103 protein-coding genes, 4 tRNA genes and 4 pseudogenes (1 of these 111 cut by a window edge) are annotated in these 109,833 nt (G+C 46.2%); 36 read left to right on the forward strand and 75 right to left on the reverse strand.

Annotated elements, in window-relative coordinates:
- Nucleotides 1–1,476 carry the 3' portion of a serine hydrolase domain-containing protein gene (locus KB186_RS12140; RefSeq protein WP_232773699.1) on the forward strand. It extends 699 nt beyond the left edge of the window, so only the last 1,476 of its 2,175 coding nucleotides appear in the window; the start codon falls outside the window, past its left edge; its stop codon occupies nucleotides 1,474–1,476.
- Between the two features lie 206 nt (nucleotides 1,477–1,682).
- Here KB186_RS12140 and KB186_RS12145 read toward each other — a convergent pair.
- A pseudogene (locus KB186_RS12145) lies at nucleotides 1,683–2,141 on the reverse strand (Tn3 family transposase); the annotation flags it as partial.
- 93 nt (nucleotides 2,142–2,234) lie between these two features.
- Nucleotides 2,235–3,386, reverse strand: coding sequence for a serine hydrolase domain-containing protein (locus KB186_RS12150; RefSeq protein WP_173611702.1), 1,152 nt, complete (start codon nucleotides 3,384–3,386; stop codon nucleotides 2,235–2,237).
- A 794-nt stretch (nucleotides 3,387–4,180) separates the two neighbouring features.
- Here KB186_RS12150 and KB186_RS12160 point away from each other — a divergent pair.
- From KB186_RS12160 to KB186_RS12185, 6 genes are all read left to right on the forward strand, one after another.
- Nucleotides 4,181–4,375, forward strand: coding sequence for a LysR substrate-binding domain-containing protein (locus KB186_RS12160; protein ID WP_232773700.1), 195 nt, complete (start codon nucleotides 4,181–4,183; stop codon nucleotides 4,373–4,375).
- A 156-nt stretch (nucleotides 4,376–4,531) separates the two neighbouring features.
- Entirely contained in the window at nucleotides 4,532–4,975 is a 444-nt protein-coding gene (locus KB186_RS12165; RefSeq protein WP_173611701.1) for a MarR family winged helix-turn-helix transcriptional regulator, read from the forward strand.
- 52 nt (nucleotides 4,976–5,027) lie between these two features.
- Nucleotides 5,028–5,969, forward strand: a complete 942-nt coding sequence (locus KB186_RS12170) for a ring-cleaving dioxygenase (protein WP_232773701.1) — start codon at nucleotides 5,028–5,030, stop codon at nucleotides 5,967–5,969.
- 21 nt (nucleotides 5,970–5,990) lie between these two features.
- The gene (locus KB186_RS12175) at nucleotides 5,991–7,049 is read left to right on the forward strand and encodes an LLM class flavin-dependent oxidoreductase (protein ID WP_232773702.1); all 1,059 of its coding nucleotides are present in this window, start codon (nucleotides 5,991–5,993) and stop codon (nucleotides 7,047–7,049) included.
- Nucleotides 7,050–7,293: 244 nt separating this feature from the next.
- Nucleotides 7,294–9,180, forward strand: coding sequence for a tetratricopeptide repeat protein (locus tag KB186_RS12180; RefSeq protein ID WP_232773703.1), 1,887 nt, complete (start codon nucleotides 7,294–7,296; stop codon nucleotides 9,178–9,180).
- 24 nt (nucleotides 9,181–9,204) lie between these two features.
- Nucleotides 9,205–9,834: a DUF1266 domain-containing protein gene (locus KB186_RS12185; protein ID WP_221868679.1), complete on the forward strand. Its 630-nt coding sequence runs from the start codon at nucleotides 9,205–9,207 to the stop codon at nucleotides 9,832–9,834.
- A 52-nt stretch (nucleotides 9,835–9,886) separates the two neighbouring features.
- Here the strand turns inward: KB186_RS12185 and KB186_RS12190 are convergent, their stop codons facing one another.
- The gene (locus KB186_RS12190; protein ID WP_173611696.1) at nucleotides 9,887–10,483 is read right to left on the reverse strand and encodes a TetR/AcrR family transcriptional regulator; all 597 of its coding nucleotides are present in this window, start codon (nucleotides 10,481–10,483) and stop codon (nucleotides 9,887–9,889) included.
- A 156-nt stretch (nucleotides 10,484–10,639) separates the two neighbouring features.
- Here KB186_RS12190 and KB186_RS12195 point away from each other — a divergent pair, with 156 nt between their 5' ends.
- The 3 genes from KB186_RS12195 to KB186_RS12205 all read left to right on the forward strand — a co-directional run bounded on the left by KB186_RS12195 (nucleotide 10,640) and on the right by KB186_RS12205 (nucleotide 12,817).
- On the forward strand, nucleotides 10,640–11,209 hold the full coding sequence (locus KB186_RS12195; RefSeq protein ID WP_232773704.1) for a hypothetical protein: 570 nt from the start codon (nucleotides 10,640–10,642) through the stop codon (nucleotides 11,207–11,209).
- A complete protein-coding gene (locus KB186_RS12200) occupies nucleotides 11,206–11,844 on the forward strand; it encodes a GNAT family N-acetyltransferase (RefSeq protein WP_232773705.1) in 639 nt (212 codons plus the stop codon). Before KB186_RS12195 ends, KB186_RS12200 begins: the two co-directional genes overlap by 4 nt.
- Nucleotides 11,845–11,929: 85 nt before the next feature.
- A complete protein-coding gene (locus KB186_RS12205) occupies nucleotides 11,930–12,817 on the forward strand; it encodes a TIGR01777 family oxidoreductase (RefSeq protein ID WP_173611693.1) in 888 nt (295 codons plus the stop codon).
- A gap of 198 nt (nucleotides 12,818–13,015) precedes the next feature.
- Here KB186_RS12205 and KB186_RS12210 read toward each other — a convergent pair whose 3' ends face one another.
- Both KB186_RS12210 and KB186_RS12215 read right to left on the reverse strand, forming a co-directional pair.
- Entirely contained in the window at nucleotides 13,016–14,491 is a 1,476-nt protein-coding gene (locus KB186_RS12210) for an RtcB family protein (RefSeq protein ID WP_232773706.1), read from the reverse strand.
- A gap of 387 nt (nucleotides 14,492–14,878) precedes the next feature.
- Nucleotides 14,879–15,967, reverse strand: a complete 1,089-nt coding sequence (locus tag KB186_RS12215; RefSeq protein WP_232773707.1) for an ankyrin repeat domain-containing protein — start codon at nucleotides 15,965–15,967, stop codon at nucleotides 14,879–14,881.
- A 231-nt stretch (nucleotides 15,968–16,198) separates the two neighbouring features.
- Between KB186_RS12215 and KB186_RS12225 the strand changes: the two genes are divergently transcribed.
- The gene (locus tag KB186_RS12225) at nucleotides 16,199–19,312 is read left to right on the forward strand and encodes a S8 family serine peptidase (RefSeq protein ID WP_304502617.1); all 3,114 of its coding nucleotides are present in this window, start codon (nucleotides 16,199–16,201) and stop codon (nucleotides 19,310–19,312) included.
- Between the two features lie 87 nt (nucleotides 19,313–19,399).
- Here the strand turns inward: KB186_RS12225 and ptsP are convergent, their stop codons facing one another.
- From ptsP to KB186_RS12260, 7 genes are all read right to left on the reverse strand, one after another.
- The gene (gene ptsP, locus KB186_RS12230) at nucleotides 19,400–21,127 is read right to left on the reverse strand and encodes a phosphoenolpyruvate--protein phosphotransferase (RefSeq protein ID WP_232773708.1); all 1,728 of its coding nucleotides are present in this window, start codon (nucleotides 21,125–21,127) and stop codon (nucleotides 19,400–19,402) included.
- Nucleotides 21,128–21,186: 59 nt separating this feature from the next.
- Nucleotides 21,187–21,447, reverse strand: coding sequence for an HPr family phosphocarrier protein (locus KB186_RS12235; protein WP_173611688.1), 261 nt, complete (start codon nucleotides 21,445–21,447; stop codon nucleotides 21,187–21,189).
- A gap of 16 nt (nucleotides 21,448–21,463) precedes the next feature.
- The gene (locus KB186_RS12240) at nucleotides 21,464–23,404 is read right to left on the reverse strand and encodes a PTS fructose transporter subunit IIABC (RefSeq protein ID WP_232773709.1); all 1,941 of its coding nucleotides are present in this window, start codon (nucleotides 23,402–23,404) and stop codon (nucleotides 21,464–21,466) included.
- A gap of 16 nt (nucleotides 23,405–23,420) precedes the next feature.
- Nucleotides 23,421–24,332 (reverse strand): 1-phosphofructokinase, encoded by a 912-nt coding sequence (gene pfkB, locus KB186_RS12245; RefSeq protein WP_232773710.1) that lies wholly within the window; start codon nucleotides 24,330–24,332, stop codon nucleotides 23,421–23,423.
- The gene (locus KB186_RS12250; RefSeq protein ID WP_142497324.1) at nucleotides 24,329–25,084 is read right to left on the reverse strand and encodes a DeoR/GlpR family DNA-binding transcription regulator; all 756 of its coding nucleotides are present in this window, start codon (nucleotides 25,082–25,084) and stop codon (nucleotides 24,329–24,331) included. Before KB186_RS12250 ends, pfkB begins: the two co-directional genes overlap by 4 nt.
- A 201-nt stretch (nucleotides 25,085–25,285) precedes the next feature.
- The gene (locus KB186_RS12255) at nucleotides 25,286–26,251 is read right to left on the reverse strand and encodes an ABC transporter substrate-binding protein (RefSeq protein ID WP_232773711.1); all 966 of its coding nucleotides are present in this window, start codon (nucleotides 26,249–26,251) and stop codon (nucleotides 25,286–25,288) included.
- Nucleotides 26,252–26,467: 216 nt separating this feature from the next.
- Nucleotides 26,468–27,967 carry a malate:quinone oxidoreductase gene (locus KB186_RS12260; protein ID WP_173611684.1) on the reverse strand — a complete coding sequence of 500 codons (1,500 nt, stop codon included), beginning with the start codon at nucleotides 27,965–27,967 and terminating at the stop codon, nucleotides 26,468–26,470.
- Between the two features lie 361 nt (nucleotides 27,968–28,328).
- On the opposite strand from KB186_RS12260, the gene KB186_RS12265 reads away from it, so the two are divergent.
- Nucleotides 28,329–28,877, forward strand: a complete 549-nt coding sequence (locus KB186_RS12265; RefSeq protein WP_221868670.1) for a hypothetical protein — start codon at nucleotides 28,329–28,331, stop codon at nucleotides 28,875–28,877.
- Between the two features lie 38 nt (nucleotides 28,878–28,915).
- Here KB186_RS12265 and KB186_RS12270 read toward each other — a convergent pair whose 3' ends face one another.
- Nucleotides 28,916–29,362: a DMP19 family protein gene (locus KB186_RS12270; RefSeq protein ID WP_173611682.1), complete on the reverse strand. Its 447-nt coding sequence runs from the start codon at nucleotides 29,360–29,362 to the stop codon at nucleotides 28,916–28,918.
- 155 nt (nucleotides 29,363–29,517) lie between these two features.
- Here KB186_RS12270 and KB186_RS12275 point away from each other — a divergent pair, with 155 nt between their 5' ends.
- A complete protein-coding gene (locus KB186_RS12275) occupies nucleotides 29,518–30,897 on the forward strand; it encodes an SMI1/KNR4 family protein (RefSeq protein WP_173611681.1) in 1,380 nt (459 codons plus the stop codon).
- Between the two features lie 92 nt (nucleotides 30,898–30,989).
- Here KB186_RS12275 and cysI read toward each other — a convergent pair whose 3' ends face one another.
- The 5 genes and pseudogenes from cysI to KB186_RS12300 form a co-directional block, all read right to left on the reverse strand.
- Nucleotides 30,990–32,711, reverse strand: coding sequence for an assimilatory sulfite reductase (NADPH) hemoprotein subunit (cysI, locus tag KB186_RS12280; RefSeq protein ID WP_221868669.1), 1,722 nt, complete (start codon nucleotides 32,709–32,711; stop codon nucleotides 30,990–30,992).
- 33 nt (nucleotides 32,712–32,744) lie between these two features.
- Nucleotides 32,745–34,568: an assimilatory sulfite reductase (NADPH) flavoprotein subunit gene (locus KB186_RS12285; RefSeq protein WP_232773712.1), complete on the reverse strand. Its 1,824-nt coding sequence runs from the start codon at nucleotides 34,566–34,568 to the stop codon at nucleotides 32,745–32,747.
- A gap of 275 nt (nucleotides 34,569–34,843) precedes the next feature.
- Nucleotides 34,844–35,743, reverse strand: a complete 900-nt coding sequence (locus KB186_RS12290; protein ID WP_232773713.1) for a class I SAM-dependent methyltransferase — start codon at nucleotides 35,741–35,743, stop codon at nucleotides 34,844–34,846.
- A 79-nt stretch (nucleotides 35,744–35,822) separates the two neighbouring features.
- Nucleotides 35,823–35,957, reverse strand: a pseudogene (locus KB186_RS12295) (BBE domain-containing protein); the annotation flags it as partial.
- A 6-nt stretch (nucleotides 35,958–35,963) separates the two neighbouring features.
- Entirely contained in the window at nucleotides 35,964–36,815 is an 852-nt protein-coding gene (locus tag KB186_RS12300; protein WP_232773714.1) for a helix-turn-helix transcriptional regulator, read from the reverse strand.
- A 123-nt stretch (nucleotides 36,816–36,938) separates the two neighbouring features.
- Here KB186_RS12300 and KB186_RS12305 point away from each other — a divergent pair, with 123 nt between their 5' ends.
- Both KB186_RS12305 and KB186_RS12310 read left to right on the forward strand, forming a co-directional pair.
- Nucleotides 36,939–37,679: an SDR family oxidoreductase gene (locus KB186_RS12305; protein WP_232773715.1), complete on the forward strand. Its 741-nt coding sequence runs from the start codon at nucleotides 36,939–36,941 to the stop codon at nucleotides 37,677–37,679.
- A 200-nt stretch (nucleotides 37,680–37,879) separates the two neighbouring features.
- The gene (locus KB186_RS12310; protein WP_232773716.1) at nucleotides 37,880–38,254 is read left to right on the forward strand and encodes a hypothetical protein; all 375 of its coding nucleotides are present in this window, start codon (nucleotides 37,880–37,882) and stop codon (nucleotides 38,252–38,254) included.
- 98 nt (nucleotides 38,255–38,352) lie between these two features.
- On the opposite strand, the gene KB186_RS12315 is transcribed toward KB186_RS12310, so the two are convergent.
- Nucleotides 38,353–42,774, reverse strand: a complete 4,422-nt coding sequence (locus KB186_RS12315) for a DUF8202 domain-containing protein (protein WP_232773717.1) — start codon at nucleotides 42,772–42,774, stop codon at nucleotides 38,353–38,355.
- 279 nt (nucleotides 42,775–43,053) lie between these two features.
- On the opposite strand from KB186_RS12315, the gene KB186_RS12320 reads away from it, so the two are divergent.
- Entirely contained in the window at nucleotides 43,054–46,128 is a 3,075-nt protein-coding gene (locus tag KB186_RS12320; RefSeq protein ID WP_232773718.1) for a hybrid sensor histidine kinase/response regulator, read from the forward strand.
- 17 nt (nucleotides 46,129–46,145) lie between these two features.
- Here KB186_RS12320 and KB186_RS12325 read toward each other — a convergent pair whose 3' ends face one another.
- Nucleotides 46,146–47,279 carry a response regulator gene (locus tag KB186_RS12325; protein ID WP_232773719.1) on the reverse strand — a complete coding sequence of 378 codons (1,134 nt, stop codon included), beginning with the start codon at nucleotides 47,277–47,279 and terminating at the stop codon, nucleotides 46,146–46,148.
- Nucleotides 47,280–47,357: 78 nt separating this feature from the next.
- On the reverse strand, nucleotides 47,358–47,753 hold the full coding sequence (locus tag KB186_RS12330; RefSeq protein WP_173611675.1) for a winged helix-turn-helix transcriptional regulator: 396 nt from the start codon (nucleotides 47,751–47,753) through the stop codon (nucleotides 47,358–47,360).
- 125 nt (nucleotides 47,754–47,878) lie between these two features.
- On the opposite strand from KB186_RS12330, the gene KB186_RS12335 reads away from it, so the two are divergent.
- On the forward strand, nucleotides 47,879–48,925 hold the full coding sequence (locus KB186_RS12335) for a zinc-binding alcohol dehydrogenase family protein (RefSeq protein WP_232773720.1): 1,047 nt from the start codon (nucleotides 47,879–47,881) through the stop codon (nucleotides 48,923–48,925).
- A gap of 157 nt (nucleotides 48,926–49,082) precedes the next feature.
- Here the strand turns inward: KB186_RS12335 and KB186_RS12340 are convergent.
- From KB186_RS12340 to KB186_RS12370, 7 genes and pseudogenes are all read right to left on the reverse strand, one after another.
- A pseudogene (locus KB186_RS12340) lies at nucleotides 49,083–49,262 on the reverse strand (uracil-DNA glycosylase); the annotation flags it as partial.
- Nucleotides 49,263–49,298: 36 nt separating this feature from the next.
- The gene (locus KB186_RS12345; RefSeq protein ID WP_221868663.1) at nucleotides 49,299–49,721 is read right to left on the reverse strand and encodes a tetratricopeptide repeat protein; all 423 of its coding nucleotides are present in this window, start codon (nucleotides 49,719–49,721) and stop codon (nucleotides 49,299–49,301) included.
- A 71-nt stretch (nucleotides 49,722–49,792) separates the two neighbouring features.
- Nucleotides 49,793–50,290, reverse strand: a complete 498-nt coding sequence (locus tag KB186_RS12350) for a DUF6138 family protein (protein WP_232773721.1) — start codon at nucleotides 50,288–50,290, stop codon at nucleotides 49,793–49,795.
- Between the two features lie 287 nt (nucleotides 50,291–50,577).
- Nucleotides 50,578–50,916, reverse strand: coding sequence for a cupin domain-containing protein (locus tag KB186_RS12355; RefSeq protein WP_047070248.1), 339 nt, complete (start codon nucleotides 50,914–50,916; stop codon nucleotides 50,578–50,580).
- A 29-nt stretch (nucleotides 50,917–50,945) separates the two neighbouring features.
- The gene (locus KB186_RS12360; RefSeq protein WP_173611672.1) at nucleotides 50,946–51,929 is read right to left on the reverse strand and encodes an ABC transporter substrate-binding protein; all 984 of its coding nucleotides are present in this window, start codon (nucleotides 51,927–51,929) and stop codon (nucleotides 50,946–50,948) included.
- Nucleotides 51,930–52,016: 87 nt separating this feature from the next.
- Nucleotides 52,017–52,844, reverse strand: coding sequence for a helix-turn-helix transcriptional regulator (locus tag KB186_RS12365; protein WP_232773722.1), 828 nt, complete (start codon nucleotides 52,842–52,844; stop codon nucleotides 52,017–52,019).
- 239 nt (nucleotides 52,845–53,083) lie between these two features.
- Nucleotides 53,084–53,608 carry an SRPBCC family protein gene (locus tag KB186_RS12370; RefSeq protein ID WP_232773723.1) on the reverse strand — a complete coding sequence of 175 codons (525 nt, stop codon included), beginning with the start codon at nucleotides 53,606–53,608 and terminating at the stop codon, nucleotides 53,084–53,086.
- A 345-nt stretch (nucleotides 53,609–53,953) separates the two neighbouring features.
- Between KB186_RS12370 and KB186_RS28530 the strand changes: the two are divergent.
- The 3 genes and pseudogenes from KB186_RS28530 to KB186_RS12385 all read left to right on the forward strand — a co-directional run.
- Nucleotides 53,954–54,272: pseudogene (locus tag KB186_RS28530) on the forward strand (IS4 family transposase); the annotation flags it as partial.
- A 294-nt stretch (nucleotides 54,273–54,566) separates the two neighbouring features.
- Nucleotides 54,567–55,142, forward strand: coding sequence for an HD domain-containing protein (locus KB186_RS12380; protein ID WP_232773724.1), 576 nt, complete (start codon nucleotides 54,567–54,569; stop codon nucleotides 55,140–55,142).
- A gap of 21 nt (nucleotides 55,143–55,163) precedes the next feature.
- A complete protein-coding gene (locus tag KB186_RS12385) occupies nucleotides 55,164–55,754 on the forward strand; it encodes a TetR/AcrR family transcriptional regulator (protein WP_047070252.1) in 591 nt (196 codons plus the stop codon).
- A gap of 322 nt (nucleotides 55,755–56,076) precedes the next feature.
- On the opposite strand, the gene KB186_RS12390 is transcribed toward KB186_RS12385, so the two are convergent.
- The 10 genes from KB186_RS12390 to KB186_RS12425 all read right to left on the reverse strand — a co-directional run bounded on the left by KB186_RS12390 (nucleotide 56,077) and on the right by KB186_RS12425 (nucleotide 63,087).
- Nucleotides 56,077–56,622 carry a hypothetical protein gene (locus KB186_RS12390; RefSeq protein ID WP_232773725.1) on the reverse strand — a complete coding sequence of 182 codons (546 nt, stop codon included), beginning with the start codon at nucleotides 56,620–56,622 and terminating at the stop codon, nucleotides 56,077–56,079.
- A gap of 59 nt (nucleotides 56,623–56,681) precedes the next feature.
- Entirely contained in the window at nucleotides 56,682–56,825 is a 144-nt protein-coding gene (locus KB186_RS28435) for a recombinase zinc beta ribbon domain-containing protein (RefSeq protein WP_370646676.1), read from the reverse strand.
- 227 nt (nucleotides 56,826–57,052) lie between these two features.
- A complete protein-coding gene (locus KB186_RS28280; RefSeq protein ID WP_255688689.1) occupies nucleotides 57,053–57,184 on the reverse strand; it encodes a hypothetical protein in 132 nt (43 codons plus the stop codon).
- 4 nt (nucleotides 57,185–57,188) lie between these two features.
- Entirely contained in the window at nucleotides 57,189–57,371 is a 183-nt protein-coding gene (locus KB186_RS12395; protein WP_232773726.1) for a hypothetical protein, read from the reverse strand.
- A gap of 61 nt (nucleotides 57,372–57,432) precedes the next feature.
- On the reverse strand, nucleotides 57,433–57,765 hold the full coding sequence (locus tag KB186_RS12400) for a hypothetical protein (protein WP_232773727.1): 333 nt from the start codon (nucleotides 57,763–57,765) through the stop codon (nucleotides 57,433–57,435).
- Nucleotides 57,766–58,072: 307 nt separating this feature from the next.
- A complete protein-coding gene (locus KB186_RS12405) occupies nucleotides 58,073–58,558 on the reverse strand; it encodes a restriction endonuclease subunit S (RefSeq protein WP_232773728.1) in 486 nt (161 codons plus the stop codon).
- The gene (locus tag KB186_RS12410) at nucleotides 58,551–60,413 is read right to left on the reverse strand and encodes an HsdM family class I SAM-dependent methyltransferase (RefSeq protein ID WP_232773729.1); all 1,863 of its coding nucleotides are present in this window, start codon (nucleotides 60,411–60,413) and stop codon (nucleotides 58,551–58,553) included. The genes KB186_RS12405 and KB186_RS12410 overlap by 8 nt, the downstream gene beginning before the upstream one ends.
- A gap of 142 nt (nucleotides 60,414–60,555) precedes the next feature.
- A complete protein-coding gene (rlmH, locus tag KB186_RS12415; protein ID WP_232773730.1) occupies nucleotides 60,556–61,035 on the reverse strand; it encodes a 23S rRNA (pseudouridine(1915)-N(3))-methyltransferase RlmH in 480 nt (159 codons plus the stop codon).
- 3 nt (nucleotides 61,036–61,038) lie between these two features.
- Entirely contained in the window at nucleotides 61,039–61,305 is a 267-nt protein-coding gene (locus KB186_RS12420; RefSeq protein WP_232773731.1) for a CxxH/CxxC protein, read from the reverse strand.
- Nucleotides 61,306–61,848: 543 nt separating this feature from the next.
- A complete protein-coding gene (locus tag KB186_RS12425; RefSeq protein WP_221868193.1) occupies nucleotides 61,849–63,087 on the reverse strand; it encodes a S1C family serine protease in 1,239 nt (412 codons plus the stop codon).
- A gap of 282 nt (nucleotides 63,088–63,369) precedes the next feature.
- On the opposite strand from KB186_RS12425, the gene KB186_RS12430 reads away from it, so the two are divergent.
- On the forward strand, nucleotides 63,370–63,606 hold the full coding sequence (locus KB186_RS12430; RefSeq protein WP_232773732.1) for a hypothetical protein: 237 nt from the start codon (nucleotides 63,370–63,372) through the stop codon (nucleotides 63,604–63,606).
- Between the two features lie 2 nt (nucleotides 63,607–63,608).
- Here the strand turns inward: KB186_RS12430 and KB186_RS12435 are convergent, their stop codons facing one another.
- The 6 genes from KB186_RS12435 to KB186_RS12460 all read right to left on the reverse strand — a co-directional run bounded on the left by KB186_RS12435 (nucleotide 63,609) and on the right by KB186_RS12460 (nucleotide 70,813).
- Nucleotides 63,609–64,397, reverse strand: coding sequence for an MBL fold metallo-hydrolase (locus tag KB186_RS12435; protein WP_173611655.1), 789 nt, complete (start codon nucleotides 64,395–64,397; stop codon nucleotides 63,609–63,611).
- A 43-nt stretch (nucleotides 64,398–64,440) separates the two neighbouring features.
- Entirely contained in the window at nucleotides 64,441–65,214 is a 774-nt protein-coding gene (locus tag KB186_RS12440) for a two-component system regulatory protein YycI (protein ID WP_221868192.1), read from the reverse strand.
- The gene (locus tag KB186_RS12445) at nucleotides 65,201–66,583 is read right to left on the reverse strand and encodes a YycH family regulatory protein (RefSeq protein WP_173611653.1); all 1,383 of its coding nucleotides are present in this window, start codon (nucleotides 66,581–66,583) and stop codon (nucleotides 65,201–65,203) included. Before KB186_RS12445 ends, KB186_RS12440 begins: the two co-directional genes overlap by 14 nt.
- Nucleotides 66,580–68,403: a cell wall metabolism sensor histidine kinase WalK gene (walK, locus tag KB186_RS12450; protein WP_221868191.1), complete on the reverse strand. Its 1,824-nt coding sequence runs from the start codon at nucleotides 68,401–68,403 to the stop codon at nucleotides 66,580–66,582. The genes KB186_RS12445 and walK overlap by 4 nt, the downstream gene beginning before the upstream one ends.
- A complete protein-coding gene (gene yycF / locus KB186_RS12455; RefSeq protein WP_173611651.1) occupies nucleotides 68,400–69,110 on the reverse strand; it encodes a response regulator YycF in 711 nt (236 codons plus the stop codon). Before yycF ends, walK begins: the two co-directional genes overlap by 4 nt.
- A 206-nt stretch (nucleotides 69,111–69,316) precedes the next feature.
- Nucleotides 69,317–70,813: a LysM peptidoglycan-binding domain-containing M23 family metallopeptidase gene (locus KB186_RS12460; protein WP_173611650.1), complete on the reverse strand. Its 1,497-nt coding sequence runs from the start codon at nucleotides 70,811–70,813 to the stop codon at nucleotides 69,317–69,319.
- A gap of 173 nt (nucleotides 70,814–70,986) precedes the next feature.
- Between KB186_RS12460 and KB186_RS12465 the strand changes: the two genes are divergently transcribed.
- Entirely contained in the window at nucleotides 70,987–71,442 is a 456-nt protein-coding gene (locus KB186_RS12465; protein ID WP_173611649.1) for a hypothetical protein, read from the forward strand.
- Nucleotides 71,443–71,508: 66 nt separating this feature from the next.
- Here the strand turns inward: KB186_RS12465 and KB186_RS12470 are convergent, their stop codons facing one another.
- From KB186_RS12470 to ychF, 10 genes are all read right to left on the reverse strand, one after another.
- Nucleotides 71,509–71,724, reverse strand: a complete 216-nt coding sequence (locus KB186_RS12470; RefSeq protein WP_007720197.1) for a hypothetical protein — start codon at nucleotides 71,722–71,724, stop codon at nucleotides 71,509–71,511.
- A 130-nt stretch (nucleotides 71,725–71,854) separates the two neighbouring features.
- Nucleotides 71,855–73,141: an adenylosuccinate synthase gene (locus KB186_RS12475; RefSeq protein WP_173611648.1), complete on the reverse strand. Its 1,287-nt coding sequence runs from the start codon at nucleotides 73,139–73,141 to the stop codon at nucleotides 71,855–71,857.
- 181 nt (nucleotides 73,142–73,322) lie between these two features.
- A complete protein-coding gene (dnaB, locus tag KB186_RS12480) occupies nucleotides 73,323–74,672 on the reverse strand; it encodes a replicative DNA helicase (RefSeq protein WP_047070269.1) in 1,350 nt (449 codons plus the stop codon).
- A 24-nt stretch (nucleotides 74,673–74,696) separates the two neighbouring features.
- A complete protein-coding gene (gene rplI / locus KB186_RS12485) occupies nucleotides 74,697–75,140 on the reverse strand; it encodes a 50S ribosomal protein L9 (RefSeq protein ID WP_088910104.1) in 444 nt (147 codons plus the stop codon).
- 26 nt (nucleotides 75,141–75,166) lie between these two features.
- On the reverse strand, nucleotides 75,167–77,104 hold the full coding sequence (locus KB186_RS12490; protein ID WP_173612504.1) for a DHH family phosphoesterase: 1,938 nt from the start codon (nucleotides 77,102–77,104) through the stop codon (nucleotides 75,167–75,169).
- Nucleotides 77,105–77,108: 4 nt separating this feature from the next.
- A complete protein-coding gene (locus KB186_RS12495; protein ID WP_232773733.1) occupies nucleotides 77,109–78,017 on the reverse strand; it encodes a DUF2232 domain-containing protein in 909 nt (302 codons plus the stop codon).
- A gap of 101 nt (nucleotides 78,018–78,118) precedes the next feature.
- Complete coding sequence (gene rpsR / locus KB186_RS12500; RefSeq protein WP_016739387.1) at nucleotides 78,119–78,349, reverse strand: 30S ribosomal protein S18; 231 nt, start codon at nucleotides 78,347–78,349, stop codon at nucleotides 78,119–78,121.
- A gap of 40 nt (nucleotides 78,350–78,389) precedes the next feature.
- The gene (locus KB186_RS12505; protein ID WP_047070273.1) at nucleotides 78,390–78,869 is read right to left on the reverse strand and encodes a single-stranded DNA-binding protein; all 480 of its coding nucleotides are present in this window, start codon (nucleotides 78,867–78,869) and stop codon (nucleotides 78,390–78,392) included.
- Nucleotides 78,870–78,898: 29 nt separating this feature from the next.
- The gene (gene rpsF / locus KB186_RS12510; RefSeq protein ID WP_047070274.1) at nucleotides 78,899–79,186 is read right to left on the reverse strand and encodes a 30S ribosomal protein S6; all 288 of its coding nucleotides are present in this window, start codon (nucleotides 79,184–79,186) and stop codon (nucleotides 78,899–78,901) included.
- Nucleotides 79,187–79,329: 143 nt separating this feature from the next.
- Nucleotides 79,330–80,430: a redox-regulated ATPase YchF gene (gene ychF / locus KB186_RS12515; protein WP_173612506.1), complete on the reverse strand. Its 1,101-nt coding sequence runs from the start codon at nucleotides 80,428–80,430 to the stop codon at nucleotides 79,330–79,332.
- A gap of 211 nt (nucleotides 80,431–80,641) precedes the next feature.
- Between ychF and KB186_RS12520 the strand changes: the two genes are divergently transcribed.
- A complete protein-coding gene (locus tag KB186_RS12520) occupies nucleotides 80,642–81,265 on the forward strand; it encodes an NAD(P)-dependent oxidoreductase (RefSeq protein WP_173612507.1) in 624 nt (207 codons plus the stop codon).
- Nucleotides 81,266–81,328: 63 nt separating this feature from the next.
- On the opposite strand, the gene pepF is transcribed toward KB186_RS12520, so the two are convergent.
- Nucleotides 81,329–83,239 carry an oligoendopeptidase F gene (gene pepF, locus KB186_RS12525; protein ID WP_232773734.1) on the reverse strand — a complete coding sequence of 637 codons (1,911 nt, stop codon included), beginning with the start codon at nucleotides 83,237–83,239 and terminating at the stop codon, nucleotides 81,329–81,331.
- A gap of 356 nt (nucleotides 83,240–83,595) precedes the next feature.
- Here pepF and KB186_RS28440 point away from each other — a divergent pair, with 356 nt between their 5' ends.
- Entirely contained in the window at nucleotides 83,596–83,682 is an 87-nt protein-coding gene (locus tag KB186_RS28440) for a YjcZ family sporulation protein (RefSeq protein ID WP_017246824.1), read from the forward strand.
- A 224-nt stretch (nucleotides 83,683–83,906) separates the two neighbouring features.
- Here the strand turns inward: KB186_RS28440 and KB186_RS12535 are convergent, their stop codons facing one another.
- The 4 genes from KB186_RS12535 to KB186_RS12550 all read right to left on the reverse strand — a co-directional run bounded on the left by KB186_RS12535 (nucleotide 83,907) and on the right by KB186_RS12550 (nucleotide 86,179).
- The gene (locus tag KB186_RS12535) at nucleotides 83,907–84,686 is read right to left on the reverse strand and encodes an Ig-like domain-containing domain (RefSeq protein ID WP_232773735.1); all 780 of its coding nucleotides are present in this window, start codon (nucleotides 84,684–84,686) and stop codon (nucleotides 83,907–83,909) included.
- A 114-nt stretch (nucleotides 84,687–84,800) separates the two neighbouring features.
- A complete protein-coding gene (locus KB186_RS12540; RefSeq protein ID WP_007720174.1) occupies nucleotides 84,801–85,010 on the reverse strand; it encodes a DUF951 domain-containing protein in 210 nt (69 codons plus the stop codon).
- 15 nt (nucleotides 85,011–85,025) lie between these two features.
- On the reverse strand, nucleotides 85,026–85,901 hold the full coding sequence (locus KB186_RS12545) for a mechanosensitive ion channel family protein (RefSeq protein WP_173612511.1): 876 nt from the start codon (nucleotides 85,899–85,901) through the stop codon (nucleotides 85,026–85,028).
- Nucleotides 85,898–86,179 carry a putative Se/S carrier protein gene (locus KB186_RS12550; RefSeq protein ID WP_026042915.1) on the reverse strand — a complete coding sequence of 94 codons (282 nt, stop codon included), beginning with the start codon at nucleotides 86,177–86,179 and terminating at the stop codon, nucleotides 85,898–85,900. The genes KB186_RS12545 and KB186_RS12550 overlap by 4 nt, the downstream gene beginning before the upstream one ends.
- 213 nt (nucleotides 86,180–86,392) lie before the next feature.
- Between KB186_RS12550 and yyaC the strand changes: the two genes are divergently transcribed.
- Nucleotides 86,393–86,998: a spore protease YyaC gene (gene yyaC, locus KB186_RS12555; RefSeq protein ID WP_106656921.1), complete on the forward strand. Its 606-nt coding sequence runs from the start codon at nucleotides 86,393–86,395 to the stop codon at nucleotides 86,996–86,998.
- 91 nt (nucleotides 86,999–87,089) lie between these two features.
- Here the strand turns inward: yyaC and KB186_RS12560 are convergent, their stop codons facing one another.
- The 5 genes from KB186_RS12560 to KB186_RS12580 all read right to left on the reverse strand — a co-directional run bounded on the left by KB186_RS12560 (nucleotide 87,090) and on the right by KB186_RS12580 (nucleotide 91,677).
- Complete coding sequence (locus tag KB186_RS12560; protein ID WP_221868187.1) at nucleotides 87,090–87,989, reverse strand: diacylglycerol/lipid kinase family protein; 900 nt, start codon at nucleotides 87,987–87,989, stop codon at nucleotides 87,090–87,092.
- Nucleotides 87,990–88,157: 168 nt separating this feature from the next.
- A complete protein-coding gene (locus KB186_RS12565; RefSeq protein ID WP_232773737.1) occupies nucleotides 88,158–88,871 on the reverse strand; it encodes a DUF554 domain-containing protein in 714 nt (237 codons plus the stop codon).
- A gap of 30 nt (nucleotides 88,872–88,901) precedes the next feature.
- The gene (locus KB186_RS12570; protein ID WP_232773738.1) at nucleotides 88,902–90,056 is read right to left on the reverse strand and encodes an aminotransferase class V-fold PLP-dependent enzyme; all 1,155 of its coding nucleotides are present in this window, start codon (nucleotides 90,054–90,056) and stop codon (nucleotides 88,902–88,904) included.
- Between the two features lie 20 nt (nucleotides 90,057–90,076).
- Complete coding sequence (locus KB186_RS12575) at nucleotides 90,077–90,922, reverse strand: ParB/RepB/Spo0J family partition protein (protein WP_173612515.1); 846 nt, start codon at nucleotides 90,920–90,922, stop codon at nucleotides 90,077–90,079.
- Nucleotides 90,919–91,677, reverse strand: coding sequence for a ParA family protein (locus tag KB186_RS12580; protein ID WP_173612523.1), 759 nt, complete (start codon nucleotides 91,675–91,677; stop codon nucleotides 90,919–90,921). The genes KB186_RS12575 and KB186_RS12580 overlap by 4 nt, the downstream gene beginning before the upstream one ends.
- 286 nt (nucleotides 91,678–91,963) lie before the next feature.
- Here KB186_RS12580 and KB186_RS12585 point away from each other — a divergent pair, with 286 nt between their 5' ends.
- Nucleotides 91,964–92,125, forward strand: coding sequence for a hypothetical protein (locus tag KB186_RS12585; RefSeq protein ID WP_232773739.1), 162 nt, complete (start codon nucleotides 91,964–91,966; stop codon nucleotides 92,123–92,125).
- 57 nt (nucleotides 92,126–92,182) lie between these two features.
- Here KB186_RS12585 and noc read toward each other — a convergent pair whose 3' ends face one another.
- From noc to rpmH, 11 genes are all read right to left on the reverse strand, one after another.
- On the reverse strand, nucleotides 92,183–93,037 hold the full coding sequence (gene noc, locus KB186_RS12590) for a nucleoid occlusion protein (protein WP_173612517.1): 855 nt from the start codon (nucleotides 93,035–93,037) through the stop codon (nucleotides 92,183–92,185).
- An 885-nt stretch (nucleotides 93,038–93,922) separates the two neighbouring features.
- Complete coding sequence (locus KB186_RS12595; RefSeq protein WP_483298198.1) at nucleotides 93,923–94,234, reverse strand: MgtC/SapB family protein; 312 nt, start codon at nucleotides 94,232–94,234, stop codon at nucleotides 93,923–93,925.
- 267 nt (nucleotides 94,235–94,501) lie between these two features.
- Nucleotides 94,502–95,218, reverse strand: a complete 717-nt coding sequence (gene rsmG / locus KB186_RS12600; protein WP_106784225.1) for a 16S rRNA (guanine(527)-N(7))-methyltransferase RsmG — start codon at nucleotides 95,216–95,218, stop codon at nucleotides 94,502–94,504.
- Nucleotides 95,219–95,229: 11 nt separating this feature from the next.
- Entirely contained in the window at nucleotides 95,230–97,128 is a 1,899-nt protein-coding gene (mnmG, locus tag KB186_RS12605; RefSeq protein WP_221868185.1) for a tRNA uridine-5-carboxymethylaminomethyl(34) synthesis enzyme MnmG, read from the reverse strand.
- A gap of 15 nt (nucleotides 97,129–97,143) precedes the next feature.
- Nucleotides 97,144–98,520, reverse strand: a complete 1,377-nt coding sequence (gene mnmE, locus KB186_RS12610) for a tRNA uridine-5-carboxymethylaminomethyl(34) synthesis GTPase MnmE (protein ID WP_047070294.1) — start codon at nucleotides 98,518–98,520, stop codon at nucleotides 97,144–97,146.
- Nucleotides 98,521–98,813: 293 nt separating this feature from the next.
- On the reverse strand, nucleotides 98,814–99,443 hold the full coding sequence (gene jag, locus KB186_RS12615; RefSeq protein WP_007720132.1) for an RNA-binding cell elongation regulator Jag/EloR: 630 nt from the start codon (nucleotides 99,441–99,443) through the stop codon (nucleotides 98,814–98,816).
- Nucleotides 99,440–100,198: a membrane protein insertase YidC gene (gene yidC / locus KB186_RS12620; protein WP_285860880.1), complete on the reverse strand. Its 759-nt coding sequence runs from the start codon at nucleotides 100,196–100,198 to the stop codon at nucleotides 99,440–99,442. Before yidC ends, jag begins: the two co-directional genes overlap by 4 nt.
- Nucleotides 100,199–100,236: 38 nt before the next feature.
- A complete protein-coding gene (gene yidD, locus KB186_RS12625; RefSeq protein ID WP_205669431.1) occupies nucleotides 100,237–100,461 on the reverse strand; it encodes a membrane protein insertion efficiency factor YidD in 225 nt (74 codons plus the stop codon).
- Nucleotides 100,462–100,465: 4 nt separating this feature from the next.
- The gene (gene rnpA, locus KB186_RS12630; RefSeq protein ID WP_015894104.1) at nucleotides 100,466–100,846 is read right to left on the reverse strand and encodes a ribonuclease P protein component; all 381 of its coding nucleotides are present in this window, start codon (nucleotides 100,844–100,846) and stop codon (nucleotides 100,466–100,468) included.
- An 85-nt stretch (nucleotides 100,847–100,931) separates the two neighbouring features.
- On the reverse strand, nucleotides 100,932–101,903 hold the full coding sequence (locus KB186_RS12635) for a nucleotidyltransferase family protein (RefSeq protein WP_232773741.1): 972 nt from the start codon (nucleotides 101,901–101,903) through the stop codon (nucleotides 100,932–100,934).
- Between the two features lie 161 nt (nucleotides 101,904–102,064).
- Nucleotides 102,065–102,199: a 50S ribosomal protein L34 gene (gene rpmH / locus KB186_RS12640; RefSeq protein ID WP_007720125.1), complete on the reverse strand. Its 135-nt coding sequence runs from the start codon at nucleotides 102,197–102,199 to the stop codon at nucleotides 102,065–102,067.
- Nucleotides 102,200–102,758: 559 nt separating this feature from the next.
- Between rpmH and dnaA the strand changes: the two genes are divergently transcribed.
- The 10 genes from dnaA (at nucleotide 102,759) to KB186_RS12690 (ending at nucleotide 109,691) form a co-directional block, all read left to right on the forward strand.
- Nucleotides 102,759–104,144, forward strand: coding sequence for a chromosomal replication initiator protein DnaA (dnaA, locus tag KB186_RS12645; RefSeq protein WP_106784234.1), 1,386 nt, complete (start codon nucleotides 102,759–102,761; stop codon nucleotides 104,142–104,144).
- Nucleotides 104,145–104,350: 206 nt separating this feature from the next.
- Entirely contained in the window at nucleotides 104,351–105,490 is a 1,140-nt protein-coding gene (gene dnaN / locus KB186_RS12650; protein ID WP_232773742.1) for a DNA polymerase III subunit beta, read from the forward strand.
- 32 nt (nucleotides 105,491–105,522) lie between these two features.
- Nucleotides 105,523–105,738 (forward strand): S4 domain-containing protein YaaA, encoded by a 216-nt coding sequence (gene yaaA, locus KB186_RS12655; RefSeq protein WP_012683786.1) that lies wholly within the window; start codon nucleotides 105,523–105,525, stop codon nucleotides 105,736–105,738.
- Nucleotides 105,739–105,754: 16 nt separating this feature from the next.
- Nucleotides 105,755–106,873, forward strand: coding sequence for a DNA replication/repair protein RecF (gene recF, locus KB186_RS12660; protein ID WP_173612521.1), 1,119 nt, complete (start codon nucleotides 105,755–105,757; stop codon nucleotides 106,871–106,873).
- A gap of 11 nt (nucleotides 106,874–106,884) precedes the next feature.
- Nucleotides 106,885–107,172, forward strand: coding sequence for an extracellular matrix regulator RemB (gene remB / locus KB186_RS12665; RefSeq protein ID WP_016739359.1), 288 nt, complete (start codon nucleotides 106,885–106,887; stop codon nucleotides 107,170–107,172).
- A complete protein-coding gene (gyrB, locus tag KB186_RS12670; RefSeq protein WP_173612522.1) occupies nucleotides 107,172–109,097 on the forward strand; it encodes a DNA topoisomerase (ATP-hydrolyzing) subunit B in 1,926 nt (641 codons plus the stop codon). Before remB ends, gyrB begins: the two co-directional genes overlap by 1 nt.
- Before the next feature lie 218 nt (nucleotides 109,098–109,315).
- Nucleotides 109,316–109,392 (forward strand) — tRNA-Ile (locus tag KB186_RS12675).
- A 47-nt stretch (nucleotides 109,393–109,439) separates the two neighbouring features.
- Nucleotides 109,440–109,515 (forward strand) — tRNA-Ala (locus KB186_RS12680).
- Between the two features lie 19 nt (nucleotides 109,516–109,534).
- Nucleotides 109,535–109,610: transfer RNA gene (locus tag KB186_RS12685), tRNA-Asn, on the forward strand.
- A 7-nt stretch (nucleotides 109,611–109,617) separates the two neighbouring features.
- Nucleotides 109,618–109,691, forward strand: a tRNA-Glu gene (locus tag KB186_RS12690).
- The last annotated feature ends 142 nt before the right edge of the window (nucleotides 109,692–109,833 follow it).

Here is a 109,833-nt window from a genome sequence, read left to right on the forward strand (position 1 = left end):
TTCCCGGCAAAGTCTCAATCCATTCCGAAAAACAGTCCGAATGGATACTTTAACAATGCCGGTACATTAATGGATATCACCGACCTTAACCCTTCCTTTGCAGATGCAGCAGGGGCTATGATCTCGACTACGAAAGATTTAACAACGTTCTTTAGCGCTTTATTGGGCGGAAAATTGTTAACGCCTGAGATGCAGAAAGAAATGTTAACCACTGTTTCTCATCCACAAGGGAAATTCGGACTCGGTATTCAGGAAGTAACATTGCCGAATGGCACTACCATATGGGGTCATCAAGGTGGCATTCCTGGATTCACCAACTTCGCAGGTGGAACAAAAGACGGCAAGCACGTGATCGCGATGAGTATCAATGCATTAGGAGATACTGTTTCTCATATGGAGAACATCCAGATGACTGAATTCTCGGGACAAGCCAAGCAACCATCCACCCCGGATCAAGCAGCTCAAAAACATGGGCAAGGAATGAAGGACTTCATTGATCAGAAAGCAAAAGTCGAGGGAGTCCCTGGAATAATTGCCGCTGGGTTAAGAAACGGAGAATACTGGTCTTATGCAGCGGGTGTAGCCAACCTCGATCATAAAAATCCGATGGAACCAGACTTTACTTTCCGTATTGGCAGTGTCACAAAGGCGTTTGTTGCTACCCTTGTCTTACAGTTGGCTCAGGAGAAAAAGCTGAATCTGGAAGACTCGGTAGAAAAATGGCTCCCAGGTGTGGTAAAGGGTAATGGGTATGACGGCAACAAAATCACGATTCGTATGTTATTGAACCAAACGAGCGGGATTGCAAGCTATACGAATACAGACATGCGGTACGCTACCTCATTCCCTCAATATACCGTTGATGACCTTGTACGTATGGGACTGGCTAAGCCGCCAGTATTTCAACCAGGGGCAGGCTTTGACTATTCGAATACAAATACCGTGCTGGCTGGTCTTGTTATTCAAAAGGTGACAGGAGAAACGTACGATGTGCAGATGAAGAAACGGATCCTCGACCCGCTTCAGATGACAAATACATCTTTTAGTGGTAGTAATCCAAAAATCCCGGGCCAGCATGCCACAGGCTATAGCTTGAATCGGGCAGGGAAACTGTTTGATTTCACAGAGTATAATCCTTCATTCGCGAATGCTGCGGGGGAAATGATTTCGACAGGGAAAGATTTGACCACTTTTTTTAGTGCGCTTTTGGGTGGGAAATTATTAAATGACGAGATGATGAAGCAGATGACAACAGGTGTGGAATCGCCTTTTGGCAAATATGGGCTGGGAATTTACGGGGTGACACTGCCGAGCGGAAAGACCTATTGGGTTCATGGAGGCGGCATTCATGGGTTTGAAACGTTAGCGGGTGGTACCTTAGGCGGGAAGGATATTTTGGTGACGAACATCAATGCGGTCGGTCCAGAACCTGTCGTCACTAACCAAGCCATGTTCGAAAAGGAATTTAGTCGTTAAGTTAAAATGGAAAAATGATAGAAGGCTTTTGCCTTGGGAACTCCAAGAGCAATAAGCCTTTTTCCTTTTCAATTATATCGATAAATTTATTTATGTATACGCTATTAAAACATAATTTGTTTTATCGATAACTCGACCTTAGAATAGCAACTGTATCCCAATCAAAAAATACAGGAGGCAATATAGTATGACCCCATCAATTAAATCAAGTCCCGTAAAATCAGGGTGATATCTATAACATTCTGAAAGATGACTGCATTCGCTACAAGATCGTTGTACTTGATGCGTTTTTCCTGTTCTTCTGGATCATTCTCAGCGATCACGCCATCTCCCCCGTCTGATTTGTTCTTTAGTAGGCCATCTATTATGTAGACAGCTTCCCATACTCCGCAGGGAATGAAATGACTAAATAAAGTAATGTAGGTATCTGAAATATGATGATAAGTAATTCCGCCATACCCACCATAACGAATATGATATTCAGATAACAAATTTTCTTCGTACAAATCGAACTTCGTTCCGTCTTTAGCAGCTGTCTTCCCGTCTCCCCATAGTTTAGGCAGGCTTAGTGTATTGTATTGATTCAGAATGTCACGTATGGCTGCATCGATCTTCTGGGCAGTTACATGTCGGCGGTTTACAAATGAGAGCATATGGGGTGTAACTAAACTTCGCATATGTTTGGGATGTTTGGGCTCCGAGATGGCAGCAAGCTGGCACCGGAATAGGAAATTTCCAGTGCCAGCTTGCTGGTGTTCTTAATGTGATGAAGAGCCAATGAGTTGCTCGGCAATGCTTTTGGAAAGAGTCAACGTATTAATTTCAGAAGGCATCGCATTGATATTAAGGGTTTGTACATAATCCCCGCCGCGAGTTCCACCTGTGAACGTTGCGAATCCTGGACAGTTGCCGCCATGCCCCCAAATCGTAATACCATTCGTCAGCTTTGTTCCAAGGATCCCCAAGCCGTATTCACCTACTGGAGTTTCAACCCCAGTTAACATCTGATCTAAAGTAGCTGGTTTTAATAGCTTGCCACTAAGTATAGCACTGAAGAATGTATTCATATCATCCGCTGTGGAGATCATAGATCCCGCAGCATCTGCCCAAGAGGGATTCATTTCGGTTCTGTCTATGAATTGACCGTCGAGTACGAAGTATCCTCGTGCATGTTCACCTGGAATAAACGAGTAGTCGTCGGGTACATAAGTGCTCGTTAGGTTAAGGGGAGCTATGAAACGTTTCCTAATATGTTCCCCGTATGTTTCTCCAGTAGCCTTCTTAATAATCATCCCTGCCAGTACCGTATTCGTATTGGAATAAACCCATTTCTCTCCAGGCTTAGAGGTCGCCTTCATGTTCAGTCCAGTACGAACTAATTCGTCAGCAGTAAAGGAATGTAACGGGTTTGGGAGTAATTTATCGAGAATATCCTTGTGTTCTGAATAGTCAGGAATACCGCTTGTTTGGTTTAATAGTTGCCGAATCGTGATATGATCCCCTTCATATTCAGTACCCTTAACAACATCAGGCAGCCATTTTTCTATCGTGTCATCCAGGCTCAGTTTTTGTTCATCAACAAGCTGAAGAACGACCATTGCAGTAAACGTCTTTGTTAGACTACCGATCCGGAAAGTAAAGTTCGTCTTAACCGGATCAGTACCGTAAATGCTTGCTTCACCGGAAGCATATGCCCATTTTGATCCTTTGTTTGAGGAAGCTACAATTATGCCCGGTATATTTTGATGGTTAGCAGCTTCATCGATAAGTTGCTTGGCTTTGGTCTGCGAATCTTGACTGTAAGTAGTAACGAGGGGATCCGCCTGCTTTGCAAAACCAGTTCCTTGTAATGGCAGTAATAGAGTCGCGGTAATCATTGTCGATACAGTGAGCATAGAAATTTTGTTCATTTCGTTTCTCCTTTTGATTAAAGAATCGTATTATTCATTCATTCGTTGCGAAGCGATTTGTCTCCCCGAGTATTGCAAAGTAATTGTCATACTGCCAAGATGCCATTATGTCACCATGATGCGTTTTTACTGTCATATGACAGCTTATCGCCCGATTAGGACGGGATTATGATGGTATCACTAGAGAATGGAAGAAAATCACAGAAAGTTAATGGAGGATCAATTTTTAAGCCTTCTTTCTTACGTAGCCGAACAGGAACGAAAAAAAATAAGCAACGGCAGGCGGGCGGAAGGAATAGAAGTCGCCAAAAATAACGGAGTGAAATTCGGACGACGTAAGCACAAGATTAATGCAGAGTTCATTCAGTTGTATGGGGAATGGAAGTCCGGATCAATCACAGCCACCGAATGTATGAAGCGCCTTAACCTAAAATCCAATACCTTTTATCGACGTGTAAAGGAATATGAAAATCAGATAGATCATATGAGGAGAGGAACACATGGCATCTATTGAACGTACTGCCTACCCGCGATTTAAAAGAAACCCTACTTCAAAAGAACTCCATGAAATATATACACCCACATCGGAAGAAATGCAGTTCGCTCATTCAGTAGCCCGTGGATCAGCCCCGGTTATGAGCCTACTGGTCATGATGAAGCGCAGTTATGCTCCCAGCCATGGATCAGCTATGATTTGGATTTGCCGATCATCCGCCGTTTTTGGCGCGAGCATTTCCAAAAACGCTCACAAACGCATCCGACACACGTCGTACCGGATTTGCACAGTGTGCTGAATGGCAATCGAGCATGGCGCTGGCATCAGCCTGTTGCCCACGTTCATGCTGGATGACCATTTGTCCAGAAACAAAGTAAAGATCATGTACCCGCCCTACACGGTTCATAACGATTTGTATCTGGCCTACCAGGTGAAAAATCGGAATCTTCCTCACCTGAAAACATTGATTGAAACGTTGAAAAAGACGGTTTAGTCTACACTTTCGTTCCAGCTAGAAAACAGGGCTGTCATCCTTTCCTGGATAACAGCCTACTTTTTATCTCTTTTTTTCAGACAAACGAGATTGCTTGCTTTTTTATCACTTGAGTAGTAAAGTGATAATAAGCTCAGCGAAGGGAGGCAAACTAACATGCGTAATAACACCATAGGTTCATTAATCTGGTTACGCTTGATGCGGTTTACCACCCAGAGCAACCAGCTATCAAATGAGTTTCTCAAACGCTTCGACTTAACAACAGCACAATTCGATGTCCTGATGCAAATTAGCGTCTACCAGCCTCTCACCCAGTCGGAGTTAGCTGAGAAGGTAACCGTTACACAGGGTGGTATTTCTCGGATGCTCGTCAGACTTGAAAAGGAGGGCTACATTGTACGCAAGCAGGATTGGAAAACAAAAACGATCAGCCTTACCGAAAAAGGGCAAGCTGTTCTGGAACAAGCCTTTCCTGAACAACTAGCGTTTCAGTCGTCATTCTTCGATGAGGTACTAAGTGAAGAAGAACAAAAAACACTTTACGCCTTGATGACACGTGTTCATAAGAATAGCCAAAAAAAAGAATTACCACCTGTGTAATTTTTTTTGCACACTCACTTGATTAGTCAAGTTAAACAAGGAGGAAACTGCCATGTACACCATTCCAGGCCATCACCATGTATCTATGTTAACCAAGCATGCTCCAACGAATAATCACTTTTACCAAAACGTATTGGGACTGCGCAGAGTGAAAAAAACCGTCAACCAGGACGACCCGTCGATGTATCACCTGTTTTACGGAGATTTGACAGGCAGCGCCGGAACAGAGTTGTCGTTTTTTGAAATGCCGATGGTAGGAAAAACCGTACGCGGCACGAACGCGATCACTCGAATCGGACTGCTCGTTCCGTCACTGGAGAGCTTGACCTTTTGGAAAAAACGTTTTGAGCAACTGAATGTTCACCATGGCGAGATTACCAAGTACGCAGGCCGTGATGCCTTGCATTTTGAAGACCCGGAAGGGCTGCGACTGATCCTGATCAATAATAACGGCGAAGGGGTTCCATCCAATTGGGCTCCATGGGACGAATCCGTGATCGAAGAAAAGCATCGCATCTTGGGTATCGGCACGGTCGAGATTACCGTCCGCTCCTTGGACAAATTAGCCAATCTGTTGACAGACACATTCGGTTATACCGAAGTATCACGCTCGGAACAAGAAGCCATTTATCAATCCGTCCCAGGAAAATCTTTCGGTGAAATTGTTATCAAGCAAGAAGAGGGGGCCCCTGAAAAACCGGGTCGAGGAAGTGTTCATCACTTGGCAATTCGCGTGAAAAACGATGAAGAGCTGCAATACTGGGATGACGCCGTACGAAAACGCGGTTTCCGCTCAACAGGGATCGTGGATCGATTCTACTTCAAAAGCTTGTATTTCCGTGAGTCAAACGGCATTTTGTTCGAAATCGCAACAGACGGTCCTGGCTTCACAGTAGATTCCACCGTCGAGGAGCTCGGAAAAGCTTTGGACTTACCTCCATTCCTCGAAGAACGCCGTGCAGAAATTGAAGCGAAATTGACACCTATAGACTAAAAGTAAAAGGAGTGAATCAACATGGAGCAATATCGTATCGATACCAAAAAGGGGCTTGAATTCGGTTTGTATTCGATTGGCGACCATGTCCCGAATCCACACACCGGCTCCAAGATTTCTCCTGAACAGCGCATCAAGGAATTAATTGAGGCAAGTAAGCTGGCAGATGAAGCAGGGCTTGATGTATTCGCTGTCGGCGAAAGCCACCAGACGTATTTTACGACACAAGCACATACCGTCATTCTGGGAGCGATCGCACAAGCTACGAAAAACATTAAAATCGCTAGCTCCGCCACTGTATTAAGCACCTCTGATCCGGTCCGCGTGTACGAGGATTTCGCTACCTTGGATCTGATCTCCAATGGTCGGGCAGAAATTGTTGCCGGACGCGGTTCCCGAGTAGGAGCATATAGCCTCCTCGGCTACGATGTGCGTGACTATGAGGAATTGTTTGAAGAGAAGATGGACCTTCTTCTCAAGCTAAATAATGAGGATCGCGTGACCTGGGAAGGGCAGTTCCGTGCACCGCTACAAAACGCTACGATCCTGCCGCAGCCTTTACAAGGACGTCTTCCCATCTGGCGTGCAGTAGGGGGGCCACCTGCCAGCGCGATTAAAGCCGGCCAAGCTGGCGTGCCTATGATGCTGACCACACTCGGAGGTCCAGCCATCAACTTCAAAGGTTCCGTCGATGCTTACCGGGAGGCTGCGAAGCAAAATGGTTTTGACACAGCGACTCTGCCGGTAGCGACAACGAGTTTGTTTTATACAGCCGACAAAACTTCGGATGCGCTTCGCGAGTTCTATCCGCATCTAAATGGTGGGTTTATCGCATTGCGTGGCGGTGGCTATCCGAAGCAACAGTTTGCACAGTCTGTCGATTATCGTGATGCGTTAATGGTAGGCAGCCCTGACGCCATCATCGAAAAAATGCTTTACCAATACGAAATGTACGGACAACAACGGTTCATGGCGCAAATCGATTTTGGCGGCGTGCCTTTTGATAAAATTGCGAAAAACATTGAACTGATCGCAACGAAAATCTTGCCTGAAGTGAAAAAGCATACAACCAAATCGTAACAAAAAGCCTATGAAAATCGTCGTCTTCAATGACAGTTATCTCAAATTAAAGATACCAAATACAATGCAGCTCTGTTGTTGACACAGCCTGCTGATTGAAAGCTTCCAAGGCGCCGATCTTCTTCTCACCAGGAAAGAAGGTCTGCGTCTTTTTTATTTTTCCATGATAGTTAAAATTATCCTCAGTGGATTATAATCATGAAACAACAGATGAATCACACATAAAAAGGTGGCGTGACGACTTGTGAATATTTGGAGGATACTGGACATTGATCCTACCGAAGATATTTCGACGATTAAAAAAGCCTATGCGAAAAAGCTAAAGCTGCATCACCCGGAAGATGATCCGGGGGGCTACCAACAACTGCGAGAAGCATACGATCTTGCTATTAAAATGGCAAAGCAGGGCCAGGGAAAACTGCGGATGGAGCCAATTCCGGTCGATCCTTCTACACCAGAGGAAGAGGAAGTAGACGAAGAGGTTCCCACGCTGACTGTTCAGCGCGTGTTGCACATAGACGACGTTCACGAGCAACTTGACAGTGATGATCAGGTGGACTCAATCGACGCTTTTATAGAGCAGGTACAAGCTTTGTACGACGACTTTCCCTCCAGAATCAATCCCGAAAACTGGACGAGGCTGCTCCATTCTGACCTGGTTTGGGATATCCAACAGAGCCGACTCGTACGTGAGCGCCTGTTTGATTTTTTAGAAGTGCATCATCATTTGCCAAAAAGCGTGTGGGTGAAGCTGGAGGAATGCTTTCATTGGCGAGAACTCATTGAAAAACCTTACTATATGGACGAGCACTCGGAAGAGTTTTGTACTTATTATCGAAAACAGCTAGACGAGCCCGGATTGCGTTTTGACACTTTGCTCCAAGCAACCGATATCGATCGTGATTTGTTTTTGTCTTATCGCGATGCAGCTTATCAAGCATTGAAAGAAAATCAATTGGAGCTGGCCGACCGTTCACTCCACGCGGCTATTGCTTTATTTGCCGATGATCCCGATTTGCTTCGACTGCTGGGGGAGTATTGCCAGCGCATCGGCGACATGGATGGCGCGATTGACGCTTTTTCCCGCATCATCAGCCTTCAGCCTGACGCTATCGACAACTACGTGGCCCGGGCCTATATCTGGTACAATCATCAGCACTTCACCGAGGCTCGGAATGAATGTGAATACATTCTATCTCAGGTCCCGAGTCACGCAGAAGCACTCAGCCTGCTTGGAAAATGTCAATTGGAGCTGGGTGACGCCGCTTTGGCCAAAGCCACCTTTCAGCAGTTATTGGCAGCTAATCCAGAAGATTATCAGGCGCTAATCATGCTCACGCAGCTTCGTGCAGACATGGTGAAGCAGGCGAAGACTCTGCCAGCAAAAGATCGGGAGCTGGCCTTGCAACCGCTGATTGCTGAGCTGGGAGAACGAAAAGGCTTGCACACGCAAATGAAGCAAGCTCTTCGTTTTCAAGTAATCTTTACAACGGTGATCCTTGCTCTCATCGTGCTTTTCCATTCTCTTTTCTCATGGGCGTTTGAGGATCATACGGGATTGGGGCTCATCTCCTACGTTAAGCATGTTGTGAATGGACCTATCCACATCACATCGGCATACGAATTCGACCGAATGGAGCCCAACCAATTCATCACTACCAAGATAACGGATGCCCATCCTCTCGGGATTTTTCAGTATCAACAAACGGATGCAGACGGAAACAGCACCATCACGTATGAATCGTACATGTCGGTCGCCAAAAAAGGCCCTAATATTGCCCCCTCAGCCTGGGTGTACATTGGCCACTTGGACGGCGCACCGGTCATACTCTTGGCTACAGCAGAACAAGCGGTAAAGATGAATGAAACCAAAACGCTTGAGATCGAGCTGGGGAACATACAAGAAATGCCAAAAAAAGTACTGGATGACGCAGAGGAGATTCTACAGCAGCCAGGCCTTACGTCTACATACGATGCCAACTATCTCGTAACAGATCATCTGATCGATGCGAAGCAGCATAAGCTCTCGTGGCCACCGTTTTCCGCTGTTTTCTATGGGATCATTCTTCTGCTTTTGTATCGCGTCTTCTTTCGTTCCCTGTACAAGATATACCTCCTCACTCGATTCTGAAAAACAAGGAGTGAACTTTCGCACATGTTCATCTTTACCAGTAAGAAGGAAAAGCAATTTACTTTATTTACTTACAGCATGCATGCAGCCATTACAATTGGATCAGGCACTCGTTTAATCGATGTAAAGGATAACTACACCAAATGGGGCATGAAGGACGCAGCAAGCCAGAGAGCTAGATTAACGTGGATGCTGCAAGAAGGGGAGCGCAAAGAGTTTGCCCGGCTCCACCATTTCATGACTGCCTTGTCGGAGTCAGGGCGAAAGGAATATATCGACTCCTTGGAATCAGATCAGGAACGCATCGCCAAGGCGAAGGTTGTTCAATTCTATATGCGTAGGCTCCCGGCGGAAGGGATCGCCGCCTATGATTATACCTGGGCTTCCTTTTTAAGTCGTGGGAAAGGGGACTACGGCTATATCAGCAAAGAAGAAGCGAGACAGTTTCAGCTACAAGCAGTCCGACAAACACAACAAGCCTATAACAATTGGGGCGAGTTTTTTACGGGATATATCGCCGGCTATCAATTTATGACTGCACAGACATCGCTGGATTACCTGCGCGAATATGAGTGGGAATTTACCCGCCACTTTGTTTCTAAGCACAGCACAATTGTAAAAACGGATTGGCATACAGACTTTTACGATCTCTGATGAAAGAAGAAGCTCTCCCCAATTTTTGGGTAAGAGCTTTTTTACTTTCGTCCTACTTCTGCTTCTGTCCAACCAAACCAAAGAAAAACATATCCACCCATTGCTCCATACTCAGCGTTACTCGATCACGATTCGACGCTTCCCAATGGCGTCCCAGCTCATTTTTGTACATCGTGAAGTACATCATCATCATTTCTTCTGTCAAATCACGCTGAATATAACCTTCCTGCTTCCCTAGCGCGACAAACCTCGTAAAAAAATGCCTGATTTTTTGCTCGTATTCGCTTTCGATTCGTTGCAGCAAACCACTGAGTTCAGAAAAGGGGGCGTTCTGAAGCTCGTCCGTGAGGGTATGCAAATTCTTGGCTTCCAACAGCATGATGTCCTTTGTCTTTTCAGGAAAAGAACTCCCCGAATCGAGAATTCTCTCGTACTGCTCTAACTGCTTGTCCATCCAATTCATTAGCATGTCCGCGTAGAGCTGTTCTTTTGTCCCAAAGTAGTTATAAATGGTCGCCGGAGAAACCTTCGCGTTCTGCGCAATTTCATTTACGCTGACTTTTTGAAAGCCATGCTTAGAGAACAATTGAAAAGCGGCGCTGTATATTTGATCGATTTTGTTCTGTTTTCGTCGTTCGAATCCGTTCATCTTCTCCACCTCTTTTTGTAGTGTAGCTCAGGATTTAGAGCAATTCAACGAATTCACTACAAAACGATTGAAATGAACTGACTTCGATAGTTATAATGATTTTGTAGTAAATGAGTATATTTACTACATATTTTAAGGGATAGGAGTGAATTTATCATGAAACAAATACGGATTCCATCTTTTTTGCATGACGTCTTCGGTGAAAAGCAGAGCATTGGCTCGATCGCAGCCATCCTGCTGTTCGGCGGAGTCCTGACCACTGCTCTCTATTTGCGATTCCCTGAACTCACAAAGAGCTTGCCCATTTGGCGTAGCACGCTTGCATTGTTGCTTGTATTCGATATATTTTCTGGCTGCCTAGCGAATTTTACGATCTCAACCAGCAATTTTTATGCCGCACGTAAAAAAAATCGCCTCGTCTTCATCGCCATTCACGTCCATATCATCCTGGTTGCCCTTCTCTTACAGCAAAACCTCGCGTATTCCATAGGGGTATGGGCTTATACGATTGTAGGAGCTTTTGTTGTGAATGCACTTTTTAGGCATCGTTCGCAGCTGTTTGTCGCAGGCATTCTCCTGTCTGTTGGTCTTGGCTGGATACCATTGCTGCCGGGCATGCATCCGTTTCTGTTGATCACCTGCTTATTCTTTATGGTAAAAGTGTTATTTAGCTTTGCTGTCAATCATTATGGGAAAGTAATCGACGACACAGGTACAGAAAAATGAAGACTTCCTACCGCATATCCAAACTCACAAAGTCAGATAAACCCGCATTCGTATCACTCATGAGCAGGGCATTTTCGCGTGATCCTTTCTTTCTGCATGTATTTGGGGATTCAGAGCTCGATCATACAGCAAGAAAAAGCATCACAGCTTTTCTGTCTTTTCTGTTTGATAAGAGCTTTCTATTTCACGAGGAAGTGTGGGGCATTTTTGACGAAGATAGCTTGCTCGGCACTTACGTCGTCGAGAAGCCACAAACAAACAAGCATTCGAATATAAAAGGGGGATTCCTGTTAATCGGTAGATTGATCCCGTTAGTATTTCAACTTTCTGGAAAAACGCTGATACTCCTTAATTCCTATATGCGCATCACACGTTCTGCCGCTCCTCCCTGGAAGCATCACTACCTCATTATGATTGGCGTAAAACCAGAGGCTCAGGGCAAGGGAGTCGGCAAAACCCTAATGCAACACCTGTTTCAAACAATAAAGGCTGACCACGAATCGCAGGGAGTCGCGCTAGATACGGAAAAGGAAGAGAATGTGGGTTTGTATCAAAAGCTCGGATTTACGTTACAAGAACAAACCAAAATCGATGATGTCCCTGTGTATTGTATGGTCTATCAAAAAAATCGATAGAATGACGGATACATGCTGCCGCCACTTCGCATTATGTTACAATTATTGTAAGAAATATGTACATCGATGGAAGCGAGTTGAGCTTATGAAAAAGAAAGTGATCCTGGCCGGCGGCACTGGCTTTATCGGCAAGTATCTGGCAGACAAATTCAATCAACTTGGCTACGAAGTCTTGATCATCGCAAGAACTTCCCCTCATATAACATGGGACAATCACGCAAAAATCGTGGAAGCTTTGGAAGATTCCGAGCTGCTCATCAACCTGGCGGGCAAATCCGTCAACTGTCGTTATCATGAGAAGAACAAGGCTGAAATCCTGAAATCCCGGACAGAGACCACTCACATACTTGGCAATGCTGTTTTGGCTTGTAAAAACCCGCCTTCGCTCTGGCTCAATTCCAGCACAGCCACCATTTATAGGCATGCGGAGGATCGTCCCATGACGGAAGAGAGCGGGGAGATTGGGACAGGCTTTTCCGTTGATGTCGCCAAGCAATGGGAAGCTGCCTTCTTTTCCTTTGATTTGCCGCATACGAGACAAGTAGCCTTACGTATGGCGATCGTGCTGGGGGAAAACGGCGGGGTTATCGATCCATACAAAAATCTCGTTCGCTTTGGACTCGGGGGTGTACAAGGGTCTGGGAACCAGCGTTTTAGCTGGATTCATGTTGAAGATATCTTCCAGATCATTCTCTTTTTGAAAGAGCGAACGGACCTAAGCGGCGTATTCAATTGTTCTTCTCCTCATCCCGTCACAAACCGTGAATTCATGCAGCATTTTCGCAGCGTGATGAATCGGAGCTTCGGGCTGCCTTCTCCCAAATGGATGCTGGAAATGGGGGCCATGATGATCGGGACGGAAACAGAGCTGGTGCTGAAAAGCCGCTGGGTCATTCCGGAAAGGCTGGAGCGTGAAGGGTACCAGTTTCGTTTTGCCCATATCGATAAGACGTTGCAGGATATCTTGAAATGACCGACAAGCCTTCTAGGAACTATGTTCTCGAGGCAAAAAATAGGAGCGTTACCTTTATCGACGAGCTACATCTTGTAGCCAAAATGGGGCAAACGCATGTCTTCGTGGTGAAGAACTAGGAGAGACCGTTTAATTCTGAACGGTCTCTTTTTTATTCCTAACAAGAAGAAAAGCCTCCGAATGCTCGGAGGTTCTTATCTAGCCTTTCACCGTAGCAATCGGCGCCACCTCAGCCACAATCTCAGCCATCCCATGATCCACATGCGACTGAATCACCGGAGTAATATCTTTATAGGCATACGGCGCCTCTTTTTTCAGCTCTTCTTCCCATTTCTTCAAAATATCGCTCCGTCCACGCAAATCCGCCCGCTTCGGGTCAATCGGATTGATCACGCGGAAGTTGGCAAGAAACTCGCGAAATCGGTCATCGTCCACTTTCACAGCATCGCCGCGAGAAAGCGCTCGACCTGCTCCATGGCTTGCGCTAAACAGGCTATTCCGATTGCCTAGCCCCGCCAAAATAAAGCTGTGCGAGCCCATGGAACCAGGGATAAACACAGGTTCGCCCGTATACTGAAACGGCGTGCCCATCATTTGCTCGGCCGATTTTGCCGTACACGACCCTTTTCGATGCAAAAATCCACCCACCTGCTCGAGCTGTTCCTCCCACAAATAATTATGAGGCGCATCGTACAACAGCTTGTGTTCAAAATCGCCCAACACATCGGAAATCGATTTGTACATCATCAGCCCCATCATCAATCGATTGGCAAATGCAAAGTTCGCCGCATTGTGCAGGAGACTCCAAAACATTTTCCACTGTGGTTCGAAACGCTCCGAAAGTGGCAGCGGATACATGCCGTTATCCGGATGCTTCAAGGAAGTCGGGTACATCTTTTTCAGCATTTCTTTGATCCATGCACCGCTGTTATAACCAATGGAAACAGACCCAGTATGAATCATGAGGACGACTTGCCCTTCCTTCAGCCCCCACTGACTGGCGATAGAGCCCTGGTGCACTTTTTTGACCACCTGAATCTCAAAAAAATGATTGCCACCGCCAAGGGAGCCGATTTGTGCATCCCGGGAAAGCTCGGCAGGGCCGAGAAAATCATCGAGGCCAATCGTCGATTCCGCGATAAAGGACCCCATTTTATTGACATGGTTCAAATCCAGCTCCTGCTGCTTTTCGTTGTAATAACGCCAAATTCCCTCGCCATTCGCTTCCTTGTGGCTGTCCAGTACACCGATCAGGCCTTCCTTGAACATTTTTTCGCGCATATGCCGCGTCATGGGAATATTGCGGCCCCCTTCAAAAAAAACATGGCGCACATTCCGCTCAATCGCATCCAGATTTGTGCGAATCTGCTCCTCGGACAAATCCGTGACATACAGACGCATCCCGCAGTTAATATCGTTGCCAATCGCTTGCGGCAGCACAAAACCACGCGTAAACAACGTCGTGCCTACAGGAATGCCGCTTCCTTTGTGAAAGTCGGGAGTAATGGCTACTTCCAAAACCCCGGAATCGGGATCGTCAAAATAATCGGGTGAATGCTTTTGCAGCGTTGCAATTGTTTCATTCACCTCTAAAAGCCGATGAAGCTCCTCTACCGCATTGTTTTCTACTTTTACTTCCGGATTGATGAAATATTTAATCGGTGTGTTGCTCAAAAGAAGACCACCTTTAATTGTTTTACAGGAACATACGTTCTTTATTTATGAATAGAAAAAAGCCGCTTTCATGCTCATTTCTTCCTTCCTGGATGAAAAAATGCAGCATGGAATTGCAGCCTTTACGCTTGGGGCTATTGGATTATCACAAGGGCGTTATCCGCAGTCTATAGGAAACGGAGTTGGCTCACCCTTAAACAGCGCAATTGCGTAAAAGGCATACCTATGGAGTTGGATTTTATCGCTACATGGCTTTGTTTCATGCTTGGTTACGTATGCGAACATGTTGGAATCCTCCTCCTTTCGTTTCTTGCTCACGATCTTATCATTGGATAAAATTTACTGTCAAGCCCCCGAATGATCGAGGGCCCGTGTGATTTTTCCCTTTTACATCGAATCTAATTCGCCTTCCATAAACTTGATCAGGTACACCTCCGGCTGCGCGAGGAACTCCGTAAAGCTACACAAGTCCGCATACTCCTTATGCTCCTCATCATAGCAGCCTATGCTTCCTTTTTTCTTCGGATTCCACACAAGATGAAGATGGGAGTAGTTGTCGATTTCGGCAGACAAGCGCAGCAGCTTTTGCCGACCGATTTTCATTTCAATCGTATCGGTCAATGTGAAAAAGTCGATATACGCGATGTCATACTCGTTTTCTGCCAGCTCAAGACGCAGCTCTTCTCCGGTAAGGAAGCCAATCAGTTCTTCGGTCAGTTTAAATTTTTGCAGCTCGTACTTTCTGTTCTCCACATCGTGCAGTTCGGCAGGTTCCAGCGATTTCAAATACGCAGCCAACTCCGTATCTTTATTGCTGACCGCGATGGTATAAGGTCGCTCCCCACCCCTTTCTGCTACCATAACGTCCGCACCACGTTCAACCAAATACTTGACCATGGCGGCATTCCCCATGCGCGTGGCAACTGTTAATGGGGTCGCTTGGTACGGATACACCATATTCGGTTTGTTATAATTGATGTCCACTCCATGATCGAGAAAATAGGCCGTGGTCGTAAGATCATGATCCGACACGGCTTTACGCAATACATCGCCGCCATGCAGTCTTATATCCAGTCCCAGCTCTTGAATGAGCGGGATGTTCTTTTTGTTGCCGTAGTAGGCCTCCGAATAAGCGTTTGAGCGCACCTGATTGACCATATCCAGCTTGGCGCCTTGCGCTACCACATAACGAACGAGCTCTTCCTTGCCATAACGTACGGCCATCAAAAAAGCTGGATTATTTTTGACATTCAGATTAACGCCATGCTCTACCAGCAGCTTAACAACTTCTAGCTTCTCTGATAAAATCGCCAGATCCAATGGGCTTAGCGTCGTATATTTGCTAAGCACAATGCCCTTTTCTATATCCCAGCCAGCCGAAATCGCATCTTGCAAAGCCGGGACATTTCCTTGATAAATATGCATCGCGATTTCTCGCAGCTCTTCGAAACTCCCGATATCTTTCAACTTGATCATCCATTACCCTCTCCTGCCCTATGTCTTATGAAAAATATAGAAAATAAAATGGCAAGAAACAACAAATATTTACTTGATTCCCTTTTATTCGATTGAAAATACAGTCAACTTTGTCTATTTTTGACGAATCTGCTCGATAAAAAGTTTTTTCCCAATAAAAGGAGTAATTTTACGAGAAGAGAAATACTTATGCAAATCGTCTTATACATATTTTTTAAGGAGAGTGGTCTGATGAAGAAGATGCGTACTCTCGCTTCTCTTACGCTTGCAGCAACACTCATACTGAGTGGCCTTCCTTACAATGCCTTGGCAGCTGCGGAGTTTAGCGAACGGGATTGGGAAAAAGTAAACGAGTATACCAACGCGGAAGTAGAGCTTGGCTCCGAAATCTCGAAAATCTCCCCCCTGCTGAACACCAGTTCCAGCAAAAACGTCAGTATCATTATTGAGCTGCAAAGTGAACCTTCGATCACAGCTAAACATAGTGAAGGTTCAGAATCTTCCGTTAGATCATTGCGAGCGAAAGTAGAGGACGAGCAGGCCTCCTTCCTCGACGAGGCAAAAGACAACAAGGTCAAACTGAAGGTAAAGCGCAAGTTTGAGCATGTATTCAACGGGATGGAAGTAACGGTGTCAGCCGACGAGTTGGAAGAGCTGGCTGAACTGCCACAGGTGAAACGCATTTATCAAAATACGTATTATGAGCTTCCCGAAATTGATGCCGTCAGCGAGAAAGCATCGTCTACCAAATGGGATCAGGCCCCTCTCCAACAAATCGGTGTTCTCGATATGTGGAAAGCAGGTCTGACAGGGAAAGGATTGAAGGTCGGCGTCATCGATACCGGTGTCGATTACAAGCACCCTGATCTCAAGGATGCTTATAAAGGCGGATATGACTCCTTCGACAATGATAAAGACCCTTATGAAGAAGCACCAATCCCTGTGGAGGATGACCGCGATGGAAAAGGATATGAAGGCTCCAGCCATGGAACTCACGTCTCCGGTACCATCGTAGGACGCGCCAAAAACAAGACCTCGGACGTGCAGGTAAAAGGGGTAGCCTACGGTGCAGACCTCTACGTCTACCGCGTATTGGGCCGGGGAGGCGGTAGCTCCGCTCAGGTCATCGACGGTATCGAAAAAGCGGTGAAAGACGGCATGGATGTCATTAACCTGTCGCTTGGCTCCGCTATGGAGAAGAACTCTGACTCCCCAGATGCCATCGCTGTGAATAACGCAGTGCTGTCTGGTGTGATTACGGTTGTATCGGGTGGAAATTCAGCCGACGATGAGCGCGGCAGACATTTCTACACGGCTGGCTCCCCTTCTGGCGCGAGGCTGCCGATCACTGTTGCAGCGGTAGACTCCCCTACTGTGCAATATGACGGCTCCGCAACCTCGTCCTTTGGAGCCAATTACGAATTCCCTGTGATGGCGTGGCAGGTGAGAAAGGATAACTTCGCCTCTATCATCGGAACCAAACCACTGCCAGTCGTCTATGCCAACCTTGGCTCGCGCAGCGATTTTGAAAAGGCAAATGTAAAAGGCAAAGTCGCGCTCGTTTCCCGTGGTACTCTCGGCTTCACGGAAAAAATCGAAAACGCCCGAAAAGCTGGCGCTGTCGCTATCGTGGTCTTTAACGGTAACGATGCCGACGGGGATGGCGTAGCTGACCTGGATATCCGTGATCGCGAGGGCTATGTCAACACGATCCTGGGTGACCAAATCGAAGCGATCCCTACCTTTGACATGAAAGGTCTGGAAGGCCGGACACTGGCAAAAGAGCTGCTGGCTGACCCTGAAAAAGCGAAAACACTGACGTTTACGTTCTCAGGAAACTACCCAAGCACAAATGATCCGGGCGACCGCATCGCCGGATTTAGCTCACGCGGCCCGATCATGGGCGACGATTACAGCATCAAGCCGAATCTGGCTGCGCCAGGTGTAGCTGTTCTGTCCAGCTATCCATCTTGGAGTAAGCTGATCCCTGACGCCAAGTACGACAAGGCATACGCCCGTCTAAACGGTACAAGCATGGCGGCTCCGCACGTTTCCGGTCTTGCCCTGCTGTTGAAACAGGCACATCCGGACTGGACACCTGCCGATATCAAGGCAGCGCTCGCGAACACCTCCAAACCGCTGTATAGCCCAGACGGCACACTGTACGATGTATACTCCCAAGGTGCTGGCCGCGTAAACGGCTACGCCGCATCGAAAACACCTGCTGTTCTGACAACGGTAGAGCAGCTCACCATTTTGGGCGAAGATTTTGAGCCGAAAACCATTCCGTACTATGCGGATAACGTTTCCTTTGGCTTGCTGAAGGCTGGCAGCAATACCGTCACGAAAACGCTCCAGCTGAAAAACCTGTCCAAAAAGGAAGTTTCTTACGATGCAAAAGTGATCATGCATCCATCCGTCACGACAGATCCGTACAAGCCAGGCTCCAAAACGCCAGATGTCGATGACATCGATGTGGAAATCTCCGACGATTCCATCTCCGCTAAAAAAGGCGCTGAGACCACATTTGAGCTCAACCTGTCCGTTGACTCCGATGCAAAAGACGGCGTGTATGAAGGAGAAGTCCTGCTGACAGCGAAAGGCAACCCTGACCTGCGCCTGCCGTTTGCTGTACACGTGGGAGACAAGCGTGAGGATACTAACTTTGGTTTCGACAACCTGAAGCTGTCCGATACGACAATCACGCCTGATGGTGATGGCAATGAGGATTCGTTCACACTCGAAGCCGAGCTGCAAGCCAAAGACGTGAACCAGATCTCCGTTGAGGCATGGGACATGGACGATAAATACGTCGGTACGCTCGCATCTGTATTCAACAATTACGCGCTGATTGCGCCAGGCCCTATCACCTTCTCTAATCTTGATGGTACTTACTACGATGGTACCCAAGTAGCGAAAAAGCTTGATCCAGGCAAATACAAGCTGAAGCTCGTCGGTCGAGTCGTTGACCAAAACAAGCCGAAGGGTGAACAGATTGTAAAAGAATACGAGGCTTGGAAATCCTTCATGATTAAGACATCTGATAAAAACGCAGTCTTGTCCAAGGTAGTGGAAGAAGCCGAGGAGCAATTTGAATTTGAGGTTGCGAACACCACAGAGCTCGATCAACCAGTGCTTTCCCTGCCGGAAGAAAGCGATGATGTGACTTATCAGGTGACGAAGAGCTCTGATGAGACGTTTATCGACGATGAAGGGATTTTAAAGGAGCTGCCTGCCGAAGGTGAAGAGACCGTTACGCTGTATGTGACGATTACTTCCAAGGAAGATGAGTCGGTTACGCGGACTGTGAAGGTGGATGTGACATTAGAGGCGGTAGTAGAGTAGTGTTGGTTTAACGTTTTTAGATGGATGAATGAAGGCTCCGCCACACATCATGGCGGAGCCTTATCATTTTGCCAACTATACCGGCCATTACAGCTTGTTCAAAATTTCCTCTTTGATAAAGGCTCTGATCTCTTCGCCGCTCTCCAGGGTGAGGACGTGTTGAGCTGTTTCCTGTAGCGACTTGTAATCCAGCTTTCTCAGCAAATCGCGGGCCCGGAGAACGGAAGTGGCACTCATGCTGAATTCATCCAGTCCCAGCCCGAGCAGAATCGGGATCGCCAATTCCTCCCCGGCCATTTCTCCGCACATGCCGACCCATTTGCCTTCCTGATGGGCCGCCTTGATTACCTGATTCACCAGCCGTAAAATGGCGGGATGGTACGGATCGTACAAGTAGGCGACCTGCTCGTTCATCCTGTCCGCTGCCATCACATACTGAATCAAATCATTGGTCCCGATGCTGAAGAAATCGGCTTCCTTGGCGAGCTGGTCTGCGATCATCGCGGCAGCTGGCACCTCGATCATGATTCCTACTTCCAAATGATCGTTAAACAAAATGCTTTGGTTGCGCAGCTCTGCCTTTACTTCGTCCAGGATCTGGTTCGCTCGACGCAGCTCGGCTATAGTGGCGATCATTGGATACATGATCTTGATGTTTCCGTATACACTTGCCCGGAGCAAGGCGCGTAACTGCGTCTTAAACAGTTCCACGCGGTCCAGGCAAAGCCGGATGGCTCGATAGCCTAGAAACGGATTCAATTCTTTCGGCAGATCGAGGTAGGAAAGCTCCTTGTCCCCGCCGATGTCCAATGTTCGAATGACAACTGGTCGATCCTTGCCCATGGTTTCTGCTACTGCTTTGTAAGCCGCAAACTGCTCTTCTTCCGTGGGGAACTGCTCCCGCCCCATATAGAGAAATTCAGTACGAAACAGTCCGATCCCCTCGGCGCCGTTTTCATCGGCCTGCACGGCGTCCTGCGGATTCCCGATGTTGGCTGCCAATTCCACACGGTGCCCATCGGCGGTAACACTTTCTTCATGAACCAGACGAGCCCAGTCCTCTTTTTGTTTCCAGTAGGCCTGCTGCTTGGCTTCATAGGCTGCGACGACAGCTTCGTCCGGTCGAATGTGTACCTCGCCCTCAAGGCCGTCGACGATGACCAGATCCCCGGTTTGCAGCTGCTCTGTAATGTCCGACATGCCTACCACCGCCGGGATTTCCATGGTGCGTGCCATGATGGCGGAGTGAGACGTGCGGCCGCCTATATTCGTTGCAAATCCTTTTACTTTTTCCCTGTCCAACTGTGCCGTATCAGATGGCGTCAGATCATGTACAACCAGCACCACCGGCTCAGTGAAATCCGCTTGTAACTGATCGTGTATGCCGAGCAGATTCTTCAGCAGACGCTGGCTGACATCGCGCAAATCCGCCGCCCGCTCCCGCATATACTCGTCGTCCATGCTTTCAAAAATGGCGACAAAGCTGTCACGAACCTCCTCCAGAGCTGCTTCCGCATTCACTCTTTCGCGTTCCAGCTTCTCCTCAATGGCACCAATAAACTCCGGGTCCTGCAAAAAAAGCTGGTGGGCTTCAAAGATTCTCGCTTCTTCTTCGCCCATCTCGTGGCGGACCTTCTTCTTGACTTGCTCGAGCTCCAGATCTGCCGCTCTCACACTTTCCCGAAATCGCGCAAGTTCTGCGGCCACCTCATCTTGGTCAAGAATGCGTCGTTCATACCGAACCATCTCTTCCTTTTGTACAACAGCTCGTCCAATCACGATTCCGGGAGCTGCAGCGATCCCTTTTTGCAGCATTACAATCGCTCCTTATCGAAGCCGCACCCCCTGGTGTCCAGAGGGGGCTTCCTGTCATGTTACCCGTGAACTGACATAAGCAATTGGCCAAGCTCCTCCATTGCTTGCTCTGCCTGTTCTCCAGTGATTTCAAGGGTGATTTGCTCCCCCATCTTCGCACCCAATGTCATCAAGCCCATGATGCTTTTGCCATTGATCTTTTTCGTGCCCTTGATCACGTTTACCTCACAAGGAAACGAAGTAGCCTTTTGTACGAATAACGTTGCCGGACGGGCGTGCAGTCCAGTCGGATTTTGAATGGTGAAAGTTTTGGTTAACATCTGGTTCCAGCTCCTTTTACGCTACCGCATCTTTTTTCAGAACTTTTAGCATGAGTGCCGTAACCATTGTTCCGGCAAGAATGGAAACAAGGTAAAGCGGCCAGTTGCCGATTACCGGCAAAACGAATATTCCGCCATGAGGGGCTGGCAATGTGCACCCAAACAGCATCGATAACCCGCCAGCTACGGCAGAGCCAACTACGAGCGAAGGAATGACGCGTGTCGGATCAGCCGCCGCAAACGGGATCGCCCCCTCCGTAATGAAGGATGCTCCCAGGACGTAAGCGGTTTTACCCGCCTGCCGCTCTTCCGTGGTAAATTTCTTCTTGAACAACGTCGTCGCCAAAGCGATTCCGAGCGGTGGAGTCATCCCTGCCGCCATAATGGCTGCGTGAGGGGTATAGTTTCCATCAGCAATCATCGCAATCCCGAACGTAAATGCTGCTTTGTTGACAGGGCCCCCCATGTCAAAGGCCATCATTGCACCCAAAATCACACCAAGGATGACGGCGTTACCAGTGCCCATGTTTTTCAACCAGTCACCCAACGCCGTATTGGCGGCAGCGATCGGGTCAGATACTACGTACACCATGACAAAGCCTGTAAGCAAAATCCCAAGCAGTGGATACAACAGCATCGGCTTGATACCTTCTAACGATTCGGGTAGTCCAGCCAACGCTTTTTTCAATCCGACCACAATATATCCGGCCAGGAACCCTGCGATGATTCCTCCGAGGAACCCCGAGCCGGAAGTAGCCGCCAACAAGCCTCCTACCATACCGGGAGCAAAACCCGGGCGGTCAGCGATGCTCTTGGCGATAAACCCGGCCAATACCGGGATCATCAGCTTGAACGCAGTTCCTCCACCGATATCCATCAGGACTTTAGCCAGCGGATGGAAGGACGGATCGTTTGGATCAAACGCCTTGATCCCAAACATAAAGCTTAGCGCGATGATAATCCCGCCACCCACGACAAACGGAAGCATGTTGGACACACCGTTCATCAGGTGCTTGTAAAAAGCAGGCTGCTTCGCTTTTTTCTCCGCCTTTGCTTCTTGGATATCATCCTGATAGCTGGTCCCGCCTCCGCGGTAGATGCTTCCCTTTTGCTCTACTGCGCGCTGAAGCAGTTCTTCGGTATTGCGTATCCCTTCCGCAACCGGCACTTCAATCACGATCTTGCCAGCAAAGCGTTCCATCTCCACTTGCTTGTCAGCAGCAACAATCACCGCTGTCGCTTCCTCAATATCCTGCAAAGAAAGCTTGTTTTTCACACCCCCGGAACCGTTCGTCTCTACCTTGATGGCAATCCCCAGCTCTGCTGCTTTTTTCTTCAGCGCATCGGCGGCCATGTACGTATGGGCGATCCCGGTCGGGCAAGCGGTTACCGCTACTACTTTTATCGGCTGTTTCTTTGAGGTCTCTTGTCTTTCCTGTTGCTCTTCTATCTCCTTGCTCTCTACAACGCTTTCATTTTCGCCCTGGATTTCTTTTTCTTTGCGCGTGATAATCTCGAGAACCTGTTCCTTGGTTTCTGCGCGCGTCAGCTCCTGACGAAATGTTTCATCCATGAGCATCTGAGAAAGCAATGCCAACGTTTCGAGATGGGCCTGGTTGGCGTTCTCGGTAGCCGCAATCATGAAGAAAAGATGTGCTTTTTGGTTATCCAACGAGTCAAAATCAATACCCTCTTTGGAAAAACCGTACGCAATGCTAGGAGTTTTGACCGCTGCTGTCTTGGCATGCGGGATGGCGATTCCTTCTCCAATTCCTGTGGAGCCTTGTGCCTCGCGGGCGAGAATGGCCTGCTTCATTTCTTCCTTGCTGTTGAGCCGTCCAGCTTCGTCCAATTTTTCAATCAACTCATCTAAGACCGCTTCCTTGGAGGAAGCAGACAGAGGGAAAAGAATCGTTTCAGCTTTTAGCAAATCGGCAATGCGAATCTCGTTATTCATCGTTGAACCCCCTTTATCAAATGGCGGTTATTGTGATTTCCGGAAGAAATGCTTTTATCTTTTCATGTGTACAGAAGCCTTCCGACAGGGCAGTCGTGCTCCCAGCGGCGACAGCAAAACGAAACGCCGCTTCCGTATCCATTCCCTTCCTATAGCCATAAAGGAAACCGGCAACCATCGAGTCTCCGGCACCGATTGAATTGACTGGTTTGCGCTGCGGAATCTGGGCGACATAGGCCGCTTGCCGATTGACAAATACAGCACCCTGACCAGCCATCGACACGATGACGTTCTGTGCGCCCATTTGCAAAGACTTACGCGCCATGTCGATCGCCTCTGCTGGTGTGGCAATCGTCACCCCAAACAGTTCCCCCAACTCATGATGATTGGGCTTGATGAGAAACGGCTCTTCCGACAAACCGGTTTCAAGCGCTTTCCCCTTTGCATCGAGGAAGATACGTACGCCCTTGCCACACAGCCGCTTCATGATCGTCTGGTACATATCAGACGGCAAGCTTTTCGGCACGCTTCCCGCGAGTACCAGATAATCGCCGCTTTGCAAGCTGTCGATCTGTTGCATCAGCTTTTGGAGCGCTTTTTCCGGGATGTCCGGCGAGACTCCGCTGATATCCGTTTCGGTCTGCGCCTTTATTTTTAAATTGATTCTGGAATCCTGTCCGATTTGGATCAAGTCATGAGAGATGTCGGCTTGCTCGATCTGCTGTTGAATAAACGCTCCCGTAAACCCACCGACAAACCCCAGCGCCGTGCTGTTTTCCCCGAGTATGCGGAGAACCTTTGATACATTTATGCCTTTTCCGCCAGCGACCTTCCACTCTTTTTGCGCCTGATGAATGGTTCCTTGCGACAGAGCAGTGATCCACAAGTGGTAGTCAATCGATGGGTTCAGGGTTACTGTGTAAATCATGCTTTCACCACTTTAAGAGTTGATAGTCTGCCGTAAACTTGTTGTTCCTCTTCGCTCAAACCGTCATCCGTGATTACCGTGATGCCTTGCAGGTCTCCCACTTTGGCAAAGGTGACCCTGGAAAACTTGTCAGAGTCGGTCAAGACAAATCGCTCGTCAGAAAACTGCAAGGCCAGTTGCTTGACGTATGCCTCATCTGGGTCAGGTGTGGTCAGACCGTGATGCTGGTCAATGCCGTTGGTTCCGAGAAAGCATTTGTCGAATCGGTATTGACTGAGCGCAGTGATCGCATCACGCCCCACCATCGACAGTGTAGCCGCTTTCAATTCTCCGCCCAGCAGGATCGTTCTAATGTTTCGTTTGATAAGCTGAAGGGCAATGTCCACCCCGTTGGTAACGACCATAATATTTTCGTAAGGTAAATAGGGCAGCATCTGATACGTCGTAGTTCCCGCATCGATGAAAATCGAGTCGTGTGGTTTTATCAAACTGGCGGCATATTTGGCAATCGCCAGTTTCTCCCGCTCATGTTTGACTGATTTTTCCAGAATCGTCGGCTCTTCGATTTTGCTCTGCAGCACAGACGCCCCGCCGTGCACGCGTTTAAGCAAGCGCTGTTCTTCCAATTCGCTTAAATCTCGCCGGATCGTCGATTCCGATGCCCCAGTTGCTTCCACAAGCTCATGAATGCGCACAATATCTTTTTCTTTCACTAAAGCTACTATCAGTTGATGACGTTCAGGGGTTAGCATCGTATCCTCCCTTCTCCTAGTTGCACCAGGATTGATTTTGATTATACATCCAAATTCAATCAAAAACAATCATTAATAGTCACAATCAGTCAGGGATCGTTCACTCCTTCGGATAACAGACAAAGCCACCCCAAATCATCGGAGTGGCTTCCATATGAATCTATGCATAAACTTAGCTTGCCGAATGAACGCGGTCCTGACTTACTCTGCTTTCATTTTTTCAAGGACAAGCTCTATCGATTTCTCCTTGATGTGGGGGAAATCACTGATGATCCAGTGAGGAACGACATATACATGATTGTTTTTGACTGCTTTTAACTGCTTCCATAATTCGCTGTTAGTCAACTCTTGGAATCTCTTATCGGATTCTTTGTCTGGACCTTTGGCTGAATTTCCGACCTGAATGAAAATATGATCTGGATTCAGCTCCGGCAATTTTTCCATAGAAATAACTTCAAACTTTTTCATAGCTTCCACTTGCGGCAACGGCTTCAATCCCAAATCGCGGGCAAGCGTCGCGCCAAACAGTTGATTCGGTCCGTAAACCCGATATTCTTTTGCCATGACCCGCATGTAGAGCACAGTTTCATCTTTGCCAACTTTTTTCGCCAGCTTTTTCTTGGCTTCCTCGGCTTTTTGATCATAACGTGCCAACCATGTGTCAGCTTCCTTTTCCTTGCCAAGTATGCTCGCTAATTCACGGAAAGCAAGTCGCCAATCATCCTGGTCTGGTAAAATGATTGTGGGAGCTATTTTTGATGCTTCGTCATAAATTTTAGCATGGACTTCCCTGCCTATGATCAAATCAGGTTCTGCCTCCAGAATGGCTTCCAGATTCGGGTCATCTCCCAGATTTTTCACGCCTTCAAACGGGTTCCCCTCCATGTATTCCAAGTTCGTTTCTCCCTGGTAGGATGCCATGGCATAGGGCTTGATGCCAAGAGCGTAAAGAGAGTCAGCCAGCCGATAATCAAGCACTGCAATTTTCTTTGGCTCCCCTTTTATCGTCGTTTTTCCGGAATAGTGTTCAATGACCCGCTGTGCAGATGATTGATTGTTACCGGCAGTAGACATTTGTTCCTGGCTAGCACCGCAGCCGGTGAGGAACAAGCAGCTTGCCAGAATGAAAGAAAGTGCTGCGAACAAATTAGTGCTATTCTTTTTCATAAATCAGTGTCTCCCATTCCCATTCTCTTTTTGGTAATGATAATCATTTTCATTATATCGTAGCACAGTATAGTATATTTATTTCCTTTTATTTTTTCAAGCTTTTCATCCTTGCTCTGCTTTCCTCTTGAATTTTGTCCTTTAGCCTCCTATGAAAAAAAGAACCTCCAATCCAAAAACGGATCGAAGGTTCACTGTAAGATTGCTATTAACTAATTAACTATAAGCCAGTTCCTTTTTGCTTAGACCCAGCGCCTCGTCTGTCGAACGTTGAATCTCGTGGAGAAGCTCTTGGTTTTGCATGAGTGACACGCCATAAGAAGGAATCATTTCTTTGATTTTCGGTTCCCACTCTGCCATACGTTGCGGGAAGCATTTTTCTAATACCTCAAGCATAACCTGGACAGCTGTAGAAGCACCTGGAGATGCGCCGAGCAATGCAGCTACGGAGCCATCAGCGGCACTAACCACTTCTGTACCAAATTGAAGAGTACCTTTACCCGCTGGTGTATCCTTGATAACTTGCACGCGTTGGCCCGCTACCACGATATCCCAATCCTCGCTTTTCGCATTTGGAATGAACTCTCGTAGTTCTTCCATGCGCTTTTCATGCGATAACATTACTTGCTCGATCAGGTATTTGGTCAATGCCATTTCTTTTACGCCTGCCGCCAACATCGTCATAACGTTGTTCGGCTTTACGGAAGTGATCAAATCCATATTGGAACCTGTTTTTAAGAACTTTGGCGAGAATCCCGCAAAAGGTCCAAACAGCAAGGATTTTTTGTTGTCGATGTATCTGGTATCCAGATGCGGTACCGACATTGGAGGAGCGCCGACCTTTGCTTTACCGTACACTTTTGCATGGTGCTGCTCTACCACTTCCTGATTTTTACAAACCATAAACAATCCGCTTACCGGGAAACCGCCGATATGCTTGGACTCTGGAATACCGGTTTTTTGGAGCAGGTGCAAGCTTCCGCCGCCACCGCCGATAAAGACGAATTTGGCAATATGCTCTTCGATGTTACCAGTGCCCATATTGTACACTTTCAATTTCCACATGCCGTCGCTCGTACGTTTGATATCCTCAACAGCATGGTTGTAGTTAATCGAGACGTCTTTCGTCTTCAAGTATTCAAACAACATACGTGTCAAAGCACCAAAATTGACATCCGTACCAGAGTCGATTTTGGTTGCAGCTATTGGTTCATTCGATGCGCGGCCTTCCATGATGAGCGGAATCCATTCCTTCAGTTTTTCAGGGTCATCGGAGTATTCCATCCCTTGAAAGAGAGGATTGTTTGCCAGCGCTTCAAAACGCTTTTTCAAAAAGCTTACATTCTTTTCGCCTTGCACCATACTCATATGAGGTATTGGCATAATAAAGTCTTGCGGATTTTGGATGAGATTGTTTTTTACTAGGTAAGCCCAGAATTGTCTGGACAGCTGAAAATGTTCATTGATTTTAATGGCTTTGCTAATATCTATAGACCCGTCAGCTTTCTCGGATGTATAGTTCAGCTCACAGAGTGCCGCGTGGCCAGTACCCGCATTATTCCATTCGTTCGAGCTTTCTTCGCCTGCTTTTGCGAGTTTCTCAAAAACTTTGATTTCCAACTCCGGTGCCAATTCTTTCAGTAATGCTCCCAGAGTTGCGCTCATGACACCTGCACCAATCAAAATAACGTCTGTTTTTTGCTGTATGGAGCTCATAATACCCTTCCTTATCTACTGTTTTTGTAAAAAAGAAGTAGTAGCTCCTTGCCCCGTTGCAAGACGCTACGAAAACATCTTACCTTTCACAACTATAACTATATCATAGAAATTATTTATTGATTCAATTATCTATTATAATTAGAGGATTAATAACTATTTAATGTTGGTAAAAAAGGGAGGATTCCGCAAACAGTGCCTGATAAACCCGTAAAAATCATGGTCTTGCCTCAGTTTCTTGCAGGGAGTTAGAATTTGGTTTGTTCTTACCAGTGAGGAGCTTACCATATAAATTTCCCGTTACCAATGGTAAAACATGGCAAAACAGATGCCTTAATCTCATATCTAAGGAGAGCTGGAGATGAACTCTTTGACCCACCTAACAGACAACATTCCGTGGCCGCGTTTGACGACAGCCTATGGCAGAGGTACGGACATTCCTCGGCTTATAGAGACCGGGCAATATGAGGAGTTGGCCAATCTAATCGAGCACCAAAGCACCTTGTGGCAGACGACGCCGTGGGTGCTGCTAATACTCTTGCAGGAGCTTGCCAAACAGCAACCAGAGCAGGTTTCTTCGCAGGAAATTCAGTTGTACTTGGCTGTAGCTTCTGCTATAAACGTGGACGAAATGGATTCGCAAAATGCGGTTGAGACCATGAACGAGCTATTGGACGAAAAGTACTTGTGGCCAGAGGACGAGGAAGACGATGAATTATGGTGGGAAGAAGAGGAGCCGCGGGGTTATGAGCAGGAAGCCTTTTTCAGCTATTATTCCTTCAGTTATTTGCTGCTAAAAGAAGCCATTCCCGTTTTTACCGCGATTATGAAAGGGAATGATAAGCTCGCTCCCGCTATTCAAGAGCTGCTGCTTATGCTCCAGTCAAAGGATGTTAGTACTGTCGAATAGGTATCGGAGTCTCTTTGATAGTACCCACCCCCGTCACCTTATGATGGGGTGGGTATTCCTAGCTGCTGTACATAATATCGATGGGCAACCTCTGCAATGCGATCCTGGTCTTCCCAGAAGCTCTGATCAAGCTGATCCAGCCGTTCTTCCTCTTCCTCTGTAAGGAACCGTGGAATATCCCAGAGTTGGGTGAGGCGGTTGTCCTCCGATAGATGCTCGATGCAGGCATATCCCGACTGGACGATTTCGAGTGCATGGACTGCCCCGATAGCTTGTAAGGCCCGTACCGCGTAGATATATGCCTCTTCTCCCCAGTTGCAAAAAAACTGCAAAAACCCGCCGTTATATACATCAGCTTCTAGTAGCCATAAGGCGGCAATCTCTTGTTCCTGTGAGGTCAGTGTGTTCCAACCCGAAGCATTCTTTTTCTGCACAAAGGCAGCGGCAAAATCGAACCATACGTCATGGATATCCAACTTGCTCAAAATGTACGCCCCCTAAATGTTTAATCCCTTCAAGATTAGATGTGCACAAATCACACGAAATAAATTAATCTTATATGAATACATAATGATTTGGTAGATGGTGGTAGATTCGCGTGGCTGGGATCTAAGAAAAAGAATCGTTTAGGAGGTTTGCAATGGATCAGGTACTTATCGAACAATTGAATTGCTGGCATGAAGAAGACGAACACCAGCAAATTGTGGACTTGCTGCTAACCGTTCCTGAGGAGGAGCGAGAGTATGAGGCGGTCAGCCGACTGGGAAGAGCTTATAACAACTTGGGTCTATATGAAGAAGCTCTCAACCAATTAAAGAAAATTGCTGAAGCAGGTCAACAAGACCCAGTCTGGCACTTTCGGGTAGGCTATGCCCTCTATCATTTGAAACGATTTGAAGAGGCGGCACAGTCATTCCGTACCTCAGACAAGTTAGAAACCGGTAATCAGAATACTGAATCATGGTTAAGGTGGAGCTTGCAAAAAGCGGAGAAGCAGCAAAGACAAGAGCTTCGGATGGCTGCTAAAAGGGCAGCGGCTGTTGAAGGTTCAGCATCGGAGGAAGTTCCTTTTTCAAACATGTCACTTGAAGACTTTTGGGATGACAGCGAGTACGCGAAAAAGGCATATCAATCCGCGCCACCCACGGATGAACTGATCGCATCGATTGAGGAAGAGCTGGGATACAAGCTCCCTGCCTCCTATCTTGCACTAATGAAGCAACAAAATGGCGGCGTTCCGAAGAACACGTGCTTTCCAACAGAAGACCCTACCTCCTGGGCTGAGGATCACATTGCCATTACGGGTATTCTGGGCATTGGTCGAGAGAAAAGCTATTCGCTCTGTGGGGATCTTGGCAGTCGATTTATGATTGAGGAATGGGGATATCCCGACATTGGAGTTGTCATCTGCGATTGTCCTTCAGCAGGTCATGACGTAGTGATGCTGGATTACCGGGCATGCGGTAGAGATGGTGAACCCGAAGTCATCCACGTCGATCAGGAAAGCGATTATGAAATTACGTTCTTGGCTGAAAATTTCGAGGCGTTTATCAGAGGCTTGGTGAACGAAGAAGAATACGATACCTCCGAGGAGGACAAGGAAGCGGCTCTTTACAAAGTAGCCCACGGGAAATTCTCTTCTTTGCTGGAGGAGCTGTGCACTCCCGTATCGGAAGTGGAACAAATTGAACAGAAAATACGCAGCATTTGTACACGGATTGTAGAGGAAAAAGGCTTTTTTTCTTTTCATGCAGATGAACTTTCGTATCTGATGTACGATGTGCAGTTTTGGCTATACACAAAGTCATACCCCGATACCACTCGTGAACAGTACCTCGCTGTCTATGAGAAAATGATTGCCTTTGGCGGGGAATTCGGTCAAGGCGGCTATGCTCCGGGCTGGATTAGCGAATGGCTGGATCGTCGCAAGGAGGAAGGCCGGATCGTACAGGAAAATGGACACATCCGTTTTACAGATCAGTTCGCTGCGGAAGTGATTCAGCAGATACGGGAAGCCTAAAATACTTGGGAAGCAACAAAGAGCCCACATGGTCGCGGGCTCTTCTTTTTATTTCCACTGATTGCGAGCAAATCCCTGATTGCTATGCCGTACTACTCATGAAAATCGAGCCCTGATCTGACTTCTTTCACATACCCTGCCCGAATGACGAAATCTCCGAAATGTTCGCCTTCCTCACGTTCTTTCGCATACCGATTTAAGATCGGCCGCAGTTCATTCAGTATTTCTGCTTCTCCGATGTTTTCACGATACAGCTTGTTCAATCGATTCCCGGAGAAACCACCGCCCAAATACATGTTGTATTTACCGACAGCCTTCCCAATAAAAGAGATTTCCGCGAGTGCAGGTCTTGCGCATCCATTTGGGCATCCTGTCATGCGAATGACGATCTCCTCATCACGCAAACCCGCCTCATCCAAGATCAGCTCGATCTCATCCAGCAATGTAGGCAAATAACGCTCTGCCTCAGCCATCGCGAGTCCGCAAGTCGGCAACGAAACACAAGCCATGGAGTTTCTCCGCAGTGCAGAATAGGCAGCTCCATCGGTGAGCCCGTATGCTTGAATGATCTGTTCAATTTCCGGCTTCTTTTCACTGGTGACATTTCCAATGAGGAGATTCTGATTCGGCGTCAGGCGGAAATCCCCTGTATGCACCTTGGCAATTTCCCGCAGTCCGGACTTCAGGAGGTAGTTGTCCTCGTCTTTTACACGGCCATTCTGAATGAAAAGGGTAAAATGCCAGTTATCGTCGCTCCCTTTTACCCAACCGTAGCGATCGCCATTATGCTCGAAGTGATAGGGGCGTGCCTGCTCCAGCTCCCAGCCCAGTCGCTGCTCCAGTTCATGGATAAACCATTCGATACCACGGTCGTCGATCGTATATTTGAACCGAGCGTGCTTTCGTACCGCGCGATCTCCGTAGTCTCTCTGGATCATGACCGTTTTCTCGGCGACCTCCAATACTTGTTCCGGTGTAACGAAGCCGATTACCCGCGCCACCTGCGGATACGTTTTGGGATCGCCGTGGGTCATTCCCATTCCGCCTCCGACCGCAACGTTGAAGCCTAACAATCGACCTTCCTCATGAATGGCGATAAAGCCCAAATCCTGTGAAAAAACGTCAACATCATTGGCAGGCGGTACGGCGATGCCGATCTTAAACTTGCGCGGCAGATAGACAGGGCCGTAGATCGGTTCTTGCTCTACCCCATCCCGACTGTCGACAACCTTTTCCTCATCCAGCCAGATTTCATGATAGGCGCGGGTTCGGGGGTCCAGATGATTGCTTATTTTTTTGGCCCACTCGTAAACCTCTTGATGAACTTCCGACTCGTACGGATTTGGATTGCACATGACATTGCGGTTGACGTCCCCACAAGCAGCCAATGTACTTAACAAGGCCTCGTTTACTTCTTGAATCACCTGCTTCATATTCCACTTAATCACGCCATGCAGTTGAAAAGACTGACGAGTCGTCAGGCGAATCGTCCCATTCGCAAACTGCTGGGCGATATCGTCCATCATGAGCCATTGCTCTGGCGTGACAACGCCACCAGCGGCACGCACACGCACCATGAATTGATAGGCCGGCTCCAGCTTCTGTTTGCTCCGTTCGTTGCGAAGATCCCGGTCATCCTGCATGTAGCTGCCATGAAATTTCATCAAGCGATTATCATCCTCAGGAATCGACCCAGAAATCCTGTCTTCCAGCGTTTCCGCCAGACTTCCCCGCAAGTAATCGCTTCGGCGTTTAATGTCCTCTACATCGCTGTGAGGAGCACTGTTTGGCGAAAGCAAATGATTTTCTGACATGGTTACATCTCCCCTCTCATTCTTTCTCAACACTCAGTAGACATCTCGCTGATAGCGTTTTTCCTGCTGCATCCGTTTCAAATACGCAACAGCTTCCTCTGAATCAAGTCCGCCCTCTTGTTGAAGAATGCTGACCAGGGCAGCGTGAACGTCGTGCGCCATCTTTTTCTCGTCTCCGCATACGTAAACGTGCGCCCCATCCCGCAGCCATTGGTAAAGCTCTTTGCTCTTTTCAAGCATCCGGTGCTGAACATACACTTTTTCGCTCGTATCTCGAGAGAACGCGACATCCATATGCGTCAGTACGCCCTGTTTGAGCCAACGCTGCCATTCGAGCTGATAGAGAAAATCTGTGGAGAAATGCTGGTCGCCAAAGAAAAGCCATGTCTTGCCCATCGCTCCAAGCTCCTCCCGTTCCCCCAGAAAAGCGCGGAATGGAGCGACACCAGTTCCGGGACCAATCATGATCAGCGGAATGTCCGGGTTAGCCGGTAGCTTAAAGTTGGGGTTATGCTGAACAAATACTGGCAGCGTATCACCCGTCTCCAAACGATCCGCGATATAGCTGGAGCAAACGCCGTAGCGATCTCGGCCATTAGCCTGATAGTGAACATTGCGAATTGTCAGATGAACTTCGTCCGGGTAGGACTTTAAGCTGCTTGAGATCGAATAGAGACGCGGCGGTAGCTTTCTCAGGATGGAGACAAATTCTTTGGCAGGCACGCCCTTCAAATCGTAGTCCTCCACCAGATCTAGCAAATCGCGATTTCGAACATAATCACGAAGCTTTTGCTCCTGTCCTTCCGCAAGCAGTTCCTGTAACCCGGTTCCTGATGATAGCTTTCCCGCTTGTTCCAAGAGAGGCTTGGTGAGAACCGTGATTTCAAAATGACTGGACAAGGCCTCTTCCAACGGGAGCTCTTCCCCGTTTTTGTTTATCATAACAAGCTCTTCCGGCTTCCAACCCATTGCGTCAATCAGCTCACGGACAAGGCCAGGATGATTTTTAGGATAGATCCCCAAACAATCACCCGGTTCATACTCGAGATTGGAACCCTCAAGGGAGATTTCCAAGTGACGGGTTTCCTTATCTGATCCCCGTCCGTTCAGATTCAAGTTCTCCAAGACCACAGCCTGAAATGGATTGGATCGTGAATATTCGGTCTGTGACCCTGACCCCACTGCACCGCTCACGATTGCGCTTGCAGCAGCAACTTGGGTCGCCGTAGTTTCGCTCAGAGAGGCCAGGACCTGATTCATCCATTCAGAGGCTTGTTCATCGTAATCCACATCGCAATCGACCCGTGGAGTTAGACGCTTGCCGCCTAGCTCTTCCAACCGCTTGTCGAACTCTTTGCCAGTTTGGCAGAACAATTCATAGGAGGTATCGCCCAATGCCAGCACGGAAAAACGCAGGCCCTCCAATTTAGGCGCTCTTTTGCTGTGCAGGAACTCATGGAAGGAGATGGCGTTATCGGGTGGTTCACCATCCCCGTGTGTGCTTACCACGACAAGCAGGTTTTCAACCTTTTTCAACGCATTCGTCTTGAAGTCACTCATAGAGGAAAGAGTTACGTGGAAGCCGTGCTCCTGAAGCTTTCCAGTCAGCACCTTGGCCAGCTTTTGGCTGTTCCCGGACTGAGACCCGAAAAGCACTGTCACCTCTTTGGAAATGACTTGCCCATTCGTAGCTGAAGTGGCTTGAAACCCAGCGGACATCGGTGCTTCCACTTTGTGAAGAGCTGCAAGATACCCGCTCAGCCAAACCTTTTGCACCTCCGAAAGCGTAGGCAACAACCGATTTAGGAGCTCTACTTGTTCCTGACTGAAAGGACTGTCTGTCACCTTAAGTACCAACGATATGCACCTCACACGAGAAAAAATTAATTCCGAGTAATCTTATATGATTATTTACTTTAAACTACCACAGCGAGTAGAATCCGAGCAATTGGAATTCGTTATTGTCATCATAAGTTTTACTAATCGTTGGAAAACAGCATAAAAAGGTCCGGTCCACAGAGTAGGAACCGGGGTGGTACCATAGAAAAAGCTACGGTTATCTGAAAGACACCGTAGCTAATCAAATAGAGTTATATGCAGTTTTCTATCCCCTACCAAAATAAGTCTCGACTCTATGTAGTGGCGATCAGGAATTCTTCTCCGTTTGGCAGTGAAAGACCATCGGTGCGGCCAGTAAAGTAACGCTGGTTAAGTTCTGCGGAGGAAACATGCCGGACTTCTCGAAAACCTGCTTCGCGGGCCAGCGCCAGCATCTCCGGCGGTGTGAAAAAGCTAATGAAAGGCGTGCCGCTTGACCGCGCTCCCTTTTCTGCCTCTTCAACTTCGGGCCGCTCCTTAGTTTCTGTAAAGTTGAAGGGGAGCAAAAACGTCATAGCCAGCGTGGAGCCCGGAGCAAGCGTCGCTACTTGACGCAGCGTAGCCACAATCGCATCCTGGGTAAGGTACTGAGTGACACCAGTGGATGCTACCACAGCTGGTCGGCTAGCATCAAAGCCGGAGTTCTTGAGTTGCTCCCACCAGGACCAGCCTGCCTCAAAGTCAACAGGCACAAATCGTAACCACTCGGGGATGCCAAAGCCCAGCTCGCTCAAGCGTTGCTTCTTCCAACCCTGCGTGTCTGGCTGATCGACCTCGAAGATCCGCATCTGAGAGGCGATTTTCGGTCGGCGCTGAGCAAAGGTGTCGAGGCCAGCGCCGAGGATGACGTACTGGGTGACGCCTTGCCCGAGCTGTTCGGTGACCAAATCCTCAATAAAACGAGCACGGGCCACAATAGATGCTCGAAATCCGCTAGTGCTTCCAGGGTCCATGTCGGGACGTTGGCGCCAGTCGTCTTCCGGGGCCGCCAGTCGCAGACCGATCTCGTCTTCCAACACATGTGGTGGAGAATCGATCTGTGCGTGCAATGCCCGCCACAACGCGACCCGCACCGCTGTATGGTCTGGTACCGTAGGTTGCTTTTCATGCATGGCTGCTCTCTCTCCTATCGATTCATCTATTCTATGCTTCATACAAAATGGTCTGATTTTAATATGCTCCTATTTAATCGGACAATCCTGACCAATAGCAATTCAATGCTTCCAGACCATCCTACTCCAAAGACTTGCCTTTACTTCTCTGGGCAAAACGAAACACATGATGCGGATCGTACGTTCGCTTCACCTGCTTCAATCTGGCAAAGTTCACACCATAATACGCCTTAGGCCAGTTCTTGATCTGCAAATCTTTCTTTCATGCTAAACGAGACTCATCAATTAGATCTTCTAACTGTTGATCAGTCCCAGTGTTTTCGATTGGTGTATATACCCTCATCACGAAGTCAGCACTTTCAGGCACGGCAAAAGAATTGTAACGAAAACTCAACAGGCCAGCTTTAGGATGATGTATCACTTTTTCCCCTGTCGAAGTCCCGGATACATCATGTTTTCGCCACCACATTCTAAACTCCTCACTGTGTTCACACAATTTGTCAACTAATTCCCGATACCACGAATCATTCATGTACAAGGCGTATCGGCTTCTAAAATGAGCCAACAGCATCGTGGCGACGTTTTCCCAATTAACAATGCGAGCCTCGTTATCTTTCATCATGAAGACTCTCCAAAGTATATTTCTCTCGAGCTCTGCTATCTGATTAAAGTCTCCGCAAAGCGTACTTGTAATTTTGTTCCATGCCGTTACGTTCCAGCGTCTATCGATGACATAGGCAGGGTAGCTCCCCATCCTGTCGAGAATTTGCTGGAGGGCAGGAGAAATTGATTCGCCTACTGTGACGTATGGAACTACAGAACAATTAGCCAATACAAACAAATGATTGCGCTCGTCATGGCTGAGTTGGAGCGTCCGCGCCAAGCTCTCCAGCACTTGTTCCGACACCTGAATATCCCTTCCCTGCTCCAATGCCGTGTACCATGGCAAAGAAATCCCTGAGAGAGTCGCCACTTCCTCCCGCCTAAGACCAGGCGTACGACGACGTGCAGTTTCAACATGTAATCCCGCCTCTTGCGGGGAAAGGCGTGAACGACGGGTCCGGAGAAAATCAGCTAGCTCCCTTCGTCTTCTTTCATCATTCATAACGATCATACACCTCTATCCTAATAGAATTTATACTACTTTTCCGAATCGTACTGTAAATACAGAGCTATTTGTCAGTTAATGAAGCTGATTATAATCCACTTATCACCGACAGTGAAGGAGGACGATCTTATGAGAAATCTGGAACTTTGCAGTACTTTGAAAGGCAAGCGTGTTATCCTGCTCGGAGGAACTTCCGGAATTGGATTTGCGACAGCGGAAGCCGCTGCGCGGGAAGGGGCATCTGTTGTTGTAGTGTCCAGTCGAAAAGAGAGAGTTGACGATGCTGTCTCGCGTCTCCCCCAAGGTACGGAAGGATATGTGGTTGATCTATCAAATGAGGAGCAGGTTCGCGTATTTTTCAGCCGTATTGGTGAATTTGATCACTTGGTTTTCACTGCTGGAGAGCCATTTCAGCCTGAAAATCTCAACACCGTTGACATGGACAAGGCGCGCCAATTCTTTAACATCAGGTACTGGGGTGCAGTTATGGCAGCGAAATATGGCTCGGAGAAAATACGGCAAAATGGTTCCATTATATTCGTTTCCGGCGCTGCTTCAGTTCGGCCTCCAAAGGGATTGACGATCGGAGCCAGCATTTGTGGTGCTATCGAGTCTCTGACAAGGGCGCTAGCCGTCGAACTGAGTCCGCTTCGTGTCAACGCCATATGTTTCGGATTAATGCGTACTGAATTATGGGACAATATTCCTGAAAAAGAACGAAACACCATGTACGAGACTGTCGGGAAATCCCTCCCCGTTGGCCGAGTGGGTGAACCCGAGGACGCGGCTGAAGCGTTTCTCTATTTAATGCGTGAGAAATACTCCACTGGCCAGGTCATTGTCGTAGATGGCGGTTCTACGCTGGTATGACAACAAATCCAATCAGCTTTAATTGGCGAAATCCCCTCATAATCGAGGGGATTTGCCATGTCCCAGATCGCGGAAACGAGTACGTAGAAGAAGCCGGATACCCATGAATGATCCTGTTGAGGTTTGCAAAAACTGAGGCACATCCCATTGTGCTACAAAGCGATCCCCATTAGTATATTATGGAAGGGGGTAGGGTTCCGTTGAAAACAGCGAGTGAGATACTTTCAATCATCAGTCATGACCATTTTTTAGAGAATGTCTTCCATAAAGATGTTGATTGGGACGCTGAATTAGACGCTAGGGATGCTGTTGAATTTGATACGGCATGGAGTTCTGGTTACAAAAAAGTTGATGAAATTGACCCCTCTGAAAATACTGTGATCAGAGAAATTAGGGAATTTGTGTTCAAGCAAACTTTTCGGATAACCCAGAATTCAGAGCTGGCAGGGTATGCGTCAGATGACTTTGGTCTTATTTCCAAGGCGTTTGAAAACAAGATCAATATTGAATTTATCAATAACCTATGGGATTCCTACCTGCAAGGGAATTTCCCGAATTGCAGTATATGTGAATGAATCTTCATACATAGCGATTATGAGAGTAGTCAAAAAAGACCGGAGAAGCATATAAAATATGCACTCCGGTCTTCTTGGATTAGGGAAGAGAGTTCTTTTTACTTTTTGGTTGCTGCTTCAATATCTTTGTACGCCCAATGAGTTGGAGGTACATCCGGCCAGCTTTGTCCTATTACTGAACTTAATTGCGAATGGTTCAGCAAACGATTGATGATGGTGACCGTTTCTGCTCGAGTCAATGTCTTTTGGGGTTGGAATGTACCATCAGGATAGCCGGCCAAGTAGCCTTCTTTACTTACTGCCGCAATAATCTGAGTTGCCCAGTGATCTGCTGGCACATCGTAGAAGTTGTTCGGCATGCCGTCTCCATTTAATCCCAGATATTTGTATACGATGGTCGCCATTTCCGCGCGCGTGATTCCGCCTCCCGGATTGAACGTACCATTCGCATAACCATTCATCAGACCTGCTTCATTCGCTCTTCTAATCGCATCTGCCGCCCAATGCTGGTCGGCTACGTCCATAAACATTCCGCTTGCGGATGTAGTCTTGACCATTCCTGTGTTTACCAAGATCATGGCCATTTCTGCACGGGTTACTTGGCGATTTGGATCGAAGTTTCCGGTTGGATAGCCGTTCATGTAGCCTGTTTGGTCGTTTTTCTCTTTTGCTGGCTCACTTGGCTTCGGTTCTACATAACTGGAGCTGCCTCCAGTAAAGAACGGGTTTTGAACTTGATTCGTGCTTTCCCGGTCTTTTTTCCGTTCTTTATCCCGGTCTCTGTCTCGTTCGTCGACAGATTCTAAACCTCTTCTTGCTTTTTTAAGCTCAGCCAGTGCTTCGTCTACCTCGTCCTGGGTTGCATTAGGATCTTCCAGTACGTCATTTGCTCGCTTCAATGCTTTCTCGAGCTTTCTCCAACTTGAAGATGTATAGTCATCTTCATCCAAATCTTCATCGTCGATCTCATCTACTCTTGCTTGCAGCTTTGATTTGTCGACTGTAGGTGTAGGCTCATCTGGTTTTCTCAAACCTTCTCTGGCCTTTTTCAATGCCGAGAGCGCTTTGTCTACTTCTTCTTGGGTTGCATTTCGATCAGCCAGAACCGCATTCGCTTTTTCTAATGCTTTTTGCAGTTCATCCCAGCTCTCGCTTGTGTAGTCTTCACCCGCAAGATTCTCGGATTCGATTTCTTCCGCTTTTGCTTGCAGCTTCGTTTTGTCGACGGTAGGTGTTGGTGTAGGTGTAGGCACGCTTGGTTTTTTCAAACCTTCTCTGGCCTTTTTCAATACCGAGAGCGCTTCGTCTACTTCTTGCTGGGTTGCATTTGGATCAGCCAGTACTTCATTCGCTTTTTCCAACGCCTGTTTCAGTTCTACCCAGCTCGCGCTTGTGTACTCTTCTTCCTTCAAGTTCTCAGCCTTGATTTCATCTGCTTTTGCTTGCAGCTTCGTTTTGTCGACGACGGGTTGGGTTGGTGTTGTATCTACGGTAATAGACTTGGTCGCTTTGGCTGACTTGCCGTCTACTGTCGTCGCTGTTACCTCAACGGTGTACTCACCATCTTGTAAATCTTGGGTAGGTGTAAACGTCCAGTTGCCTTCTGTATCAACTGTTACTGTTGGAGTATCTATTACATTGCCAGCTTTGTCTTTAATCTCAACGGTCACCGTAGATCCCGCTGTTGACGTTCCTTTGAACTCTGGTTTCTTTACAGTGACTCGATCTGCACTTGGTTCAGTAATCGTAATTGTCGCCCCAGAATCCTCAACATTTTTGTTAAATGGATCTACTGGAACACCGTTTGTACCTTTTAGGTTCCCCAAGCCATCATAGGAAATGTTTACTGCTTTATCGGAAACATTCGTACCTGCTGGCAAGGTGATCACTAGCTTTGTAGCATCATTTTCGTCAACTTTGAAAGTGAGACCACGGTTTTCTACAGCTGTACCATCAACTGTAATTGTAAATCCAGTTAAATCGGTTAACTCCACTCCTCGATCAAACGTTACCGTTATTTTATTGCCATCCGCTACTGTTTCTTCAATTGTAGCAGCTGTTGGTACGGGTACAGTTGCGGCAATCGTAAAATAATTGCCATTAGCAAATTCAGCACTATTAAGTGTTGCTGTGCCATCTGTAAGTGGATGGAATGCATCGTTCTGATCGAATTGCTCATCCTCACTAACAACCAGATACAAAGGCCACTCGGAAGCGCCTGCTACTTTGTCTACGTGCAGCGTAACGTCTGTATCTTGCCAATTCGTTTTCTCTACTTTATAGGTGCGTCCAATACGTTTTAGACTTTCTGTATCTTTTGTTATTGGCGTCTCGAATGTAACGTCTCCACCGTTATCGCTAAAAACAAAGAATGATTTATCTTCTGCAATCGTCTTGGTATTCTGGGCATTCGTCTCTTGAATCGCATTGCCTATTGCAAGCGTGACATTGGCACCGTCAACCTGAGATTTCGATTGCTTTTGATACAAAGCACCTGCTTCATCACGACCGATCCCTGTGATGCGGTTGCCGTAGCCAGTGTTGTTGCTAGCTTTCCACATCGTTGAGCCATTGCTAGCAACATAATCAATCGGAGCATTATTTTCATCTTTCAATGTCAATCCGTATTTTAAAGCAAGGTAACTGTTGACTTTGTTTCGGTCTTCATCAGTCAATTTACGGTTATAAAGGATCGTTTCAGACATCTTCCCGTAAAAGCGACTGTTATGACCTGCACCAAAATAATAAGGTTTACTTCCGCTTGTTATCGGAGATGCAAAGTTGGGAGTATTACTGTTTGTTGTCTGTAATACTTTTCCATTTAGCGAAAGCGCCCAATCATTTGGAGCACTCCAGATGTTTAACATCGCTCCATTTTTTAATTGGTAATCACCGACGTCTACGCTCAAGCTACCTTCGTCTCTACCGAAATATGAACTTATGGATTTTCCATTATTAGCTCCATAAACAACTGCAGCTGTGTGTTTTCCTCCAAACTCCCATGGAAATCCGCTATATTTGTCACTTGCCTGGACAGAGAATATTTCCCGAGCCGTAGCAGCATTATTATTAAAATCAATGGAAGAGCGAGTATAATACCCTTTATTTGAGTCAATTTGGATTCCGCTATTAAAATTCAGAGCGTTAGGCACATTGTCATTGGTACTAGCACCGCTAGGCATCCATACTCCGCCATCTGCCAAGTCTGTTAATTGATTGATTTGGTTTCCCGAAAGCACAGCACTGTGTTCTACATCAACCCAAGAGAGTAAGCCTTCACTCACCCCGCCTGGCCCTTGCTTAGGTACCACAGCGGAGATCGTTCCCGTTGCAATCGCGCCACCAACGGCGACTGCTCTTACGTCAGTTGCATCTAAAACATTATCGGGAGTAAAGTAAACGGTCACTTTTCCTTCGCCGTCTGTTCTTACCATTGACCAGTCTGTGATTGGGTTGCCATCCGCATCTGTCCAAGTTCCTACTTTACTGTTTGTCAATGTAATCGAAACATCAGCGGCTGCAGACCTGTCAGGGTTGTACGCGGTAACAACTACTTTGTGTTTCCCTGGCTTGTCCGATTTCTCCACTGTCATATCAATGAATGATGGCGCTTGTCGATAATCATTTGAACCCTCTGGGGTACCGAAGTTATCTCCAATCGGTGCAAAGTCGTTGACGAAATACCAGCTCAAAATTTCATGCGATTCGTACCAGCTTGAAGTGGAACCAGTGAAACCAGCATAAATTCCCTTTGTGTCACCAAAAATCCCCTTTAGATTGATTCCATTCGCATTAATCAAGGGATCGCTTGGTTTGCTCGCTGAATCGTTCAAGTACACCTTTACATTACTGGATGCACCATCATAATCAATCCAGGCATAATACGTGTTCCCATTCGCCAAAACAAACTTCGGGTTACCGGATTCATCCTTAACATCGTTGAGATTCTTGTACCACGACGGATTATCATTTACCAAATTTCCATTATAGGCAATTCCAATATAGTTGTTTGATGGATCGAGAAATTTTTGTTGATTATAATTGTTCAGATAGGTGTCAAATTTTATGCCTAGACTTGGACTAACTCCTGCTAGCCCCAGATTGCCACCAAAGCCGCCCAACTTTGTAGGGTCCCCTACGATGGCAAAGGTCATTCCATCAGCGGTATTCGGCAGATTACCGTCAATCCGAAATGAAAATCCTGTGCTAAATGAAAACTCTTCATGCGGTTGGAAGAATTGTTTGTTAAAAACGCTGCCGGTTTGACTTGCTTGCTTCGGAGTCACAACCAATCTTCCATCAAGGATTGTCGAATTTCCATTTAACTGAAATAGTTCTTGCAAAGATGGATTTGAAAAATCATTAATGTCAAACTTGTACGTTAACCACTTGATAGATTCAGCCGCCTGCACTCTCTCAGGCACTCCTGCCATGGAGAAACTACTTGTTACTAGCGCCAACAAAAGCATGAACGCTAGTGGACGTTTCCACCAATTACGCAGCTTCGTAATTGTTTTCATTGCCCTTTTTTCCTCTCCTCTCAGCTTTTGATATTTTGTGTATGAATAGACTTCTCCTAATTTGCCATCTTAACAGGGGCGCCTCTACAAAACCTCTTCAAAGCCCCTGATCCACCATGAATCCATAAACACCCGATATATTAATTTTAAAAGGTGTCCTGAAAATCTTGTCGAAAAGTAATCATTTGAGAAACGGCAAAGACATAGAGAGGCATGACTTGCATCCAAATTGGGGGATTAAGAGGTTGCTACTATTACGAATTGAGGGTACAAAATGAAATGAAAACAGTCGCCTGGAAATGGACGAAAATGATCGTTGTTGCTCTACTAATGGTGACAGCCATTCGCTTACTCTGGATGAGTTTTCTCACCACCTTTGACTACGCTGAAAAACCAGTCGCTGTACAAGGGGTGCTTGATTTACGCGGGTGGGAATTCTCGGGATACCAAACATTACGGTTGGATGGGGAGTGGGAGTTCTACCCTTCTCAGTTCATAGAGAGAAACGATCTGAAGAAACCTGAGGAAAAGACATACCTCCAAGTGCCCAATCGATGGGATGAAGCATTTGTTGAGGAGGAAGGTATACCGGACTCGTTCCGCTTCGGCACATATCGACTACGCATCTTGCTTGATCCGGAACAGGAACAGACACTTGGGATCAGGATCAATGAGCTTCGAACTGCCTCGGCCATCTATGCCAATGGGAAGTTAGTATCCCAGGTGGGACACCCGGCAACCAGCTTCATAGAGCACCAAGCACGCAATATCCCCTATACTGTCAAACTGACACCAGAACAAGGCCAAATAGAGTTGGTTATCCATGCTTCCAATGATGCCGGAGCAGGAGGAATCACAAAACCCATTCGCTTCGGTACGATAGAAGCTGTACAGATGCGGACGATCCTCTCCATCAGTTTGCAACTATTATTACTCGTCGTGTTTCTGATCCATAGTTTATATGCCTTGCTCCTGTACTTCTTGGGTGCCAGAAATAAAGGCTTGGTATATTTCTCTTTGGTCATGATTTGTGGAATATTGACTGTGGTGACAGCCGATGACAAGTTGTTATTTGTCTGGCTGCAACTCGATTATGATTGGACAGTTAAGTTGACGTATCTCGTCTATGTTGGTGCAGTCGCCTTCATACCTGCCTTGTTTCATCATCTACTTCCTGCCTATCTGAACAGAAGGATTTTACAAGGTTTCGGTGGCTTGTGCAGCTTATACGCCATATTCATTCTCTTCGTACCTGCTGGAACTATCTTAGCGATGGTCAGAATGCTCTCTATCGTGATGCTCCTATCCGTCATTATTTCTGCCTACATACTCTGGAAAGCCATTCGGGACAAGGAAGACATTATATTTCTCCTGCTAGCTTGCTTGTTTGTAGGGGTGAATGTGATCTGGACGATTGCTTATGGAATATTAGGCTTAGAATTTATTCACTACCCCTTCAACCTGATCTTTGCCGTACTTGCTTTTGCGGCATATTGGTTTAGACGATTTTTCCGGGCAACGACTGAGACGAAACATCTTGCTGAGAAATTACAGCAAGAGGATAAGCGCAAGGATGAATTTTTGGTGAATACTTCTCATGAACTGAGAAACCCATTACACGGAATCATCAATATCACACAAGCGATTATCGAGGATACAAACAATCCCCTTCATGAAGAACACAAAAAGCGTCTGGATATTCTCCTGCATGTCAGTAGACGTCTGACGCTCATGCTAGATGATCTGCTGGATGTAACCCGATTAAAAGAGAACACCATTCGCCTGCATGAGAAAAAATTAAACCTGCAGTCTATCTTCGCTGGTGTTTTCGATATGGCGAAACTGATGCTGGACGGAAAGCCGATTGCTTTAAAAGTGGAAATAGACGATTCGTTTCCTTCTGTTCGGGGAGATGAAAACCGGCTGATTCAAATTCTTTTCAATTTGGTGCATAACGCCATTAAATTTACAGATGAAGGAACCATCACAATTCGCGCGACAACGTCTAACGGATTTGCGCATATCCAAGTAGAGGATACTGGGGTTGGTATCGAGGAAAAAGCTTTGCAAACCATTTTTCAACCTTATGAACAAGCGGAACTGAATTCAATCAGAGCAAGTGGCGGATTCGGGCTTGGCTTACATATTTCCAAACAGTTGGTCGAGCTGCACGGCGGTACGCTATCGGTTCAGTCCACCCTGGGAAAAGGCTCTGCCTTTACCTTTACACTCCCACTAGCTACAGATTCCGTTCCAATAGAAGAAAACAGCGCTCAGACATGGATGCAGACTTCCCTAGAAATGGTCGCTGCAACGACGGATCGAATCACGACACCGATAGAAACGGTTTCTTCTATGAATAGAAAAGCAAAAATTATCGTTGTGGATGACGACAGTATTAACCTGAACATCCTCCGCAAAATGCTTGAATCAGATCAATATGAAGTAAGTACGGCAACCAGCGCTCAGCAAGCCCTGTCCATACTGGAACGCAAACCGGTGGATCTGGTCATCTCAGACGTCATGATGCCTCACGTATCCGGCTATGAACTAACACGCATCATCCGGGAACGATTCTCTGTTTTAGAACTGCCTGTCCTGCTCTTGACCGCGCGCAATCGCTCCGAGGATATTGTAGCCGGCTTTCAAGCAGGGGCGAACGACTATGTTAAGAAACCCGTCGATGCTTGGGAATTAAAGGCGAGAGTAAAAGCCTTAACAGAGTTTAAAATATCCTTCGATGAACGTTTGCGTATGGAAGGAGCATGGTTACAATCACAAATCGAACCTCATTTTTTATTTAACGCATTGAATTCAATTGCCGCCTTGGGACTCCAGGACTTCACGAAAATGCAGGCACTGCTTGATGAGTTTAGCAACTATTTGCGTTTGAGCTTCGACTTTCATAATTCTGAACCCATTATTTCGCTTCACGATGAACTTGATCTCGTTCGATCTTATTTGTATATCGAGAAGCAACGATTTGGCGATCGATTGCAAGTGGAATGGGATCTGGACCCTGATCTTGATTTTGGCTTACCGCCCTTATCCATACAACCACTAGTCGAAAATGCTATCAAACACGGCTTAATGCAACGCACAAGTGGAGGAACACTCTGGATTCACATCAAAGACAAAGAGGAGTATTTCGAAGTTTCAATCCAAGACGATGGGGAAGGGATAACAGAGGAAGATCTGAATCAACTTTTCAGCCAAACAAGGCATGGCAAAAAAAGAGCAAGCGTAGGTCTGCGAAATATTGAACGGCGTCTAAAACAACTATATAACCAGGGATTAATGATTGATAGCTCACCTGAACAAGGTACGAACGTCACTTTTAGAATCCCGAAATAAGGAATAAGCCACTTGGTTTATTCCTTATTTTTCTGCTTCCAAAGTTCATACCATTCTGTAATAGCCGGATTAGGCTGTTCTTGCAATTCGTTCCATAACACACTCGTTAATTGATCATATTGCTTGTGAACGGAAGAGTGCCTTCCCATGTCAGCAAATATTTTCATAAGGAAAAAATAAGCTTCTTCCTCGAGCGGATAACGCTGACAAATGTCCAAACATAGCGTGATGGCTTTGTCCCATTCATCATTGGCGTAATACCAATCCACCATTTTCACGGCGGTTTGCACCCATTGCAGTTGTAATCTTTGACGCTCGCTTTCTGCCCATATGTAATGATGCTCTTGCAAATAATCTCCTTTACACAGAGCTATGGCTTGTTCATATTCGCCAATCGTCTCCGCAGATAAGGATAAGTCAGAACGAAAAAAACGCTCAAACTGATCCACATCCAAGATGGTTTGTTCTAGTCTTACCTTATACCCTTCTGATGTATTGCTGATTTGAAAGTATTTACTAATTGGCGCCAACGTTTTGCGAATATGATAGATAGCCGTATACAATTGATGATAGGCTTTTTCCGGTTCAAGCTCTGGCCAAAGCAACTCAATGATCGCCGTTTTATTAACCGCTGTTCCCCTGTGTTGAACCAAATATAAAAACAACTGCTGCACCTTGGCAGTTCGCCAACGAAGTGGGATTTCCTGGCCTCCATCTACAATCGTTACTTGTTGAAACAGAGTCATTTGTAAATTCTCCGATTTCTGAAGGGAGAAGGTCGCCTGTTCCTCCATCATCGATTGAATTCGTTTCATTGTATTTTGCAGACGTTGCTTGCCTACTGGCTTTAAGACATAGTCAAGGGCGTTCAGCTCAAATGCTTTAATCGCATATCGCTCATATGCGGAGACGAAGACAATTTGTAATTGAGGTTTCACTTCCAAAAGCTGTTCGGCCAACTCGATACCGTTTAGCTTTGGTATTTGAATATCCAAAAAGACAATATCAATCTCATTTTTTTCAATCTCACGTTTACCAATCATCGGATCTGTAAACTTGCCAACAATTTCAAAATCGCCGATATTTAATAACTGATGCTCTAAATAATTTAGTGCCAACTCTTCATCGTCGATTAAGATCGCTTTCATCATGTTCCCCACTTTAATATTCTACCTATTTTCTAAACTATTCCCTCCCTGAACTTTTACTCAAACATTCCCGCTCTTCGATTACTGCTCAACTTGCCTTTCACTCTCTTCCTCTTGTATCGCTGGATTTTCATTAAGCCGGACTTTATAGGACTCGCCCCATACTTTCATTGACATAATGACTGGTTCCAGAGTCCTTCCGAAATCAGTAAGGGAGTATTCCACTCTTGGAGGAACCTCTTTATATATTTCGCGATGGATAATGCCATCCCGTTCAAGCTCTCTTAACTGCAATGTGAGCATAAACTGCGTGATTCCCGGATTGAGGCGCCTGAATTCATTGAATCTTTTCGTTCCGTTCAGGAGCTGATAGAGAATGATCCCCTTCCACTTCCCACCAATAACATCCAGCGTTGTTTCAACCGGACATGCTTGCATATCTGGACTTGCTCCATATTTCTTTCTTCGGTCTCCCATCAGCTTATCCCCCAATGGTTTGATTTTTAATACTATACCATAAAAATATGCGTACTTACTTAAAGTAATTGAATCGATTTACAATGCAACTATACAACATTTCCTATTTGAGAGGATGAATACACATGAATACTCACCAAAAGATGAAAGCTGTCGGTGCTTACCAGTACCTCCCTATATCCAATCCGGAAAGCCTTGTTGATCTGCACTTGGATAAACCGGAACCTACAGGCCGCGATTTGCTTGTACGGGTAAAAGCAATCTCCGTCAACCCAGCAGACGTAGGCGTCCGCGAAAGTCATAACTACGAAGCCGATTCACCGAAAATTCTTGGTTGGGATGCCGCTGGAATCGTAGAACAAGTCGGTCCTGACTGCCAATTGTTTAAACCTGGGGACAAAATCTATTATGCGGGCAGTGTGTCTCGACCAGGCAGCAACAGTGAATTCCACTTAGTTGATGAACGAATTGTGGGAAATATGCCGCGAAGCTTGGATTTCGCTGCCGCCGCCGCATTACCACTTACTTCGATAACTGCATGGGAGGGCCTTTTTGATCGCTTAGGAATTAGCCTAAATAATGCAGGTGAAAACAAAAGCATACTGATTATCGGTGCAGCTGGAGGAGTAGGATCGATTGCTATTCAACTTGCAAAATTAGCAGGTTTGACCGTCATCGGTACTGCTTCACGTCCAGAGTCAATTCAATGGGCTAAAGGTCTCGGCGCAGATTTTATCATAAACCACAACAACCCTTTTCTCCCTCAACTCAAAGAAGTTGGTATTGACGCCGTCGATTATATCTTTTGCTTGAATGATACTGTTCAACATCTTGAAAATATGGCGGAAGTCATTGTCCCCCAAGGTAAAATTTGCTCTATCGTTCCTACAAATAAGGCTACCTGGGCAGGGAGCTTGAAAATGGACTTGCTGTTTTCTAAAAGTGTAACGTTTGTATGGGAGTTCATGTTTACACGGTCCTTGCTTCAAACCAATGACATGATCAAACAACACGAATTGTTGAATGAACTGGCGAACTTAATCGATGAAGGAAAAATAAAAACTACGCTGACTGAACGACTGGAGCCTATCAATGCTGCAAACCTGCGTCTGGCGCATGAGAAGCTGGAATCTGGACGGGCCATTGGAAAAATTGTTTTAGAGAACTTCTGATAGGACGAAGACGAAGTAGGCACGTTTGGTTCCAAAAAGCAGTAATGTGAATAAACAACGCTAAGGCCCCTTGCTACTATGGGGCCTTTTTGAATACAAAGGTAAAAATTTTCCTTTACTAGTGATACAGCAATTCGTCAACTATATCCTGCCGTGTTGAATTTCCTTCCCGATCCTCCCGTGCCCCGGGATTATCCAGAATCATCATAAGCGGAGCCTTCGGATTTCCTTCACCCCAGATGACGCGATTCCGCTGCTTGGGTAGTTCGCATATTTCACAATGCTCTATACCATTGGGCGCTTGTTCTTCAGGTAAGATTACATAGGGATGATCCATTCTCTTGTGGTGCAGCTCCTTTCTAATCCAGGAACTTCAAATCTCTATTTTTGTCTCCAGAAACTCAAGGTACTTTGGGTCATCTTCCATAAAGATCGCAATCCCGGCACCCATGTAAGCCCGGGTCAGTTCATCTGCTGCTTTTTCAAGGTTTTCCTGCTCGTAATATAATTGCCCTAATCGCAGATGAATGTAGGGATTCCCCAACCCCTCCGGACACTGTACAGCATTAAAGAAGCACTTGAATGCCTTATCGTAATTCTTCATTTGAAAATGGACATCCCCAATAGCCACATATATCCACGTTGCGGCCTTCCATTCTCGATGATTTTCCGGCAATAATCGCAGGGCCGCGACGTACTTATTCTTGCCCTCCTCAAGATTGCCTGCTCTCACCAAATCATCGCCTTGTTTGCACAGCACGGTAATTTCGGCATGGGTGGAATCTGAAAGTTGCACCGTCACTCTCTCCTATCCTGTGCGATTTGAAGCCGCTGTATCAAAAACTTTGCCGTTACTTGTGGTATGGTTCAGCTTAACGGTGCCAGCTCATCTGCGAACATTTTTGCCTTTTCCGCAAGCTCCCTCATATCATCGGCCGGAACAAGCTCGGCTAATTCGTAAGCCAGCGGGTCACGGGAAAACTTGTACAATTCATCCCGAAGCAGGTTCCTTTTTTCTTCGGAGGCATCTATATAAAGTTTGCGCGGCTGCCTATCCTCATCCAAATCATGCAAATCGACATAGCCTGATTCCGCCAGCAGGGGCTGAACCTTATGCAATATCTGCTCCCGCGTAAAGGGTGAAGCTTTCATCGACTTTTTGCCTGCGGCACTCCCCGCAGATTTCGAACTTTCAACCCTAGTCCTGCCCGGTCGATAATCCAGCTGGACAAAGTTAAAGATGCCTACTTGCAGCGTGGTGCGTAAGACCACTTCTTCTGCATTCTTTCGAGTTTCCTGTTCGTCAAACCATTTATGAATCGCCGTTTTCATCTCTTCCAGCGCTTCTTTTTGTAATTCGTTCATTGTCTCCCGCCCTTTTGCGTGTTCGATCTTAGCTCAATATAATCATACTATGAGAATGGAAAACTTTGTTGGAATTGTATACCTCTGCCTTGGGTTGGCTAAAGCTCAATAGCAAAAGGGAGAAGGCCATATGGCCGTTCTCCCTTTAGTTTATCTGACATATGATAAGGCTCACCTTAACGGATCTATCGGCGAAAAGTAAGAAGGAGCTGCCACAGAGCTTCTCATTCCAGCAAAAGTAGTTTTAGCTGTGTGTCTATGAATAGCGTTTTCGCATTGGCTGCTGTTCATTCGGACTCAGTACCGCCAGTATTTATTACGCCTCTAGGCTCCACCAGCATGATATGGCATTCCTTTTCGGCGAAAGGCTTATGATCGGCTCCCCCCGGGACAATAAACATCTCACCCTTGGAAATTTTCACTTGGCCATCACGAAAAGCAATGAACATCTCTCCTTCGAGCACAATAAATACCTTATCCGTCCCTTGATGCCCGTGCCACATAAAATCCCCAGCAATCTTAATGAGCTTAAATTGATAGTCATTTATTTCAGCAACGACTTTCGGAGACCAGAGATCGTTGAATGTAGATAGCTTCTCATTCAGATTAATAGCTTGGTAATGCATGTGAATCCCTCCTCATTTTTCTCGACTTTTTAGAGCTTACGCAAGGCACTTGTTATATTTTGTAAAGCGTATTCGATAGCTAATGGGCCACCAGTAATAGCAGACGTATCCATTAAATGAACATTTCCTTTCTTAACGGCATTGAGATTATTCCACACATTGCTTTGTTTTAAGTCATTCATTAATTTTTCCTTTTTGGTAATGTCACCGATAAGGAAAATATGGTCTGCTTCAACCGTTGATATTCCTTCAAACGTAGTAAATTTATTAGTCGTACCTTTAAATATATGGTCTGGTGTAAGTCCCAGTCCCTTCTCTTTATCAAACGCAAGTATATAGACCGGATTTCCTTCACCCAGGACATTAAACGTTTTTCCATCCCACGACAATATAAGGGCTACTGACTCTCCTTCAATCGATTTTAATGCTTCGCGCCCAGTTATGATTTCTTTCATCATTTTATCAATGACTTTTTCCGCTTCATCTTCTTTTCCAATAATCTCGGCTACTGTTCGGAGTCCATATTGCCAATCGTCATAGATGTCCTTGGATTTTAACGTAATGACTGGCGCAATCTTTCCTAGTGAATCATACATTTTTTCATGATTCTCAGTTGCTAAAATAATGTCAGGCTCTATCGATAGGATTTTTTCAATATTAGGTGATAATTTTTCTCCTAATTCATCAGCAGAATCCAGCTTTCCTTTTAAATAGGTTAAAGAAGATAGATACTCTTTTTCAGTAGAAGCAGCAGGCGACTCACCTAATGCAACTAGTATTTCAGGATAAAAATACCATAATGAAGCAATATTTTCTGGTTTTTTCTCAATAACAATTTCTTTACCTAAGGCATCCTTAAATGTTCTTGGCCATTCAGTTGTATCTACCTTACCTGCTGTTGTAGATGCGCCTTCTGTCGTTGATCCTTTATTTTCAGCAGGTGTTTCATTACAACCTGCCAGTATGCCTGCTACTAATAACATGGAGATTAGCAGGCCTTTCATCTTTTGCATACGAAAATTCCTCCAACATCATGTTATCTTTCGTTTGCCATTAGTATAGAAAAGGAATTTTTAGATGAGAATGGATGCCTGTTGAAATTAGCATGGATTATTGATGAACTTCTCTCGATATTCAGTAGGAGAGATACCAAGTTGTTTCTTGAACACTCTACTAAAATAAAACGGGTCAGCAATTCCAACCGTTTGTGCAATTTGTTGTACAGACGCTTCACTTGTAAATAGCATTTCTTGCGCCATGTTTATACGATGTTTTAATATGTATTCCGCTGGTCCCATACCTGCATGTCTTCTAAATACATAAGACAGTCGATTTCGATTCACGTTATATTGTTCTGCAAGCGATGCTATTGTAAGGCTTTGATCATAGTATTCATGAATATAATGAGATACCCGTTCGAACAAAGTTTGTGATTCACAGCTATTCTGCCTATTCACAACACATAATAAGGTTTCATTCAGTACATCACGAAACAGCATTTCGGTCTGAAACATCGAAATGCCACCAGGCTGATTATACACATGCCAAAGACGCATAATTAATTCAATCAGACGAGGAGATTGACCCGTTGATAATTCAAAATGCTGATGGGAAAAGCTTGTCTCTTCTAGTTCTGAGTTATATATCCGGTATAAAACAAGGATATATTCCCAGTTTGTGTTACCGAACATTTTTTGAGCTAGTTTCATTCTTGCACCGCCATGCACAACTTTTCCTGGCGAAAAGATATAAGGCGTTCCATTAAATTGAAATTGTACCTTCCCTGTAAGTGGAAACACAAATCCAGGAAAAGAATCTGTATATTCAGCGTAAGGTACACCTGGATTTTTCGCATATCGATATACTCCTTCTACTTGAAAAGGAATGTGTGCCAAATGCTCCGCTAACTGATTAACGTCGATTTTCACGTTGCATACCTCGTTTCAATAGTCGTTTGCCAGTAATACGTAAGATCGATCGTTGTACATCCTGTGCAGCTTCTTGATCTGAAGCAGCTCTTGTTTATTTTACCATTATTGATAACGATTATCATTATTATCCTGTGCAGACAATAAAAATGCCGCACCCGCTAATGTTCAAACAGCGGGTAACGGCAAGTGTAAAGATAACTTTTCTGATCACGGAACTTTGGACCAAAAAAGACATCCTATTGGACGCTTTGGCTAGTTTTTCCCTCCGACAAATATTGTTCAAGCTGATCAAAAGTTCCTCCGAAGCCCTGCTTCATGGAATCGAACATCCCCTCAAAGAAGTTGCGCTCTTCTTTAGTAGCATTGATCGGTCGGCTGCAAAGGGTTATTTGGGTTGTACCATTATTATCGCTCATTGTTACCTCATTGCGAATTTCGAGCGGGATCCAATCACTGAATGGAGACCTGACAATGTTTCCTGCCTCATCTGAAAAGCAGTTGATCCAGACAATCTTCTCGGGAGCCTTGATCTCCTGGTACACAAATTTACCCCACATTTGACTGCCATCAGGAGCTTGCATACTGTAGTGGAAAAATCCGCCCTCACGAAAATCGAGATGCTTTACACTTATTTCAAACCCTTTCGGCCCCCACCAGTGCTTCAGGTGCTCTGCTTCAGTCCATACTTGAAATACAAGTTCGCGTGGCGCATGAATCTCACGCGTTATTACTAACTCTTTGCTTTCCGAGTTGGGCGTCATATCGATTCCTCCATCAATCAGTATTCACTTTTAATTTATATAAGTGCTTGGACGAGATGCCGTGCCCAACCGCGATTACTAACACCGCCAATATTATTAAACAAAGTTAATACCTTTAAACATACCCACCCAGTTAAATATATAGATCTAATCATTACGAACTTTATTTCAAAGCAACTACTTTGTTAATGCTTGTAAATACTTGCCGTTACTTATGATAAGGCTCACCGCATAGCATGTAACAGTAAGACCAAATAGATTTTTGATGACTGCAATATCAATATAATGCTTCTGCATTGAACCACCTCATGAAACTGTTTCCGATCAAATCCGGGAGGGTGTTTCAAAGACTTTCAAGGACTTTCATACAATCTGCTCGTCAGTCATACGACAATCGTATTTTCCAGATTTACATTCTGCTCGCATAGCTGCATCGACAAAGCATCTACCACCGTACACTCGGAGGGTTGTTTTATTTGCTTTACGATGAAGTTAGCGCCTTAGATTGGGTGGTAGCCTTGCAATAACTTCTGAATTGATCAATGAAGTAACCAAGGCTATCAAGAAGCTTACAAAACTGATCCAAAGTCAACTTCAACAATGGATTGCCGGCTTGTCAAGTTATCTCAAGGCTTATCTGCCTATTTCAAGCTGCGAAGTTTGAGTTACTGAGAAATGGTTGCATGATAGCTGGCTGCAACAAGAAAATTATGATTACATAAGCGAGAATTAACGCGTATGGCGGCAATTTTGATGCTAGCGGCAGCTTCTACCACATTGACCGGGCTTTCGATCTTAGATTCCGTAAGCAAGCATTTGTGGAAGCCAGCGATAATAGACGACGCAACTCAACTATTGAAAACGAAATAGAGATGTGCTAACGTAAAAAGAGACCGATCGGTATCTTTTTACGTTAGCACAGAAGCACACATTTTTCTAACACAAAGGAGAGTAATACATGACTTCACTGTTTATTATTCCAGAAAGCAAGCTGTCGGTTGATGCCACTCATTATGTGCGAGAACTTTCAACCCAAACACTATTCAATCATTTGATGAGAACATATGCTTTTGGATATACGATCGCTCAGAAGAATGATCTGAACATTGACATGGAATTGCTATATCTCGGTGCCATCATGCATGACTTGGGCTTGACCGAACCATTTGCAGACAGAGAGCGTACTTTTGAAATCGAGGGCGGAGAGGCGGCTTGCCATTTCTTGGTTCAACATGGTTATCCAATCGAAAAAGCGGAAATCGTACAAAAAGCGGTCGAACTGCACGCCACGGTCGAAGCAGAAAAAAACCAACCAGAGATTGCTCTGGTACATTTAGGGGTTATGGTTGATGCAGGTTTTCGGGTCGATCTTTTTCCAAAGGATCTTCTCCAGCAGATCATCGAAGACTATCCACGACTCGGGATTAATCAAAAAATGATCGAGCATTTTACTTACCAACTTCAGAAAAAAAACGATACGAAATTGATTCCGATTATCGAAGCAGCGAAACATCACTCCCATTTCAGTGAATGATGCAAACTGGAGGTGAAGGATATGAAAAAAGGTGAGCAAACCCGAAGACACATCATTTGCAAATCAGCCGAGCTTTTTAACCTTCAAGGATATGCTGGTGTCTCTCTCAACGAAATCATAAATGCTACGGGAATTCAGAAAGGGGGCATCTATAAACATTTCGTCAATAAGGATGAAATTGCGATGGAAGCCTTTGAATATGCCGCCGACACTGTATTCGAGCAATTTGTAGCAGCTGTCAGTTCTCGGCAATCTGCTATGGAAAAACTGATCAGTATGTTTGAACTGTACAGCAATGTGGTTGACTCTCCTCCATTTGTGGGAGGCTGCCCCGTGATGAACGCGGCCATTGAGTACGATGATGGGCATCCATTGCTGCGCGAGAAAACCCAGAATCGCATGCGAGACTTTATATCATTTATCAAGAACATCTTGCATGAGGGCATAACGAATGGGGAATTCAAATCGAGCATCGATCAAGATGGCGCAGCCTCTTTTCTTATGGCCGCGCTTGAAGGCGGGATTATGTTGAGCAAACTGGAAGCTGATAATCGGCATATTCATTACATTAAAGATCATGTATCTGCTTTTTTGAAGACATTGGAAGCCTAAGCCTCTGCATTTAGTTGACAAGAGCGCTGACCCCGGGAAGAACAACATCTTGTCAAAAATTGAAACAGAAGGTTACGATCCATTGCATAACACCAAATCACGTTACCGACTATTGGTCGGAATCAGTATGTTATTGGTCCTTTACGTCATTGTAAAAAACTATATTATCGATCCTGGAGCCAAGGGATTTTTAACTCAAACTTCGCTAGTGACAACTAATACTTAAAGCTAATCCTTTGGAGTAACGGAAAGCGCTAGTTCAACAAAAACAGCGGCGAACAAAAGCTTTATTTTATATACTTTGTTCGCCGGACAACTAACACTATCGTCTTAATCTGCTGACATAGCTACTATCAAGTAGAATTTCTTTCCTAATCTTGTGTACCATCACTTGTGATACGGTTCTGCGCTCACAACTTGCTGGTAAACTTAAATCATCACCAATCCAAAGGGATATTCTCTCCAGCTTCTTTCTGTCTGTTGAAACATGGACGGACTTAATTACAGAGCGAATCAGTACTTTCTTTTCCTGATCGTTCGCTACTTCAAATAATGAGTCGAAGTCTTTGAGTAGATCGACAATCATTTGTGAATTGATCTGACTCCCATAATTCAATCTGGCTAATTTACGTTCGGTCTTTGCTAAGAGTTCATTTGCTTCGGCTAAGTCGCTTTGTGCCTTGGTAAGAAGCCAATTATAATTATCGGAGCTTATCTCTCCGTTCAAATACCTTTCGTCTAACGAATCAATTTGTTTAGCTTTCTTTTCCACCTGTAACTTCAATTCATTATAACGTAGTTCTAATGGTTGCTTGTCCTGTGAAACATCTTCCTCAATCTTATTCAGCACTTCATCGACCAAATCCATGCTGTTTACAGATTCTCTTAAGACATGCAGAACCTCTTGTTCAATCCAATCAGCCCTAATTAAATTTGAAGAACATTCTGACTTACCTTTTTGGTGGTATGCCTGGCCATATAGTATCTCCGGTAATCGTTCGTCCCTCGAATCTTATTCTTGTGCATTACCATGCCTGCTCCACATTTCGGACACCTAACGACTCCAGCCAAAAAGTAATTCCCACTATGCGATTTGATTGCTGTAAATGAATTCTTGTGTATAAGAGTTTAATAAAAACACCCAAAATGTCTTTCATATCAACGGTTTACGTTTGCCTGTTCCCTATGTGTGTACGTCCAGTCGTTCTAAGAGGAAACTAAAAAGGGAGCGAACAAGCCTCCTCGCCTGTTTGCCCCCTTCTCGTTGGTGCTCGTGTTATTGTGTCTTTTCCTTTGCCTTAACGTTCCCAATATTTACGTCTGTATTCCTTTTCCCTCTGTTTGTTTTCTGGCTTCTGACGCCATTTCCGCATGTATTCCCTATCATATTGGCGACGAGCTTCTAATGCTTCAAAGCTGCTATGTTCCATATGCCTAAACCTCCACAATTTCAATTACTCCGTCATCCTCGTCTACAATTTCAATAAGTTCACTGTCGGCATTTACGGAAAACACTCCGTGTTCAGTAAACATCTCCAGCCGCTTTCCTGTCCCCTTATACCGTTTCAGGAACGATTTCACATCATTTTCATACTTTTTAGGTATACGGTTATTCATCTTAGTTCGCCTCCAGTTCTGCCAGCTTTGCCATCTCATAAGCTAAAAGCTGTTCCGTTTCCTATACTCGTTTTTCTGCTCGCTGAACCATTGCCACCGCTTCTTCCTTTGCTTCCTCCAATTCCTTACGCTGACGGGTTAATACTGTTTGGTTGTGCTGTACAGTTCCCCGCAGTGCAGATGCTTCACGCTGTAAATCTTCAATGTAACGAATTGCTTCTTGCTTTTCATAACTGTCTTTCTGATCCCCTAACAATTCAAACCGTTCAGCTTGATCTAATAACTGCCAGATCTCTGCTCCTACCTGTGCATCTGTGCGCCCCGACAGTTTCAACTCTGCCGCCTGCTTCCGCAAGTCCCTTGCCCGTTGCCAATAACCCCGAATCTCGTCCATAATCTTTTCATAAGCTGCTTCCGCCTAGGCAATCGAACGCACCGTTTCCTCTGTCATTTCCTCGACTGCTTTCGTCACTACCTGTTCACCTTTTGCCATGATCTGTCCATCTCCTTATTGTTTTCTGCATGCAAAAAAAGGCTTACTCCGTCTTAAATAAGTGGGAGAAGCCTTCTAAGTGTTTGGTCAAGTTTATATTTTCAAGTGGTTAAGTTTGAGGTACTACTTACTGTTTACAGTTTACGACCTCTGATCTATTTAGTAAACCCTTTTTTAATTTTGCAATGCAGTTCTACTGATCATTCAGTTACATTTTTCCTGACCATTTCCTAATCTCTGCGTTTAATCCTGCTATTAAAGATTCAAGTGATACTAAATTCAATGAATTTACCCATGCAGGAATTTCGTCTGGTGATGGTATTAAAATATCTTTCAGAGTCCTATTAGCTTGCCTTCCATAGTTAAATCTGTACTTGTTTGCTCTTAAACAAGTACAGTAGAAAAGCTTTTGCTGATCTGTCAATGGTTCGAGGGCGCTTAAATAATACAAGTCTCTTCCACTATAGTAGGGTTCTGGTTGCAAAAAACTCTCCATAACTGAACCGCCACCGGCAACAGAGATAGTACCCGCAGGTATTGGTTCCAAACCTTTAATCAGTTTTACTTTCGCAGACACACCATTATTTTTAGCAGTTCTTGATACAAAATTAACTCCATCTGGTACTTGTTCAAGAGCATTTAACTCAAGATTAACCCCATACTTAACATCAAACAATTGACTAACCTTAATCATTGTCTGTCTCCCCCTCTAAGCGACTTCCATTACCGTTTAGCTTAAAGGTCAAATAATTTCTCACCGTTTCTTCAAAATCATTAAGTGTAATCTTGGAGTAATCGGTTTGCATATAAGCTTCTGCACACCATTCATCGTTATGGTCAACATGACGCTTAATACTCATTCCAGGGACATCATCCCTATTACGATAAGCGTTCACCCACAAGTCTCTAATTTCGGGCCAAAGATTATTTAAGTCAACCCTGCCTAAATTTTTCGACTTAATAAATCCATCATTCTTCCAGTAACCAAACCATGTTTTTCTCTGCGATACCTTATGAGGAATATGTGCGGTAAATACCATGATACATGTAACGACACCAACAGGATAAAATAAGTCATCTGGCATAGACATCACTGCATCTAATGTATGATTTTCTAATATTTGCTCACGAACAGGATGCGGAGATATACCACAAGACATGGGTACAATAGCTATACCAACGCCACCCTTATCTAAACAATTCAACATATCACGAACAAACACCAGTTCATGTAAATCCTCATCTTTTTGAGAATACGGAGGATTAATCATGCCAACATTACATTTATGTGCCTTAACCTTCTTTACAACAGAAGGGTCGAAGCAACTACCTTGATACAAATTAGCCTTTCCGTCACCACGCAAAATCATATTACTTGCTGCCAAAGCGTACATATTAGGTTGTTGCTCTACACCTACTAAGCCATTTTCTTTAATAGAGTCCCTCTCATCCTGTGTTACAGCATGTCTCATCATAGCATGCATCGAACTGATTAAAAAGCCACCTGTTCCACAACAAAAGTCTAGAACCTTATCATCTTTTTTCAAGTTCGCTAACAAGGTGAATAACTCTGCAACGTGTCTCGGCGTAAGAACAATACCAAGAGCCTTTTTATCGCCACCAGTATATTTAAGAAATTCCCCATAGAATTGTCCTACTACATCATGATCATGATAAATACTTATAAATGGCCAAACTTGATCATTTATTCTTGTAATTAGCTCATGTAGTACTCCTCTTGGAAAAGCAACAGTCGATTTGCCCAACTCCGGATGAACTGCAATTGTTGAATAAGGCTGCGTCATATCCTTCTTTTTTGAGTTAGGTATATCTGCTTCTTCAATCTCTTCTTTAATGACCTCAAGCCATTTTTTCTGAAGCTTTTGAGGTGTGTACTCTGAAAAGCTTGTAGTAAATGCTCTGTTATTCAAAGCGATCAATGTACCACTGACAAGTAACGGCTTTTCACTCTCTGTCAATTTAGCATGATCTCTCATAAAATTGTGAAGTTCTCTTGAAAAAGCCATTAAATCCTCTCGTCTTTTTTGCTCTACCTCTGGGTCGTAAGAACCATGCTGAATATAGTCCTCCCAAGGCAACAACGATTTAATTTGTGTCCCCTCTCTATTAGTAAGAGGTTTAAATGTTTTCGAACCTTTAGGCCAAATATAAGTGTCAATTTTAACTTGAGTACTGTTATCACCACTAACACCAACAGCGATAACATTATATGATTTAGATAATACTTTCGCGTAATGCAATACTCCATCTACAGCAAAATCCTTGGGTTTATTTAACTTAGGACTCATATGATTTTTAATATCAGCTTTACATTCTATAACAAGAAGGAAATCAGGGGCTTTATTACTTGATATTATAAACTCAGGTGCACCTCGGCCTGTTCCCCCCGATTTACTAGCACCTTTTAGTAATTTTTTCACTTCTTGAATGTCACTTATTTGTTCTTCTACTAGTATATTTTCTTGTTTATAACCAAGAGCATTCAGCGTATCTCTAACTATATTCTCGGTTTTTCTTTCATTAGCCAATTTATTCAGTTCCCTTCGGTTATAATGCTTAACTATATAATATATCATATTGTCGTAAGATATAGTAGAATTACTCTTCATTGTAGTAGCCTGCATAAGTAGTTTCTGTCTAATATAATTTCCTGTTTAATTTTGTGTACCATCACTTATGATAAGGTTCCCCCCGACTAATCCGAAACGCCCGATAAACCTGCTCAAGCAGCACCAACCGCACCAACTGATGCGGAAACGTCATCTTCGAAAACGACAGCAACGCATCCGCCCGCTTCAACACCTGATCAGCCAACCCCAACGACCCGCCAATCACGAACGCCACCTGACTGCGGCCATGCAAAGCCAGCTTGTCCATCTCCGCAGATAGCTTCTCCGACGACCACATTTGCCCGTCGATGGCGAGCGCAATCACATACTGATCCTGCTTGATCTGCGCCAGGATACGCTCGCCTTCCTTGCGCTTTACCTGCTCCATCTCCGCTGTGCTCATCTCTTCCGGCGCCTTTTCATCATTGACCTCGATCACTTGCAGTTTGCAGTAAGCAGACAGACGCTTGCTGTATTCATCGATGCCCTCACGCAAATATTTCTCCTTCAGCTTCCCTACCGTAATAATCGAAATTTGCATGCCCTACATTCCCTTCTCTTTCAAAAGCGCAATCTGCCCAGGCTCTCCACATTCCCGGCAACGCTTGTCTACTCCATCGCCCTCAATCGCCTGTGCCGCATACGTATCCGGCGCCGCCTCAAAATCATTTACGTAATCATCCAACTCCTGCTCCAAATGCTCCATACAAGCAAACCGCACCGGATATTCCGCCAACAGCTCAACTTCTTTTCCTTCTATTTGCAAGCTTTTCATCTTCATGTCCATATCAAATGCCTCTTTTCCGTTCATTAATATCGCTTCCTATTCTACCCCAGAACAGCCACAAAACAAATGAATCAGGCAAAAAGTCATCGCTTGAGTTTGCAATCATACGCCTTTTTATTTTATAGCTTTTATTTTTTTACTTCCGACGGACATGTAAAGCTGTAGAGAGAAAAAAGAAGAAAACGGCGAAAGTCTTTGGGATACCAACCGAAGCGCAATGGAAAAAAAGAAACCTGCCTTTAGCGTCCACCTCTGAGACACTACGTAGCTGCCCGACTTTGGACGCGGGTTTCTTTTTTTACATGGAGCTGGGCAGAACCGCCTCACGGCAGGTAGCCCAAGAACTTGAGCGTTTTCTTCTTTTTTCTCTCCTCCACCGAAAGCCCGTCTAACAAAAAAAGAGAGCGCCGTATCAGCTCGGCGCTCTTAAGAAGGGATCTATTTAAAAATAGATAGAGGGGGGAACTTAGGATACTGCATATATGCAAACGGGACAAAATGCATCCCGGAATTGCCCGTCAACGTTTGATTCCTTCACATACCTGCCCACAAAATGGTCAGTGTTTTTTACTGCTGTGGCGGAGCGGTCAGCTTCACTTTGGCAGTCTTCTGGATACCGTCACGATAGTACGTAACGTCCATCGTATCGCCCGGCTTTTTGTTCATCGTCAAATACTTGCGAAGCTGAGCGCTTGTGGAAATGTTCTTGTCATCCAGCTTGACGATGACGTCGAATTGTCTCAAGCCTGCTTGACCCGCAGGAGAGAATTTGCCTACCTCTGTTTGCACGACGACGCCAGTATTCACATTGTCAGGCAGATTCAAGGTTTCTTTCCATTCGTAGCGCGGCACATTGGCCAAGTCGAGTGGCTGCACACCGAGGTAAGAACGTTGCAGCGTGCCTTTTTCCATCAGTTGGTCCACGATTACTTTGACATCATTGATCGGGAGGGCAAAACCTAACCCTTCGACACCTGCTTTGGAAATTTTCAAGGTGTTAATCCCGATGACCTGACCCTCGATATTTACGAGGGCTCCACCGCTGTTACCAGGGTTGATCGCTGCGTCTGTTTGAATGACATCCAGCTCCCAGTCGTCCTGACCATCTTCGTTAAAGTCCATGGGCATGGAGCGTTCCTTGGAACTGATGATACCTTGTGTAACCGTCCGGGAGAACTGCATGCCCAATGGGTTCCCAATAGCAATGGCCGGCTCGCCCACCTGTAAGGTAGAGGAATCACCAAACTCGGCAACGTCCGTAACCTTGGAGGCGTCGATTTCCAGTACAGCCAGATCGGCGTAACCATCGGCGCCGACCACTTTTGCCGATACTTTTTCACCAGTTGGCAGGGCGACCTCCAGTTTTTGCGCCTTATCGATTACGTGATAGTTCGTAACGATGTAGGCCTTTCCGCCTTTTTTCTGAAAGATGACACCAGAGCCTTGGCCCTGCTCTACATCCATCGAATTCTGCATCCAACTGTTTCTGCGCTGACCGATGTTGATTACACCAACGATTGCATTTTCTACTTGTTTCACCGCATCTACTGTACCCGATCCCACACTAACAGATACTGGCTTGGCAAACAGGTTAGAAGCAGAAGCGGAGGCATTGCTGCTTATCGCATTTTCTGTTCCAGGCTTAACCATATTAATATATCCCGCATTGGAGAGAGTCGGCAGCGTGAGCAGGACGACCATCCCCCCAATTACCGCGGACGTCACCGACGTCACAACCATACGCCCAATGTTAGAACCGCGTTGTTTTTTTCGCTCCACGTGAGTGAAATCATCATAAAAACCCATGATTCATACCTCTCCTTTCTATCTTCTACCATTACTAGCTTTGCAGGTTTTTCATGCTCGTATACACAATGACATGCGCCATAGTTGGTTTGCATGATTGATTTGGTTGATGTCTGTTTCCTTTTGACACCCTTAGTATACGACCCGCTTTCGGCAAAATGGCGTGAGAATTATGGAAAGGTTGTGGAATAGAAAAAAGCTCCCGGAATATTTCTCCGAGAGCACGGATATGATAGATTAAAAGCTTTTTCCTGCCAGACCAAATAGAAAGGATTGATAGACTTGAAAGAAGTCCACCTCATCGCCAAGCTGGCTGACCTTCAGGAAGTAGACTACCACAATACGCTTGTCCTGCATGCCTTGATCGAGTTGCTCGTAGCCAAAGGACTGCTGACACATGACGAGCTGACTGCCAAAGTGAATGAGCTCGATACACAGTTAACGTTCCATATCGATACGTATGCGATGCTCACAGAGCGCCTCGCCAGTCGTCAGGCTGGGATCAAACCGATCTTATAGCTTTATAGCTCTTCCAGCTTGGTAGGTCGATCCGGGTACGTATCGCGCAGATGCACATCGTCACCAACAGACATGCCCCGCTCCTCCAAGATGTTTTTGACCGTCAGTCTGGCCAAATCAATCATGTTGTTTTCCTTACTCAAGTGGGCGAGGTACACGCGTTCTGCCCCGCCTGTTAGACAATCGAGCAAAGCATCGCCCGCCGCTTCATTGGACAAGTGCCCGACATCACTCAAGATACGTCTCTTGATGCTCCAAGGGTACTGAGACATGCGCAACAGCTCGACATCATGATTGGACTCGAACACATACGCATCTGCTCCACGAATCGTCTCTTTAATACGATCACTCACATACCCCAAGTCAGTCGCGACACTGAGCTTTTTCTTGCCATGATAAAAACAGAAGCCCATCGGCTCGGCTGCATCGTGCGAGATTCCGAATGACTCGATGCCCAAATCCTCCAACTCTTTCTTTTCCCCCACAGAAAAGAAGCGTCGCTGATCTTCCTTGATCGTCCCGATTTGCCCATCCAGCTCCGACCACGTCTTTTCATTGGCGTAAATCGGCAATCCATATCGCCGCGCCATGACGCCGACCCCTTTAATATGGTCGACGTGCTCATGGGTGACGAGAATGGCGCTGAGATCCCCTGGATTGACACCAATGGTCTCCAGTGCCGCTTCTGCCTGCTTTCCTGTAATGCCTACATCGATTAATACGGAAATACGGTCTGTTGCCACATAAATGGCGTTGCCCGTACTCCCGCTTGCCAACACACTAAATCTCACCGAACATCCCTCTTCCCGTATCTTTCCCAGGCTGTCTATCTTTTTAGAGCAGCGTAACCATCGGACGCTCCAGAGCTCCTGTAATCGCGTTGACAAAATGCCATTTGCCATCGTGAACCACACGCCATACAGGCACCAGCGTCTGAATATCCGCATCGTAAGAACCGTAATAACCCAAGCTCACATTCTCAATCCGTTCCCCTGGTGAAATGATTTGCTTGTCCACCAGAGAGCGTAGTGCCGCATAACCAGAGATCACCTGTCGTTCCCCCTGCTGCTTGCGAAGGTGGAAAAAGGTCTGCCTGTAGCCAAGTATCGCTCCGTTGTCCAAATACATTTCCAACGGCGCGACGAATACTGGCATTTTATCATAGACCTGCCAATACAAAAGCCGCGCTTGATTCGATTGATACGGATCGGCTACGTATTGATCGGAATAAATTAGCCTTGGACCAATTTGACGCAAGAGCTCCTGAGGATTCAGTTGACCTCGAATCTGCATCGGTGGGTCCAGCTTGGCAGCCAGCGCCATCTTTTCTACCGTCGCCTGAAGCCCCGATATCTCATGCAAGGAAATCGGATTAATTCCGATATACTCCGCATCCAAATTGGACATTTCCGGTGTATCCTGCGGCACTTCTGTATCCAATGTGATATTTTGCTGATTCAAGTACAGCTCTGTATTCCATTTCTCGCTCTGCGCGACTTCCTTGTCATTCCACAGGCTAATGCGCGTCACATACACCTGATACAGGAGAAACAAATCGAGGAGAAGAAAGGCCCAGATCAGAATCGTCTTGGTCCTACTCCAATCCATGCGCCTTCCCTCCTCCCTGTTTGGTGTGCGCAGAAATATACAGGTTCGCCTGATTCGCCAATTCCACTACCCAGATTGGCATCAGGTCCACGTATCCTTCGCCTACTTTGGTATGGTAAGCCAAATAAGCGTTCGTGATTTTTTCTGTGTCCGCCAGCTTTTTGTCGCGGATATATTGATACAGCTCAGGACCAGACATGATCGTCCACTCTTTATTGTCGATATACTTGTCCAAATCCAGCAGCGAACGACTCATCGTCACAACCTGGCCTGCTTCTGAGGTAATTTGGATCGTATCGATTTGCTTGGCTTCCCCATCACTGATCAAAGGATACGCCCCCAAGTACTGGCGGAATGTGATCAAGTCTTTTTCATTGTAGCTCTTCTTGATTCGTTCAAAATGGTACTCATCGAGCCAGCCCAAGTGCTTATTCATGAAGGTAACGGCACTCTGCACTTTTTCTTCATCTGACAGCACCTGATCCCGCTGTTGGTACGCCGGGTCGGTAAACGTGAACGCCTGCTGCTCTGATCTCAATTGAATCGATCTGCTGCCATCTGTAAAAATAACCGTTTTGTCCCGCTCCATGATTTGTCTGACGAGCGATTGATCGATAAAGTAGGACTCGATTAGTCTTTCATTCGTAACAGGTACGTAGCTGTAGCGGAATTGCTGCATGCGCAACTGATTCTTGGGCAAATAGTAAGTGCTCCACATCAGCGCAGGTCCTTCCAAATCTACGAAGCTTCGCTCTGGTTTGACGATTTTCATGATTTGCTCAGGCATTAAATCACCAGAAGCCAAATACGATTCTCGCAAATCCTTTGGGCTGATAGACGTTCGAGAACGCATCATTCGACCTTCCTCAGTCGACAGAAACAACGCGTAGACGACATCCTCGTCCTTCTCGTAGTACACCCACAATCGGTCAATCCCTTTCAATCGGTTGTCAAACTCATCCCGAAAGGTTACCAGCCGACCTACAATTGACAAGGGAACCGTGCTCCGAAAGCGCACTTCCAACCCCATCTTTTCCCGGGCAATATCTTCCCATTTCTCGTTGGAGATGGTGAGCGGAGAAAAATCGAGGAAGATCCATTTCGACATTTCTCGCACGATCAAACTGTAAGGAGCATCGGTTGCGGATGCTTTCGTATGGCGATCTTCCCCATAGTGAAAAACAACGGATTCCGGCGTAACGAGCTGTTCGAGTTGTTTTTCCTGAACTGGCTTTGACTGCGTGTATTCTGCCGGTTCAATAAATTGAAGGTTAGGTTGATTCGACCACAACATCGCTGTCAAAACAAAGCTGGCTAGCACTAGCAGATTGAGTAAGACGGTCTTGGCAGGCTCTAGCATCCGCTTCATCCCGTTTTTCCTCCTTGGGCAAATGGCACCCAGAACGTGACTGTCGTTCCAGCGTTCCATTCGCTCGTAATCTCGATATCTGCACCGTGTGCCTGTACTAATTCGCGGGCAATCGCCAATCCCAGACCTGTTCCACCCTGGCCGCGCGAACGCGCCTTGTCTACGCGGTAGAAACGCTCAAAGATTCGCTTCAAATCGCGGCTGGGAATACCGATTCCTGTGTCGGTGATGGAGATTTGGACCCGCTTTTGCTTGTGGTTCTCTCTTGCCATGAGAACCACAGTGCCCCCTTGAGGCGTATACTTGATCGCATTGGACAAAAGATTATCCAATACTTGATTGATCGCATCCAGATCAATGTAAACCGGCGGAAGCTTGCTCGGCATATCCAGACTGAGCTGGACCTCCTGTTGCTCACTGAACATGGAAAAACGATCAGCAGCATAGTGAAGCAATCGATTGAGGTCCGCTTCCTTGCAATGCAGACGAACCCCTTGCGAATCAAAACGCGATAGCTGCAATAAATCGTTTACCAAGCGAATCATGCGCTCTGTCTCGGACGACGTAACCTTCAAGAAACGTTGGGACAGCTCTGGATCCTCCACTGCGCCATCCAGCAGCGCTTCCACGTAGCTTTTAATAGTCGTCAGTGGTGTCCGCAGCTCATGCGACACATTCGCTACGAATTCGCGGCGCTGCTGCTCCAGTCGCTGCTGCTCCGTCACATCGGCTACGACAGCTATGATCCCGCCCATTTTTTTGCTATCGTGCTGCAAAGGCGTAAACGTCACACGCAGGATTACCTCTTCCTTATTCGGCAACGTCATCTCAATAATAAGCGGTTCTTCCTGCGCATAAAGCGACATCTCATCTTCTGGCGGCAGGCCCAACAAATCATACAAGGTGCGTCTCTTGAGAAGGACGTCAGCCATCGTCACCTGCAACATATCTTCTGCGGCCCGATTAAACAGGATGATCTGTCCATTCCGGTTAGCGGCAATAACACCGTCCGTCATGTTGCTCAAAATTCCCGCGAGCTTCTCACGCTCTTCCTCTTGCTGCAAGATCGCTTCCTGCAAACGCAAGGTCATATGATTAAAGGCCATACCGAGTTGGCCAATTTCATCATCGCTATAGACTCTTACACTACTATTAAAATCCCCATCTGCCACCAATCGTGCCTGACGGGTCATCTCCTTCACTGGCTTGGTGATGGTGCGGGCCAATACGACCCCGAGTACCGCCGTAATGGCCATAGCGATCATCGTACCCGTCCCCAGGATGCCGTTCATTTTCCCAATCGTCGCATAAGTACCTTCCATCGAAGCAATCATGTAGACCGCACCGTATACAATCTGATCGCCCTTAACAGGTAACGCCAATACTTTCACCCGCGCCCCCGTCTTCGGGTCGATCCGCATTGATTCACTACGCGTCCCGAGTAAGGCAACCGTCACTTCAGGCTGCGAGGTCCGCTGTCCAATTGTACTTTTGTCCTCTGTCGTCGCAACCACCGTTCTTGTCTGATCGATGACCTGCACATTGGCTCCATTGATTTTAACTAGGTTATTGATCAGGTTGTCGATGTCCTGGCGGTTTTGTTCGGCGTTGGATTCCTTCCCGTCATGCGGACGCAAATCGCTTTCCAGCAAACTCGCTAACAAACTAGCTTGTCCATTCAAAGCCTCGGAAAAGTTGTTGATGTAGTAGCTCTCGACTTCCCGGGCAAAGTAGGCGCTAATAAATTGCATCGCAAGCAAAATCAACAGCATGTAAATGATGACCATTTTCCACTGAACGGTTTTGAACAGCCGCCTCATCCAGGCTGGCCTCCCATGCCGGGATTGCGTAATGTATAGCCCAAACCACGCCGCGTAATAATGTACCTCGGCTGGCTTGGATCATCCTCGATTTTTTCCCGCAAACGACGAATGGTCACATCTACCGTCCGCACATCTCCAAAATAGTCAAATCCCCAGACCGATTGCAAGAGATGCTCTCGCGTCAGTACTTGTCCCTGATGGCGAGCGAGGTACACCAGCAGCTCAAACTCACGGTGCGTCAGCTCTAATGCTTCTCCCACCTTTTCGACGGTATACGAGTTCAAATCAATTTCCAGCTCATGTACGCGCAGTACATGCTGGCTATCCTTCTCTTCCACTTTCGAGCGGTTACGGCGCAAATGGGCCTTTACACGAGCTACCAGCTCACGCGTACTAAATGGCTTCGTCACGTAATCGTCTGCGCCCAATTCCAGCCCGAGTACCTTATCCAATTCAGAGTCTTTGGCAGTCAGCATGATGATCGGCACATCATACGTTTGGCGAACGGTTCGGCATACGTCCATTCCGTCTCTGCCTGGGAGCATAACATCCAGTAAAATCAAATCCGGTCGTTCATCCTTGACCACGACAAGTGCCTCATCACCATCGTAGGCGCATACGACCTGATATCCTTCTTTTTCAAACGTGAATTTCAAAATATCTGCAATCGGTTTTTCATCATCAACTACGAGGAGTTTTGCCATCCTGCGCCCTCCTTTTTCTGTAAGTACGTGTTCAACAGTCTTCTGTTTCCTCTTAAACTACTTCTTCAAGGATTCCACTTCGACCGCCACTATTCCTCTACAATACACCATGTACGCCATGTAAAGAAGGACTTGGCATTCAATCCCTGCCAGCAAAAAAAGGGCCCCTCCTAAGAGTTGCCCTTTCTTATCCAGAAATTACTAGTCTATTTTAAGTAACGAATCGGGTTTTGATTTCGTCCATTTTGTAGAACCTCAAAATGCAGGTGGACGCCGGTTGACTGCCCAGTAGAACCCTTTACGCCGATTTTCTTTCCTTGGCTAACAACATCGCCGGCTTTCACATTAATGATACTCATGTGACCGTACAATGTCTTCATTCCATTGCCGTGGTCGATGATAACCGATTTTCCGTAGTCACCATTCCAACCAGCGAATGTGACACGTCCATTGTCTGCCGCCATGACAGAACCAGCACCGGCAATATCAATTCCTTTGTGCATGCTGCCCCAGCGTTTGCCGAAGCCACTGCTAATATACCCGCTAGCAGGCCAGCTCAAACGACCTGTACCGCGCGATGGGATAACTTTTGTACCGCGCTCCATAATTTGGGTTACAGGCTGCACAGTTACATCTTGTTTGATGACTTTGCGATTAACGACTTGTCCATTTTCTTTTACAATTTCGTACTTCACTGTTTTACTGCCGTTTTTACCTTCTTGTACGACCTTCGTTTCGCCTTTAGGAACCTTGTCATTATTTTTAATTTGGGTATTAAAAGCAATAACCTCTTGCTGATCTACTTCTTCTTTGACTTGTACAGTAACCAGTGGACGCACTGCGGTTACATTGATTTCTTGGCCCAATTGAAGGACGGTATTTTCCGTAACACCTGGGTTGTTTGCATAAATATCTTTTGAGGTAATGCCGTATTTCTTCGCGATACAACCGATGCAATCGCCTTCCACGACCGTGTGCTTCATATCCTTGAAGGTGCCTTTTACCAGCAACTCCTCGAGTTTATCGGCAGACAAAATTTGAGATGCATCGACTGTTTCGGTTTGCATCTCTACGTTTTCTTTAAATGCGACTTCTTTTACCGGATTTGGTTTGACTGGGACCGTGGATGCTGCTGCTACAACAGCCTTTTTCCCTGTCGTTGCGGGAACTCCGGAATATTTTTGCTTCACTTCAGCCAGTACTTGATCAGCCGATTGCTGGTCTGGCAGGTAACCTACCACTTTGCCGTCAATCATTAGCTTAACGCCCTGAACCTTGATATCCGCTACGGATGCCAGAGCTTGTACAGCGGCATCGTTATTGAACGATGCCTTGAATTCACGCTCTTCTTCGAATGTGATATAGTCAGCCATTTGCAAGTTGAGGCCTGTTTTTGCCTTTTCCTCTTCCAGCTTTGCTGCTGTCCAGTTATGTATCACATTTGGATCATTTACCACGCCAATCTCTTTGCCGTTCACACTGACATGGTAGACAGAATTGACATTGCTTGTGTAGTAGTATTGTGCAGATGCCCCAGCAGCAATCGTCAAAACTAGACCTGCCGCAATTGAAAGCGATTGTTTTTTATGCGACTGGATATAAGAGCTTGTACGTTTCATTGTACGTTTCGCCAGATCACTGCAATCCCGAACGATTCGTGATGACCGTTCCTGCAGCTTGGCCTTCCATTCTGACCAATGCATAACTTGTCCCTCCTGAAAACAGATACAACTTGCTCGTTCCATTTCCTGAAAATTTTTAATTTATTGACTAGGTCGTAAATCCCATAATTTAGTTTCCATTTATCTGCCAAATTGCCTAAAGAAACCAACTATGTCGACTTTACCATAAGATTAACGACAACATCAAGTGTAAATTGCTGTCGAATAAAAAAATAGACACAGAGTCACTATATGTACAAACAATTGGTAGCATTTATCATATCTGGAGGCTGATAGACGTGAAGGAACGTAACATTCTTGCTGGATTTCACACCGAAGATGATGCCCAAAAGGCAGAAAAAGCGCTTCGACAAGCTGGTTTTTCCATCATTCAGATCGACAGAATCGGACAATTCCCTGGTGACGGGAATGAACAAATCCTGAATCCCATAACCGGAGATTTTCCCAGCTTGGGCAACCTTACACTGGCAGGTGACTTCCCAAGCGGCAGGGATGCAAGCGTCATGGCCGCAGTAGATCCAGACGCCAGCGGCATGGCCGACCGGGGTGATGACAATATGAATCGCAGTGTCTTGTTAACGGCAGTCGTACCAGAGGAACAAGGTGATCTTGCGACAGAGATCATCCGATCGTATGGGGGCATGATCTAAAATAAATATAGCCATCTTCCTAAATATCTAGGAAAGATGGCTTATTTCGTTATGAGCATCTGTGACTCACACCTCTTGCATCGAGGTAACGTCTTTTAACGCAAGTCTGCGTATTTTCGTTTTCTCGGCGTCATTTGGTTGTTTGTATGTGGTGATAAAGCATAAGTATCCATTGTTGAAATGTGTCATGGTTCCCTTGATGACGACGCCATTGATCATTTTTACCTGTACATTTTTGCCCAGCAGCTTCATGGCCTTTTGGTCAAATCCAAAACCCATCATCACCATCACCTCTCCATTTCTCCCTATGTCTAACCATATGCCCAGAGGGTGTCGTTTCGTGTCTGTCCCTTGCAAAAAAAGAAAAGCTGCCGAATACTCGACAGCTTTCTTCTATTATATAGTCGATAGCTTATCCGTAAATGCCACGGACAACGACAGTTTGTTCACGATCTGGTCCTACGGAGAAGATCGACATTGGAATACCAGTCAGTTGCGTGATGCGCTCAATGTAGTGACGAGCGTTTTCTGGCAAGTCGTTCAGATTGCGAACGCCTGTAATATCCTCTGTCCAACCTGGCAGTTCCTCATAAACTGGCTCGCATTTCGCCAGCAGGTTGAGGTTCGCCGGGAACGACTCGATGATTTCTCCATTGTATTTGTACGCTGTGCAAATACGCAGTGTCTCAATGCCAGACAAGGTATCCAGCTTGGTGATCGCCAAACCAGTGATACCGCTGACGCGACGAGCATGACGAACAACTACACTATCAAACCAGCCTACGCGGCGTGGACGACCTGTTGTTGTACCATATTCGAAGCCAACCTCACGAATATGATCGCCAGTAGCATCATTCAGCTCAGTCAGGAAAGGACCGTCACCTACACGCGTCGTGTAAGCTTTTGCCACCCCGATTACTTGGTGAATCTTGGTTGGTCCTACACCAGAACCAATAGTCACACCACCCGCGATTGGGTTGGAGGACGTTACGTAAGGATACGTACCTTGGTCAATATCGAGCAATACACCTTGTGCGCCTTCAAACAATACGCGGTTGCCGTTATCAATGGAGTCATTGAGGACAACAGATGTATCAGCTACGTAAGGACGAATGATTTCTGCCAGAGCCAAGTACTCATCCAGAATTTCTTGAAGCTCAAAGCCAGTTGTGTTGTACAGCTTCTCCAGCAGCAAGTTCTTCTCTGCCAGGTTGCGCTCGAGCTTGCGAGCAAACTCATCGCGATCCAACAAATCAGCGATACGAATACCGATACGTGCTGCTTTATCCATGTATGCAGGTCCGATACCTTTACGGGTCGTACCGATTTTGTTAGCACCGCGGCTATCTTCCTCTACGCCATCCAGCTTGATGTGGTACGGCAGAATCACATGTGCGCGATCACTGATTTTCAAATTGCTTGTAGAAAAACCGAAGCTGTGAATGTACTCCAGTTCTTTTACCAATGCTTTCGGATCGATTACCATACCGTTTCCGATTACGCAGGTCTTGTCACTATAAAAAATTCCGGATGGAATCAAATGCAGCTTATACTTGTTACCATCAAAAATAATGGTATGGCCTGCGTTGTTACCGCCTTGATAACGAGCCACTACCTCTGCACTTTCAGCTAGATAGTCTGTAATTTTACCTTTACCTTCATCGCCCCACTGGGTTCCGACGACAACGACTGTTGACATCGAAAAACACCTCCTGATATTATCATGTCTTTTCGGGCCTGAAACAATCTAAGTTTACTAAACGAGACTCCCCATGTCAACGCTAAATACGAACATTCATATTGTTAGTTCTTAATATGTTCGGCAATTCAATATAGAAAAAAAAGCCGGAATATCTCCGGCTTTTCTTCCATTCCAACTATTAACCTGCTTGATTTCGAAAGCGATGATCCAAGTTAACGAATTTGTTGAATTCTTTCAGGAACGCCAATTCCACCGTTCCGGTTGGGCCGTTACGCTGCTTGGCGATAATGACTTCGATGACATTCTTGTTCTCTGTTTCCTTGTCATAGTAGTCATCACGGTACAAGAAGGCAACGATATCGGCGTCCTGCTCAATCGAACCCGATTCACGGATATCAGACATCATCGGTCGCTTGTCCTGCCGTTGCTCTACACCACGGCTCAACTGCGACAGGGCGATAACCGGCACGTTCAGCTCACGCGCGATCCCTTTTAGCGTACGAGAGATCTCAGATACTTCCTGCTGACGGTTATCTCCTTTGCCTCGTCCATGAATCAGTTGAAGGTAATCGATCAGGATCAAGCCCAAGCCCTTCTCTGTCTGAAGGCGACGGCATTTCGCCCGGATGTCCTGTACAGTAACCCCCGGTGAATCATCGATGTAAATCGGCGCTTTCGCCAGCGTACCGATTGCCATCGTCAACTTTTGCCAATCGTCTTCCTCCAATGTACCGGAACGCATCCGGGACGCATCCAGATTGCCCTCCGCACAAATCATACGCTGAACCAGCTGAGAAGCACCCATCTCCAAGGAGAAGATGGCTACGGTCTCTCCTGCACGGGCTGCTACGTTTTGCGCGAGATTCAAGGCAAAGGCCGTCTTCCCTACAGAAGGACGGGCTGCCAAGATAATCAGGTCACTGCGCTGCAATCCTGCTGTCATCTTGTCCAAATCCGTATATCCCGTAGAAATCCCCGTAATATCACCGCGTCGCTGACTCAAAAACTCAATCCGCTCATACGTTTCCAGAAGGGCATCACGAATCGGTGTAAAACCGCCACTGTTGCGATTTTGACCGATCTCCATGATGTACTTCTCCGCATCCGCGATGATCTGCGTGACATCATCCTCACGGGAGTATCCGTCATTGGCAATCTTCGTAGCTGTATGAATCAATCGCCGAAGCAGCGATTTTTCTTCTACGATTTTTGCGTAGTATTCGATGTTGGCTGCCGTTGGAACAGAGCTGGCGATTTCCGTGAGATACGTAACCCCACCGACTTCATCCAGCAGCTTGTGATCCTGTAAATCCGCTGTAACAGTAACCAGATCGACAGGTTCGCCTTTTTCATACAGGTCCACCATCGTTTGAAAGATGCGCTGATGCGCTGTCTTGTAAAAATCCTCCGGACGGAGAATTTCAATGGCCGTGATTAAAGCTTCCTTAGACAAGAACACGGCACCCAGTACCGATTGTTCCGCTTCCTTGTTCTGTGGCGGCACACGATCCAAAAACAGGTCGCTCACGTCACACCCCCCACAATTGAGACATTATTCTTCCACAACGTGTACTTTCAGAGTCACGGTAACTTCGTTGTGCAGTTTTACTTTGATTTGCGTCACGCCCAAAGCACGGATTGCATCCATTTCGAGCTTACGCTTGTCTACTTTGATTTTAAACTGATCTTCCAGCGCTTGCGCTACTTGTTTGCTGGAAATTGCACCGAACAAGCGTCCGCCTTCGCCTGCTTTTCCTGTTACTTTCACTGTCAGCTCTTCCAGCTTTTTGCCGAGCTCCTGAGCATCCAGCTTTTCTTGCTCCTTGCGCTTATCTTCGCTGCGCTTTTGAGCGTCGAGCGTTTTCACGTTGCTATCTGTCGCTTCTTTTACCAGCTTCTTTGGCAACAAGAAGTTGCGTACATAGCCCTCTGACAAATCCTTAACTTCGCCTTTTTTCCCTTGGCCTTTTACATCTTGAAGAAAAATGACTTTCATCATCGTTTCCCCCTTTATATTTTGGCCTATACGACCGAGTCAATCGCTTCTTTCAAACGACGTGTTGCTTCTTTAATTGATATGCCTTGAATTTGTGTTGCAGCACCAGTGAGGTGACCGCCTCCACCCAGCAGTTCCATGATCGACTGAACATTGATGTCGCCCAGAGAACGGCCACTGATCAAGATCGTATCATCGGATCGCTCTGCAACAACAAACGACGCCTGGATACCTGACAAAGTGAGTAGCTGCTCAGCAGCTTGCGCCACCTGTACCTGCGTGTAATCCTCGGACGGGTCGCCTATGGCAATCGCCATGTTGTCGCGGTACGTTTCCGTGTTCATGATAATTTTTGCTCGCTTCACATACTGTCCCAGATCTTCCTTCAACAGACGCTGGACGGCCGCGGTATCGGCCCCGTTACGACGAAGGAAAGACGCCGCTTCAAAGGTCCGTGAACCTGTACGGAAGGCAAAGCTTTTGGTATCCACCACAATTCCGGCTAACAGTGCCGTTGCAATCAAATTGTCGATATTCAATCGCTCGCTCTGATATTGCAAGAGCTCCGTAACAAGCTCGGCAGTCGAAGAAGCATACGGTTCCAGATACAAGAGTACTGGCTCAATAAACTCCTCCGAACGTCGATGGTGGTCGATCACTACAATTCGGCTCGTTTCCGTCAACAGCTTCGGCTCAATCACCAGCGATGGTCGATGCGTATCGACGACTACCAGCAATGTGCGACCGGAAATGAGTCGGATCGCCTGTTCTGGCGTGATAAAAGTCTCAGCCAACTCTTCATTGGCATAAATCTCCTTCATCAGACGCTCGACAGAATGATTGCCTTCGTCCATGACAATATAAGCCGTTTTGTTGTGCAGCTGCACAGCCTTCAATACACCAAGTGATGCCCCAATCGAATCCATGTCAGGCTGTTTATGCCCCATGACGATGACGTGCTCCGCCTCATGAATGAGATCACGCAAAGCATGTGCAATAACACGAGCCCGGACACGTGTCCGCTTTTCTACCGCATTCGATTTCCCACCGTAGAAAGTGAGCTTGTTGCCAATCTTGACAGCGCACTGATCGCCACCGCGTCCCAATGCGATATCCAAGCTTGATTGCGCCATTTGTCCCAGCTCAATGTAAGTGGTAGCGGCCGCTCCAACTCCGATACTGAGCGTAATCGGAATTTTATTGTCCGCTGTCATCTCCCGTACCACATCGAGAATGTCAAATCGCGTCTCTTCCAATTTATCAAGTGCTTCCCGTTCCATCAGAGCCAAAAACTTGTCGGCCGTGATTCGGCGAAGATATATGCCATGTTTGTTGGCCCACTCTGTAATCACACCAGCCACGCTTGTAGAGAGCAGCGTACGGCTCTGATCATCCATGACTTGTCCGACCTCGTCCAAATTGTCGAGGTGAATGATGGCAAGTGCAGCCTTTTCTCGATGGTAACGAGTCGTCAATTCTTTGAAGTCCGTAATGTCCTTGAAATACAAAAGGCGCTCATCGGATCGCACAATGACCTCGTATACCCGCTCGTTATAAGTAAACTCCAGCCGTTTTTGCTCCGGCTTCCAAACCAGTTGGGGGAATACCTCTTGGAGGCTTTTCCCGATCATGGATTCATCCCCGGACATATGCGTCATATACGGGTTTACCCACTCAATTGCCTTTTCCTCGTTGTATAAAAGAATTCCGATCGGCAGTTCCTGGATAACGCCTTCTCCCGCCTTCTTCACACGATGGGTTACCGTCGCCAAATACAGGCGCAAGTCTCGTTGGAACCCCTTTTCTGCTTGAAGAGCGTAAAGAACCAAGCCAATCAAGCAAATTATGCCGATCGCCCCGTACATCCAATGAAACAAGGTCAAAATCCCCAACAACAGCAAGCTAAAGCTGAGTGCCAGGACCATGTGCATCCCGTACCAACGCTTTAACAGGAACTTGGGCATTTCCTCAGCCCCTCTTCACTCTTGTTTCCAGTTTTTCACGCAAACGAATTCCTAGGTCAAATATCCCTACTAGACTAAGTATAGTACTTAGGGGTGGAAAAATAAATAGACAGACAATAAGCACAGGAGTCAGTCTCTTCCAGCCGTATAAATAGGCTGCAAACAGACAAAAACTCAAGCCCTGCAAAACAAAAATCGCATCCAGCATGACTTTCAGGTTCATCAAGGCGATTTCCCAAAACGTTCCCTGCATGCTTTCGGCAAACAACAAAAGACTAATCATCGCAATGAAGTAGTAATAAAGCAATGATCGTGGGAAGCTCCATTCCCGAATGGGCTTCAATGCTGGAATCGGTCTGTGCAGACGCCTTCCAATCAGACTCGCCAACCCATGAATAATGGCGCTCGATAAAAAGCTGAACATGACAAGACTCGTAGGCAAGACGATTTTGCCCAGTTCAAGAAGCTGATCAAACTGCTCTTTTGGCACCATTGCTGGACGTAGCTTAGCAACTTCTTGCGTGATGGCATTAAAATCAACGTTCATCCCGAATGCCATAAATGCCATCATAGAAACGACACTTAAAAAGGCAACGCCTGCCCCTGCCACAATCGCCGAAAGAGCTGTTCCTTTTCTCGCATAAAAAATCCCCATGACTGAACCCCAAACTGCACTTGAAAAAGCAAGTGTAGCCGCAAACGGACCCGTAATGATCCAGCCCAGAAACGTAAAGGCAAGGGAAATCCATACCATGTTACGTACTGTTCGATTTACTGCCAAAAGGATAAAAGGCAGAGGTATCAGGAAACTGACGAGTCCTCCCAGTATGGTATATGTACCGAGAAACAGCAGCACCAGTGCGATACCCAGCATAAGGGCATTTTCAGCCAAGTGTTTCGTTTTGGACGGCATGTCAGCACCTCATTATTCATGTCTCATGTACACTTTCCATAGAAAACTATGGAAAAAAGAGGGCCACGCAATTGTGCCCCCCTTTTTATAGCTTTTGCAACTTATTCAGCAGTGTAAGGCAACAGTGCTACTTGACGGGATCGCTTGATTGCGATTGTCAGTGCACGTTGATACTTCGCAGAAGTACCAGTTACACGACGTGGCAAGATTTTGCCGCGCTCGCTGATGAACTTTTTCAGCAAGTCAACATCTTTATAATCGATGTGCTTGATTTTGTTCACTTTAAAGAAGCATACTTTACGACGCTTATTAGGACGTCCTTTGCGTGCCATGATAGTCCCTCCTTCGTAGGAATGTGAAAGTTATACGATCTTAGAACGGCAAGTCATCATCTGAAATGTTGATCGGCTTGCCTGCACTCGCGAAGGGATCACCAAACGGATCGTAGTCATTGTTTCTTTGACCGGATGGTTTGTTACCGCCACCCATGCCAGGGCCTGGATCGTATCCTGAATTATCTCCGCCAGCTTCATTGCCTCGACCGCCCAAAAATTGAACGTTCTCCGCAACAACTTCCGTCACATATACTCTTTTACCTTCTTTATTATCGTAGGAGCGTGTTTGCATACGTCCTTCAATAGCTGCTTGTCTACCTTTACGCAAGTAGCTTGCGCACAGATCGGCAAGTTTTTGCCAAGCGACAATATTAATGAAATCCGTTTCTCTCTCACCCGCTTGATTGGTGCGGGGACGATTCACGGCCACAGTAAAAGTAGCAACGGCAACGCCATTTGGCGTGTAGCGAAGTTCTGGATCTTTCGTCAGGTTGCCGATGAGAATGACTTTATTCATCTTGGTTCCCCCTCTGAACGCGACAATGATTACTTCTCATCACGAACAAACATAAAGCGGATTACGTCGTCATTGATTTTCATCAGACGCTCAGCTTCCGCAACAGCATCGGAGTTCGCTTTGAAGTTCATCAAAACGTAGTAACCTTCACGGAACTTGTTGATTTCGTACGCAAGACGACGTTTACCCATTTCTTGAAGCTTGGAGATTTCTCCACCATAGTTAGTTACAACTTCGCTGTAACGAGCTACATTGGATTTTACTTTCTCTTCTTCAAGGTCTGGACGCAATACATACATTACTTCGTATTGACGCATACCTTTTCACCTCCTTATGGACTTTGCGGCCCTAAACGGGCAAGGAGCGAGTGCTAAAAACGAAACGCACAATACATGCACTCCATAAATACTCGCATTATCGTATTATAGCAAAACGCCTATGCCGAATCAAGAATTTCGTACTAAACGTTGAAGCGGAAATGCATAACATCTCCATCTGCCACTACGTACTCTTTCCCTTCAAGACGGTACTTCCCGCGATCTCTGGCTGCTGCCACAGAACCAGCATCTACCAGATCATCATACGCAATCACTTCCGCTCGAATGAAGCCGCGCTCAAAATCAGTATGAATCACGCCTGCCGCTCCTGGAGCCTTTGTACCCTGACGGATGGTCCAAGCGCGTACTTCTTGTACACCGGCTGTGAAGTACGTTACCAATCCCAGCAGCTTGTAAGCAGCACGAATCAATCGGTCGAGACCAGACTCTGAAAGTCCCAATTCTTCCAAAAACATTTCTTTGTCTTCGCCCTCGAGCTCAGCAATTTCTGCTTCTACTTTCGCGCTGATAACAACCACTTCTGCGCCTTCACTCGCTGCATGCTGGCGAACTGTTTGCACATGCGGGTTGCTGTCTGCATCGTTAATGCCATCTTCCGCTACGTTGCACACATACAGCATTGGCTTGATTGTCAGCAGATGCAAATCGCGAATCCATTTGCGCTCTTCGTCATCGAGTTCTACACTGCGAGCAGATTGCCCCTCTTCAAATGCTGCTTTCAATTTCTCCAGCACGTCCAGCTCTTGTTTGGATTCCTTATCGCCGGACTTCACTTTGCGTGCAATGCGGTCAATACGACGATCAACAGAGTCCAGGTCAGCAAAAATCAGCTCCAGGTTGATTGTCTCGATATCGCTCAAAGGATCGACACGACCTGCTACGTGAGTAATGTTCTCATCTTCAAAGCAACGGACAACATGGGCAATCGCGTCCACTTCACGGATGTGTCCAAGGAATTGGTTGCCAAGTCCTTCGCCTCTGCTCGCGCCTTTTACCAAGCCTGCAATGTCTACGAATTCAAACGCAGTTGGAACTACCTTGTTTGGTACAACGATCTGTGTCAGCTTTTCCAGACGCGGATCTGGTACCTCTACGATCCCTACGTTCGGGTCAATCGTACAGAACGGGTAGTTAGCCGATTCAGCGCCCGCTTGTGTAATAGCATTAAACAATGTCGATTTTCCTACGTTAGGAAGACCTACAATCCCGCATGATGCACCCATCTATATACACTCCCTCATCATCATCCTGACATCCTTTTAAGTATATAGATTTGGTTTTCAGATTACAATTGTCTCCTTGTGGAAGCTTTTTTACTTGTCTCTTCCTGTGCTCATCATAGCTCCAGGTGGTGGGACAAAAAAAGAAATGCTAGACTAGACAAACAGAATCTGTTTGCTACGGTAAAATAAATGGTGCGAGGTGACTACAAAAATGAAGCTCTTACTCCTTGGTGCCACTGGTCGCGTAGGAAGCCATATCCTCGACTATGCATTAAAAGATGGGCATGAAATAACCATTCTCGTTCGCTCGGCAGACAAGCTCCCTTATCTAGCTGCTGAAAATCTTCGTGTCTTGACCGGAAATGTTCTCGATCAAAAGGATGTTGCATCAGCCATGCGTGGTGTTGACGCGGTCATTAGCGCGCTCGGGACAGATAAAGCGACGACGTTATCTGAAGGAACTCCCTATATTATTGAAGCAATGAAACGTGAAGGCGTGTCACGCATTATTACAGTGGGCACCGCCGGCATCTTGCAAAGCAGAGTTTCTCCTGACCTGCTCCGCTATCAATCCAGTGAGTCCAGACAAAAATTGACGCGTGCTGCCGAGGAACATCACAAGGCATTCTCGCTCTTGGAACAGTCTGAGCTCGATTGGACCATTGTTTGCCCGACTTATTTGCCAGATGGCGAGTATACAGGCACTTACCGGGTCGAAGCTCACCAGCTGCCTGTAGATGGGATGCAAATTTCCGTGCCGGATACGGCGGAGTTTACGTATCAGCAGCTTTCTACTTCCGAGTACGTGCGAGCGAGAGTCGGCATTGCCTACTGATACATACAAAAAACAGGCTCCTATCCGTAATGGAAGGGAGCCTGTTTTGCTTCTATTGCTTCTTTACTTCTCGTTTACCAGCTTTTCCAGCTCATTCAATGTCTCTTCAAAGATTTCCATCGCTTGCTCGATTGGCTGGGACGTGGACATGTCCACCCCTGCTGCTTTCAGCACCTCGATAGGCGGAGCAGAGTTACCCGCTTCGAGGAAGTTTTTGCGAACTCGATCCACTGCTGGCTGACCTTCATCCATGATTTGCTTCGCTAATGCTTGTGCAGCGGCAAAGCTCGTCGAGTATTGATAGACGTAGTATTTATAGTTGTAGAAATGGCTCACACGCGCCCATTCCATACCGATTTCTTCATCGGAAACCATGTCTTTTCCGTAGTACTTTTTGTTGATGTCGAGGTAGATCTTCTTGATCGCTTCCGCATTCAAAGATTCCCCGGCTTGTTCCTTCTCGTGAATCGCTCTCTCAAACTCCGCAAACTGCGTCTGACGGAACAGCGTAGAACGGAAGTTTTCCAGATAGTGATTCAAGAGATACATCTTCTCTTCCTTCGTCTTCGCCTTCGCGTACATGCTCTTGAACAGCAGAGTTTCATTCATGGTCGAAGCCACTTCTGCCGTAAAGATTGGGTAGTTGGACGAAATGTACGGCTGGTTTTTGTTCGTGTAATAGGACTGCATCGCATGTCCCATCTCATGGGCGATCGTATACACATCGTCGAGCGTACCTTGGTGGTTCAACAGTACGTATGGATGTGTGTCATAAGCACCCCATTGGTAAGCACCCGTGCGCTTGTCATCAGTGGAATAGACATCTACCCAGCCTTCATCGAGACCTTCAGACATTGCCTTGACATAGTCGTCACCCATTACCTGCAAACCATCAACGACAATTTTCTTTCCTTCGTCGAAGGAAATATATTTGTCATCAGATGGAACGATCGGCACGTAAATGTCGTACATGTGCAATTCCTTTACGCCAAGCATTTTCTTTTTCAAGGAAATGTAGCGATGCAGCAATGGCAGATTGTCATTTACCGTGTCAATCAGCTCATCATACACCTTCGTGGGTACGTTGTTCGGTGTCAGGCTTGCCTCCAGCGCAGAATCGTAATTGCGTACCGCTGCGTAAAAATTATCTCCTTTTACTTTGGCAGCCAATGTTGATGCAAACGAGTCTTGGAAATCGATCAGAGCCCCATAATACGCTTTGAACGCTTCTCTGCGCACATTTTGATCCTTGCTTTCCATATAGGAAATGAAATTGGCACGAGTCAACTGAACTTCCTTGCCTGTCTCATCTTTGATTTTAGGGAACCTCACGTCTTTGGACAGCATGCTGTAAATATTAGTAGGCGCACCGCCCAATGGCGACGATTTCGCCAAGAGCTGCTCCATATCCGCAGAGAGTGAGTACGGCTTCGTTCTCAGCATGTCTTCGATAAACAGCTTGTAAGGCTCAAGCTCCTTTTCGGACAGTAAGCTCTTTATTTTGTCATCGGGAATCGCAACGATTTCAGGCTGTACCCATGAAGTTTTTTCTGTGACAAGCGTGTACATTTTCTCAGCGCGGTCTCCCAGCTTTTGCAGATCAGGATTCGCGGAGTTTACATCGAGAGACATGTTTGCATACACGTATGCTTTGTCATTTAAGCGCATCAATTCAACATAGTCATCGAATGCCGCTTGCATGGCAGCAGAAGATGTACCCAGCTTGCCTTGGTGCTTTGTGAAAGCGTTTGCTAAAGATTCAACCTTAGCAACATCCTTTTCCCATTCCTTAACAGTCGGATAAATATGATCCAGCTTCCACTTGTACGCATCTGGGATCTCAGTGCGAGTTTGATAAGAAGGCTTCTCAGCAGCAAGAGCTACCGCCTGCGTGCTGTAAGGAATGAATGGTACGGATACTGTCGACAATGCAATGGCCAAAGCCGTAACTGATGCAAATACTTGCTTCTTCAAATCTCAATCGCCCCTTTTCTTCTATCTATTTTTGCCAAATTATAAGTGTGTAATTATATTTTCACCTGCCAAATTCCTTCTTACTAATAAAAATTTTTCAAATATTCAATAACAACCGTCAATTTATCCAGAGAAAATTCACTTTTGTGGATAAGTCTGTGGATAAATATTTACTAACAACTTTTTGTCCCCCTCAACATTTGCAGACACTCCTTTTTTCCGCAAAAAGTTGTCCACATTTTCTGTGGATATGCTGTGAATAACTTATTTTCCTTGGAACTGGGGCATCCGCCTATACCTCGTTGTGGGTTCCTACATAGCATGAGTATTGAAACTACGGTAGGAGGTGTTAGCAAGTGGGTATCTTTAACGGCTTCGACGATTTCGCGCTGATCTTGGTTCTGTTCATCCTTCTCGTTATCGTAGGTTGCGACTGCGACTAACCTACTCCGCTGCCATCCAGCCTATCTGAAGGTAAGCTTGCATCCTCAGCAGCCTTACCTTCTCCAATTCCACATAGATCATAGCCAAGGCAATGCAGCCTAGGGATAATGATCAGTCAAAACCTACGTACTATCACCGGGAGATACATTTGATCGTACAAAAGGAAAAAGGATGCAGCCAATAGAGGCGCATCCTTTTTTTTATCCACATGCTTGAACCAGGACTATTTCGACCCGGTCTGAAAAGTTATCCACTGCGCTTGATTTACATTACCTGCTGTGTCCTTTACCAAACCGGCGATAAGACTTACCTGATATCTCGTATGTGGCTGCCATTTTCCTTTTGGCTTCACAGACAACATCCGCTTGCTTTTGTTCCACGTAATGGTATGCGGAACAATAATCCCTTTTTCATCTGTCACACGAACTAATGGCCCGGCCGTTTTGCTGGATAGGACTCCACCACTAACCAAAGCAATCTCTTCTGCAAACTGGAGTGTCACTTTATCCTGAAGCGATACATTTTTAGCCCCGTGTCCGGGCAACATGACTGCTTGCGGAGCGATATTATCCACAGGTTTTCTCGTTTGAAACGTGCTGGCCAGCTCTGGATTCAAATTGCCTCGCTGATCCTTCAACTTTTTGGCCAGAAGGCTTACTCGATAAGACGCCCCTGCTTCCAGATTGCCTACCGGATCAATCATCATGCTTCGATCTGTTTTGTTCCATTTCGCCGTAAAACGAACCTTCTTTTTTTTCGCATCCGTGAGCGAAATGATCGAGAGACCAGACTTGTCGGTGAGCTCTTGCCCATTTTTTAACGAAACCGGTCCCGAAAACGTCAGTGTAATGATTTGATCCGGGTTAATTTCCGCCGATTTGTCAGCCGGGGATATTTTCACTCCCCATTCGTTTGCCGACTTTGCCCACACTCCCTGTGATGGAACCAGGAAAAGCGCCAGCACTACTACCCATTGCAACCACCGAACACTCATCTTTTTCATCGAACCCCTCCCGTCTAAAACGATGAAACCGCTCCCTGAAGAATATAAGCGCGTCGATTCATCGTTTACAGGCATTGTAGAAAAAGACAGATGGGTTGATCAAAGAAATATGGTCTATGCTTGCGGTTCTTCCTCCGCGCGAATCAGTATCTTTTTCAGCTTGCGTTCAAATTCTAGTCGTCCAATCATTACACTATGATCGCAACCCGTACATTTGATTCGCACATCCATGCCCATGCGTATGACTTTCCACGCATTCGTGCCACATGGATGCGGCTTTTTCATCTGTACGACATCCCCCAGTCCAAATTGCTTGCGTTCCATTTCTCTTTCTCCTCTCTACACTGTTCCCTTTCCAGACACCGCGACGATTTTTGGATACGGAATTTGAATCCCTCGGTTGGTTAATTCCGTTCTGATCTTCGCACGTAAATTTCGATTGACTCCGTGATGGGTGTTCGGCTTGCACTCAGCCGTAACACGGATGATGACTTCGGAAGGTCCCAGTGCATGTACCCCCAAAATCTGTGGCTCAGCTACGATATCCGTCAATTCTGTTTGAGCCGATGCCAATACTTCTTTAAGCACAGACTCCACTTGGTTCAGATCCTCTTCATACGCTACAGATACGTCGACAACCGCTAACGTATTTTGCAAAGAAAAGTTGGTCACTTGATTAATCGTGCCGTTTGGAAAGATGTGTACCTCCCCCGTCCAGCTTCGCACCTTTGTAATGCGCAGACCAATCTCCTGCACCGTTCCTGTCAGATTGTTGATCGTTACGACATCTCCGACAGCAAATTGATCCTCAAAAATAATGAAGAATCCCGTAATGATATCACGCACGAGACTTTGCGCCCCGAAACCGACTGCCAGTCCCAGTACCCCTGCGCTTACCAAAACAGGGCGCAAATCAATGCCCAACAGCTGCAAGATCATGAGAATCGCCAAAAAGTAAATGCCGTACTGAACGATATTGTTGACGAGCACCCGCATCGTGTCCACCCGGCGTTGATCCATTTGTATCTTGCTTCCGTGGCGGTGCTGGAACACTTTATTTACGCCTGATTGCACAACGGAAACGACGATTCGCGATAACAGGATGATCGCGGCTATTTTCAGTACAGCCATCCCTATATTTACCCACATATCCGCATCTGTCACATACGCATATACCTGAGCATAAATTCTTTCAAAGAAACTAGCTTGATTCATTCCTCCCGCTCCTTCTGCTCCCCGTTTTCGTCGACCTCGCTATACTGGCCAAAAAACTGACGGAAGTATCCTCGTATTACCACTTGTTGTTCCATCATGATCGCTTTCGCTCGTGAGTAATCCGACAGTGGGAACTCAATGGAAAGGGCACAGCCTGCCGTTATTTCTTTTGGCGTTGGTCTTGTATCAATTTCAATATCTTCGTACTCCAGCAGCATTTCTGCCCGCAAGGCTTGTTGCGTGGAATCAAACGCGATCAGCACTGTCTCTCCTCCCATTTCACTCCCCCTTATCTCTTTCACGCAAACTGCCATAGGCTCCTCTTATTTTACCTGTTCGTTTTCATGCATGCCAGCCTGCTGAGTTTTCAAAACCTACGTAACTTTCCCATTAGCAGGTATAAAAATGTCATATCGGTACGATACTGTGAATACTTTTATATAACCTTTTACAGGTTGGTTTAAGCCAAGTCGGCAAGAGTGGGGGTTTCCATGAGTACATCTGATAATCGCAAGGATTATTCTTTGCCACCTTTTAAAGTGGAATACCGCAGTGAAAACGCAGACGAGCATCTCGCCGGTCACCTTGCCCAGCGCTTTCGCTTAAATCGGTTCGATGACGACCTTGTCATTGTATGTATTGGGACAGACCGTTCTACTGGTGATGCTCTAGGCCCATTAGTAGGAACCAAGCTCATCGCACAGTCACCTCGTTTTTTGCAAGTGTACGGAACGCTTGAGGACCCTGTACACGCCATGAATCTTAAGGAAAAATTAGAGCTCATCCACACGAATCATCCGACAGCTACACTTATTGCGGTCGATGCCTGTTTAGGTCAATTTAGCCACGTCGGAAACATCAATGTGATTAATGGTCCACTAAAACCAGGGGCTGGTGTAAAAAAAGAGCTTCCTCCTGTTGGTTCCTTCCACATTACGGGGATTGTAAACGTAGGAGGATTCATGGAGTATTTTGTCCTTCAAAATACCCGGCTCTCCATCGTCATGAACATGGCAGATATCATAGCTTCCGGACTGGCCAAAGCCGTAACACTGGCATCTACGCCTAGTCGATTCGATAGTGTCTTATATGATTGACCGTTTTTTTCTGCAAAAGGTTCCATCCCTCTTTAGAAAACTTGCTTTTTGATCTGTTCTCTCCCTCAACGGATGACAGGTCTATTTTTTTTTACACATAAATCGTCAGGCACTTTTCGATCACTTGGGCGCTGAACGGCGTTGGCGCTACACTTTCTCCATCTGCATGGACAGGCAGCTGTCCCGCTGCCTGTATCGTTATCTGCTTGCCCCTATAAAACCGGACAGCCGGATGATGACGATGAGCTCCTGTGAATATTTTCGGAAAAGCAGCTAACAATCCGAGTCGGCTCACACCACTTACTACGCAAATGTCTGCGATGCCATCGTCCGGGATAGCATCGGGACAAATCAGCATTCCTCCTCCGTAATTCGGAATATTGGCAGCGACAACTAGCCAGACAGCCTCTAAACCAGCCTCATGACCATCAACGTTCAGTACGATGTCACATGGCTGATACGTACATACGACGCGAATCACCGAAATAATGTAGGCGAGTGCTCCGAGCTTATACCGATTTAGCCAAGCTTTGTACACAGCTTGATCTGTTATCTTTGCTACCTGTGCATCGAATCCAGCCCCGATTGAATTCACAGCTACTTCTCCATTCAATAAAAGCAGATCGATTCGCTTTTCCCCTTTTTCCGACAGAATTCGCTCTAATGCCTGTAACGGTTTCATCGGAATTCCATGTCCGCGAGCGAAATCATTCCCGGAACCAGCCGGCACCAATCCAAATCGACAATCTTGTTTCGATTCGTATATCCCGTTTATCACGCCTCGGACAGTACCATCCCCTCCGACAGCAATGATTTTATTTACTCCCTCTTTTTCAATCAGCTCTTTTGATAATTTTTCGGCGTCCCCCTCTCCTGATGTCAACCTGACATGAAAAGGCGCTCCCAGACGTCGTAGCGTCGCCTCAATTTGCCTCCATACTTTCAACCCTGTGCCATTACCTGATACAGGATTGACGATAACACCCAACATAATCATTCTCTCCCCAAACATGCTGTCGTACTGTATTGTCCCGTCCCGCTTATCCATCCTTGCTCGCAAATCGAGTTTTTGTATCATATTATCGCATGCTATTTTTATCGATGATAGTTGATTTTTCATAAAAAAAGACTCCTCCCGAAGGAAGAGCCTCTCTGCGAACTATGAAAACAGCTTTGAAATCCAATCGATAAAGGGAACTCCGACTGCTGCGATCACTAATGCTGGCATCATGTTGGCTACCCTTATCTGTTTGATCTCCAAAACGTTTAATCCAATGGCAATAATCATCAAGCCACCTACCGCCGTTACTTCTACCAGGATCGCATTCAGCATCGTTTCGCTCACCACACTGTAAATGCTCGTAGATAATAGCGCGATCATGCCTTGATATAAAAACACGGGCACTGCCGAAAAGATGACACCGATTCCTAGCGTTGATGCGAAAATGATCGCAGAGAATCCGTCTAGCATTGCTTTCATAAACAGTACTTCGTGGTTGTTACGCAAACCACTGTCCAATGAACCTAGTACAGCCATGGCTCCAATACAGTACACCAGCGTCCCCGTGATAAAGCCAGTGGCGATACTGCCTTGGCTCCCCCCAACTTTCCTCTCCAGCCAGTGCCCCAGGTTGTTTAAGCCTTTTTCAATCCCAATCCATTCACCTATTACTGTTCCTAGCACAATACTGATAATCACGAGTAAAAAATTATCCGAACCCAGGCACATTTTAATGCCCAACACGAATACGGCCAGAGCAATTCCTTGCATGACGGTTTGTCGCATCGACTCCGGAATTCGCTTCAACATTCTGCCTAACAATGCCCCTAAGATGATTGCTCCGGCGTTGACCAATGTTCCCAGCAAGATCACTTGCGCTGTCCCCCTACAGATGCCTTACCCTTACACAAACGCTGCTGCTATTTCCCGAACAGCGTTATGAAGCGCTTCTACATCTTTCTCTGAGTTAAAAATTCCAAAGCTGGCTCGAACCGCTCCACGTTGCTCGGTACCGGCAGTCTGGTGACCCAGTGGCGTGCAATGAAAACCCGATCTCGTCGCAATCCCGTATTGTTGATCCAGGATAAACGACACCTCTGCTGCATCCACCTCTCCGATATTAAAAGCAACCACGCCTACACGTTCGATCTCAATCCCCGGTCCGTAGACATGTACACCGTCGATTGTCTGCAATCCAAGGATCGTTTGCTTCACCAATCCCCATTCGTGCCGACGAATGTTGTCCACACCTTTTTCCATGACAAAATCAACACCTGCTTGCAGCCCTGCCAAACCAACCGTATTGAGTGTCCCGCTTTCGTATCGGTCTGGACGAGTTGTCGGTTGATCAATCGCTTCAGACTGACTGCCTGTCCCCCCATGAATCAAAGGTTCGAGATCAATGTCACTCCTCACGTACAAACCACCTGTACCTTGTGGACCATACAGCCCTTTGTGCCCAGGAAAAGCAAGCATATCAATATTCATTGCCTCTACATCGATAGGCAAAACACCAGCAGACTGAGAAGCATCCACCAAAAACGTAATTCCGTGCTCTTTTGCCAGTTTCCCCAGTTCTGCTACAGGCAGGATAACACCCGTCAGATTGGAGGCATGACTCACAACGATTAATCGTGTTGCGGGTGTAATTGCCTTGGCAAAATCCTCTACATAGAATTGATGGTCTTCTCTCGGCTCGACAAAAGTAGCTGCTACTTGGTTGTTTTTGCGCATGTACTCAATGGGACGTCTTACCGAATTATGCTCGACAGACGAAGAAACAACATGATCGCCTGCTTGTAAGAAGCCTTTTATCGCTTGATTAAGGGCTTGAGTGGCATTGAGATAAAAAAAGAGGTTATTCGGGTTTTGAATCCCAAACAACCGTGACACTTGCACTCGTGTCCGAAACACAGCTTTACTCGCTTTCATCGCCAGTGCATGTCCACCTCGGCCAGGATTTGCAGCAAAATCCTCGATGACCTCGGCCATCATTTCTTTGACTGCTGGTGGCTTCGGCCATGTAGAAGCTGCGTTATCCAAATAGATGATCGCCATGACTACCTTACCTCCTGGACTTACTTCTCTATATTCAGCATTTCGATGATTCGCTCCAAGTCTTCCTGTGAATAGAAGTCGATTTCGATCTTGCCGCGCTTTGTTCCTTTTTTAATCTTGACCGATGTTCCAAAACGACTGCGTAGTCGTTCCTCCATCTCGATCAATACTGGCTCGTTTTTCGCTGGCTTTTTCTTTTTTGTTTCACGTGAAACATTGAGCTGCTTCACAAGCTCTTCCAGCTGACGAACACTTAATCCTTTTTCCACCACGTCATTTGCAAGCTGTTGTTGTACTTTCTTATCCGTTACCCCAAGCAAAGCGCGCGAATGTCCCATGGATAGTTCGGCTGCCGAAACCATTTTTCGGATCTTCTCCGGCAGTTGCAGCAAACGAAGCATGTTGGCTACATGCGGTCGACTCTTCCCAATCTTTTGCGCAAGCTGTTCTTGTGTATAATCATGGTGGGAAATCAGCTTGTCATAAGCTTCTGCCTCTTCGAGTGGATTCAGATTTTCCCGCTGCAAGTTCTCAATCAGGGCAATCTCCATTAATTGCTGATCTGTGTACGCCTTTACTACTACCGGAACCTCTTTTAACCCCGCTACCTTTGCAGCACGCAGTCGTCTTTCCCCAGCTACTAGCTCGTAACCTTTGATACTTTTCCGAACAATCAGCGGTTGGATGATTCCATGCTCTTTGATCGACTGTGCCAGTTCCTCGATAGCTGATTGCTCGAATTCTTTCCGGGGCTGATAAGGGTTAGGACGAATCTCATTGATGGAAACCTCTTTTACCTGTTCCCCTTCTTCGATGAGATTGGAAGTAATAAGTGCATTCAGCCCTTTTCCCAATCCTCTACTCATACCCCTACCACTTCCTTCGCCAAATCAGTATAGACTTCCGCTCCTCGTGAGCGTGGATCGTACGTAATGATGGCTTGTCCGTGTGACGGTGCTTCACTCAAGCGTACATTTCGAGGAATAATTGTCTTGTATACTTTGTCCTGAAAATACTTTTTCACTTCTTCAATCACTTGCAGACCGAGATTCGTACGTGCATCGAGCATCGTCAGCACAACACCTTCGATAGCAAGCTGTGAATTCAAATGTTTTTGGACCAAACGAATGGTGTTCAACAGCTGGCTTAAGCCCTCAAGCGCATAGTATTCACATTGGATTGGAATTAAGACCGAATCAGATGCTGTCAAAGAATTAACGGTCAAAATCCCCAAGGATGGCGGGCAATCGATAATGACGTAATCGTACTTATCCTTGACTACTTCCAGTGCCTTTTTCAGACGAACCTCACGAGAAATCGTAGGAACCAGCTCGATTTCCGCACCTGCCAATTGAATGGTGGCAGGGATGATCATTAATCCGTCAATTTCAGTCGGCAAAGTCGCATCGACGGGGTTGATATCATTGATCAGGACATCATAAATGCAGTACTTTACATCTGCCTTATTTACCCCGATCCCACTGGTGGCATTTCCTTGCGGATCAATATCAACCAGCAGCACCTTTTTCCCCAATGCGGCCAAACAAGCACTTAGATTGACGGACGTAGTCGTTTTCCCGACGCCGCCTTTCTGGTTCGCAACCGCAATGATTTTTCCCAACTTCTCCACCTCTTTTTTGTCGTGTAGGAAAGCTTGTGGCTTGACCAGTACACTCTCCAATACGTCTTTCAAAGTCATCTTCTGTATCCTCATCTAGTTAGTCATTCGAGTCTATTTACGATTTGCTCGTATTCTAGTAAAACGATAATCTTTTTTACAATTTTCTTCGTTCGTTGCCATTCAGTTACCTTTACATGTCCTGTACATAATAAGCGAAAAAAGCCTCTGAAAGTTATCCTCATTGATTATCGAGCAAACCAGCAGTATGCACAGGTTGGTACTCTCCATGTTATCAGATTTGCAGCTTGGTCGTACGCTGTTTTTTTTAGATAGTGAGACAAAAAAGCCTGATTTTTGTCCCAAAAATGCAGATTTCCCTAGCTTTTTTATAAAAAATGCTTATTTCTGGAAATTTGATCGTACAGAAAGCATCATTTTCTATAAATAATCAGCATTTGCCCAAAAAGAAAGGCGACATTGTCGCCTTTTTGGTTACCATCTACATTTATTTCCCTGTTTCCTTGTTTTTCGGAATACGAATGGTGAATTGATAGAATTCATCATGGTCTTCTTCCGCTGTCTCTACAGGCAGGCCCGTCTGGATCACCATATCGATCGATTGCCGAACGGTATTAATCGCAATTCGCGTATCCCTTGAGAATGCTTTCCAGCGAGGCTTCGCATCTTTTTCCGATTTTGGGTTCTCAGCCAATTCTAGCAGCTGCTTCACACGTACTTCCGTCTGTTTCACATTCCATTCCCGCTCCAAAATCTCCAGCAGGACTTTATTTTGTAATTCTGGATCTTTTAACGGAATTAGAGCCCTTGCATGACGCTCTGTAACTTGTCTGGACAACAATGCATCTTGAATTTCTTGCGGTAAATGGAGCAAGCGCAGTTTGTTTGCGATTGTCGATTGTCCTTTGCCCAAACGCTGAGCAAGACTCTCTTGCGTCAAATTGTGCAAATCAATCAGCTTTTGATATGCGACTGCCTCTTCAATGGCTGTCAAACCTTCTCGTTGCAAATTCTCAATTAATGCGATAGAGGCTGTTTGCGAGTCATTAAACTCTTTGACAATCGCAGGAATCCTCTCCATGCCCAATTTTCTAGTTGCGCGCAAACGTCGTTCCCCGGCAATCAATTCATAACGACCATCGCGAACCCGCACGACAATCGGTTGAATGAGCCCATGAGTTCGTATCGTTTGACACAACTCATCAATTTTCTCGTCATCAAATACAGTTCGAGGTTGATATGGATTCGGTACGATCTCCTCAACTGGTATTTGTTTGATTTCTTCGTTCTCTGTCTTGTCAGTCAAGCCAAAAATCCGAGAAAATGAATCTTTAACTGCCATAGAAAAATCCCCCACTTCTACCCGTTCCATCCGTGCTATTTTTAAGTCTTTGAAGAGGTGTTCAAAAAGTCATTTTTGATCACGAAGAAATCCTGAAAAATTGCGCAACAACGAAACAAGCGTTACCTTCGAAATCCAGGTGCTCATGTAGCTCCCCTACATTCCGCTCCTCCTTTTTCAGCTTCTCGCCGCCTTGTTGGTGCTGATAAGACAACTTTTTGAATACGTCCTTGAAACTGAAAAAGGTCCTGTCCAATCAACGACAGAATCTCCCTCGAAACATTTTGTATCCCTCGCCCATCCATTGTCCGGATATGACAGATTGAATATGTTCTTTGATTGTTGCTGCTAAGGAAAAATGGCATATTGGCGTCGTAAGTGAGTCCAGTCCTACTCTTTTAACATAGGTCCTCCTCTTACATCGTTAGAGACAGCATGCAGCTACTTTTAAAAAAGCTTCACAAGCCCTATAGTACATACTGATTAACAGACTCTTCTTGCCCATCCGGTCGGTTTGTAAAATTGCCTTTGACCTAATCTTCTTTCCCTACACGCTTTCTTCAGGTTCATTTATATATATGTAATTCTGCAAGATTCGCCCAATTCCTGCTAACAAAAAACGTTTCACGTGAAACATCAATTGTGATTTTCGTAAAATAACCTCTATCGAGGACCTTCTCATGGACGAGCGACCGCATTTTTGCGGAAAGTTATTATGCGCTCCGGAATTCTTGAGTGTACTGCTTATAAAATTCCTATACGTGCATAAAAATCGTGATGATCACGGTGCTTTGTCGTCTCTTCACTTCCCATACTCTCATCGGTAGGATGTGAAATCTTGGTGACGGTAAAACAAGCGAGGAAAATGTCTATGAAGGTCTAACGTCAGGTACGATAAAATCGCGGCAACGATCGCAGCACTATCATCTCTGTACTGAACATTAGACAAATGACTGATGCAACCCACATCCCTGCTGACGTCGTCAAGCCTTTCACTCTACCATTGAATTTAATAATAGCTCCAGCTCCCAAAAACCCCATGCCTGTGACGACTTGTGCAGCTATCCTCCCCGGATCATGATTTACGCCACTCGAAGAAAAACCGTAAATGGAAGCTAGCCCAAAAAGACACGAACCAAAGCATACGAGACTATACGTTCGAAAACGAGCACCTCTTTGCCTACCCACATCTTTTATGAATCTCTCTCGCTCCTATCCCATGATGGCTCCTGCTAGAAAGGCTAGAAAGAGCCGAAGCAATATGGGTAGAAATTCTGGCGAAAAAAAGGAGGAAAGTACTGTTTTTTCGAAGGAGCTAGTACTATGCATATGCCGAGTTGTAGACTCCATGATACAAGACGCAAATCTGAGAGAATTCATCAGGAACAGGCCGTTTCATTTAAACTTTCAACACGAAAAAAAGGGCCGCAGCACGTGGCTACGACCCTCTCTTATCATTGACTCCTACACTAACGGCTTTTTCGCAGGAACGCCTGCCTTGCGCGGATAGCTTTTCGGCGTCGCTTCTATTTTTTCCATGATGACGATATTACGCTCTCCCGCTTCCTCTAGAAGCTGGAATGTCTCGACCTTTCTCGTTTTTCCACCGAGGGTCTTGATTGCCTTCTTCGCTTCAGCAAGCTCTGGAGTAATCTCCGCTCCCTTGAGAGCGACGAAGTGTCCTCCGACTTTGGCAAAAGGAAGGCAGAACTCCGACAACAAATTGAGTCTCGCAACAGCACGTGCCACTACGAGATCAAATTTCTCCCGATAAATCGCTTCTTGCCCACGATCCTCTGCACGCCCATGTACAGGATTCACGTTCTCCAGACCCAGTTCCTGTGCTACATGCTGCAAAAAGCTCATACGCTTGTTCAAGGAATCAATGATTGTCATTTTCAGATGTGGGAAGCAAATTTTCAAAGGAATGCTCGGAAAGCCTGCGCCCCCACCGATATCAACAACTGATTGCACCTGGTCAAATGGAAAGTAAAAAGCCGGCGTAATCGAATCATAAAAATGCTTGTTGTACACTTGCCCTTCTTCAGTAATCCCGGTCAGGTTCATCTTCTCATTCCATTCCACCAGTAGGCGGAAAAAATGATCAAACTGCTCCTTCTGACGATCCGTCAAAGAAATCCCCTGGGCTGCAAGTACCTCGGCAAACTGTTCTTTCGTCATAGCTTTTCTCCTTACTCGGCTACTCCCACGCGTTTGTACTCCAGATATACCATCAACACGGAAATGTCTGCTGGAGTAACCCCTGCGATACGAGCCGCCTGCCCGATGTTCAACGGACGAATTTTGGTCATATTGTCACGGGATTCCTTGGACAAACCGGAGATTTGGTGGTAGTCAATATCTGTTGGGATGCGGCGCTCCTCCATTTTTTTCATCCGCTCTACTTGTTGCAATGACTTTTTGATGTAGCCATCGTATTTAATCTGGATTTCAACCTGTTCCGTTACATCCTCTGGCAGTGCTTCGGGTGCAGGGACCATTTGAGCAATGTGGCTGTAGTTGATTTCCGGACGACGCAGCAATTGAGCAAGCTCGATGACATCTGTCAGTTCAGGGGAGCCTGCGTTGCGCAAAACCTCTTGAACATGTGCCATTTCAGGACGTACACGCGTGTTTGCCACACGTTCTTTTTCTTGCTCAATCAGCGCGCGTTTTTGGTTAAATCGCTGGTAGCGCTCATCGCTAATCAGACCAATTTCATGGCCGATATCCGTCAGGCGCAAGTCCGCATTGTCATGACGAAGCAGCAAGCGATATTCGGCACGAGAAGTAAGCAAACGATAAGGTTCATGCGTTCCTTTCGTAACCAGGTCGTCAATCAAAACACCGATGTACGCCTCTTCTCGTCCCAAAATGACGGGTGGTTTTCCTTGAACGCGGCGTGCTGCGTTAATCCCTGCCATGAGACCTTGACCCGCTGCTTCTTCATAACCAGAGGTACCATTGATTTGTCCTGCTGTGAACAAGCCAGGCAAGATTTTGGCTTCCAAAGAAGGCCAGAGCTGCGTCGGCACGATTGAATCATACTCAATCGCATAGCCAGGACGCATCATTTTGACTTCTTCCATTCCAGCCATGGAGCGCAGCATAGACAGCTGAACATCCTCCGGCAAGCTGGTCGACAAGCCTTGTACATACATTTCTTCGGTATTGCGCCCTTCTGGCTCCAAGAAAATTTGGTGACGCGGCTTATCATTAAAACGAACTACCTTATCTTCAATCGAAGGGCAATAACGCGGGCCCGTTCCTTCAATCATTCCCGAATACATAGGGGCACGATGCAGATTGCTATTAATGAGTCCATGCGTTTCTTCATTTGTATATGTCAGCCAGCAAGGCAGCTGATCCATAATAAATTCCGTTGTTTCATAAGAAAAGGCGCGCGGTACCGGATCACCAGGCTGAATCTCCATTTTGGAGAAATCCACACTGCTGCTATGAACACGCGGTGGCGTCCCCGTCTTGAAACGTGTCATTTCAAAACCGAGTTCCTTCAAATGATGTGCCAGACGAATGGACGGACGCATGTTGTTCGGTCCACTTTCGTATTGAAGATCCCCGAGGATGATCTTTCCGCGCAAATAGGTTCCGGTCGTCAATACAACGGATTTGGCCATGTATCGCGCTCCAGTTTGTGTGATAACCCCTTCACAAACTCCATCGTTTACGATCAGCTCTTCCACCATCGCTTGACGCAGGATCAGATTCGGAGTATTTTCAATCGTTTTCTTCATTTCATGCTGATACGCAAATTTGTCTGCTTGCGCGCGCAAGGCATGCACTGCAGGTCCTTTCCCTGTATTCAGCATCCGCATTTGGATATGGGTTTTGTCGGTATTGCGTCCCATTTCTCCACCAAGCGCGTCCAATTCGCGTACGACGTGGCCTTTTGCCGGACCACCTACGGAAGGATTACATGGCATGTACGCCACAGCGTCCAGGTTGATCGTCAACAGCAATGTACTGCAGCCCATACGTGCAGCCGCCAATGCCGCTTCCGCACCGGCATGACCCGCACCAATGACAATGACGTCAAAAGAGCCCGCTTCATATGCAGGTACAACGTTCATTTTTTATCCTCCTAATCACTTACCCAGACAGAACTGGGAGAAAATCTGGTCAATCAAATCCTCGCCGACGCTTTCTCCAATGACTTCACCAAGTAGCTCCCACGACTTTTTAATGTCGATCTGAATCATGTCTACTGGCATCAAATCATCGATTCCACCCAGCGCTTCATCTATGGCTCGTTCTGCCTGACGAAGCAGTTGAATATGTCTAGCGTTGCTCACATAGGTCAAGTCATCCTGCTGCACACGACCACTGAAGAAAATCTCCCCAATCGCCTGCTCCAGAAGATCGATCCCCGTTTCCTCACGCGCAGACGTCATAATCAACGGCTGCTGAGGGAAATGACGCTTGATCTCTTCCAAATCCACTTTTTGTGGCAGATCGAATTTATTAACAATCACAATCACATGGAACCCTTTAGCCGCTTCAAAAATCGCGTAATCATCAGCAGAGAGAGGCTCGTTGTAGTTGATCACGAGCAACACAAGGTCAGCCTTTTGCAGCAGCTGTCTGGACTTCTCTACTCCGATTTTCTCCACGATGTCCTCTGTATCGCGAATTCCTGCGGTATCGATGAGTCGCAAAGGAACTCCGCGCACATTGACATACTCTTCGATGACATCGCGTGTCGTTCCCGCAACGTCAGTCACAATCGCCTTTTCCTCTTGGACCAGACTATTTAATAGAGAGGATTTCCCTACATTCGGACGTCCAATAATCGCGGTCGACAAGCCCTCACGCAAAATTTTTCCTTGCTGTGCGGTCTGCAACAGTCGCTGGATTTCACCTTTAACCTCCAGGCACTTTCCTCGCAAGAAATTTTGTGTAAACTCCTCGACATCATGCTCTGGATAGTCCAATGTTACTTCTATATGGGCCATAGCTTCAATCAAGTTTTGACGGAGCTGCCGAATGAGCCTGGACAGCTTCCCTTCGACTTGATTCAATGCGACCTTCATCGCTCTGTCTGTCTTCGCCCGGATCAAATCAATGACGGCCTCAGCCTGAGACAAATCGACACGTCCATTTAAGAACGCACGCTTCGTGAACTCACCAGGCTCCGCCAATCTTGCCCCATTATCCAAGATTAACTCCAGAACCTTTTCAACGGAAACAATTCCTCCGTGACAGTTGACCTCCACTACATCCTCCCTCGTAAATGTACGGGGAGCCTTCATTACGGAAACCAGTACCTCTTCCACTCGTTCACCTGTGTTTGGCTCATACAAGTGCCCATAATGGATCGTATGGCTGTCCACAGTGGACAACCGCTGCTTTCCTTTATATATCTTATCCACAACTTCGATCGCTTCCGTACCGCTTACCCGGATCACGGCAATACCGCCTTCACCCATCGGTGTTGCGACCGCCGCTATTGTATCGAATTTCATGCTGTTCACCTCAAGCTTTCCACTCTTACAAGTCAGCCACTAACTTACTAGCATAACAGATCGTCTGGAAAAATTCCAAAAGAAAGTGCAGCCAATCCATCTATATGCCCAAACACCCAATAGGAAAAAGCAACCCTCTCTCCAAGGTTGCCGTCCATTTTGGTTATCCACAGTATAATCATTTTCGCAAATCCTCAACCATTTGGTCAATTATCCACAGTGGACAACTTTTTGAGAGAGATTATTCAAAATGTCGTCGCTTGCTTCCTTACATTCAGGCAAAAAAAAGAAGCCTAGCGAGAGGCTTCTTTCGGTGCAATCACGATATAACGATTTGGCTCGTCTCCTTCACTGAAGGTAACCACATCCGCTCTCTTTTGCAAGAAGGCGTGGATTACTTTCCGTTCAGCAGCAGACATTGGTTCCAGACGTACATCCCGTTTGGTCGATAACGCTTTTTTCGCCACACGATCTGCTAGCTGCTCCAATGTTTCCTTGCGACGCAGCCTGTAATTTTCGGCATCCAGAGTGATACGTACATGTTTGTCCGCATGACGGTTCGCTACGACGTTTACGAGATACTGTAATGAATCAAGAGTTTGTCCCCTGCGGCCAATAATGATTCCCAGATTGGTTCCCTGGATGTCAAACAGCATGCCTTCTTCATTTGTACGCGTCTCCACTTTGGCATTCACCTTCATGTTCGACAAAACGTCTTGAAGAAAGTCACGTCCCTGTGCAACCGGATCAAAGTGAAATTCTACTTGCACTTTAGCGTCCTTTGCCCCAATCAGTCCAAACAACCCTCTGCTTGGTTCCTCCAGAACTTGGATCGTTGCCCGCTCACGCGGCACTCCCAATTCCAGCAAAGCTTTTTGCACAGCATCGTCGATCGTTTTTGCCGTAGCTACCACCTTTTTCACTTGGAGGCTCCCCCCTTAGGAGTTGGCATATTTCCTTTATCACGATACAGGAAGTAGGTTTGTACAATGGTAAACAGGTTACCGTATACCCAGTACAGAGACAGCGCTGATGGCAATGTGACAGCAATCGCCAAAATCATCAGCGGCATCATGACGATCATCATTTGCATTTGTGGATTCCCTTGTGTTGCCTGACCCATCATCTTGGACTGCAGGTACGTCGTAATCGCCGCAATGATTGGCAAGATGTAGTACGGGTCCTTTTGTCCCAGCGTCAGCCACATGAACGTTTGCGAATTAATCTCGGTTGTACGGATAATCGCATGGTAGAACGCAATCAAAATCGGCATTTGTACCAACATTGGCAAGCATCCAGCCAACGGGTTGACACCGCTCTTCTGGAACAAAGCCATGGTTTCCGCTTGCGCTTTTTGAGGATCATTTTTGTACTTGTCACGGATTTTTTGCATCTCCGGTTGAATCTCTTGCATTTTCTTGGAGCTCTTGATTTGCTTGACCATCAATGGAAGCACAATGATTCGAATGATGATCGTTGCAACCAGGATACCCAGACCGTAGTTGTTTCCGAGTATCAATGCGCTCTCTTTAATTAGCCAGGACAGTGGATAGACAAAATACTTGTCCCAAATGCCGGTTGCGTCAGGGCCAATTGGTGCTGCAGCTTGGGGGTTACAGCCCGACAAAACTAGAACCAGCATAGTCAGCATAAGAATGCTGAGTGTACGTCTACTCAAGGGTGATCCTCCTTTTCCCCGCTTCAATTGAGGTAATCTTATTTGTGCTGATCCGGGACTGGATCATACCCGCCCGGGTGGAACGGATGGCATTTCAAGATGCGACGAAGGGCCAACCAGCCTCCCCTCCACGCTCCAAATCGGCGAATCGACTCGATTGCGTAGTGAGAACAGGTGGGCGCGAATCTGCATGAAGGTGGTTTATACGGAGAAATCATCAGTTGGTATCCCCGAATCAACCAAACCATGATCTTCACCATCATCGTTTCACCCTCTTTTTCCATCTCTTTTTCCATTATGTACGGGTGCCTGTTTGATCACTTTGGCTCGCTTCATCACATGTAACAGAGATTGCTCAATGGCTTCAAGTGTCATCGCTTCCACACCCGGACGGGCGATGATGACGAGATCGAGACCGACTGGAATATCAGACTCCATTCGAGCTACTGCTTCGCGTATAAGCCGCTTGACTCTATTGCGGACAACAGCATTGCCAATTTTTTTACTGACGGAAATTCCAGCACGAAAAGCCGCTTGTCCCTCTTGCTTTGCTGAATACAAGACAAACTGCTTATTAGCAGCAGAACTTCCTCGTTGAAACACAGCTTGGAATTGCTCATTTTTTTTGAGCCGGTGTGAACGATGCAAGGTAAACAACCCCTAACATCACAATTATAGTAGAAAACGTAAACAGCATCTACCAGTATATCCTTGTTTCGTCCACTTTTTTCCCCTAACAGTCAATTTCCGCGATGATTTCTGCACTGGCATGACGTAAATGAGCGAGCAATGGCCCATCCGCTTGGAAAAAGCCCAATTTTTGAAGGGACAAGGAAAGCTCGGCAGGCAGATCCGCCCAATGATTTTCCAGCCATTCATCAGAATCCACACTTTGATATAACCAGATCGCCTCTGAAAATAATAAAAACCCGGCCATATCAAGCTGATTTCTCTCCTGCAATCTCTGAACCTTCCTCTTTACTAACCAATCATTTTCAGTCGCCAGTACAAACTCGATCCCCTCATTTATTGACCGTAGATGAGCCCGATAGTCCGCCAATACCATGAGTGCATCCTGTACATCCTGAATACTCTGGTATGTCTCCTGAAAAAAGCCATCCATACCGTCCGACCGTCCTGCTTTCTGAACCAACTGATACAACTGTGCATCACTCAACGAATGCCCCTGGAAGACGGCACTCATTTGCAGCGCCCCTATCCATCCTGCCCATGCAGCCAAATAAGCGGAGTAAGGAAAGCCTTCCCTTAAGGCAGCCTGCGCCTCTTCATGGAACGAATCTACCTCCGCTTTTGCCTGTGCAAACATTTTCTCTTTTCCAGCCGGGGAATCCATATAGGCACACATGTCATTCATCCAGGAAGTGAAACGATCCTCCGGGTCTAGAATCACCTTTGCTTCCTTTAAGTAACGCCATGCCCACGGATTCTCGTATACTTCTTCATCTGTAGGAGCAGATTGAACCTGCAGCTGTATCACATGCCCTCTAAACAAACGATTTTCACAGGAAGGATCATCTTCTCCCTCCACAAAGATGTGTAAATCAAGGTCGCTGTATGCGTCCGCTTCTCCCCTCCCGACAGATCCACCAGCATAGGCACATACCAAGCTGGCTAGAGGCCATTCATCAAGAAACTCTAGCGCCAACGATACAAAAAAGTCGGTTACATCCTTACTTTGCTCCATCGGCCTCCTCCTGTATCTTCAATAAATAGTAGGATTTTCGGTAGCTAGGTAACGATTATCCCTCAAAAGGTTTCCACATCGGAGAGAGCCTTCCTCTTTTTATAAGAACAAAGAATTTTCAGACATATGTAGGCAAACAAAAAGGCCACTGAAAGTGTGGCCTAAGCGGAAAGAACTTTTCTACCTCTTTGACGACGAGCAGCCAAAATTTTACGGCCATTTTTTGTGCTCATGCGCTTACGGAATCCATGATCCTTTTTGCGCTTGCGGTTGTTAGGATTGAAAGATGGTTTCATTACGTATACACCTCCGTCTTGCAAAGACATTCTTTTGCATTATAAGAACATATGCCTAAAAAGTCAAGCAACAGTGGAATTTCATTACCAAGGCAAATATCCCCATAAAACTATTTCCCGGGTCTGTGGATATCATTTTATCCACAAAAACAGCTTTCGACAAGTTTATCTACAGCTTGTACACAAAATATAGGGATGTGAATATGTGGCGAGTACCAGAAGTTGTGTTTGTGGATAAGTATGAAAAAACCATTGATACCACGCTTTATATCTGTTATTATGTTTTTGTTTTGAAGCGTGAATAACTCCGATACGTGAATCGGTTTTTCCACAGGGTGTGGATAAGTTTGTGGACAGATTCTTTCCTATGTGTATGTCGTTACTCACAGGATTGAGGATAACCGTCTGCTTTTTTTCACTTCTACGAGCGGAATCCCTATATTTCGACTTTTTTTATCCACAGTCGTTACATACGGCTGTGTTGACAATTAAGTCACAACATAGCAGGTTTTTGCACTTTTTCTCGATCATGATGGATCGGTCTTCATCAATTTTTCGGATGGCCCAAAGGGAGGGATTCTGGTTGGATGCAGCGATTAGCGAACTATGGCGCAAAGTACTCGCCAAGATAGAAAAATCGCTAAGCAAACCCAGTTTTGATACCTGGCTGAAGGCGACAAAGGCAACTACATTAGAAGAAGATGCACTGATCGTCGTCGCACCAAACGACTTTGCTCGTGATTGGCTAGAAACCAGGTACGCACAACTGATTACCGATACACTATATGAAGTGACGGGTATCAATATGAAAGTAAAGTTCGTCGCGATGCAAAATCCTGATGCGGCTTTTGCCGACGAACAACCTGCCCCACGGGTGAAAATGAGCGAACCGCCAACAGTCGCGGATGACCAGCCACCCAGTATCTTAAATCCCAAATACACCTTTGACACGTTTGTCATCGGCTCAGGGAATCGATTCGCTCACGCCGCATCTCTTGCGGTTGCTGAAGCTCCTGCGAAAGCTTACAATCCCCTCTTCATTTACGGAGGAGTCGGACTTGGCAAAACCCACTTAATGCATGCAATTGGCCATTATGTCATTCAGCACAACCCATCGGCGAAAGTGGTCTATTTGTCGTCTGAGAAATTCACCAATGAATTCATCAACTCGATTCGTGATAACAAAGCCGTCGAATTCCGCAATAAATACCGGAGTGTTGACGTTCTTTTAATTGATGACATTCAGTTTTTGGCAGGCAAAGAGTCGACACAAGAAGAGTTTTTCCATACGTTCAATGCCTTGCATGAAGAAAGCAAACAAATCATCATCTCCTCCGATCGACCTCCTAAGGAGATCCCGACGCTGGAGGATCGCCTCCGCTCACGCTTCGAATGGGGGCTGATTACTGATATTCAGCCGCCAGACCTCGAAACGCGGATTGCGATTTTGCGCAAAAAGGCGAAAGCAGAAAATCTCGATATCCCTAATGAGGTAATGGCGTACATTGCCAACCAGATCGACAGCAACATCCGCGAGCTGGAAGGCGCACTGATTCGTGTCGTTGCCTACTCCTCCTTGATTAATCGAGATATCGACACGCAGCTGGCGGCGGAAGCACTGAAAGACATTATTCCTTCCTCCCGCCCACGCGTGATTACCATTATGGACATCCAACGAACGGTCGGAGAAGCGTTCAGCCTGAAACTAGAAGATTTCAAGGCGAAAAAACGGACAAAAACCGTCGCTTTCCCCCGTCAGATTGCGATGTATCTCTCCAGAGAGCTGACGGATGCCTCCTTGCCGAAAATCGGTGATGAATTTGGCGGCCGTGACCATACGACAGTCATCCATGCCCATGAGAAAATCTCTCGTGCACTGGCAAATGACCCTCATATGCAAACAACCATTCAGTCGCTCATTGAAAAGTTAAAAGCAAACCATTAAACCTGTGCATAACGCAAAAAGCCTATACACAACTTACCCACATGTGTATAGGCTCTCTTTTACGTAATGGACCCACATATCCACAAATCCACAGGCCCTATTACTACTTCTGTTAAAAAGATTTATCCTAATAAGTTATGATAAAGGCGCAGCCATTATGCAGATTTCAACCAAAATAATGGCGCCGGAGAGGGAGGCTCACGTCGATGCATATTACCGTTCAGCGTGAAAAGCTGTCGAACGCCGTATCGCATGTTAGCAAAGCAGTTTCTAGCAGAACTACGATTCCAATTTTGACCGGGATTAAAATCAAAACGGATGATGAAGGTTTGACACTGACAGCAAGCGATTCTGATGTGTCTATTGAAGTTCAGATCCCGATGGAAGAAGCCGGAGAATGGGGAGTTACCGTACATCAACCTGGTAGCATTGTGTTGACTGCACGTATTTTTAGCGAAATCGTACGCAAACTGCCAAGCAATGAAATCGATATTCAAGTGGATGATCGTCTCGTAACCAAAATTCGTTCCGGACAAGCTGAGTTCACCATTAACGGAATGGATGCCAGCGAATATCCACAGCTTCCGCATCTGGAAGAAGATAAAGTCTTCAGTGTTCCCTGTGATTTACTGAAGGCAATGATTCGTCAGACTGTTTTTGGTGTTTCCACTTCCGAGATGCGTCCGATCTTGACCGGTTTAATGTGGTCGCTTGATCAAGGCAAATTGCGTTTTGTGGCAACCGACAGCCATCGCTTGGCTAGTCGTACCGCAATGGTCGAATGCCCAGAGGATCTTTCTTTCCACAACGTGGTTGTTCCGGGTAAAAGCTGCAATGAATTGGTAAAAATATTAGATGACGACCAAAATCTCGCAGATATCGTTGTTGCGGACAATCAAATCCTGGTGAAGTCCAAGCATATCCTGTTCTATTCCCGTCTCTTGGAAGGAACCTATCCGGACACGACCAGAATTATTCCACAAGGAAGCAAAACGGAGATCACCGTTAGCACCAAGGAGTTTTTGCAATCCATCGAGCGCGCTTCCTTGTTGAGCCGCGAAGGCAAATCGAACGTAGTCAAGCTCGTTACGATGCCTGATGGAACCGTCGAAATTACGTCCAATGCACCTGAGATCGGGAAAGTAACGGACATTTTGATGCCAAAAGCAATGAATGGCGAAGAATTGAAAATTTCCTTCAACGCCAAATACATGATCGATGCGCTGCGTGCAATCGATAGCGCAGAAATCAAAGCGAGCTTTAGCGGCCCGATGAGTCCATTTGTGATTCGTCCGACCGATCATGACTGGATGCTCCATTTGATTTTGCCGGTTCGTACGTACTAAAATGTTTTTACGTAAAAGAAAGGAGCCAAGCCATGCGTGAGGTTTCCATAAGCACAGACTATATTGCTCTCGGCCAATTTTTGAAGCTGGCTGAAATCATTGACACGGGGGGAATGGCCAAAGCTTTTTTGGCTGAGGTTCCGATCCAGATTAATGGAGAGCTGGACAACAGACGTGGACGCAAGCTATATCCTGGCGATGAAGTGGCGATTGAAGGCTATGGTCGCTATCAAGTGGTACGCCCCTGAGAGGAGAGCGTGATTCTTGTTTCTCAAGAACCTGTCGCTAACCAATTATCGCAACTACGAAACGATGTCCCTGTCGTTTGACGGTCCCATCCAGTTGTTTATTGGCAACAACGCTCAAGGGAAAACGAATGCTCTCGAATCGATCTATGTTTTGGCACTCGCCAAATCCCACCGAACGCCCCGCGACAAGGAGCTAATTTCCTGGGATGCCGATTATGCCACGATCCGTAGCGATGTTCTTCGTCGCTACGGTTCTGTTCGTTTAGAGCTGCAGTTGACAACCAAGGGAAAGCGGGCCAAAATCAACGGAATGGAACAGCAGAAGCTGAGCGCCTATGTGGGGGCATTGAATGTCGTCATGTTTGCACCCGAGGATCTTTCCATTGTCAAAGGCGCACCTGCCCAGCGCAGACGCTTCATCGATATGGAAATCGGTCAGGTTTCACCTACGTATCTTTATTATTTAAGCAATTACAACAAAGTGCTGGCCCAGCGAAATCAGCTTTTAAAGGATTTGGCCATGAAAAAAAGTAACTCGCTGGAAATGCTGGCAATTTGGAATACCCAATTAGCCGATTTAGCGGTAAAATTGTTACGGAAGCGTTTTGAGTTCATTCGGAAGCTGGAGACGTGGGCACAGGAAATCCACACTGGCATTACCGATGGCAGGGAAAGACTTTCTTTGCATTACGTTAACTCATCGCCCGTTACAGAAGAGATGACGATAGATCAAGCTGTAGATAAAATGCTTGCTGCCTACGAAGAGGTTCGCGACCGGGAAATCATGCGGGGGAACACCCTTATTGGGCCACACCGTGATGATTTTTCACTTAAAGTGAACAACATGGATGTGCAAACGTATGGTTCCCAGGGACAGCAACGCACCAGTGCGCTGTCCATTAAATTGGCCGAAATTGAGCTGATTAAAGAAGAAGTGGGAGAATACCCCGTTCTGTTGTTGGATGATGTCTTGTCAGAGTTGGATGAACATCGGCAAACATTGCTGCTCGAAACCATTCAGGATCGAGTACAGACGTTTGTAAGTACCACAGGTGTGGAAGGCTTAAAGCATCAGGTTCTCCAGCAAGCCTCTCGTTTTTACGTGAGGGAAGGGAAAATCTCCGGAGAAAGGTAGGGGGTACAGGGATGTTTATTCACATTGGTGGAGATACTGTGGTGAGCACGAAGGAAGTTATTTCCATCCTCGATCATCAGACTGTGAAATCCTCAAAAATCAATAAAGCGTTCTTACTTGAAAAAAGTAAAACAGTTGTTGACCATAGTGAGGAAGAAACGAAGTCTTATGTAATCACCCAGAGCGCCATTTACTGTTCACCTATTTCTTCTCTGACGCTGAAGCGACGCGCTCAGTTCGTGGACAGCTTGGATCAGTTTCCCTTTGTACAAGCTGAAGTGGAGGAGTTGACAGAGTAGTGGATCAAGTGACGACGAAAGATACAAACTACGATGCGAGTCAGATTCAGGTACTGGAAGGGTTAGAGGCAGTTCGGAAACGTCCCGGCATGTACATCGGGTCGACCAGCAGCCGAGGTTTGCATCACCTGGTATGGGAGATTGTCGACAATGCCATTGACGAGGCGCTGGCCGGTTATTGCGACGAGATCTTGGTGGTCATTCATCCAGACAACTCCGTATCTGTAACCGATAACGGTCGAGGAATCCCGACTGGCATTCATGAAAAGACCGGGAAATCCACTGTTGAAACCGTTTTGACTGTATTGCACGCCGGTGGTAAATTCGGCGGTGGCGGATACAAAGTGTCCGGTGGTCTTCACGGGGTCGGTAGCTCGGTAGTGAACGCGCTATCCGAATGGATGGAAGTCGAGGTTAAACAAAATAACCAGATATACTACATGCGCTTTACAGTAGGTGCACCGGATGCCGATCTTGCTGTCGTAGGCGAGACCGATGAAACGGGAACAAAAGTAACCTTCAAGCCCGACCCGACTATTTTTACCGAAACAACTGTATTTGAGTACGAGATTTTGCAAAAACGTATTCGCGAGCTGGCGTTCCTGAACAAAGGATTGCGCATTACGCTGAAGGATACACGCCCAGATCAGCAGAAGGAAGAGTCCTTCCACTACGAGGGCGGTATCATCCAGTTCGTAGAATACTTGAATAAAAACCGGGAAGCCCTGCATGATGATGTGATTTATTGCGAAGGGGAAAAAGAAGGTCTTGTCGTGGAGGTTGCCCTTCAGTACAACGACAGCTATGTGAGCAACATCTACTCTTTTGCCAATAACATCAATACGCATGAGGGTGGTACTCACGAAACCGGATTTAAAACGGCTCTTACGCGTGTTATCAACGACTACAGCCGCAAGTTTAACTTCCTGAAGGAAAAGGATCCGAATCTTTCCGGGGACGATGTGCGTGAAGGTATTACCGCGATTATCTCCGTAAAAATTCAAGAGCCTCAGTTTGAAGGACAAACAAAAACGAAGCTGGGCAACTCGGAAGCGCGCAGCATTACCGAGTCTGTCTTTGGTGACCGTTTTAACACCTTTATGGAAGAAAATCCGGGTGTAGCCAAAAAAGTTGTGGAAAAAGCGCTCATGGCATCCCGTGCCCGTGAGGCAGCTCGAAAAGCACGTGAAATGACTCGTCGCAAGAGTGCCCTGGAAGTAAGTGCTTTGCCGGGAAAACTGGCGGACTGCTCTTCCAAGGACGCATCCGAATCTGAACTGTTCATTGTAGAGGGTGACTCTGCGGGCGGTTCTGCAAAGATGGGACGCGATCGTCATTTCCAAGCCATTCTTCCTCTTCGCGGGAAGGTATTGAACGTAGAAAAAGCACGTTTGGACAAAATTCTCGGCAACAACGAGATCCGTGCTATTATTACGGCTTTGGGAACAGGTGTCGGTGAAGACTTTGATATTTCAAAGGCACGCTACCATAAAGTCGTTATTATGACGGACGCCGACGTCGACGGATCGCATATCCGTACGCTTCTGCTGACGTTCTTCTTCCGTTACATGAAACAGTTGATCGAAGCGGGGTATATTTATATTGCGCAGCCGCCTCTTTACAGCATCAAGCAAGGGAAGACGCTGCACTATGCTTATACCGACAAGCAGCGTGATGAGGTTCTCGCTACCTTGAAGGCACAACCGAAGCCAAACGTCCAACGCTATAAAGGACTAGGTGAGATGAACGCGGATCAATTGTGGGAGACTACAATGGACCCAGAAGTTCGTACGTTGCTTCAGGTAGATCTCCAGGATGCTATGGATGCCGATATGGTGTTTGAGACACTGATGGGTGACGAAGTAGAGCCTCGCAGGGAGTTTATTGAACAATACGCAGCAAATGTACGGGATCTTGATATTTAATTGCGACGAAGAAAAGCTTGTCCTTTACCGGGCAAGCTTTTTTCTTAATGAAAATTTAAAAACACATTTGAAATATATGATGAACTGACTTATAATAAATTGTGCTTTTGTTAAACTCGTCTTTCACGAAAAAGTTCACCCACGCAATAAAAAAATATCAAATTTTCTATTGCAATGAACTTAAAAGTGTGATAGATTAAAGTTCCGGAAGTAATTACGGGCCTATAGCTCAGTTGGTTAGAGCGCACGCCTGATAAGCGTGAGGTCGGCTGTTCGAGTCAGCCTAGGCCCACCACCACTTACATAGCTGACATGACAACTGTGTCACGAAACCATTAGAATGGGGCTGTAGCTCAGTTGGGAGAGCGCCTGCCTTGCAAGCAGGAGGTCATCGGTTCGATCCCGTTCAGCTCCACCATTCTATAAAACATCATCATTCCTCGGTAGCTCAGTTGGTAGAGCAATCGGCTGTTAACCGATCGGTCGGCGGTTCGAGTCCGTCCCGAGGAGCCATTCAAATGGCCCGTTGGTGAAGCGGTTTAACACAGCAGCCTTTCACGCTGTCATTCAGGGGTTCGAATCCCCTACGGGTCACCTAGCAAAACGCCCTGATAATAAGGGGCCCCAACAAAGTACTCGGAATATGCTTCAAAGCATTAACGTCACTTTGTTGGGAATAGCGGAGGCTTAGCTCAGCTGGGAGAGCATCTGCCTTACAAGCAGAGGGTCGGCGGTT

Source organism: Brevibacillus sp. AF8 (assembly GCF_021270385.1).
GTDB lineage: Bacteria > Bacillota > Bacilli > Brevibacillales > Brevibacillaceae > Brevibacillus.

Excerpts from the sequence above, each read along its gene's own strand:
- KB186_RS12150 (WP_173611702.1), bottom strand. The coding sequence starts at position 3,386 with ATGAACAAAATTTCTATGCTCACTGTATCGACAATGATTACCGCGACT.
- KB186_RS12160 (WP_232773700.1), top strand. The coding sequence starts at position 4,181 with ATGGCAATCGAGCATGGCGCTGGCATCAGCCTGTTGCCCACGTTCATG.
- KB186_RS12165 (WP_173611701.1), top strand. The coding sequence starts at position 4,532 with ATGCGTAATAACACCATAGGTTCATTAATCTGGTTACGCTTGATGCGG.
- KB186_RS12170 (WP_232773701.1), top strand. The coding sequence starts at position 5,028 with ATGTACACCATTCCAGGCCATCACCATGTATCTATGTTAACCAAGCAT.
- KB186_RS12175 (WP_232773702.1), top strand. The coding sequence starts at position 5,991 with ATGGAGCAATATCGTATCGATACCAAAAAGGGGCTTGAATTCGGTTTG.
- KB186_RS12185 (WP_221868679.1), top strand. The coding sequence starts at position 9,205 with ATGTTCATCTTTACCAGTAAGAAGGAAAAGCAATTTACTTTATTTACT.
- KB186_RS12190 (WP_173611696.1), bottom strand. The coding sequence starts at position 10,483 with ATGAACGGATTCGAACGACGAAAACAGAACAAAATCGATCAAATATAC.
- KB186_RS12195 (WP_232773704.1), top strand. The coding sequence starts at position 10,640 with ATGAAACAAATACGGATTCCATCTTTTTTGCATGACGTCTTCGGTGAA.
- KB186_RS12200 (WP_232773705.1), top strand. The coding sequence starts at position 11,206 with ATGAAGACTTCCTACCGCATATCCAAACTCACAAAGTCAGATAAACCC.
- KB186_RS12205 (WP_173611693.1), top strand. The coding sequence starts at position 11,930 with ATGAAAAAGAAAGTGATCCTGGCCGGCGGCACTGGCTTTATCGGCAAG.
- KB186_RS12215 (WP_232773707.1), bottom strand. The coding sequence starts at position 15,967 with ATGATCAAGTTGAAAGATATCGGGAGTTTCGAAGAGCTGCGAGAAATC.
- KB186_RS12225 (WP_304502617.1), top strand. The coding sequence starts at position 16,199 with ATGAAGAAGATGCGTACTCTCGCTTCTCTTACGCTTGCAGCAACACTC.
- ptsP (WP_232773708.1), bottom strand. The coding sequence starts at position 21,127 with ATGCTGCAAAAAGGGATCGCTGCAGCTCCCGGAATCGTGATTGGACGA.
- KB186_RS12235 (WP_173611688.1), bottom strand. The coding sequence starts at position 21,447 with ATGTTAACCAAAACTTTCACCATTCAAAATCCGACTGGACTGCACGCC.
- KB186_RS12240 (WP_232773709.1), bottom strand. The coding sequence starts at position 23,404 with ATGAATAACGAGATTCGCATTGCCGATTTGCTAAAAGCTGAAACGATT.
- pfkB (WP_232773710.1), bottom strand. The coding sequence starts at position 24,332 with ATGATTTACACAGTAACCCTGAACCCATCGATTGACTACCACTTGTGG.
- KB186_RS12250 (WP_142497324.1), bottom strand. The coding sequence starts at position 25,084 with ATGCTAACCCCTGAACGTCATCAACTGATAGTAGCTTTAGTGAAAGAA.
- KB186_RS12255 (WP_232773711.1), bottom strand. The coding sequence starts at position 26,251 with ATGAAAAAGAATAGCACTAATTTGTTCGCAGCACTTTCTTTCATTCTG.
- KB186_RS12260 (WP_173611684.1), bottom strand. The coding sequence starts at position 27,967 with ATGAGCTCCATACAGCAAAAAACAGACGTTATTTTGATTGGTGCAGGT.
- KB186_RS12265 (WP_221868670.1), top strand. The coding sequence starts at position 28,329 with ATGAACTCTTTGACCCACCTAACAGACAACATTCCGTGGCCGCGTTTG.
- KB186_RS12275 (WP_173611681.1), top strand. The coding sequence starts at position 29,518 with ATGGATCAGGTACTTATCGAACAATTGAATTGCTGGCATGAAGAAGAC.
- cysI (WP_221868669.1), bottom strand. The coding sequence starts at position 32,711 with ATGTCAGAAAATCATTTGCTTTCGCCAAACAGTGCTCCTCACAGCGAT.
- KB186_RS12290 (WP_232773713.1), bottom strand. The coding sequence starts at position 35,743 with ATGAAGCATAGAATAGATGAATCGATAGGAGAGAGAGCAGCCATGCAT.
- KB186_RS12300 (WP_232773714.1), bottom strand. The coding sequence starts at position 36,815 with ATGATCGTTATGAATGATGAAAGAAGACGAAGGGAGCTAGCTGATTTT.
- KB186_RS12305 (WP_232773715.1), top strand. The coding sequence starts at position 36,939 with ATGAGAAATCTGGAACTTTGCAGTACTTTGAAAGGCAAGCGTGTTATC.
- KB186_RS12315 (WP_232773717.1), bottom strand. The coding sequence starts at position 42,774 with ATGAAAACAATTACGAAGCTGCGTAATTGGTGGAAACGTCCACTAGCG.
- KB186_RS12320 (WP_232773718.1), top strand. The coding sequence starts at position 43,054 with ATGAAAACAGTCGCCTGGAAATGGACGAAAATGATCGTTGTTGCTCTA.
- KB186_RS12325 (WP_232773719.1), bottom strand. The coding sequence starts at position 47,279 with ATGATGAAAGCGATCTTAATCGACGATGAAGAGTTGGCACTAAATTAT.
- KB186_RS12330 (WP_173611675.1), bottom strand. The coding sequence starts at position 47,753 with ATGGGAGACCGAAGAAAGAAATATGGAGCAAGTCCAGATATGCAAGCA.
- KB186_RS12335 (WP_232773720.1), top strand. The coding sequence starts at position 47,879 with ATGAATACTCACCAAAAGATGAAAGCTGTCGGTGCTTACCAGTACCTC.
- KB186_RS12350 (WP_232773721.1), bottom strand. The coding sequence starts at position 50,290 with ATGAACGAATTACAAAAAGAAGCGCTGGAAGAGATGAAAACGGCGATT.
- KB186_RS12355 (WP_047070248.1), bottom strand. The coding sequence starts at position 50,916 with ATGCATTACCAAGCTATTAATCTGAATGAGAAGCTATCTACATTCAAC.
- KB186_RS12360 (WP_173611672.1), bottom strand. The coding sequence starts at position 51,929 with ATGCAAAAGATGAAAGGCCTGCTAATCTCCATGTTATTAGTAGCAGGC.
- KB186_RS12370 (WP_232773723.1), bottom strand. The coding sequence starts at position 53,608 with ATGACGCCCAACTCGGAAAGCAAAGAGTTAGTAATAACGCGTGAGATT.
- KB186_RS12380 (WP_232773724.1), top strand. The coding sequence starts at position 54,567 with ATGACTTCACTGTTTATTATTCCAGAAAGCAAGCTGTCGGTTGATGCC.
- KB186_RS12385 (WP_047070252.1), top strand. The coding sequence starts at position 55,164 with ATGAAAAAAGGTGAGCAAACCCGAAGACACATCATTTGCAAATCAGCC.
- KB186_RS12390 (WP_232773725.1), bottom strand. The coding sequence starts at position 56,622 with ATGGATTTGGTCGATGAAGTGCTGAATAAGATTGAGGAAGATGTTTCA.
- KB186_RS28280 (WP_255688689.1), bottom strand. The coding sequence starts at position 57,184 with ATGGAACATAGCAGCTTTGAAGCATTAGAAGCTCGTCGCCAATATGAT.
- KB186_RS12395 (WP_232773726.1), bottom strand. The coding sequence starts at position 57,371 with ATGAATAACCGTATACCTAAAAAGTATGAAAATGATGTGAAATCGTTC.
- KB186_RS12400 (WP_232773727.1), bottom strand. The coding sequence starts at position 57,765 with ATGGACGAGATTCGGGGTTATTGGCAACGGGCAAGGGACTTGCGGAAG.
- KB186_RS12405 (WP_232773728.1), bottom strand. The coding sequence starts at position 58,558 with ATGATTAAGGTTAGTCAATTGTTTGATGTTAAGTATGGGGTTAATCTT.
- rlmH (WP_232773730.1), bottom strand. The coding sequence starts at position 61,035 with ATGCAAATTTCGATTATTACGGTAGGGAAGCTGAAGGAGAAATATTTG.
- KB186_RS12420 (WP_232773731.1), bottom strand. The coding sequence starts at position 61,305 with ATGAACGGAAAAGAGGCATTTGATATGGACATGAAGATGAAAAGCTTG.
- KB186_RS12425 (WP_221868193.1), bottom strand. The coding sequence starts at position 63,087 with ATGGGTTTTTATGATGATTTCACTCACGTGGAGCGAAAAAAACAACGC.
- KB186_RS12440 (WP_221868192.1), bottom strand. The coding sequence starts at position 65,214 with ATGGATTGGAGTAGGACCAAGACGATTCTGATCTGGGCCTTTCTTCTC.
- KB186_RS12445 (WP_173611653.1), bottom strand. The coding sequence starts at position 66,583 with ATGAAGCGGATGCTAGAGCCTGCCAAGACCGTCTTACTCAATCTGCTA.
- walK (WP_221868191.1), bottom strand. The coding sequence starts at position 68,403 with ATGAGGCGGCTGTTCAAAACCGTTCAGTGGAAAATGGTCATCATTTAC.
- yycF (WP_173611651.1), bottom strand. The coding sequence starts at position 69,110 with ATGGCAAAACTCCTCGTAGTTGATGATGAAAAACCGATTGCAGATATT.
- KB186_RS12460 (WP_173611650.1), bottom strand. The coding sequence starts at position 70,813 with ATGCATTGGTCAGAATGGAAGGCCAAGCTGCAGGAACGGTCATCACGA.
- KB186_RS12470 (WP_007720197.1), bottom strand. The coding sequence starts at position 71,724 with ATGATGGGTTTTGGATTTGACCAAAAGGCCATGAAGCTGCTGGGCAAA.
- KB186_RS12475 (WP_173611648.1), bottom strand. The coding sequence starts at position 73,141 with ATGTCAACAGTCGTTGTCGTCGGAACCCAGTGGGGCGATGAAGGTAAA.
- rplI (WP_088910104.1), bottom strand. The coding sequence starts at position 75,140 with ATGAAAGTCATTTTTCTTCAAGATGTAAAAGGCCAAGGGAAAAAAGGC.
- KB186_RS12490 (WP_173612504.1), bottom strand. The coding sequence starts at position 77,104 with ATGCCCAAGTTCCTGTTAAAGCGTTGGTACGGGATGCACATGGTCCTG.
- KB186_RS12495 (WP_232773733.1), bottom strand. The coding sequence starts at position 78,017 with ATGCCGTCCAAAACGAAACACTTGGCTGAAAATGCCCTTATGCTGGGT.
- rpsR (WP_016739387.1), bottom strand. The coding sequence starts at position 78,349 with ATGGCACGCAAAGGACGTCCTAATAAGCGTCGTAAAGTATGCTTCTTT.
- KB186_RS12505 (WP_047070273.1), bottom strand. The coding sequence starts at position 78,869 with ATGAATAAAGTCATTCTCATCGGCAACCTGACGAAAGATCCAGAACTT.
- rpsF (WP_047070274.1), bottom strand. The coding sequence starts at position 79,186 with ATGCGTCAATACGAAGTAATGTATGTATTGCGTCCAGACCTTGAAGAA.
- ychF (WP_173612506.1), bottom strand. The coding sequence starts at position 80,430 with ATGGGTGCATCATGCGGGATTGTAGGTCTTCCTAACGTAGGAAAATCG.
- KB186_RS12520 (WP_173612507.1), top strand. The coding sequence starts at position 80,642 with ATGAAGCTCTTACTCCTTGGTGCCACTGGTCGCGTAGGAAGCCATATC.
- KB186_RS12535 (WP_232773735.1), bottom strand. The coding sequence starts at position 84,686 with ATGAAAAAGATGAGTGTTCGGTGGTTGCAATGGGTAGTAGTGCTGGCG.
- KB186_RS12540 (WP_007720174.1), bottom strand. The coding sequence starts at position 85,010 with ATGGAACGCAAGCAATTTGGACTGGGGGATGTCGTACAGATGAAAAAG.
- KB186_RS12545 (WP_173612511.1), bottom strand. The coding sequence starts at position 85,901 with ATGAATCAAGCTAGTTTCTTTGAAAGAATTTATGCTCAGGTATATGCG.
- KB186_RS12550 (WP_026042915.1), bottom strand. The coding sequence starts at position 86,179 with ATGGGAGGAGAGACAGTGCTGATCGCGTTTGATTCCACGCAACAAGCC.
- yyaC (WP_106656921.1), top strand. The coding sequence starts at position 86,393 with ATGAGTACATCTGATAATCGCAAGGATTATTCTTTGCCACCTTTTAAA.
- KB186_RS12560 (WP_221868187.1), bottom strand. The coding sequence starts at position 87,989 with ATGTTGGGTGTTATCGTCAATCCTGTATCAGGTAATGGCACAGGGTTG.
- KB186_RS12570 (WP_232773738.1), bottom strand. The coding sequence starts at position 90,056 with ATGGCGATCATCTATTTGGATAACGCAGCTTCTACATGGCCGAAGCCA.
- KB186_RS12575 (WP_173612515.1), bottom strand. The coding sequence starts at position 90,922 with ATGAGTAGAGGATTGGGAAAAGGGCTGAATGCACTTATTACTTCCAAT.
- KB186_RS12585 (WP_232773739.1), top strand. The coding sequence starts at position 91,964 with ATGTTATCAGATTTGCAGCTTGGTCGTACGCTGTTTTTTTTAGATAGT.
- noc (WP_173612517.1), bottom strand. The coding sequence starts at position 93,037 with ATGGCAGTTAAAGATTCATTTTCTCGGATTTTTGGCTTGACTGACAAG.
- rsmG (WP_106784225.1), bottom strand. The coding sequence starts at position 95,218 with ATGACGAAAGAACAGTTTGCCGAGGTACTTGCAGCCCAGGGGATTTCT.
- mnmG (WP_221868185.1), bottom strand. The coding sequence starts at position 97,128 with ATGAACGTTGTACCTGCATATGAAGCGGGCTCTTTTGACGTCATTGTC.
- mnmE (WP_047070294.1), bottom strand. The coding sequence starts at position 98,520 with ATGAAATTCGATACAATAGCGGCGGTCGCAACACCGATGGGTGAAGGC.
- yidD (WP_205669431.1), bottom strand. The coding sequence starts at position 100,461 with ATGATGGTGAAGATCATGGTTTGGTTGATTCGGGGATACCAACTGATG.
- KB186_RS12635 (WP_232773741.1), bottom strand. The coding sequence starts at position 101,903 with ATGGAGCAAAGTAAGGATGTAACCGACTTTTTTGTATCGTTGGCGCTA.
- rpmH (WP_007720125.1), bottom strand. The coding sequence starts at position 102,199 with ATGAAACCATCTTTCAATCCTAACAACCGCAAGCGCAAAAAGGATCAT.
- dnaA (WP_106784234.1), top strand. The coding sequence starts at position 102,759 with ATGGCCCAAAGGGAGGGATTCTGGTTGGATGCAGCGATTAGCGAACTA.
- dnaN (WP_232773742.1), top strand. The coding sequence starts at position 104,351 with ATGCATATTACCGTTCAGCGTGAAAAGCTGTCGAACGCCGTATCGCAT.
- yaaA (WP_012683786.1), top strand. The coding sequence starts at position 105,523 with ATGCGTGAGGTTTCCATAAGCACAGACTATATTGCTCTCGGCCAATTT.
- remB (WP_016739359.1), top strand. The coding sequence starts at position 106,885 with ATGTTTATTCACATTGGTGGAGATACTGTGGTGAGCACGAAGGAAGTT.